Consider the following 113,267-nt stretch of genomic DNA (forward strand, 5'->3'; position numbering starts at 1 on the left):
AGCGGCTTGCGCTTGGCTTTCATGATGTCCGGCAGCTTGGCGTAGCGCGGCTCGTTCAGACGCAGGTCGGTGGTGACGATGGCCGGCAGATCCAGTGACAGGGTGCGCAGACCGCCATCGACTTCACGGGTCACCATAGCCTTATCGCCTTCAACCTTGACGGCGGAAGCGAAGGTACCCTGGGGGCGACCGGTCAGAGCCGCCAGCATCTGGCCTACCTGGTTGTTGTCGGAGTCGATGGACTGCTTGCCGAGGATAACGAGGCCCGGCTGTTCCGCTTCGACCACCTTGGCCAGCAGCTTGGCCACGTTGAGCGGCTCTATATTCAAAGGCTGGGGCATATCATCGGTCTCAACCTGGATAGCGCGGTCGGCGCCCAGTGCCATGGCGGTACGCAGCTGTTCCTGCACCGCTTTCGGGCCGATGGAAACCACCACTACTTCGGAAGCGACACCGGCTTCTTTCAGGCGGATCGCTTCTTCAACCGCGATCTCGCAGAAGGGGTTGAGTGCCATTTTGACGTTGGCCAGATCCACGTCGGAGTTATCGGCCTTTACACGTACCTTGACGTTGTAGTCGATGACGCGTTTTACGCTAACGAGTATTTTCATTGTCTAGATCCCTCCGGAACCCTGAGCTGTTCTTTCATTATTAGCGCTGGTCAGCAGGGCGACCACCTCTGCGGGAATCGCCTTGGGTCTGATCCTGTCGTCGGACTGGGTCACCCAGACCCGTTTCTCGTGGCACAGAATCGCCAGTTGTCCGTCTTCTTTGATCAGCCGGTGCTCGATGTTGAAGCTGGTTTTTCCAACCTCGGCTACCCGGGTTTCTATGCTGACCTTTTCGCCATATCGTGATGGGATTTTGAAATCCGCATCGGTGTTAACCATCGGAAAGCCGAGAATGTCGTACTTTTTGCGCAGTTCGAACTTGTCGATGCCGGCGACCTTGAACAGGTTGGCGGTGGATGCATCGAAAAACTCGAAGTAGCGCGGGTAAAACACAATCCCGGCGGGGTCGCAGTGACCCCATTCGATTGTCAGTTCACGCTTTGCCCTTAACATCAGCGTACCTACTACCTTAGTATCCGCAGGTGTTGCTTTACCTGCTGAGGATCATCACCTCATCGGAAGGCTGTTCGCTGTAGAGGTCTTTCACCAGGGCGTCGCGGTTTTTCAGCACTGCACGCTGGTTGATCGATCCCTTGTCAGTGACCTCGTTCAGGTCGATCGACGGAGCTTCCTCAAGGAAACGAAGACGGCGGATGCAGGTGGAGCTGCCGGTGGCGGTTTCTGCCATCTCGTTCAGCAGACGCTGGAAGGTTTCGCGCACACGGGGTGAGCGCAGCACTTCCAGGTCGGACAGCTGATCGCCATCGTGAATCAGCTTGCGGCAGTGGCCGATATCGGCAAATACCATAGCGGAAACGTAGTCGCGGTCGTGGCCGGCGATCACCACATCCTGAATGTACGGTGCAAAGAAGTGGATAATGTGCGCACGCAGTGTGCCCACGCTGACCCAGGTGCCGGTATCCAGTTTGAAGTCTTCAGAAACGCGGCCATCGAAACGGAAGCCACGGCCGGGTTTTTCCGGATCGATATATTTCACCGCATCGCCGAGGCAGTAGAAGCCTTCTTCGTCGAAAGCCTTGGCGGTCTGCTCTTCGGCACGCCAGTAACCCGGAGTGACCGAGGACCCACGAACCCTGGCTTCCATCTTGTCACCATTGGGGACCAGCTTGAGCTCGATGCCCGGCAGCGGCGTGCCGATAACGCCTGAAGCACACTCTACGATAGAGGCGAAGAGGGCAGCAGGTGCAGTTTCGGTAGCGCCCAGGCCTGTGATCATCGGTACTTTCTTACCGGTGTGTTCGATCGCCAGCTCGTCAATGGCGTCCCAGATATGCTGGGACAGGCCCGCTGCCGCGAAGTGCATCAGCTGAAGACGGGAGAAAAACTTCTTCGCCACCTCAGGATGGGCGCGCAGCTCCTTGACCAGCAGTTCATAGCCTTTGGGCACGTTGAAATAGACGGTGGGCGCCACGTCGGTCAGGTTTTTCAGGGTGACCCCGAACGCCTTGTGAGTGGGTTTGCCGTGGTCGATATAGAGGCTGCCACCGTTGTAGAGTGCGATACCAATGTTGTGGTTGCCGCCGAAGGTGTGGTTCCACGGCAGCCAGTCGACCAGTACCGGTGGCTCTTCCTGCAGGAACTCCATCAGCGAGTTCATCATCACCTGGTTGGCGCAGATCATGCGCTGGGTGTTGATCACCGCTTTGGGCATGCCGGTGGAGCCTGAGGTGAACATGAATTTGGCAATGGTGTCGCCGTTAGTGGCGTCACGGGCTGCGTCGGCAGCGGCGCAGGCCGGCGTATCCAGCAGTTCTGAGAACAGCGTGACCGGGTTTTTCAGGCCATCGTCGCCGTGTTCTTTGGATACGGCAACCAGCGGCAGGTCGGCAGGGATCACCGCGTCGATGGCATCGCGGAACGGGCCCAGGTTATCGACAAATACCAGGCCCGGCGTCAGCAGGTCGAAAACGTGACGCAGCTTGCCATAGTCGGTGGAGATCAGTGAGTAGGCGGTGGAGATCGGCGAGTAGGGGACACCGATGTACTGGGAGCCCAAAGCCAGCAGCAGGTGTTCAATGCTGTTACCGGAAAGACACATCACCGGACGTTCAGCGCTGAGGTTCTTATCCAGCAGCCAGGCAGCGATGGATGTTACGCGCTCAAGCGTTTCACGGTAGGTCAGCTTTTCCCACTCACCCTCTTCGTTGCGCTGGGCGACGAAGATAGCGTCAGGGGTTTTATCGGCCCAGTACTCAAGACGGTCGGTGATACGTACTGCATAGTCGTCCAGCGGGCGAGGGCAGCGGACAACCTGTTCTCCATTGTCGCGATACTCTACTTCTACCCCAAAGTCGTGAACATTCACCGGATGAAAATCGGCTAGCATAGTTGTTTCTCCCTCTCCGGCCGTTTTTTTTAGTTATCACGGCCGGAGGTTTAAGAATTTTTGTTTTTGTAATCTTTGCTGTCGCGTGCCGCTCAGAGATCGAAGCGGTAGCGACCCACACCCTGGTGTGCCTGGTTAAACGTCTTCAGCCCAGCTTCGATGTTGGGGACCGAATAGCTGAAGTAAAACTCCGTCAGGGCAACCAGGTTGGTGTGGTAATCAGAGTCATCGCCCTGGGCGATTTTGGCTTCCGCTGTCAGGGCGATATCGGCCAGCTGCCAGGCGCAGCACAGGGTGCCCAGCGCGTCCATAAAGGGAACTCCGCCCGCATTCAGCTGTAACAAGTCTGCGTTGTCCTTGTCGATGATCTGGCCGATCGCGGCGCGCATCAGAGCGCTTGCACTGCTGAGCTGCTCCGCCAGGGTAGCGAGTGATTCGCTTTCGGCCAGTCGCGCAGCAACCGCATCGATATCCTCCAGCAGGGCAGTGAGGGCAGCTCCCTTATCAAGCTGAACCTTGCGGAATACCAGGTCGCGGGCCTGAATACCGGTGGTGCCTTCATAAATGGTGTTGGCACGGGCATCGCGCATCAACTGGGCAACGCCGGTCTCCTCGACGAACCCCATGCCGCCAAAGATCTGGATGGTGGTGCCCGCCATCAGATTACCGCGTTCGGTCGCACAGCCCTTGAAAACCGGGGTCAGCAGGGCGATACGTGCTTTCAGCGCCTGGCTTTCCTCGGCATCACACTGTTCGGACTTGTCGATCATCGCGGCGATCAGGTAGCCGAGTGAACGCAGCCCCATCACTTCCGAACGGATCGACAGCAGCATGCGTACGACATCCGGATGGTTAGCAATGAGCGTGCGTTCGCCGGTGCGATAGTCGGAGCCCTGGGTGCGTTCCTGGCTGTACTCCAGCGCACGCTGGAAGCCGACTTCACCGAAGCCGACGCCCTGCATGCCGCAGCTCAGACGGGCTTCGTTCATCAGGATGAACATCGCCATCAGACCGCGGTTTTCTTCACCGATCAGCTCGCCGTAGCAGGCATCGTTGTCGCCATAGCTGATAGAGCAGGTGGGACTGCCGTGCAGGCCGGTTTTATGCTCGATACCGGTGCAGGCCACATCGTTGGATTCACCCACGGAACCGTCTGCTTCGATGCGGTACTTGGGTACCGCGAACAGCGAAATACCGCGGCTTCCGGCGGGCGCGTCGGGGGTACGGGCCAGCACGAAATGGATGATGTTTTCGGTAAGATCGTGGTCACCGTAGGTGATGAAGATCTTCTGGCCCTTGATCAGGTAGCGGCCGTCACCCTGGGGGATCGCCTTAGTGGTCAAGGAGCCCAGGTCAGAGCCTGCATTAGGTTCGGTCAGTGCCATGGCCACCGCCCACTGGCCGGAGATCATCGGCTCCAGGTAGCGGGCTTTCTGCTCTTCGCTACCGAAGTGCAGAAGAATCTCGCTGCAACCCTGGGTCAGCGCATGGAACATGATGAAGCCCAGGTTCGCTGACAGCCACATCTCATTTACCGGCTGGGCGATAAACTTCGGCAGGGACTGACCGCCGAACTCTTCCGGCAGTGCCAGCCCGGTCCAGCCAGACTCGGTGAACTGCTGGTAGGCTTCTTTCCAACCGTCCGGCGTGATCACCTTGCCATCTTCAAAACGGCAGCCCTGGGTGTCGCCGATGCTGTTCAAAGGAGCGAGTTCGCCATTGGCAAACTTGCCCGCTTCGTCCAAAACCGCGCCGATCAGTTCGTCATCGAAATCGGCAAATGCAGGAAGATCGCGAACACCGGTGCGTTCCAGCGCGTGCTGGAGCAGCAGCTGCATATCTTTCAGTGGTGCCTGATACAGACTCATGCTGAACTCCTTCGCTGCTTACTTGGCGGCCATGCGGATGGCGCCGTCGAGGCGGATCACCTCGCCGTTAAGCATGCGGTTTTCGATGATGTGCTGTGCCAGTGCGGCAAACTCGTCCGGATTGCCGAGACGCTGAGGGAAGGGCACGGACTGACCGAGAGACTGCTGAACCTCTTCCGGCAGTACGTCCATCATCGGGGTCTTGAAGATACCCGGTGCGATAGTCAGCACACGAATACCGAAGCGGGCCAGTTCGCGGGCGATCGGCAGGGTCATGGCGCAGACGCCGCCTTTGGAAGCGGAGTAGGCAGCCTGACCGATCTGGCCGTCAAAGGCAGCCACAGATGCGGTGTTGATGATAACGCCGCGCTCGTTGTCTTCACCCGGCTCGTTGTTCTGCATCTTGTCCGCGGCCAGGCGGATCATGTTGAAAGTGCCCATCAGGTTGACGCGCAGGGCACGCTCAAAGGTACCCAGACGGTGAGGACCTTCGCGGCCAACAACACGCTCTGCACCCGGGATACCGGCGCAGTTGACCAGGCCGTTAATCGGGCCGAAGGCTTCAACGGCGCTGTCCATGCAGCTCTGTGCGGAGGCTTCGTCGGAGATGTCGGTGCGCTGGAAGCGAGCGCGCTCGCCCATGGAGGCAGCGACTTTCTCGCCGTTCTCTTCGTTGATGTCGGCCAGGCTAACCTTGGCGCCAAGGGAGTGCAGACGACGGGCTACAGCTTCGCCGATACCGGAGCTGGCGCCTGTGACGATAAAGTGGCGATCCTGAAAGTTCATGCTCGGGTCCTCTTGTTATTCTGGCTAGGGGTACGGTTGTGTTGGGGCGTGTTATGACTTTTTGCGGTTAAGGAAGGCGTCGATACGCTCTTTCACTTCGCCGCTGCTCTGGGTGATACCGGTGATCAGGGATTCGGTATACAGACCGTCGTCGGCAGACATGCTGTCGATGCGGGAGAGGCCGGTAGCCATGGCCCAGTTGGAGTAGCTGGAGTTAGTGGCGATGGTGGCGGCCAGCTCTTTGGCTTTTTCCAGTGCCGCGCCTTTCTCGACCACGTAGTGGGCCAGACCGAGACGCTCGCCTTCTTCCGCCTTCACGGTGCGGCCGGTCAGCATCATTTCGGTCATGCGGCTGGCGCCGATAACGCGGGCCACGTTCACGGAAGCACCGCCACCCACGAAGATACCGTGACGGCCTTCCGGCAGACGGTAGAAGGTAGTTTCGTCAGAAACACGTACGTGAGCGCAGATCGCCAGTTCCAGACCGCCACCGATCACGGCGCCGTGCAGGGCGGCAACTACCGGGATACCGGAGTTGCGAATGTAGCTGAACACGCGGTGCCACATGCGCGAGTGCTGAACCACTTCGAACGGTTCGCGGGCGGTGTGCTCGGACAGGTCCAGGCCAGAGCAGAACTCGGGGCCGTTACCGGAGAACAGGATGACCTTCAGGCCCTGGGGCAGGTTACGGAACACATCTTCGATTTCGAGGCAGAGAGCATCGTTGATGGCGTTCTTCTTTTCAGGACGGTTAAGTGTCAGGTGGCCAATGCCGTCCTCGACCAAGAATGTCAGGTGACGATATTCACTCATGTGTTTTGCCTCTTGTTGTTGTTCTGGTAATGGTTCTGGTAGTCGTTCTGGTTGATGCCTGGGGCTGCCGATGGATGGCGCTCCCGCCTGGCTCGAACCAGTCTTGTTTGTATTGATAATAGTTGTAACTCACAACAAATGTTATTTCAAACAGTTTGTGCGGATATTTCGACTAAAGAATAGTTTGCACCGCTTATGTGGCCGTCCCGCCCTAAACGATGAACGCCACAGGCCGGAAACAGGTCCGGGCTGTGGCGCGTGTTCATGCGTTGGATCGGCTATCAGCGGTCGCTGACGTGGATAACCACCGCCATGCCCTGGTCGCCGCCGGCACAGCCGGTGAACAGACCGTAACCGCCGCCGAGGATCACCAGTTCCTCGATCATCTCGATGATCGCGCGCATGCCGGTCGGTCCCTGCGGATGCCCCCAGATCATGGAGCAGCCGTAGTTGTTCATGTTCATGACGTCGACGCCGGTGGCCTTGGCGAAGGCGACGTCGTTCACGGCGAACGGGTTGTGAGTCTTGATCGCCTTGACCTCTTTCACATCGATGCCGGCCATCTTCAGCGCGTTGTTGGCGGCTTCAATGGGAGCTTCCGGCATGTGAGCCAGGTCGGTGCGGGACTGACCGAAGCCGCACACCTTGATGCGAATGCTGGCGTCGGTGGCGTAGGCCTGTGCCTTGTCGGCAGTGGTCAGCACCACAGAGGCGTTACCGTCCGCGGGGTGGGTCATGTTGCCGAAGGTAACGACGCCACCTTCGTTGACCGGACGCAGCTTGGCCAGGCCCTCGGCGGTCATCGGGAAGACACCCTCGTCAGCGGTCAGAACGGCGGCTTCCTTGCGGAAGTTCGGGGTCGGTACGCTGAACGGCAGGGTCATGTAGCGTTTCTGGAACGCCTGATCGTCGGCCAGGGCTGCCTGGTACTGTTCATAGCGACGCAGGGCGACGGCATCCAACTCTTCACGGGTGATGGCGAATTTCTTCGCCACGTTTTCACCGGTCTGGATCATGGAGTGCCCGGCGATGGCGTCGTGCTGCATGTTGTAGGTGACCTGATCTTCCGACTGGCCGTAGCCACCGGGGCCGCCCGGTGCCGGGTAGTAGATGTGGGCACCATTGGAGCAGCGGTCTGCGGTCAGCAACAGGGAGGTTTCAGCCATGCCCAGCGCGATTTCGGAGGCGCTGGCGAACAGGCCACGAACGCCGGTGGCGCAGACCTGGCTCAGCATATGGCCAGGGGTCTTGGTGGCGCCGATCTCATACAGCGGCCAGGGCGCGCCGTAGAACGACTGGTACTGGGCGTTGGTCATGCCCAGTACGCCGGAGTCGAAGCTGGTCGGGTCGATATCGCGCTTGGCCAGTTCGCTTTTGGCGACCCAGGCGGCGAATTTCATGGCATGCAGGTGCTGAAGGGTACCCTGCCACTTGGTGAACGGGGTGGACCAATAGGCGCCGTAGGGGATCTCAACGTTGTTCAGAGACATCTTTTCGCTCCTGTTATTTTTTATGTAGCGATTATTCTGCGTCAGCCATGATCTGCTTCAGGCCACCCCAGGATTCCTGGAACAGCTCGATCGGCATGGTTTTAAGGTCGTCGGCGATCTGCGGACGGAAGTCCATGGCGGCCAAAACGTCCTTCTCCAGGTCCAGGCCCGGTGCGATCTCGGTCAGAGTTATCCCGCCTTCACGCAGTTCGAACACAGCGCGCTCAGTGATGTAGACCACCGGCTGCTTGTTCTGCAGCGCGATATCGCCACTGAAGGTGATTTGATCCACGGCCTCGACAAATTTCTTCGCTTTGCCTTCCTGGGTGATATGGATGCCGTTTTCGCTGAATTCGTACTTGGCGCCGGCAGTCAGGGTGCCGCAGAACACGACTTTTTTTGCACTCTGGGTGATGTTGATAAAGCCACCGGGGCCAACCACTTTAGGGCCGAACTTGCTGACGTTCAGGTTGCCTTTGGTATCTGCCTGGGCAAGGCCGAGGAAGGCGATGTCCAGACCACCACCGTCGTAGAAGTCGAACTGGGCGTGATGTTCGATAATCGCGTCGGCGTTCCAGGCGGCACCGAAGTCGCCGCCGGAAGCGGGGATGCCGCCGTAGGTACCAAGCTCGGTGGTCAGGGTGAACTGCTTGACGACGCCTTCTTCGGCAGCCACGGAAGCGACGCCATCGGGTACACCGATACCGAGGTTAACCAAAGTATTGGGGCGCAGCTCCATGGCGGCGCGGCGGGCGATCAGCTTGCGCTCGCTGAACGGCATCGGCGGGATCGCACCCAGAGGCACGCGGGTGTTGCCTGCCAGGCCCGGGTTGTATTCCGTGGTGATGGTCTGCTTGTGGTTTTCCGGCTTCGCGACGACCACGTAGTCGACCAGCGCGCCGGGGATTTTCACGTCTTTCGGGTGCAGGCTGTGCGCTTCGGCCAGGTGTTTGACCTGGGCGATAACGATACCGCCGGTGTTGTGTGCGGCCTGCGCCATCGGCAGGGCTTCGCTGATCTGCGCTTCCTCTTCTACGGTGAGGTTGCCGTTCTCGTCGGCGGTAGTTGCGCGGATGATCGCCACGTTCACCGGGAAGCTCTTGTAAAGCAGCCACTCTTCACCTTCGATCTCGATCAGCTTGACCATATCTTCAGTGGTCTTGTCGGTAACCTTACCGCCCTGCAGGCGTGGGTCCACGTAGGTGCCCATGCCGACCTTGGTGATAACGCCCGGTTTGTGGCCGGCGATCTGGCGCCAGAGAGTAGCGAGCACGCCCTGGGGCAGCAGGTAGGCTTCGATTTTGTTGTCGGCAACCATCTGCGCCATTTTCGGCGCCTGACCGGTGTGGCCGCTGACCAGACGCTTGGTCAGGCCTTCGTAGGCGAGGTGAGCCATGCCGGCTTCCTGGCCGTTGCCGCAACCGCAGTCATGGACGGGAGTGATGTTCTTCGGTGAGCCGGTTTCGACAAAGCGCTTTTCCAGCGCCTGAGCGATCTCTTCGGCGAAGTAGGACATGCCGATGGTGGTCCAGGCGACGGTGTCACCATCGTTGATCAGGCCAGCGGCCTGGTCGGCGGTAATCAGTTTTTTCATCAACGAAACCTTTTTATTGTCGGGGTCGCCGCAGGGGGCGGGTGCGGGTTGTGATCGTTCGTATGATGTGGTTTATAGCGCTAATTGTTTAAGTGTGCAACTATTGGAAAGTCTAATCTAATCCTGGCCAAGGCTGTGGTAAGAAGATAGCCAAATACACAAATTGATACTAATAATAGTTTATGTATCAAACTAGTGTGTTTGTACCACGACACAGTCGGCGGACCTGTTCCTGGCTTTGAAAAAATAACAAGAGTGACGGATCTCACGTGAAAGCATCTGATAATCAAGCCCTTAAATTGGGCGAGGTCGATTTCGGCATCCTCAACGAGCTAACCGGCTACTGGTTGCGCTGGGCCCAGCTCAACACCTACAAGAACATTCGCTGCTTTTTCTTCGATGAGTTTGATATCACCCCTGGCCTGTTTGGCGTGCTTGAGGTGGTTGGCTGCAATCCGGGTTTGACCCAGACGGCTGTTGCAAAGGCGATAGGCAATGATCGCTCGGCGATGGTGGCGATCGTCGACAAGTTGGAAAAGCGAGGCCTGATAGAGCGCAAGCCCTCTGAAACGGACCGTCGCTCCAATGCACTGTTTCTGACCAGTGCCGGCAGGGTGTTTCGCGACCGGGTGGCGGGGCGCGCCTGGGATCACAACGAAGAGTTCTTCTCGATGCTGACGGCGGAGGAGCATCAGCAGTTTGTCGGGTTGCTCAAACGCGTGGCGCTGGCCGGGTCACCCACCGAGTAAAAGCCCGGAGGCAGACACCACTTCGACTTATTGTTTATGGAAATATATTTATAGTTTTAATATGTTTATCAGCTAAACAATTATGACATGAACGCCAACCCAACCGCTGGCATTCAGAGCCCTGAGTGGCGGATGTCGGACGATAACAATAACAAGTGAGAGAATTGATGCGCATAAAAACAATAACGGCGGCGCTTGCGCTGTCGGTAGCAGGGCTTGCCACCTCTTCACCTAGCTTCGCCGCTGATGCGGAGTACACCTTCAAACTCCACCATATGTTGCCGCCGATGGCGATGCCGCATGCAGAGTTTCTGGCTCCCTGGGCAGAAAAAATCGAGCAGGAGTCCGGCGGGCGAATCGATATCGAGATCTTCCCCGCCATGCAGCTGGGCGGTAAGCCGCCGCAACTGTTCGATCAGGCCCGCAAGGGGATAGTGGATATCAGCTGGACCGTGGGGGGCTACACGCCAGGGCGCTTCCCCAAGGCAACTGCATTCGAGCTACCGTTTATTCCGGCCAGTGCCGAGGCCACCAGTATGGCGCTGCAGGAGTATGCCGAAACCGAGATGGGCGATGAGTTGAGTGATGTTCATCTGCTGGCGATGCATACCCACGCACCAGGTTCGCTGCACTCCCGAGAAAAGCCGATACAGACCGGTGCCGACCTGGATGGCACCAACTTCCGTGCGCCCAACAAGGTGATGGCGGAGGCTTTTTCACCCTACGGCACCAACTCCGTGTTCATGCCGGTCACGCAGATGGCCAGTGCCGTTTCAAAAGGGGTTCTGGATATCGCAGTGTTACCGTTTGAGGTGGTAGCGTCGATGAAGATTCACCAGCTGGTGGATCATCACACCGAGATCCCTGGCGATCGCGGTCTCTACACCCAGTTCTTTATCTTCTCCATGAACAAGGATTCCTACGAGTCGCTGCCGCCCGATCTGCAGAAGGTGATCGACGATAACTCCGGTATCGAACTGGCGGGTCATATTGGCTCTTTGTTCGACAAATATGAGGGCATCGCCCGCGAAGAGGCGGTGAAAGAGGGGAACAGCTTCTACGAGCTGAGCATGGAGGAGCGCAACAGTTGGGAAGAGACGATGCAGCCAGCTATCCAGGAGTGGATGGAGCAGATGTCGGACGACGGCTATGACGCCGAAGGGCTCTATCGTAAGGCGCAGACCCTGATCGAGAAATACACCCAGCAGGTTAATCAGTCCTGACAGGGGATGGGTCGCAGCAGTGGTTCTGCTGCGGTCGAAAAAGAGGTCTCGGCAGCGCCAGGCGGTGCCGAAGCCCATTCAATTTCAGAGTACGTGATCATCAGCTGCTTGGCGTCATGACCCTCTATCCTAGGCCGGAGTACGCTAAAGATTAGTAATTGGTGGAATGTATAAAAATTGAATGGTTAATATGTTGTACAGTTAAACAATTTATGTAATAACTAGTAGGCATGGACATGTGTGTACCTCACACCGTCTGAGTGCAATCGAGAACCGCAAAACAATAACAAGGTGCTGATCATGCGTATCAAAACACTTGCGGCAGCGGTAACGCTGTCAGTCGCAGGACTAACCCTGGCCTCTCCGAGTTTTTCTGCGGAAGCGGAATACACTTTCAAGCTGCACCACTTCCTCCCGCCGATGTCTATGGCTCATTCCAAGTTTCTCCAGCCCTGGGCTGAGAAGATCGAAGCCGAGTCCAACGGTCGTATCGATATCGAACTCTTCCCGGCTATGCAGCTTGGCGGCAAACCGCCTCAGCTGTTCGACCAGGCGCGTAAGGGTATTGCGGATATCACCTGGACTGTAGGCGGTTACACCCCGGGCCGCTTCCCCAGCGCCAGTGTCTTCGAACTGCCGTTTATGCCGGCCAGCGCCGAAGCGACCAGCATGGCGATTCAGGAGTATGCCGAAAAAGAGATGGCGGATGAGCTGAGTGATGTTCACCTGCTGGCGATGCATACCCACGCGCCTGGCGCCCTGCATTCCCGTGAAAAAGAGATCAAAACCGGTGCCGACCTGGATGGCATGAAGCTGCGTGCCCCCAACAAGGTGATGGCTGACGCGTTCTCCAAGCTGGACGCTAGCCCGGTATTCATGCCGGTACCGCAGATGCCGAGCGCACTGTCCAAGGGCGTTCTCGATGTGGCGGTTCTGCCGTTCGAGGTGGTTGCTCCGCTGAAGATTCATGAGTTGGTCAAGCACCACACCGAGATCCAGGGCGATCGCGGTCTGTACGCTCAGTTCTTCCTGTTCACCATGAACAAGGATGCTTACGAGTCGCTGCCGCCGGATCTGCAGAAGGTGATCGACGACAACTCGGGTCTCGAGCTGGCCGGCCATATCGGTAGCCTGTTCGATGAATACGAGGCTGTAGGCCGTGAGGCTGCCGTGAACCAGGGCAATAGCTTCTACACCCTGAGCGAAGAGGAAACCGCCAACTGGAAGCAGGCGATGCAGCCGGTCACCGATGAATGGATCGGGGACACCGAAGACGGCCAGCGTCTGTATGACGAAGCGGTTGAACTGATCAAGAAATATGAAGCGCAGGTTAGCAAAGAGTCATGAGTGCTAATACGCCGAATCAATCTGCCGGCCAGGATAAGGTCGGCAGGGGATTGGCATGGGTATCCCGCCAGTTTGCGCTGGTGGGAGGCCTGATCATGCTGGCGCTGGCAACGATGACCGTTGTCAGCATCGTCGGTCGTGCCACGATAGGAGTTTCTGTCGAGGGCGACTACGAGCTGGTTGAGTTGGGTTTGGCCGCTGCCGTTTTCCTGTTTCTGCCGGAGTGCTACCTCAAGCAGGGTCACGTGGTCGTGGATCTGTTCACGGCTGGCTGCAAGCCGTCAACGCTGAGACTGCTGGATAAGATCTCCGATCTTTTGTTCCTGGTCGTGGCTGTGGTGCTGACCTGGCGCCTCACCGTCAGCGGGCTCGAATCGCGGGACTTTTTTGAGCAGACCATGATCCTTAGCATGCCGATGTGGTGGGTCTATGCGGTCGGTGTTCTCTGCATGGTGCTGATGGGACTTTGCAGTCTGCACAAGTTGTTCTTCTTCCGGGGGCAGTCTTAATGAGTGATATACAGCTTGCCTTCGCGATGATGGCACTGCTTCTGGTGTTGATGGGGTTCCGTATTCCCATCGCACTGTCGATGCTGGGATGCGGCGCGCTGGGGTATACCCTGCTGGCGGGCGCACCGGCACTGCTTGAATATCTGGGGACTGCACCGGTCGCCAAGTTTTCCACCTACGATCTGTCCGTGGTGCCGCTGTTCCTGTTGATGGGGGAGCTGGCTACCCGTGCCGGTATTACCGCGGAGCTGTTCCGCACCTGTAACAAGTGGGTCGGTCATATGAAGGGCGGTCTCGCCATGGCTGCCGTGTCCGGCTGTGCCGCCTTCGGCGCGATCTGCGGATCGTCGCTCGCCACCGCGTCCACCATGGGCAAGGTAGCGCTGCCGGAGATGAAGCGCCTGAACTACTCGGGCGGTCTGGCCGCTGGCTGTCTCGCCGCGGGTGGTACCCTGGGTATTCTGATTCCACCGTCCATGGTGTTGATCATCTTCGCCGTGTTGACCGAGCAGAATATCTCCAAGATGTTTATCGCCGCGTTCGTGCCCGGTTTCCTGGCGGCCTTCGGTTACATGCTGGCGATCGCCATCTATGTGCGCCTGTTCCCGAACACAGGCCCGCGTGGTGAAAAGACCACCTGGGGCGAGAAACTGCGTTCGACCAAGGATGTCTGGCACATCTCGATCATCTTCGTGATCGTGCTTGGCGGTATCTACCTGGGTCTGTTTACGCCTACGGAAGCAGCGGCAGTGGGTGTCGTTCTTACCGCGGTACTGGCGTTTACCCACGGCAAGATGAAGTTCGACGCGTTCAAAGAGAGCCTGATCAAAACGGCGATCTCTACGGCGATGATCTTCTTTATCGTCTTTGGCGCGGATCTGTTCAGCGTCTTTATTGCGCTGTCGCAGCTGCCGCAGGCCGGTGTAGAACTGATCGAGAATTCAGGGCTCTCGCCATACATGATCCTGATCCTGATGCTGCTCACCTACCTGGTGTTGGGCTGCTTCCTCGATAGTCTGGCGATGATTCTGCTAACCATCCCGATCTACTTCCCGATCATCATGTCGATGGACTTCGGTTTTGCTCCTGCGGATGTGGGGATCTGGTTTGGCATCCTGGCGCTGGTGGTGGTTGAGGTCGGCCTGATTACACCGCCGGTGGGAATGAACGTATTCATTATTAAATCGTTCGATCCTTCTCTACCGATGAAAGACTGCTTCAAGGGCGTGGTGCCTTTCCTGATCTCGGACATCGTCCGTGTCGGATTGCTAGTGGCATTTCCGCCGATCACCCTGGCTTTGGTTCACCTGCTCTCGTAGTGGGTGCCCATCCCTAGCGACAATTAAAACCTCGTGTCGCCTTTTTGGGGGGAGCTATCAGCTCCCCCTTTTTTATGGGCGCTGTTCTCCGCAGCAACCTTAGCGGTTCTCCTTCGCTGCTCTCTAACGTTGCTTTTCGTTGCGACCTTTCATCGCAGCTTTTCATTGAGGCCTCACATTGCAGCTTTTTATTGCAGCTTTTCATTGCCGCTTTTCATTGCCGCTTTTCATTGCAGGAAAGTAATAGGCTTGTGCTAAAAATTTATATGTTTAAACTTAAACAGTTGAGAATGAGATATATGGTTTTTCAGCCTATCTAAAGGCGCGGAGGTGGAATGAACGGCTCAAACGGAGCAGCGGACGATATCAATTTTGGCGCACTGGGTGAAATGCTCGGTTACCGGCTGAGACGTGCGCAGCTTACCTTCTTTAGTAACTTCGCTGCAGTTTGTTCCGATCTGGGCGTGAGCCCCGGTCTGTTCGGCGTGCTTTCCATCGCCAAGGAGAATCCTGGCCTGACTCAGACCGCAGTAGCACAGGCGCTGGGCAACGACCGCTCCGCCATGGTGGCGGCAGTCGACAAGCTTGAGCAGCTGAACCTGATCGAGCGGCGTCCCTCCAAGCGTGATCGTCGCTCCTACGCGCTCTACCTGACCGAGCACGGACAGGAGTTCTATACAGAACTTGTCGATCGCGTGATCAAGCATGAAGAGAAGCTCTGCGAGCGACTCAAGCCCGGCGAAAAAGAGTGGCTGGTCGAGGTGCTGGGGCGCTTTTCCAGCTGATCGCTTGTTGCTTAGACAAAAGCCCACCGCGCACCCGGTAGGGTGCTTGCTACAACGGGAGTCTTAGGACTCCCGTTTTTGTTGTCGCTCTTAAACCGTCTCCTATGGAAGTGGTGATCGTTTAGTCGAGGCTCTGCCTTTCTTGTGTGGTATCGATAACGGGGCTCGATGTCTCATGGCTGCCTGAGCGCATAATCGATCCCCTTTGGCGCAGCCGAGCATCGCAGGCTGAAAGAGAAACAAGGGAAAGGTTGTTTGAACCGCGAAGCGGTGAGTTTCCTTTCCCGCTCTTTCAGGCGAGAAGCGCAGGGAAGTCGGCGTAGCCGACCAAGCCTTAGGGGCGGTTTGGGATTGCAAAGGGACTTGTCCGCACAAGTCTCTTTGCTCGGCAGCAGCCGAAACCGGCCTAAAAAAGGATTCGGATTTATGTGATCCCGGCATTTGTCGGTAGGTTTATCCAGGCTCCCTTATAGGGAGCTTGATGCAAAGCCACCTGCTATGCAGGTGGATTTTTACTTCCCCTTCATTTCGACCGTTGATTGCTTCAAACAGGCTCAGGACGTCGAGTGTCCGTGGCACTCTTCCAGCGCTGAGAGGAATTCCTGCACCAGGCGTGTCGGTGCCGGCGATTTGCGATACAGCGCGGCAAATTCGCAGTGATAGTCGAATCCCCCCTGGGAGAGTCTTCGCATCTTGCCAAAGCGCACGAAGCGCTCTGCGTAGTGATCGGGCAAAAAGCCGATATAAGCGCCGGAGCGAATCAGCGTGGCAATACCTTCCTGGTCGTTGGCTACCGCACTTTTTTCCAGCTCATGCTTGCGTGTGGTTTCCATGTTAGGGCTGTGAAAGCTCAGCCCGGCGTAGCGTTGTCTGCGGATCTCATCAGCGCTGGCGCTGTCGGCGCGCTCGAACAGCGGGTGGCCTTCACCGCAGTAAAGGTACATCTGCTCGCCGAACAGTGGGATATATTTCAGGCTGCTGGAGGAGCGGTGGGTAGGGATGACCCCCACGTGATAGCGACCGTCGAGCACCCCTTTCTCGATCAGGTTCACCGGCACCACATGGATATCGATCTGAACCTCTGGCGCCTGGGAGATAAAGCGGTTGATCGCAGCCGGCACCTGACACTCCGGATTGCTTACCGTCTTATCGAACATGGCGATCGACAACTGTCCCTGCAGGGTCCGATGCATATCGTTCACCTGGTGTCGGAACTCCTCGATGGAGGTCACCAGCCGCTGGGCATACTCGTAGATCTGCAGGCCTTCCTGGGTCATCGAAAACCCCCCGCGTCCACGCCGGCATAACGTCATACCCAGGCGTATTTCCAGGTCTTTCAGATGGCGGCTGATGGTCGAGCGGCCGATATTCAGTTCCAGTTCGGCGGCGCTCAAACCGCCGGCTTCCACCACCGCCATGTAGATTCTCAGCAGTCGGATATCGGCGTCGGTCAGGTTACCCAGAAGTGCTCGCATTGGAGACCTTTTAATGTTTCGTACTGATGAAAGTTTATTTCGATAAGTTGTAATTTATCAAACATAAGGCCTTGTCTAAAGTTCACCCATCAAATGCATTGCCCATTAACGATTTCGGGACCAAAAACAATGAACCAGGCAGAACTGGCAGGGGTTACAAAAGCCCAGCTCGACGCATTCTGGATGCCCTACACATCCAACCGTGAATTCAAGGCCGATCCGCGCATTATCACCGCGGCTGATGGTGGCTACCTGATCGACGCGGAAGGTCGCAGGATCCTTGATGGCCTGTCTGGTCTGTGGACCTGTGGCTTGGGTCATAACCGCCCTGAGATCCAGGAAGCGGTTGCCAAGCAGCTGGGTGTGCTCGATTACGCGCCGGCGTTCCAGTATGGCCATCCGCTGGCATTCCAGCTGGCCGAGAAGGTGGCCAACCTGGCGCCGGAAGGTCTGAACAAGGTGTTCTTCACCAACTCAGGTTCCGAATCTGCCGACACTGCCACCAAGATCGCCCGTGCTTACTGGCGTCAGAAAGGTCAGGCCACCAAGACCCGTATTATCGGCCGCGCCAAGGGTTACCACGGTGCCAGCTGGGGTGGCATCAGCTTTGGCGGTATCGGCGGTAACCGCAAACTCTGGGGCCAGGCGATGGAGTCCGATCACCTGAACCACACCTGGCGTCCGGATATGGCGTTCACCAAGGGTATGCCGCAGCACGGCGCCGAGTTCGCTGACGAGCTCGAAGACCTGGTGACCCTGCACGATGCGTCCAATATCGCCGCCGTCATGGTTGAGCCGTTTTCCGGTTCTGCCGGTGTCATCATTCCGCCGGTGGGTTACCTGAAGCGCCTGCGCGAGATCTGTGACAAGCACAACATCCTGCTGATCTTTGACGAGGTGATTACCGGCTTCGGTCGCGCGGGCGCCATGTTCGGTGCCGATGCGTTCGGCGTAATCCCGGACATGATCAACGTGGCCAAGCAGATCACCAACGGTGCGATTCCGATGGGTGCTGTTATCGCCAAAGATGAAATCTATGACGCTTTCATGGAAGCGGGCGGTCCGCACTACAACGTCGAGCTGCCGCACGGCTACACTTACTCTGGCCACCCGGTGGCCTGTGCTGCGGGTCTGGCTGCGCTGGATGTGCTCGAGAAGGATAAACTGATTCCGCGTGTTGCCGAGATGGCGCCGCTGTTTGAAGAGAAGATTCACAGCCTCAAGGGCATCAAGCACGTCACTGACATCCGTAACTACGGTTTTGCGGCGGGCCTGAGCATTGCGCATAAACCGGGCGAACCTGCACGCCGTCCTTGGGAAATCGCCATGGAGTGCTGGAAGAAAGGTCTGTACGTGCGTTACGGTGCGGATACCCTGCAGTTGGGTCTGCCTTTCATCATTGAGGCCGATGAGATCGATCAGATCGTCAACATCCTTGGTGATGCGATCAACAGCGCCGACTAAGTCGGCGCTGCAAAGCGCTTGGAAAAGCTATTTCATATAAGAGTTAACAAAAGCGACAGGAGATACAGGGTGACTAACACAGTTGGACATTTGATCGGTGGCGAACGCGTTCTCACCGGTGGTCGTACACAGCCCGTTTACAACCCCTCAACAGGTGAAGTCTGTGGTGCGGTCGAGCTGGCCAGCGTTGAAACCGTTGAACAGGCAATCGCCAACGCCGCTGCCGCTTATCCCGCCTGGCGCAACACGCCGCCGGCGAAACGCGCTCAGGTGATGTTCCGCTTCAAAATGCTGCTCGAAGAGAACGCAGACGAGATCTGCGAACTGATCAGCACCGAACACGGTAAGGTTCTGCACGATGCCCGTGGCGAACTGCAGCGCGGTATCGAAAACGTTGAGTTTGCCTGCGGTATCCCGCAGCTGCTGAAGGGCGAACACAGCAAGAACGCCGGTCCTGATATCGACAGCTGGAGTGAATTCCAGCCGCTGGGCGTTGTTGCCGGTATTACCCCGTTTAACTTCCCGGCGATGGTTCCGCTGTGGATGTGGCCGGCAGCTGTTGCCTGTGGCAACACCTTTGTCCTGAAACCATCGGAGCGTGATCCCAGCAGCGTGCTGAAGATCGCCGAGCTGGCCCTCGAAGCAGGCCTGCCGAAGGGTGTGCTGAACGTGGTTAACGGTGACAAGGAAGCGGTAGACACTCTGCTGCACTCCAGCACCGTGCAGGCGGTAAGCTTTGTCGGCTCTACCCCGATCGCTGAATACATCTACTCTGAAGCGGCCAAGAACGGTAAGCGTTGCCAGGCACTGGGCGGCGCCAAGAACCACTCCGTGCTGATGCCGGATACCGATCTGGAAAACGCTGTTAACGCCATGATGGGCGCAGCTTACGGCTCCTGCGGCGAGCGCTGCATGGCGCTGTCTGTAGCGGTTACCGTGGGTGATGAAATCGCCGATAAGCTGGTTGCATCGCTGAAGGAACAGATCGCCGGCCTGAAAGTAGGTTCCGGTCTCGATAACAGCAACGAAATGGGCCCGCTGATCACTGCCGATGCGCAGAAGAAGGTCAAAGGCTACATCGATGCGGGTGTCGAGCAGGGTGCCGAGCTGGTGGTTGATGGTCGCGATCTGGTGGTACCGGGTCACGAAAACGGCTACTTCGTGGGCGCGACCCTTTTCGACAAGGTCACTCCTGACATGAGCATCTACACCGACGAGATCTTCGGCCCAGTGCTGGCGGTTGTGCGTGTGGATAGCCTGGAAGAGGCGATCAAGCTGATCAACGATCACGAATACGGTAACGGTACCTGCATCTTTACCCGTGACGGCGAAGCGGCACGCTACTTCACCGACAATATCCTGGTCGGCATGGTTGGCGTTAACGTTCCGCTGCCGGTGCCTGTTTCCTACCACAGCTTCGGTGGCTGGAAGCGTTCCCTGTTTGGCGACTTGAGCGCCTACGGTCCGGACGCGGTGCGTTTCTACACCCGTCGCAAGACCATCACCCAGCGCTGGCCGTCCAGCGGTGTGCGTGAAGGCGTGGTGTATTCGTTTCCTAGCTGAAGGCTCTTTCCCTAGCTGAGGGCTCTTTCCAGGGCTAGGGAATGGAAGGGCTAGGGAATAGAGGGACGATAGCGGCGTAAAGCCCTGGCAGGTATACTGTGAGGGCGGATTTCAACCGTCTCGGTTGTCCTTCGTAACTTCTGGAGAGGGGGCCTTAGGGTCCCCTCTTTCACATCTGCGTGATACTTGCCGCACTGATTATTCCGGCGATTTCAGTCCTCGATAGCCTCAACACCGACACTCATCTTCATGCAGTGGCTTTCTTCCGGGGCCAGGCGGATGATCCTTTCCCGGGCGTTGCCTGCTTCGATACAGATAAACCCGGTCTCTTCACCGCTGCCCACATCGGCCATACCGGCGGCGATCTCTGCCCCCGGATTCCAGACGATGGTAGAGGCGCTGGCTTCCTTGTCGATCCGGATGCGGCGTTTAAGCAGGGGATCGATCAGGGTGACCGGCTCATCAGTATCATAAACCCGGTCCAGCGGGGGCTGGGGCTCAAGCTCCTGCTCCTGGGTTTTCACCGCGAAGTCCTCAAGCTTGTCCTGGTAGCGGTGTGCTTTCAGTCCTTCAATGCGCAGGTTGTCTGCAGCGCCCACCGCGTAATAGCTGTGCAGCGCCTCGGTGATGATGAACGACTGGGCGCCGGTGTTGGTGGTGGTAAGCGACAGCACCAGCTGCTCGCCCAGTTCGATCTCCAGAATCAGTTCGAACTGCCAGGGCCAGAGCTGTTCACTGCTTGGAGAGTCGGTCAGGCCCAGTTGCAGACGGGTGACCTCGTTATCGGCATAGCTGGAACGCACCTCCCAGAGTGTGGTGCGGGCAAAGCCGTGCGCTGGCAGTTCGGGGTTGTCCGGATGATCGCCGAACCAGGGCCAGCAGACCGGGATACCACCACGAATCGCCTTGCCGGGCTGATATCGGCTGGTGGAGCTGAGCCAGAACAGATCCTGCTGACCTTCAGGTTCGTAACTGAGCACCTGGGCGCCCTGCAGGCTGATCCTGGTGCGGCCGCCTGGGCCTGTCAGCTCACACTCCGGCAATTGACCTTCACCGGGGTAAAAACGCACGCGGCCTGGCAGGGTAAAGGGTTCGAACATGGGTAGCTCCCTGGCTGTCTGTGGCCGGCTGGATTCCGGCACTATTGATCCTATCTGCGCGAAGTATAACAAAGCGGCAGCCTGCTGCTGTGCAGGACTTTCTATCTGGTACCGCTGTGATACTGTCTAGGTAACGAAGAGTAGATAGGAGCACTCCCGGTATGATCGATCTGGACAAGTCCTACCCCACCGATTTCGTTCTCTTTGGCGCCCGTGGCGACCTGTCGATGCGCAAATTGTTGCCTTCACTGTTCCAGCTGCACCGTAATGACCTGCTCAATGCCGAAACGCGGATTATCGGCGTCGCCAGGGATTGTAAGAGTGTCGAAGCCTTTCGTGATGAGGTCAGCGCGACGCTGAACCGTTACGTTAAACCGGCGGATCTGAAGGGCAGTGCCTGTGCCGATTTTCTGCAGCGGGTGGAATTTGTCGAGCTCGAGTTTACCGAGGATGCGGGCTACCAGGCCCTGGCGGAACTGATCGATCATGAACAGCGGGTGATGGTGAACTACCTGGCCACGCCGCCGGCGTTTTTCGGCGAGATCTGCCAGCGTCTCGATGCCGCCGGGGCGATCAGTGACACCAGTCGGATCATACTGGAGAAGCCTATCGGTCATGACCTGGAAACCTCCATCGTCATCAACGATACCGTCTGCAAATATTTCGATGAAAGCCGCATCTACCGTATCGATCATTACCTCGGCAAAGAGACCGTGCAGAACCTGATTGCGCTGCGCTTTGCCAACAACCTCTTCGGCTCTCAGTGGAACCAGAACCATATCGATCATGTGCAGATTACCGTGGCGGAAACCGTCGGTATCGAGGGGCGCTGGAGCTACTACGACAAGGTCGGGCAGATGCGCGATATGGTGCAGAACCACCTGCTGCAGCTGCTCTGCATGGTGGCGATGGATCCACCCAGCCAGCTCACCGCCGACGGTATCCGTGACGAGAAACTCAAGGTGCTGAGGGCGCTACGCCCGATCGCAGCCGAGGATGTGTTCAAGCGTGCGGTGCGTGGACAGTACACCGCCGGTGCGATCCAGGGGCAGGGCTGCCCAGGTTATACCGAAGAGGAGGGCAGCAAGGGCAAAAGTAACACCGAGACCTTCGTTGCCCTGCGGCTCAATATCGATAACTGGCGCTGGGCCGGCACACCCTTCTATCTGCGTACCGGTAAACGTATGCCGACCAAGATGTCGGAGATTGTTGTGGTCTACCGCAACCAGCCGCACTACATCTTCGACCCGAAACAGAAGAGCATGGTGACCAACAAACTCATCATCCGCTTGCAGCCGGACGAGGGTATACGTCTGCAGGTGGTCACCAAGGAGCAGAGTCTCGACAAACGGATGGCACTGCAGAGCCGTGGCCTGCATCTCAATTTTTCCGAAGGTGAAGAGGATCGCCGCACGCCCGATGCATACGAACGCCTGATTCTTGAAGCCCTGCGAGGCAACCAGTCACTGTTTGTACGCCGGGACGAGGTGGAAGCCTCCTGGCAGTGGTGCGATGGTCTGATCAAAGCCTGGTACGACAGCGGAGACGAGGTGCGCCCATACTCGGCCGGCAGCTGGGGGCCGATCGGTTCTATCGCCCTGATCGAGAGAGATGGGCGTTCCTGGCATGAGGGGTAGTCAGGTATCTGCTTCCTGCAATGATCAGGGGCGGGTGGCTTCTACGATCTTGTCGTGATCGATTCTGTCGTGCTCTAAAGTATTAAGGCTGAGCTCGTACCGGAAAGGCGAACAGTAAAGCGCTTCGACCTTAAACTTCTGCTGGGCAGCAATAACACCGAAGTGGTTGCTGATTCGGAAAATCTGAAACTGCCAGCCCGAGTCTAGTATTCGGCGCAGCGGGATTGCCGCAGCCGCGGTCTTCTGGTGTTGGGCGCTTGCTTTGTACCAGGCTTCCCGCAGGCACCAGCTGAACACTGGGTGTTCATCCTCTGCGAGTTGGCCAAGCCTTGCGAGTACGGCTCTGTCGTCTGCGGAGTTTAGGTATTCGTTAAGTTCGGGGCGAAATTTCCTGCCGCGCCATTCGCAGTCTATGCCAACAGGACTGCCTCCAATTGCCATACAAAGCAATTGACGACTGTGACTCAGGCTGAACTCTATATCCTTGCGCGCCGATGAAATCTCCGGCCGAGCGCCGGTTTCGTAAAATCTTAAGGTCTCCCAGACCTCCTGATGTTCACTGCCTAGCGCATGGCGCATCAGCGCGCGAGCCATCAGGTACTCTTTGCGTCTGCGGGGCGAAAGGATTTTGCCCAGGCGGGCTCTTTCCGAATCCGAAAGGGTGGGCTCGAGGAGTGCGAGCAGCTCGTTGATTGGTCTCGCGTTGGTGCGGGTCAGCCAGACCCGCACCTCGGCGTTATTTAACCGTGACAACATCACCTTTCAATGCCACACCTGCCATGATTGCACCGGCGTGACACTCATAGTCGGTGTTGCTCTGCATCAGCTCTCTTTTGTAGAAGCTGTTGATATTGATAACCGCATTGCCACCGTCGTTTTTGGCTCTCTCCTGTAGTGCCAGCAGAGCTGAGAGGAATACCCAGCGGCACGCCTCTTCATCGGATTTGGCAAAGGCGTTTGTCTTCTTGTTGGTCACCACGCCCGAAGCAATACGACTGGAGACCTGACTATGACCTTGACTGCCGAAATAGAGCTTGATACTCGGATCCAGCTTGTCCTTGAAATCGGAACTCTGCAGTGCTTCCTGGATAGACAGGTGGTGTTCAGTATCGCGGCTGTAAGCTTGGGTAGATACAAGGGCCAGACTGAGGGCTATAGATGAAACAGCCAACTTAAAAACCTTCATTTGAGTCCTTTCTAATGTGATAGTTCAATTATCGGTTAAGAATGGCATTATATGCCCAGACGGCACATCGCTAACAACCCCGCACTAATTGCTTTAATGGGTGTGGGGAAAAAGCTAACATACATTGTTTAGCTGTAAACAATTGGAGACGTTAGTCAGCAGTTCATTGCTGGCTCTCGTCAAAGAATTAAAGCTTCAAATCCGCGTCGGATGCTAATGCTGTAAAGGGATTTTCTTGTTAAATTTCGGTCTTAAATCCTGGTCGCTTGTCAGCGAAGATACCCTGCATTGGCGCTCACACGACGATACTGGAACGGCCAGTGTTGATTCTGTTTCCTCCCTCCCCGCGATGCTGCGTAGGCGCCTTTCTCCGTTTGGCAGGCATGTCGTTGCTACAGCATTAAAAATTCTCCCTGAGGGGATCAGTGTACCGGTCGTTTATGCCTCCCGGCACGGCGATGCTGAAAAAACGCTCAAACTTCTTCTGAGCCTTTCATCCGAAGAGCCTCTATCGCCCACGAGTTTCAGCCTGTCTGTACACAACGCCATTCCGGGCATTTTTTCCATCGCCAGACGTGATGTAAGCTCTGTGACGGCGCTGGCCTGCTCAGGGAATCTTCTTCAGTCAGTTTTGCTTGAGGCGGGTGCGCAGCTTGCAGATTACCCCAGTGTACTTTGTATGTTTGGGGATGCGCCGGTACCAGAGTTTTATCAATATGCCGACGGGCCTTCTCAGACCTGGGCTGTGGCACTATTGCTCGAACGTTCACAAGATACTCTTGCTTCTCTACAACTTACTCGGACAGCTGCTGATTGCGGATCAGTGCAGAATACTCAGAACATAGTGGGTTCGCTGTTACCGTTCCTGGAAGGCCATGACAAGCAAGTCGTGCTCAGCAATGGTGATTATCCATGGGTTTTGAGAGGGCTTGGTGTCTAGCATGCTCGCGCGGATTGACTGGGGCTGGCGCTGGCTCGGGACTGCGTTCAGCTTTCTGCTGTTTGGTATTGGTGGCGTCTTCTTAAGCCTGGTGGTTTTCCCGTTGCTGCGTTTGATTCCCGGCAGTTCGGAGAAGCGTCAGCGGCGCGCGAAAAAAGTAGTTCACCGCACCTTCCTGTTCTATATCCGGCTGATGCGTTTCCTCGGCGTGCTGAGTTATCGGACGGAAAACCTGGAAGCACTGAAGGGTGCGAGGCTGGTGCTGGCGAATCATCCCTCATTGCTGGATGTGGTTTTTCTTATCGCCTTAATCCCCAATGCCAACTGTGTGGTTAAGGGGCGCCTGTTGCGTCACATCTGGACCCGAGGGCCGATTATGCAGGCGGGATATATCCTTAATCATGATCAGGAGGATGTGATCGAACAGGCCAACCGCGCCATGGCGCGCGGCGACACTCTGATCGTTTTCCCCGAAGGTACAAGAACCCAGCCTGGCGAGCCCCTGGCGCTGCGCCGCGGGGCCTCCCAGGTTGCTGTGCGCTGCAACACCGATATCACCCCGGTTATTATTCACTGCGCGCCAACCACGCTGACCAAGCAGGATCGCTGGTACCAGGTGCCTCGATCCCGGGTTCGTTTTCAGATCAGTGTAAAACCGCTAATCCCTGTTGCGCCGTTTGTAGAAAATACGGTGGCGTCACGCGCGGCGCGCTCACTGACAAGACATTTAACTGAATATTTCAATCAAGAGGTTTCGCTCCATGAGCAGTCTGCACCTGGAACTCAAAAAAATGATTATCGACGTGCTGGATCTGGAGGATATAACGCCTGACGAGATCGTCGATGCAGATCCGCTGTTTGGTGAAGGCTTGGGACTGGATTCCATTGATGCACTGGAGCTTGGCTTAGCAATTCAAAAGCGTTACGGCGTTAAGTTAAATGCCGATTCCGAGGACACTCGAAAGCACTTTGCCAGCGTCAATGCACTGGCTGAACTGGTTGCGGCTGAAGGAACCCTGAGCGGGGAGAAGTAATGAAGAGCACTGAAGAAATCTATGAGCGTATCCGCAATATCCTGGTGGAGCTTTTCGAGGTGGATGCCGCAGAGGTAAAACCCGAAGCCAACCTTTATCAGGATCTGGATATCGACAGTATCGATGCGGTCGATCTGATTGTTGAGTTGAAAAAGATCACCGGCAAACGGATTCAGCCCGAGGACTTCAAGTCCGTGCGCACAGTGCAGGACGTAGTTGTCGAGGTCGATAAGCTGGTTAACGGAGACGCGGTCGCCTAAATGGGCAAAGTGTTGTTGGTACTGCTGTCGGTGCTTTACCCGGCGCTGGTCTATTTCCTTATCGACCGGGTGCAGCCGGGCTGGTTTTTATCGCTGATGTTCGGCCTTCTGCTCTGGCGTGCCATTGCCAGCAGACAGCCGGCTGAGCGTTGGACATTGGTGGCAGCAACCCTGCTGCTGGCGGTGCTCTCGTTGATCCTGCCTGCAGAGCAGAGCATGAAGCTATACCCGGTGCTGATGAGCCTGGCGATGCTGTTGCTGTTTGGGTCGAGCCTTATCAAGGGACCCACATTGGTTGAACGCATCGCTCGCCTGAAAGAGCCGGATCTTCCGCCCGAGGGGGTCAGATATACGCGTCAGGTTACGCGGGTATGGACCGTCTTTTTCGCGGCGAATGCGACCATTGCCATGGCGACGGTGTTATCCAACGACGATCAGCTTTGGGCGTTATACAACGGCCTTATTTCGTATCTATTGGTGGGTATGCTGATGCTGGGCGAATTGTTGGTCCGGCGTTGGGTCAGGGAGAAACAGGGATGAGTAAAGCGGAGCTGGCCAATGACTGGATTGCCGCACTGTTGGATAGGGATAGCGACGACGTTATCGCGGTAGACCGGGGTGTACCGTTTAAACGTGCCCAGTTTAATGACCTGGTCGATACCTGGTGTCGCGTGGTACAGCAGCAACCCTCCGGCAAAACCTGGGTGTTGTACAACCTGGACCCGGTGGAGTTTTCGGCACAGCTGCTCGCGCTCTGGTTCAGCGGGAAAACCGCCTGTATTCCCGGCGACAACCTCGTGGGCACTCAGCAGCGTCTGGCACCGCGAGTCAGCGGCGCGCTGGGGGATTGGGAAGAAGCCCTTTCGTTTGATTCGGCAGCGGCCGAGGCAGCGTGCTCCTATCAGCTCCCGGCCCCGGATGATGTGGTGATCGAGGTCTATACCTCCGGTTCGACCGGGGAGCCCCAGGCGATCACCAAAACGTTGGCGCAACTGACGGCTGAGCTGAAGGCCCATGCCGGTATCTGGCCGTACCGGCCCGACGAAGTGGTTGTGTCCACCGTCAGCCATCAGCATATCTACGGTCTGCTGTTCCGTATTCTGCGGCCACTCTACGATGGCGCCCCCTTTGAGAGGCGGCTGTGCCATTTCATGGAGGATCTGCAGCGCGTTGCAGGGGAGTACCGCGCCCATGTACTGGTGAGCAGTCCCTCCCATCTGCAGCGTCTGCCTGAGTCCGAAGCGTTCAGCCTGCTGGCCGCGAGCTGCCGGCGTATCTTTTCCTCGGCGGCGCCTTTGGCGGCTAAAGCCAGCCTGGCGGTACAGGCCCGATTGAAAACCGACGTTATCGAGATCTACGGCAGCTCCGAAACCGGTGGTATCGCCTGGCGAGTGCAGGACGATTCTGGGGATGCTCCCTGGATACCGTTACCGGGAATACAGGTACGTGCCAGCGAGGAGGGGGTGCTTGAACTCTCATCCGGACATCTGCCCAGTATGGACTGGGATACCCTGGCCGATCGAATCGAGTGCGGGGAAGGCGGCGTTTTCCGCCTGAGAGGCCGTGCCGACCGTATCGTCAAGGTCGAGGGGAAACGGGTGTCGCTCACGGCGATGGAAGCATTCTTGGAAGCTGTCCCAGGGATCGACAAAGTAAGAGCAACGGTACTGCAAAAGGGGCGTGAGGAACTTGGCATTGTGCTGGAGCTGACCGATGCCGGGCAGGATGACTATCAGCGTCAGGGACGGCAGGAATTTATCAACGGGCTTAAACGTCTGTTGAGCGATAACTTTGAAGCGGTTGTGATTCCACGTCGCTGGCGGGTGGTGGATGAGCTGCCCTGGAACCGCCAGGGCAAAGTCACCCAGCAGGCGCTGCAGGAGCTGTTTAATGACAAGCCGGAATGAGCAGGCTTTGGGAAACGAAGCCCAGATTGAAACGGGCACCGTAGAACGCCCGGAACTGCTGGCTATTGAACCGCAGGATCAAGGGGTAAGGCTGCGTATTCGGCTGCCTGAGGAACTGATCTATTTTGACGGTCATTTTGATGCGGTTCCTATCTTGCCGGGTGTGGTCCAGTTGCACTGGGCGCACCAGCTTGCTTGTGAACATCTGGTTCAGCTGGAACAGTTTTCAGGCATGGAGCGGGTCAAGTTTCAGAGCCTTGCCCGCCCTGGCGATGAACTGAATCTGCAGCTTGCCTACGACCCCGAGCGCGCGCGTTTGAGCTTTAGCTACAGCGATGGCGATATCCAGTACTCCTCCGGCAGACTCTGTTATGCAAAAGGGTAAAATGCGTTTCGCGATATTGATTCCCGTCTACGACCATGAGGAGGCGATCGGGCCGACGCTGCGTTCGGTACTCGCATTCGGTTATCCGGTGCTGCTGGTCGATGATGGCTCAGACGCGCCTTGTCGGGACGTGCTGCAGGCGCTGGAGCGGGAGCACCGCGCGCAGGTATCCCTGTTGCGGCTCGAGCAGAACAGTGGCAAGGGCGCTGCGGTTAAAGCGGGTCTGACGGCGCTGGAATCTCAAGGTTTCACCCACGCGGTGCAGGTGGATGCGGATGGCCAGCACGATATCGAGCGACTGCCCAACCTGGTCTCCAGTGCAGAGCAGTCGCCCGAGGCGTTGATTACCGGATACCCGGAATATGATGACAGTGTTCCCCGTAGCCGTTACCTGGCCCGCTACCTGACCCATGTATGGGTCTGGATCAACACACTGTCACTGCAGATCAAGGACTCCATGTGCGGCTTTCGGGTCTATCCAGTCGCTCAGGTGAACCTTGTACTCGACGGGGCGAATACGGGCGATCGGATGGAGTTCGATACTCAGGTACTGGTGCACTGGTGCTGGTCTGCGCGACCTATTATTAATGAACCGGTCAGAGTTCACTATCCGCTCGATGGCGTCTCTCACTTTCGCCTGTTTCGCGACAACGTGCTGATATCGGCCATGCATGCCCGGCTCTTCTTCGGGATGCTGTGGCGCCTGCCGCGTTTGCTGGGCAGGAGACTCGCTGGTGGATAAGCGCTCGCATTGGGCCAGCATCAATGAGTCCGGAACGCTGCTCGGTATGAAAATTCTGCTCGGCATCTATAGGCTGTTCGGGCGAACCGCCTTTCGTGTCGTGCTATGGCCGTTGATGGTTTATTACTACCTCAGCCGCTCTGTTGCGCGCGGAGCGTCCGGGGAATATCTGCAACGGATGCGCGCTCAGGTGCCAGAGCAGCTGCCAGCGAAGCTGGCGGGCCTGAGGCACTTCGTTACTTTTGGCGAGTCGATACTCGACAAGTTCCTCGTCTGGATGGGGCGCATAAGCCGTGAGGATGTGAGCTTCGAAGACGAAGCGGCGATCAGCCAGCTTGATAAAAGCAGACAGGGTGGGCTAATCGTTGTATCCCACCTCGGTAACATCGAAATCTGTCGCGCGTTGGCTTATCACCTGCCCGATATCCGCCTGACAATTCTGGTGCATACGCGTCATGCCGCCAAATTCAACGCATTGCTGGCCAAGATGGCGCCGGAAGCGCCCATCGATTTGATGCAGGTAACCGAAATGACTCCGGCCACGGCGATGCTGCTCTCAGAGCGGGTCGAAGCGGGGGAGTATGTGGTGATTGCCGGAGACCGTACTCCAGTGAACGGAGAGGAGCGGGTATCCCGAGTGAATTTCCTTGGCGCGCAGGCGCCTTTCCCGCAGGGGCCGTTTATTCTGGCCAGCCTGCTGCGTTGCCCCGTGTTTCTGATGTTTTGTTTGAAACAGAAAGAGGGGTATCGAATCTATCTCGAGCCTTTCGCCGACCGGGTTGAGCTGCCGCGTAAAAGCCGTCAGCAGGCGCTGGACACCTGTGTCCAGCAGTTCGCGACCCGGCTTGAGCATTACGCAATGAAAGCCCCTTTGCAGTGGTTTAACTTCTTCCCGTTTTGGGGTGAGCAGCCGGTCAGGTCCGACGCCGGGCCGGAAATGGATGAGAGCAATGGATTCGGCCATAAGTCGTGACCAACTATCTCTGCCGGTTGACCGCCGAGATACTGCAGTACGGAGAACCTCCCCATGATTAGCAAAACGGTCGAGATCGAGATCCCCTTTCATGATGTGGACATGATGGAGGTGGCCTGGCATGGCCACTATGTCCGTTATCTGGAAATCGCCCGCTGTGCGTTGCTCGATAGCATCGATTACAACTATCCGCAGATGAAAGCGTCCGGCTACGCCTGGCCCGTGATCGATCTGCATATCCGCTACGCCAAGCCGCTGAGGTTCCAGCAGGTTATCAAGGTGGAGGCGAAACTGGTTGAGTGGGAAAACCGCCTTAAGGTCGCTTACACCCTTCGTGATAGCGCGACGGGCGAGCGCCTGACTCGGGGGCATACCGTTCAGGTTGCTGTCGAACTTGAGAGCGGGGAGATGCAGTACGTGTCGCCGCCCGTACTGTTTGAACGCCTGGGAGTGACGCCTTGAAACGTTTTCTGCTGATCTGCCTGCTGCTCTGCCTGCCCTCACTCTCCCATGCATTGGATTTTGAAGAGCTGGGGGAGTACGCCGAGTCCCCTGAGACTCTTAAAGGGGAGTTTACCCAGACCCGTTTTCTGAAGTCCCTGGATGCCTCGATCACCTCAACTGGCACTTTCAGCTACGAGAAAGGCGGGGAGATCCGCTGGACCACGCTGGAGCCGTTGGCGTCGGAATTGATTCTGACGCCTGAGGGTATTCACAGCGATGACGGCAGCCTGCCGGAAGATAAAACGCCGGTTATGAAGATGATCAGTGATATCTTCTTTGCGCTGTTAAGTGCGGACTGGGAAGCGCTGGAACAGCATTTTCGCATCGAGGGCGAGCTGGTTGATAACCGCTGGCAGGTGGTGCTGTTTCCGCGGGAAGAAACGTTGGCTTCTGCGATACAGCAAATCGATCTGGCTGGCGGGCGCTACCTGACAGCAATGGACCTGCATGAGGCCGGCGGCGACGTGGTGCATATTGAGCTGAGTGATCTGCAGCCGTGATAAAAGGTTGGACTCGCGCTGCGGCACTTGGCTGGGCACTGGTACTGGTTTCTGTCTGCCTGCTGGCCTGGCAGCAACGCCAGGCGGTCGATACGAGCATTCTCTCACTGCTGCCCCATTTCGATGCCAAGCCCGCGCGCGAAAAAGCGCTGCAGCGCCTTGATGAGGATTACTCCTCACGTCTGCTTCTGCTGGTACAGCATGAGCAGGCGGACCGTGCACGGGATGCAGTGGACCGGATCGTGCGTCGGCTGCAGAACCAGCCGCGTATCGCCTCTGTTGACTGGCAGATCGATGCGCGTCGGCTGGGGCAGGTGAACTCCTTTTACACACCCTGGCGCTACCAGGTCCTGGCGCAGTCAGTTCGCGAAAGGCTGGACCGGGGAGAAGAGGCTGAGCTGGTACAGGCGGGGCTGAGGCGTCTACTCAGTCCGATGGGGGCGGGCGGTATCGATCCGGTCGCCGATCCATTTGCGTTGCTGCCCCAGTACCTGGCCGGGCTAAGTAACGATACCGTGGTGGCTGATCGCGGCTTGATGCGGCTCAGTTCCAAGGAAATACCCACTTACCTGATATCGGCCCGACTGGATGGCGATCCGTTTGAGCTCGGTCTGCAGCAGTCCCTGGTCCCTGAACTGCAGCAGATGCGCAGTGAGTTGTCGGCGCAGGGTGGGCGCTTGCTGATATCCGGTGTTGTTCTGCATGCTGCCGAGGGGGCTAAGCAGGCACGGTCGGAGATTTCGACCATCGGTCTGGTTTCGGTAATCGGTGTGGTTTTGCTGGTGCTGCTGGCGTTTCGCCGGATCAGCGCACCTGTTGTCGTTCTGGTACCGGTGGCGGCGGGCTGCCTGTTCGCCGCCGCCATCACTTCATTGATCTTTGGCCGACTGCATCTTGTGACCCTGGCTTTCGGAGCCGGGCTGGTAGGCGTATCGGTGGATTACGCGCTGCACTACATGGCTGCGCGGGAAGCCGCAGGCAGGGCGTCGGTGCTACCCAGGATAATTGCCGGGCTGGCGCTCGGCGGGGTCTCAAGCCTGCTGGCCTATGGCGCTCAGGCGCTGGCGCCCTTTCCAGGGTTGCGGCAGATGGCCTGTTTCGCGGTGGCGGGTCTTACCGGAGCCTGGCTGGCGGTGGTGCTTTGGTTCCCGGTGCTGTTGAAGCCAGCACAAGGCAGCGATCTTGCGGCTGCCGCGCGGCTGGTTGACCTGGTTAACCGTATCCCTCGTCTGACTGCCGGGTCGGCTGCCTTCTGTACCGCATTTCTGTTGTTGGTTGGTGCTGTGCTGCTGGTTACGGGCACTGCCAGGGATGATCTGCGTCTGCTGCAGACCTCGTCTGAGCAGTTGCTGGACGAGGACCAGGAAGTGCGCGAGATACTCAGTCTTAATAGCAGCTACCGTTTCTTCATCGTGACGGCGGAGAATGCCGAGTCACTGCTGCAGCGGGAAGAGCGAATCAAGGCTTCGCTGAGTCCGCTGGCGGATGCGCAGCCGGGCTTTAAATATTCCGCATTAAGTGACTGGGTGCCCTCGCAACAACGGCAGCAGGCAAACCTTGACCGGGTCAGAGGTCTTTATAGCCATCAGTTGCCATCCTTTTTTGATCGTATCGGGCTGTCACAGCTACAGGCGCCTGCTGAGCAGGCATTGGCATCCGCGGCAGGGGATTACCTCAAGCTTGATGACTGGCTGCAATCACTGCTGGCGGATGCTGCCTCCGGTCTCTGGCTTGGAGGTGTGGACCAGGGTGTGGCCAGCATGATTCGTCTCTCCGGCAGCGACAGACTCGACGGCGAGGCCCTGGCATATATCGCCAACGGCGTTGAGGGTGTGTTCTATGTGGACCGGGTAGCCGACATTTCCGGCTTGCTTGGCAGCTATCGAGAGCAGATCAGTTACTGGGTTGCGGCCGCTTATCTGCTGGTGCTGGGAGCTTTGGCGTTGCGTTATCGCCGGGCAGGCTGGCGTGTAATCGCGCCGCCTCTGCTTGCTGGTCTGCTGGTTGCGGGCATATTGAGCCATCTGGGTGGCGGTTTGAACCTGTTCAACCTGCTGGGCTTGCTTCTGGTGCTCGGGGTCGGTCTGGACATGGGGATTTTTCTCGCCGAAGGGAAAGGCGATTCCCACACCTGGCTTGCCGTCACCCTATCGATGCTGACCTCGCTGTTAGCCTTTGGTTTATTGGCGTTTAGCGCCACACCTTTACTTCATCACTTTGGCCTGACCGTGTTACTGGGCCTTGTTTTTGTCTGGTTCTTGACCGCCATTATGCGACAGGAAAACCCCTTAAAGGAGCTTGGGTAGTGAACAGTTCGAACGGAGTCGTGGATCTGCTTGTCATTGGCGCCGGGCCTTCCGGTGCCGTGGTTTCCGCCATGCTGGTACGCCAGGGGTATCGCGTGGTTGTGCTGGAAAAAGGGCATTTTCCCCGTTTCTCGATCGGTGAAAGTCTGCTGCCGCAGTGCATGGAGTTTCTGGCCGAAGCGGGAATGAAAGAGCGGGTCGAGGCTGAAGGGTTTCAGTTTAAAAACGGGGCTGCCTTCGCGTTCGGTGAGTGTCGCGACGCTTTTGATTTCACCGAGAAGTTCAGTCCGGGTCCGGGGACTACCTTCCAGGTCCCCAGGGCTCGCTTCGATCAGGTGCTGGCCGATGAAGCCCAACAGGTGGGAGCCGATATTCGCTACGGCCATGAGGTCACCGCCATCGAACGCGACGGCGCCGTCTCCAGGCTGAGTGTGGTTACTGATGCGGGTGAGAGTTACCAGATAGAAGCGGGCTTTGTGCTGGATGCCAGTGGTTTTGGTCGGGTAATGCCGAGGCTGTTGGGCCTGGATCGTCCATCCGAGCTGCCGCTGCGCAAATCGATCATGACCCATGTGGAAGATCGTATCGATGATCAGGAGTATGACCGCAATAAAATTCTGATCACGGTCCACCCGCAACATCAGGATGTCTGGTTCTGGCTTATTCCTTTCAGCGACGGTCGTTCTTCCGTCGGCGTGGTGGCGCACAAGGAATTCTACGACCGCTATGGCGAGGATGATGCCAGGACGCTGAAGACACTGATCGGCGAATCGGGCTGGCCTGCCGCGTTGCTGGCGGGAGCGGAGTTTGACACCCAGGTCAGGAGTCAGGTTGGCTATTCGGCCAACGTCAGCCAGCTGCATGGTGATGGCTTCGCGCTGCTGGGCAACGCCGGTGAATTTCTCGATCCGGTATTTTCCTCCGGGGTCACCATTGCCATGAAATCAGCCTCCCTGGCTGCCAAGGCGCTGGATCGCCACCTTCGGGGGGAATCAGTGGATTGGAATACAGACTACGCGGAGCCCTTGATGCAGGGGGTGAATACCTTCCGGGAGTTTGTGCTGGGCTGGTATGACGGTCGGCTCCAGGATGTGATCTTCTCTGCGGAGAAGAACGCTGAGGTTAAGAGGATGATCAGCTCCGTTCTGGCCGGTTATGCCTGGGATACGCAGAATCCCTATGTCAAAGACCCCAAGCGGCTCAGTACCCTGGCCGAGATTTGCAGGGCGCGTGCATGATTCGGGTTTTGCTACTGAGCGCGTTGGTGCTGTTGGCCGGGTGTGGTGTCAAACCGACGCGGCCGGCGGTGCCGGATCTGTTACTGCTGCCGATGGCGGCCTACGATGGACCCCGTCAGCTGCTTAAGCAGCAGGTGACGCTGGAGAAGTCCGGCCGGCAGGTCAGCGCGCTCAGCATATTGAGACTCGACGGGGAGGAACTGCAGGGCACTGTGCTGATGGCATCGGGGCAGCCCGTTGTTGATTACCGCTACTCGGATGAGGGTTCGCTCAGCATCAACTGGCGCGCCGAGGTGCCGCTGCCGGTGGCTGAAATGGTGGCGCTGATGCAGTTTTCGCTCTGGCCGGAGGCTGCGTTGCAGGCCTATCCGCAATCGGCCAGCGGCTGGAGCGTCAACTCGGGGCCGGGATATCGGCAGCTACTCTGGTATGATCGCCCGGTCGTCAGCCTGGAGCAATCACCGGCCGTGACGAGCATAGTGCAGCATGAAAAAGGTTATTCCCTGCAAATCAAGGGGATAGGGCAGGACGGACCATGAACAACTATTGCTATCTGAATGCTGTCGGTACGGTTTCTGCCGCGGGGGCATCGGCCAGCGAGAGTCTGCAAACAATCCTCAGTGGCGAGGATTCCCTGACGCTGTCGGCGCGAACGCCGGAGTCGGAGCCAATCCCGCTCGGGGTTTGCCGGGCCGCATTACCCTCGCTCGACGGGTTCGATAGTCGCTGGCAGTCGCGCAACAACGCCCTGGCGTTGGCGGCACTGGAGCAGATAGCAGCAGAGGCAAACGCTTTGGTTGAGCGTTTCGGCGCTGATCGGGTCGGTGTGATCATCGGGACCAGCACCTCCGGTGTGCTTGAAACCGAGAGGGACATGAAAACAGCGCATGAAACGGGACAGTTGCCCGACTGCTTCGACTATCGCCGTCAGGAGATGGGTCAGGCGGCCGAGTTCATCGCTCACTGTTTGGGCGCAAAGGGGCCTGTTTATGGAGTTTCTACGGCTTGTTCCTCGGGCGCAAAAGCTCTGGCCTCGGCGCGGCGACTATTGAGGGCGGGTGTCTGTGACGCTTTGATTGCCGGTGGCGTCGATGCATTATCGGAGTTGACGGTAGGCGGCTTCAGCGCCCTCGAAGCGGTCAGCCAGCGGCGCTGCAATCCATTCAGTGCCAACCGCGATGGCATCAACGTTGGTGAGGGCAGCGCGCTGTTTCTGTTGACGCGGGAGCCCGGCTCCATTGCGCTTCTCGGCGTAGGGGAGGGTTCGGATGCGCATCATATTTCCGCTCCGGACCCGGAGGGTGCCGGCGCTGCGCGGGTAATGGCGGCGGCTCTCAAAGATGCGGGTCTGCAGCCGGAACAGATCGGTTATATCAACCTTCATGGAACAGCGACGCCGCTGAATGACCAGATGGAGGCGAGAGCGGTGAACGGGTTATTCGGTCCGCAGGCGAGTGTGAGCTCCACGAAACCCTATACCGGGCATGCCCTTGGCGCCGCAGGTGCCATCGAGGCGGCTTTTTGCTGGCAGTTGCTGCGTGAGGCGAGCAAGGCTGAAACTGAGCTGCTTCCGCACTGCTGGGACGGCGAACCGGACGCGGAACTGCCCCAGGTTAATCTGGTTAAACCGGGTAGCCTGGCACGCCCCAAGTATGTGTTGAGTAACTCTTTTGCCTTTGGCGGCAACAATATTGCGTTGGTTTTAGGGCGGATCGATGAAGCAGAAGTTTAGTATTGACGAGATTGTGCCTCAGTCTGGCACGATGAGTCTGTTATCGGATCTGGTTGATCATGGCGATGGCTGGATCGAAACATCGGTAGCCATCGAAAGCTGTTCTCTGTTCTGCACTGAAAAGGGCGTGCCCGCCTGGGTTGGAATTGAGTATATGGCTCAGACCATCGGCGCTCACGCCGGGCTGCAGGAACGCCTTAGCGGCCGGGAGCCTGCCATCGGCTTTCTGGTGGGAACCCGCCGCTATAGTGCCGAAACCTCTTTATTTTCAGTCGGGCAGCAGCTGAGCGTTTATGCTGAGCATTCATTTACCGCCGATAACGGCCTGATGGTGTTCGATTGCAGGATTGCAGAGGCGGGTCGGTTGCTGGCCGAGGCCTCATTGAATGTGTACCAGCCGGATGATGTAACAGCTTATGTGTCCGGTGAGTAGTTTAGGGAAAGGTAAGGGATGAGTAACGCGATTTTGGTCACGGGCGCGAGCCGTGGTATCGGTGCCGCCATAGCGCTCAGGCTGGCGAAAGACGGCTTTGATCTGGTGCTGCATTGCCGCTCAAGTCTGGCTGAGATGGAAGAGGTTGCGGAGCAGGTGCGTGGTCTCGGACGCCAGGTGCGAACGCTGCAGTTCGATATTGCCGACAGGGAGAGCTGTCGCGCCCTGCTGGAAGCCGATATCGAAGCGCATGGCGCTTACTACGGTGTGGTCTGTAACGCCGGGCTTACCCGTGATAATGCGTTTCCGGCGTTAAGCGATGATGACTGGGACAGCGTGCTGCGTACCAATCTCGATGGTTTTTACAATGTGCTGCACCCTGTTGTCATGCCGATGATCCGCCGGCGCAAGCCGGGCCGTATCGTGGCGCTGTCGTCGGTGTCCGGTGTGGCGGGTAACAGGGGGCAGGTGAACTACAGCGCCTCCAAGGCTGGTATCATCGGTGCGGCGAAGGCACTGGCGGTGGAGCTGGCCAAGCGCAAGATCACCGTCAACTGTGTGGCGCCAGGGCTGATCGATACCGGGATGACCGATGACCTGCCAATAGAAGAGATTCTCAAAGGTGTGCCGATGCAGCGCATGGGGCAACCGGAAGAGGTGGCTTCCGCGGTCAGCTTTCTCTGCTCGGAAGATGCCGGCTATGTAACCCGGCAGGTCCTCTCTGTAAACGGGGGGCTGTGCTGATGAAACGTGTGGTCGTCACTGGAATGTCCGGTGTATCCCCAATAGGTAATAACTGGGCAGAGATCCGCCAGCGCCTGGAAAGCGGTAAAACCGGTATTGTCGCTATGGATGAATGGTCTGTCTATGCTGGCCTTAATACGCGACTGGCTGGTCCCGTTCAGAACTTTGAGGTTCCCCCGCATTACAAGCGTAAGACGTTACGGAGCATGGGCCGCATCGCGCAGATGGCGACCGTCGTGAGTGAAGAGGCGCTGGATAAAGCGGGTCTGTTGAACGACCCCGTACTGACCTCCGGCATGACCGGGGTTGCTTATGGCTCATCCGCGGGCTCTTTTCCTGCCATCGCCGATTTCGGCAATATGCTGCTGAACTATTCAACCGATGGTCTGAATGCCAACTCTTATATCAAGATGATGGCGCATACCGCACCGGTGAATATCGGTGTTCACTTTGGTCTTCAGGGCCGAGTGATTACCACTTCCAGCGCCTGTACTTCCGGTAGTCAGGGCATAGGCTACGCCTACGAGGCGATCAAACATGGCCAGCAGCAGGTGATGCTCGCCGGTGGCGCCGAGGAGCTTTCCCCCACCGAGGCCGCGGTCTTCGATACACTCTACGCCACCAGCGTTCGCAACGATGAACCGGGTAAAACGCCGCGCCCCTTTGATGCCGGTCGGGATGGCCTGGTCATCGGTGAAGGCGCCGCGACACTGGTACTCGAAGAGCTGGAACACGCGCTTGAACGAGGCGCACCCATCTTTGCTGAGGTGGTTGGTTTCGGTACCAACTCCGATGGTGCCCACGTCACCCAGCCGTCGCCGGAAACGATGGAAGCCGCCATACGTCTTGCTCTGCGGGATGCACAGCTCGAGCCGGAACAGATCGGCTATATCAGCGCCCATGGTACCGCCACCGATCGCGGAGATGTGGCGGAGAGCAAGGCAACTGCCTCGGCGTTTGGTAACAGCACGCCGATCAGCGCTTTCAAGAGTTATACCGGCCATACCCTGGGTGCCTGCGGCGGGCTCGAGGCCTGGACCTCAATCGAGATGATGAACTGCGGCTGGTTCCACGGCACCGCAAATCTGGAGCAGATCGATCCGGAATGTGCGGATCTGGATTATCTGACCGGTACAGGCCGCAACATCGATACGGAATATGTGATGAGCAACAACTTCGCGTTTGGAGGTATCAACACCTCGCTGATCTTCAAACGCTGGGTGGTCTGAGAAGAGCGGGGCTGGTTACAGGGCTCGCCTTCCAGAGAGCTCGGTGCCTCACAGGAAGAGGGCACCGAGCTCTCTGAAACTTATCCGAAAGCTCTCTGGAAGTAGGCGGACGCCTGAACTTCGATCAGCTCCTCGACCAGCTCCCTGATTTTCTCTTCCGCATCGATGAATTTACCCAGATTGGCACCGCCCCAGGTTGCATCATATTCAGCCTTGCCGACGACGCTATTTCCGTTGTAGATGGTGATTTCAGCCTGGCGCATATAGAGCGCGAGATCCCAGGCCCAGTGTGCGGAGTAGCGAGCAAGCCATTGGCAGCTGTCAGACTCACTTTCCCGAATCACTTTATGTTTAATGCCCTTATCGTTTAGGGCGCCCCTCAAAGCCTTGATGAAACCCTGGCGTACATCCGGGTTCTCGACCACGCACAGTTCTTGTGCTTTGGGTATGTCTGTCTGTTCTACATTCTGTTGGATAGAGCAGCCGGCGAGAGCCAGGGTAAGCGTGAGAGCGGAAAGAGCTTTGTACTGCATAAGGGGCCTTCCTTGCATATAGATAATTTCCGGTCGGCAAGTGTAGCTTTAGTACAACAGTCTCGTGAAGGTTAAAATTAGAGAAATTGCATAATGCCCCCACTGACGTCTTTGGTCAGTGGGGGAGGGGCGATTATTGGTTGCTCAACCAGATGCTCTGATAAGGCGCCAGGCAGATGGTGGCGCAGCGGTCTGTGTAGACCTCACCGCCGATCAGGTCGGTCCAGTGACTGGCGGTGGGCAGGTTCACTGAGGCCAGGGAGACCTGCTGAGGCCGGTTAGTGATGTTGTTGATCGCAAAGATATGCTGGCTGCGATCGATGCTCTGGCGCCAGAGCGCCACGATCTCGTCACCGAGCTGCAGTGAATATTGCGAGGCGTTGGGGTGGAAGGCGCGTTGCTTGCGACGCAGGGCGATCAGCTCCTTCAGACGGTTGAACACCCGGGCGTGGTGGCTCTCCTCATCGGCGAGCTTTTCCTCCAGCTGATCCGCATCCCACTGATGGCGGTTGATAGCGCGGTTGTGCTGGGACAATTCGACGCGGCGGTAGTCGTTTTCGGTGGCCAGGAAGCTGTGGATGTAAAACGCCGGCAGCCCCTCCATCGCCAGCATGATGGTGTGAGCGCAGAGGAAGCGCTCTATCTGGAAGTTGTCTTCGCCGGCCTGGGTGCCGCGCATGGCATCGAACAGCGCCACGTTGATCTCGTAGGGGCGCATCTGCCCGGTGGCCAGGCTGCGCCAGGACACCTTGGCGCCGAAACCTTCCAGCGTGCGCACCAGCTGGTTTACATCGTATTCACTCAGCAGACCTTCCACCGGCCGCAGGCCGATACCGTCATGGGAAGCGATAAAGTTCAGGTAGCAGGTACCTTGCTGGGTGGGCGGCATGGTCATCAGCCAGCTGCGCAGGGCGTAGCTGTTACCGGTGACCAGAGTATTCACCAGCAGCGGTGGCAGCGAGAAGTTATAGATGCTGTGCGCTTCGTTGGCGTTACCGAAGTAGGAGAGGTTCTCCAGGTTCGGAATATTGGTTTCGGTGATGATGATGGCACCAGGCGCGGCGTGCTCAATCAGCAGACGCAGCAGACGGATCATCTCATGGGTCTGCGGCAGGTTGATGCAGGGGGTGCCGAGCTCCTTCCAGAGAAACGCCACCGCATCCAGGCGGAAGATGCGTACGCCATGGTCCAGGTATTTACGCACGATGCCGGCAAACTCCAGCAGCACGTTGGGGTTGGCGAAATCCAGATCCACCTGGTCGTGGCTAAAGGTACACCAGACGTAGCGGGTGCCGTTGATGGTCTCGACCTCTTTTAGCAGCGGCGAGGTGCGCGGGCGTACCACCTGGGAGAGGTCCTGGTCCGGCGATGACAGCCGGAAGTAATCCTGGCCCGGGTCCTTGCCGGCCTTGAAGTTTTCGAACCAGAGACTGCGGCTGGAGCAGTGGTTGATCACCAGGTCCGACATCAGGTCGAACTCACCGGCGATCGCTTCCACGTCACTCCATTCACCCAGTGAATCGTTGACCTCGGCGTAGTTGATAACGGCAAAGCCGTCGTCCGAACTCCAGGGGAAAAACGGCAGAATATGAACCGCCGACACCGATCCGTGCAGGTGCTCGTGGAGGAATCGCTTCAGGGTCTCCAGCGGCTTTTTCCCCTCCCGTACCAGGCTGTCACCGTAGGTGATCAGCAGCACGTCCTTCTCGCTCCACAGGTTTTCATGGGGCGCAGGCGGCTGGCAGCGGCTGGTCAGTTGCATGGCGTTTAGCAGCTGCTCGCCCAGCAGCTCGTTGTTGCTGCCCGGGTAGATGAAATCCAGGTGAGCCAGTACCCGCTGGCGCAGGACGTCGAGGTCGGACTGGCTCATGCAGAAAACTCCTTGGTGTCGGCTTCGACGGCGTCGATAAGCATATCGAAGATATCCGGTATGGCGCTGATGACGCGGTTCCAGGAGGGTATAAACGGCGTTTCCATCGGCTTGCTGAGAAAGTCTTCGCCGGCGCGCATCACGTTGCGGGCGAACATCTCCACGGCCAGCTCTTCATTGTGGATGTCGAAATCCAGGCCGTTGATCAGGGCATCGTTGCGGTAGGTCTCGACAAAATCCAGCGCGATACGGAAGTAGGTTGCCTTCAGCGTGCGGAAGGTCTCGGTGTTGAATACCACGCCCTGGGTGGCGAGCTTGCGGAACATCGACTTGCTGATATCGATCGACATCTTCGACAGCCCCGCCTCAGCGTTTTCCGATGACATCGGCTGGTGTTTGTGGTCGTAGGTGCGGGCGATATCCACCTGACAGATACGGTTGTGGGAGTAGTTGCGGTTCATCTCCGACAGCATGCCCACTTCCAGGCCCCAGTCACTGGGGATGCGGATATCGTTCATTACATCGCGGCGGAAGGAGAACTCGCCCGCCAGCGGATAGCGGAACGAGTCCATGAAATCGAGATATTCCATGGGGCCGACCACCTTTTTCAGCGCGCGGATCAGTGGTGTAACCAGCAGGCGGCTGACGCGGCCGTTGATGCGGCCATCGGCGACGCGTGCGTAGTAGCCCTTGCAGAACTCGTAGTTGAAGTTGGGGTTGGCCACCGGGTAGATCAGTCGGGCCAGCAGGCCGCGGTCGTAGGTAAGAATGTCGCAGTCATGCAGCGCTACGGACTCGCCGCGACCGGTCGCCAGGGCGTAGCCGAGACAGTACCAGACATTACGCCCCTTGCCGGGCTCGCGCGGCGCCAGGTCCAGGTCGTTCAACTGCTGGTCGATGGCGCGCAGGCGCGGGCCGTCGTTCCAGAGTACGCGGTGGTGCTGGGGCAGGCGGTCGAAAAACGCCAATGCCTTGCGGTACTGCTCTTCACTGGCCCGGTCCAGGCCGATAACGATCTCATTCAGGTAGGGGACTTCGCACAAATCGTCCAGTATGCGCGGCAGTGCGGGGCCTTCCAGTTCGGAGTAGAGCGAGGGAAGCACCAGGGACATGGGCCTTCGGCGCCCGTAATGGGTCAACTCTTTTTCCAGCTCCTCGACCGGTCGGTCACAGAGGTTATGCAGGGTGGTGATTACACCATTCTGATAAAAGTCGCCCATACTTTTCTCCTGTACGCGGCTTAACTTATTTGGCAGATGTCCTTATTCGACATCGAATCTGTCCAACAGGGTCTGGATCACTTCGTTCCAGCCGGCCGGTCCCGCGGCTTTGCTGTAGATCACTTCGGGGCCTTCAACCTGGGGTGTTCTGCCTGAGGGGTTCGCTATGATGACGGCGATATCAGCGGCATTGAGCATCGCTTCGTCATTGTGACTGTCGCCCAGGGCGATCACCGTCGGGGTATCGCCGAGCACCGGGCGGTATAGCTGTTTGAGCCGTTCCAGCGCAGCGCCTTTGTCCGCTTCTGCGCCCAGTACGCTGAGAAAGCGCCCACCTTGAAGTGCGTGCAACCCCTGTTGTCTCAGCAGCTCAATGAACTCCCGCTTTTTTTCATCGCTGTCTTTCCACAGCAGCGCTTCGCTGTAACGTCGCTGCGACGCGGCAAGCGCCTCCTCCGCAGTCAGGCCGGTGTTGGCGAGGATCTGTTCGGTGCTCCAGTCGCCAAAGGCTTCGAACTGGAAATCCTTTCGCAGGGGCGCAAGGGTTTTATGCACTTCGTCTATGGGTACGCCCAGAGGCAGTTCCACAAACCCCTCGTCGTAGCTGGCTTGATCGGCGTGCAGATGAATCTGCTGCTCGGGAATACAGATGGCGGAGCCGTTCTCGATGATAAAGGGATCGCTACTGTCGAGTTGGCGGCGCAGAGCAATGAGTTCAGCGCGGGTCTTGCTGGTGTTGGGCACAACGGGAATTGCTGCTGCCCTGCAGCGTTCCAGCGCCGGCCTGGCGGCCTCAAAACTGTAGGTATGGTGATCGAGAAGGGTGCCGTCGAGATCGGTGACGATCAGCAGCGGGGGAGGGGTGGTTATCTGTATAGTTTCGGTCATGGGGTTTTCACCGGCAGCCTTTTACAGGCTGGCAGCTGGTCTCCTGACGGTTTGTTGTTCAGAGAGTTAAGCGATCTTTGTGCCAGATGGCACAAAAATGGCGCTTCCCCCACTGTTTATAACAAGTTCGATGGATAAGTCACACCGGGTACCAAAAACCGCCGGTGCCTCTTTCCGGGGCCGTGAACCTGTCCTGTCATTCTGGTGCACTGGGATGGTGCGTTTTCTGGGGGCTGCATTCCTGGGCGTTTGCGTATTGGCTGAGTAATTACCCCCTGAGTTTGGTATATTCCCGCCCTTGGCCAAAGACTTACACCATCAGGGAGCAACATGTCGCCTTACAATCTTCTTCAGGAAATAGACGCAGCACTGGAAAGCCTTAACCGTTCGGAACGGAAGGTGGCCGACGTCATTCTTGCGGATCCTCAGGCGGCGACGCGTGCATCCATTGCGGTGCTGGCTCGGGCGGCGGATGTCAGCGAGCCCACAGTCAACCGTTTCTGCAAACGCTTCAATACGGCGGGCTTCCCAGATTTTAAGCTGCACCTGGCCCAGTCATTGGCCAGTGGCGTGCCCTATGTCACCCGCAGCGTAGAGCCGAGTGATACCGCGGAACGTTACACGCCGAAAATTTTCGAGGCGACCATGGCCAGCCTGTCGATCGCCAAGGAGCGTATCGATCCCGCCGATGTGAATCTGGCGGTTGATCAGCTGATCCAGGCAAAGCAGATCAATTTCTTCGGCCTCGGTGCCGGTGGCTCCATTGCACTGGATGCTCAGCACAAGTTTTTCCGCTTCAATATTCCGGTCGTTGCATACGATGATGTGCTGATGCAGCGCATGGTTGCTGCAGCGGCGACCACCGGCGATGTGATTGTGATCTTCTCCAACACCGGACGAACCCGCGACCTGGTGGATATCGCCCGCCTGGCGCGAGAGGGCGGCGCTACCGTCATTGGCGTGACGGCGCCAGGATCTCCGCTGGCGGAGCACTGCAGTGTCGTGCTGGGTGTAGAGGAGCCGGAAGACACCGATAACTATATGCCGATGATTTCACGCATCATCCATCTGGTCGTCGTCGATATTCTCGCCACCGGCGTAACGATTCGGCGTGGGCCTGATTTCCAGTCTCACCTCAAGCGGATCAAGGAAAGCCTGAAGGAAACCCGCTACCCGCTGGAGTGATTTCCGCACCGCGACGCCTCCACCTCTGGTATGTTTCAATATCTGCACTGTAAACAGCAGAGCCTTGAATAACTCAAATAACCAGCGGAGGGAGCATGTCATCAGTTATCGTCAACAGCCACACCACGGCCGATGGCCATCGTGTTATGGAAGTTGTGCTTAATGCGGAGCGTTCGCTGAATGCATTGAGTCAACCGATGATCGAGCAGCTCTCACCGCGTCTGGCCGAGTGGGCCGATGATGATAGCGTCCGCGCGGTGATACTACGCGGCGCCGGTGAGAAGGCTTTCTGTGCCGGCGGCGATGTGGTTAGCCTGCATAACCAGATCAAGGATGGCGACCTGGGTGCCCCCAGGCGCTATTTTGAGGCGGAATACCGCCTCGACTACCAGCTGCATATGTTCCCCAAACCGATCATCTGCTGGGCCGACGGCATCGTGATGGGCGGTGGTATGGGGCTGATGAACGGATGTAGCCACCGTGTAGTGACCGAACGTTCTCATCTGGCGATGCCGGAAGTCACCATCGGCCTGTTTCCCGATGTCGGGGCCAGCTGGTTTCTAAACCGCCTGCCGGGAAGGCTGGGGCTGTTTCTGGCGCTCACCGGAAACCCTGTGAATGCGGCCGATGCGCTTTTCCTGGGACTGGCCGACCGTTTTGTCTGTAACGACCGTTACCAGGATCTACTGACACTATTGATAGAGGCCAGCTGGGACAAACTCAGCGCCGATACCGTTGTCTCAACCGTATTGCGGGGGCTGGAAACCGACTCAGAGGTGCAGATGAACCCGCACTCACCGGTGCAGGATCATTTCGACCTGATTCAGGATATTACCGACCAGCCGGATATCCCGGCGCTGGTCGAGGCGCTGTTGGCCGCAGAGACCAATGACAAGTGGATGGAGCGGGCGCAGGCTTCGGTAGGGCACGGCAGTCCGCTGTCGCTGTTTATTATCGAACGGCAATTGCGCAGTTGCCGTTACCTGTCGCTGCGCGAATGTTTCGCGGCGGAGCTGAACCTGGCGGTACAGTGCGGCCTGCACCGGGAGTTTCCGGAAGGTGTCCGCGCGCTGCTGGTAGACAAGGATCGCACCCCGGCCTGGACGTTCACCTCGGTGGGTGAGGTTGATCCCGAGGCGGTGGAGAAGTTCTTTATGCCACTCTGGGACGAAAATCCGCTGCACGACCTGCCGATGCCAGAGCTGGCGCCGCTTTAAAACGCCGAGCTGAAAGAGAATTGAGTGGGTGAGGCGGCACGGTAAGATTTTTGCAGCTAGAGGTAGATAGCGATAGTCTCACTCACTTGATACCCGCGCGGCTTGGCAGGAGGCTGTTCAATGGATAGTCAGATAGATAGTTCAATGAATAGTCAGATAGATAGTTCAATGGACGGTTTGATGGATAGTTTAATGGATCGTCCAATAGACAGTTCAATGGATCTAACCAGACGATGATGCGGCGCGGCTCTCTGTGGGTTTCCCTGCTGTTCACTCTGCTGCTGGCGCTTTCTCCTTGGGAGTCGGCCCTGGCGGTTGAGTCCTGCGCACAGCCTGACGGCATGCAGCCGGTCGCGAGCGGCATTCACTGCAGTGACGCCGGCAGTACCTGTCACGGCGGCCAGTTATCCAGCTGTTGTCAGGTGCTATGTTTGCTCAAGGCGCGTGCGCTGCAAAGCCTGCTAACGCCGGTCATTCCGCTGTCAGGGCACTGGCAGTTGGGTTTTCAGGAATCTCCGCTACCCGGCCATAACCGGCCATTGCTTCACCCTCCTGCTGGTTGAATCTCGTCAGTAACGATGTTCAGCCTTTAAAAGATCAGGAGATTTTATTGTGACCAACCCGACAGAAGCACAGTTAAATACGGAATTTATTCTTAAGCGTCGCCTTAAACTGCAGCAGCCCGCACCGGATCAGCAGGCGCTAAAAGCCGAGCTTGAAGCGTTGACCGGCATGGCGGCGGTTCAGTGGCAAAATGAACGACAGCTGGAGCTTCGCTACGACGCATCCCAGCTGCAGGTTGATCAGGTTATCGAGCTGTTCGGTCAGTCGGGTTTAAGCCTGCAGCAGGGGCGGCTGGCACGGCTGCGTCTTAACTGGTATCGCATGACCGATCGCAACACCTGGGACTCATCGCGGCATGTTCCGCACTGCTGTAATAAATCGCCCAAATAGAAGCCTGAAGTCCGCGGTATTTTAAATCGGATTGCAAAACGCCACATAATTGGATGCTCCGTTTCCAGCGGGAGCATCCGCTTTAAAAGCCGGACTGGATGAAATTACGGCCAGAGTGCACAACCTGTGAGAAGCCGTAATAAAAGGCTTCAGTGTTGGCGCACTAGTCGCTACACTAGGATTTCTCTTATCTCAGGCGACACTCCCGTCGCCGTTAGGATTCAACATCTCTTAACACATGAAAGAAGACGATATTACTGCCTATCTGCAGCAGTTTTCGCTCGATCAGCTGGAAGAAATTCAGCAGCTGGTAGAGAAGAAAGCAGAAGAAAAGAAACGTCGCCAATCGGAACGCGTGCGCTCACACAGCAGTTTCCCGCCCTCGCCACCCAAGGACATAGCTGCACTTGCAGAAGCTGCAGACCTGGACATCAGTGGTTTGATGCGGGATATCGGTCGCCGTAAACGCTGATTCATGCGTCACCATACTGCTACGCCGCAACGGACAGTCTGATCCGTTGCGCAGCCTTGTATCGCTCACCTTTTTTCAGTCTGTGCGTTTTGCGACAAAACGGTTCGTTTTGTCTTGTTGTTGGTTTTTCAACCTTAGTGACAAAACCTTAAGTGGCTGAAATATAAGAAAAAGCTTCGTGGAACGAGGTTTGCACCTGTCTAACTGACAATCCAGTTGGATTACAGGGGTAAACCAGATGAAGCACGCTAAGCGCAAGGTCGTCATTAACGACACCACGCTGCGGGATGGAGAACAGACCGCAGGGGTGGCCTTCAATGCGGAGGAGAAAATCCGCATTGCCGCTGCGCTTGCCCACGCCGGTGTACCCGAACTGGAGATGGGTATTCCCGCCATGGGGGCGGCAGAGCGTGAGGTGATGCGCGCCATCGCAGCGGAAAACCTCGGCGCCCGGCTGATGGCCTGGTGTCGGATGTGTGATAACGACCTCTACTCCGCTCTGGGTACCGGGGTCGACCTGGTTGATCTTTCCGTGGCTGCGTCCGATCAGCAGATTGCGCACAAGTTGCGTCGCGATCGCGCTTGGGTTTTAGAGCAGGTCGACCGCCAGGTGCGTAAGGCGCTGGATCTCGGCTTTGAGGTCTGCCTTGGCTGCGAGGATGCCTCCCGCGCCGATCTCGATTTTCTGCGCCAGATGATCGCCGTGGCCGAAAAGGCCGGCGCCCGGCGTATCCGCTACGCCGATACCCTCGGTATTCTCGAACCTTTCACTGTCCTCTCCCAGATGCAGACCCTCAGGGCGCATACCGATCTTGAGATCGAAATGCACGCTCATGATGACCTGGGTCTCGCGACCGCCAATACCCTGGCCGCCGTCATGGGGGGCGCGACCCACATCAACACCACCGTTAACGGTCTCGGCGAGCGTGCCGGCAATGCTGCGCTTGAAGAGGCTGTGGTGGGGTTGCACCAGCTCTACGGTATCAATACTGGCGTCGATATCGCCCAGCTGTCGAGTCTCTCCAGTCTGGTGGAGCTGGCCTCTGGTCGTGCCGTTCACTGCCAGAAAAGCGTGGTGGGCAGCCATGTTTTCACCCACGAGTCGGGGATTCACACCGACGGTCTACTGAAAGATTTCCGCAATTATCAGGGGCTCGATCCCGTCCTGCTCGGCCGCTCTCATGAGCTGGTGCTGGGCAAGCACTCGGGAACGAGCGCCGTAATCCACGCCTATGCACTGCTCGGCATCAACCTGGCCCGCGAAGACGCCAGTGGAGTGTTGGAGCAGATCCGCGATTTTGTTACCCGTACGAAAAAGGCTCCCACTCCCGCGGAGCTGCAACAGCTGCACTTGAATACTCTTAACGCTGAAGGAGGACTTCACTATGAAGCCGGAAACTGAACGCACCGAAGAGAACAAACGTCATCAGGCTGAAGACCAGCATGCGGCGGCGATGAAACGCCACCTGGTGCTGAGTGGATTTGTCATGGGGCGCTGTGTGCCTGTGGCTCACCCCGTCCATCGCCGTCCCGGCAAGTAAGGGCGCTGCCATGAACGCCGGTCTCAACACAGCTCCGATGGTGAAAAAGAGTCTCTTCGCCACCTGGAAAGAGGATGTCGGGTGCGTCTTTCAGCGCGACCCGGCGGCCCGTAACAGGTTTGAGGTGCTGACCACTTACCCGGGAGTGCATGCCGTGATCATGCACCGGCTGGCGCACCGGCTCTGGTGCGCGAACTGGCGTTACCCGGCGCGGCTGATCGCCTACATGGTGCGGTTGCTGACCAACGTGGATATTCATCCCGGAGCCAAGGTGGGTGACCGGCTGTTTATCGACCATGGCGCCTGCGTGGTGATCGGTGAGACGGCGATTGTCGGCCACGACGTGACGCTTTACCACGGCGTGACACTGGGCGGCACCAGCTGGAACAAGGGGCGGCGTCATCCCACGCTGGGCGACCGGGTGCTGGTGGGCGCCGGGGCCAAGGTACTGGGGCCGATCACTATTGCCAATGACGCCAGGGTCGGAGCCAACTCCGTGGTGGTTCAGGATGTGCCCGAAGGCAGCACCGTGGTGGGGATACCGGGGCGTATCGTCTCGGATCAGCCCGCCAACAGCGGGGAGCACGGCATTAACCTGAATCACCACCTGATTCCCGATCCGGTGGGCCGGGCGATTGCCTGTCTGCTGGAACGGATCGACAACCTTGAGGCGCGGCTGGAAAGCGAAGGGCGTCTTGAGCCGGACTACCAGGCCAGTTTCTACAGCAACTGTTCGCCGGCGAGCGACATCTGTGAGAAAGATTGCGCCGGTGGTCAGAAACACTTTTCCTGAGGAAGACTGAGATGGACCTGCACGATTTCGACGTTAACGATCTCTACTTCGAAACTCCGCCCGACGCGAGCGTGCTGGCCCTGATTGAGCAGGCCTCCGAGGCGTACAGCGAGGGTGGAGCGGAACCCTTTCTTCTCAAGGCCCAGGAGCTGGCGCCGGAAAACCTGATGGTTCAGGTCGCGCTCTATCGCTTCTACTACTACCAGCACCGCTATGCCGACGCGCTGGATACCGCCGAGTGCGCTATCAACCTTTCAGGACGGCTGTTCGGCTACCGCGGTCACTGGCGTCAGATGACGCTGGAGATCCTCGCCCACGGCATGATGCAGTCATTCAGCATGGTGCGCTTTTATCTGCTGGCGCTGAAAGGCTCGGGGTACCTGCAGCTGCGCATGGGAGAGGTGGAGTCGGGTATCGAGCGGCTCGAAAAGGTGCAGGAACTGGACACAGCCGATCGCCTCAACGTAAGGATGCTGCTCGAGGTGGCCTACAACCGCATGGGAATCTACTCACTGTCACAACGCCTGAGCGCGTAAGGGGGAAGGGTTATGAGCGACTTCGAATTTATTGAAGATCTGGAAGAGCTGAGCTCGGCCGAAGAATTTCTCGAATACTTCGAGATTGAGTTCGATCCCAAGGTCGTGATGGTCAACCGCCTGCACATCATGCAGCGCTACCACGACTATCTGCAAAAGATGGAAAAGGCCGGCAACCTGCCCGCAGAAGAAGCAGCGTTGAAGGACGCTTATCAGCAGATGCTTGGCCAGGCATACCAGGATTTTGTCGAGTCTGATGCGATCACTGAAAAGGTGTTCAAGGTATTCCGCATGCATGAGCCACAGACCACCTTTGTTCCGCTTGATCAGCTGTTGGGGTCCTGAGGCCTATGCGTCCGAGATACGAATACGGCGACTCCGTGCGCCTGATCCGTAATGTGCGCAATGATGGCACCTATCCCGGAATGGAAGTGGGCGAGCTGTTGCTGACACGTGGGGCTACCGGGGTCGTCTATGACGTGGGTACTTACCTGCAGGATCAGTTGATCTATCGCGTCCACTTTCTCGACAAGGACAAGACGGTGGGCTGCCGTGAAGAAGAATTGATTCCGGCGGACGCGCCCTGGGTGCAGAACCGTTTTGAATTCCGCGACAAGGTGCGCGTGCGCTGTACCCTGAAAATGGATGGCGAAGTGATCGCCAGTGCCGGCGATGTGGGTGAAGTCGAGAATGTTCTCCGTGACGGCGATGGCGGCAGCGATATTCATTACAACATCTACATCAACGGACAGGCGATCGAAATTCCCGAGGTGGCGTTGCAAGCCGCTGAACCGGAGGAGCAGACAGATGAGCCTCAGCACTGATAACCCTCATGCGGTTTATGCCCTTTTCAAGCTGGCATGGAGCCAATATGAATGCGCCCCCAGCGATCTGACGGGAGAGCAGGCGAGTGAAGCGGCCGCGCGGGTCGCGCATCAATTGAATATCGAAAGCGCCATTCTTTACGCCGACGAGAATCAGGGGATTGTGGTTCCCGAATCCCAGGTTGAATCGGCGGTGAAAGAGATCCAGGCCCGGTTTCAGAACTACGCCTCGTTTATCCAGGCTCTGGAGCAGGCTGATCTCACCCAGGAGCTGTTGCGCCAGGGGCTGCGCCGTGAGTTGCAGGTCGAGGCGGTACTCGACCGCGCCTCCCTGGGCCAGGTTGAAGTCAGTGAAGAGGATGCTGAGCTGTTCTATTACCTCCATCCCGAGCGCTTTGCGGTGAGTGAAAAGCGCCAGGTGCGACATATTCTGATTACCGTCAACGAGGACTACCGGGAAAACGGTGAGGTCGAGGCGCTGAAGCGGATCAACATGATTCGCGAGCGGGTTGTGGCAAAGCCATCCCGGTTCGAGGAGCAGGCGCAAAAGCACTCGGAGTGTCCAACGGCGCTTCATGGTGGCCTGGTCGGCACGGTGGAGCGCGGCAAGCTGTTTCCCGAACTGGATGCGGTGCTGTTCGCAATGAAAGCTGGCGAAATCAGTGAGCCGGTGCGTTCGGAACTCGGTTTTCATCTTCTGCTCTGCGGTGATGTCGAGCCGCCGCGCCAGGTTCCTCTGGCGGAAATCCTACCCAAACTGCGGCAGAGCCTCGAGGAGCGGCAGCGCTCCCAGTTCCAGCGTCAGTGGATCGCTGAACAGGTTCGTCGTCTGAACACACCGGCCAAGGTGGTTAACGCATAACCAGGGGTGAACGCATGACCGAAAAATCCAAGCTTAACTGCTCGTTCTGTGGTGTCGAACAATCCGCCGATACGCCGTTGATCTCCGGCAACGACGGTTACATCTGCTCCGCCTGTGTGGAGCTGGCGCATCAGGTCGTTAACAGCTGGGGCCAGAGTGCCAAGCGGGCCGATCTGGCTGAGTCATTGCTGGCGCCCAAGGAGATCAAGTCGCATCTGGATGACTATGTCATCGGCCAGGATGGAGCCAAGGAGATCCTCGCGGTTGCTGTGTATAACCACTACCAGCGGCTGCTCAATACTGGCAAGAGTGAAAGCCTGCATGATCCGGATCTGGCGGTGGAGTTGGAGAAGTCCAATGTGCTGATGGCCGGACCATCCGGCACCGGTAAAACCCTGCTGGTGAAAAGTCTGGCGCGGGTGATCGGCGTACCTTTCGTCGTGGCCGATGCCACCACGCTGACCCAGGCGGGTTACGTCGGTGATGATGTGGATACCATTTTGCGTCGCTTGGTGGACGCCGCCGATGGCGATTTGCAGCGCGCCCAATGGGGCATCGTTTATATCGATGAAGTAGACAAACTGGCCAACAAGGGTGGTGGCGCCACCGCAACCCGGGATGTGTCCGGGGAGGGTGTACAGCAGGCGCTGCTGAAAATGGTGGAGGGCAATGAGGTCAAGCTGCCCAAGAGCGGACGTCGTCATGAGAACGCAGAAGAGATCATCGATACCACCAATATCCTATTCATCGTCGGTGGCGCCTTCCCGGGGCTGGAGGAGCTGGTGCGCCAGCGTCTGAAACCGAAAAAGGGCGGTATCGGCTTCCAGGCCGCATTTGCCGAAGATCCGGAGCATACCCACGATCAACTGCTGGCTGCACTGCAGCCGGATGACCTCCAGGGGTTTGGCCTTATCCCTGAGTTTATCGGCCGCTTCCCGGTGATCACCTTCCTGCATGAGCTGGATGCAGACGCGTTGGTACGTGTGCTCAAGGAGCCGCGCAACTCGCTGGTCAAGCAGTACACCCAGCTGTTCGCTTACCAGGGCGTGGAGCTGACCTTTACCGAAGAGGCTCTCAGTCGCATCGCTGAACTGGCCTGCACCCGTGGCACCGGAGCCCGTGGGCTGCGCTCGATCATGGAATCGGTACTGCGCCGTACCATGTACGAAATGCCGTCCAATCCTCAGTTGAAGAAAGCGGTGGTTGATCGTGAGCAGGTGGATGATGCCAGTGAACTGATCGTGCGCGAGGTGCTCGGTGAGGACGAGGGTATCGAGGTCTCCATGGACAGCGAAACCTCAGCCAAGGAAAGCGCACGATAGGCGCTCGGCCTTGCTGGTGAACAGCCCGGTATGGAAATACCGGGCTGTTTTCGTTTGATCAATCACGTTTTCAGGTTTTGAATCTGCGTCGAAACTCATCCGGCGTGACGCCTATATGCCGTTTAAACATGGCGATAAAAGCACTGGCGCTGGAGTAGCCAAGTCCCAGAGCGACGCTCTCGACCTTCTCACCCGCCTCGAGCCTGGGCATCGCCTTGACCAGGCGTAACCGCTGTTTCCAATCTGCAATCGACATACCCAGTTCACGTCTGGCCCTGCGCATCAGTGTGCGTTCGGTGGTGTGTGACAGTGCCGCCAGTTGGTCGAGAGGGCGATTATCGCCCGGCTGTCTTTCCAGCAGTGCCAGAACCGGTGCCAGCATAGGGTCCTGGGAGGTTGGTAGATAAGTGTCCAGCGGCGCGGAGCTGGAGAGTTGATCCACCAGGACACGCAGCATTCGCGCCTGTTGATCCGAGTAAGGCGGTGTTATCGGGTGCTCCCTGAGATGGCTCAGCAGCGCGCAGACCAGAGGGCTGACATGGAGCGCGCAGGGCTGGTCGGGGAAACTGTGCATCAGCTCACCTGAGATGTAGAGCGAGCCATGCACAGACCCATAGCGGCTCAGCCCCTGATGCTCCTGGTTGGCTGGCAACCAAAGGCCGTATCGGGGCGGGGCAAGGTAGGTTTTTCCTTCTACGCAAACCTCCATCACTCCGCTGAACGAGTAGACAAATTCGCCCCAGGCATGGGTGTGCGCGGGGTAAGCGGAATTGTCCGGAACGCAGGCGGTACGGAAAAACACTGGCGTGTGTGGGCCGGGTTTAAAGCTCGGTGCAACCAGTTCGGGGCTGGGAAAAGCCATAAAAATACTCTGTCACTTTGTCGGTAGCTTTTGTCAGGATAACGTTATATCCATGATTAATGACAGTGCCAGAATTCAACCCTTTGCTCGCTGGAGATAGGGTCGATGGAAAGGCGCGGGTTGATTGATGGTCAGGCGATGGGGTTGATGCTGCTGTTTTGCCTCTGTCTGGGTATGCAGCATGTGGTGTTGAAACTCGCAGGTCCTGATGTGGCGCCGGTGTTGATGCTGGCGCTGCGCTCGGGGATCGCAGCCGCGTTGGTGATCGGATACATGAAATGGACTCGCGAACCGCTCGATCTTTTCGGGCGCAACTTGCGCCCAGGGCTCGCGGTCGGAGTGCTGTTCACGCTCGAGTATCTCTTTCTTGGTGAGGCCCTGCGATATACAACGGCTTCTCACGCAGTGGTGTTCATGAATGCCTCGCCGGTTTTTTCAGCGTTAATTCTTCATTTCCTGGTCCGGGAGGAGCGAATGGCTGCGCTCCAGTGGTTGGGCATCCTGTTGGCCTTTGGAGGTATAGCGCTTGCGTTTCTCGGCCAGTCGGACGGGCCAATAGCCGTGCCTGATATGCTTTGGGGGGATTTTCTGGCGTTACTGGCCGGGTTCTGCTGGGCATTTACCACGGTGATTATCCGAGCATCCCGTCTGGCACATAGTTCTGCCCGCCAGACTCTGCTTTATCAATTGCTGGTGGCATTCCTGCTGCTGACAGCTGCAGCAGGGCTAAGTGGCCAGTGGGGTTTTAATCCGACCCTGCGCGCTTTTGTCAGCCTGGGCTTTCAGGCGGTTATCGTATCTTTTGGCGCGTTCATGATCTGGTTCTGGCTGATTCGGCATTACCATGCATCTCGCATCGGTGTGCTGGGCTTTATGACGCCGCTTTTCGGTGTCGTGCTGGGCCGCCTTATTCTTGATGAGCCCATTGCCCTCAGCTTTCTGTTCGGCGCCTTGCTGGTGGTACTTGGAATCCTGTTGGTGAACGGTCACTGCTGGTTAAAGCGGTTGCTTGTTCGGCATCGCCCGGTGGCCTGATTATCCCGCTTTGGTCATGGTAAGCGGCGAGGAAATCACAGAAGATAAGAAGCACCTTATATGTAATAGAGTGATCGGTTGAATGGATCTTCATGACCTGAAGCTCAAGCTTAAAGACCCTTTCCCCATCGTTGTGATTGAAACCCATGATGAGCGCCGCGTGGTCGAGTTGTTGCGCAGGGCAACCTTTGAAGACCGCTCTTTGGGAACCCTTAGAATCTGGAGTGTCGCCGAGGGGCTTGATCTGGGATTGGGTGATTCCTCCAGTTGGCAGCTGGAAGGGATCGAAACCCGAAGTGCGGAAGCTGATCTGACCGATCCGCTGGAGATGCTGAAAAAGGTTAAGGAACAGCTGAAAAACGCTGTGCTGTTGCTGCCTGATTTTCATCATTACCTAACTAATCCGGCCGTACTCAGGCTGGTGAAAGAGATCGCCCAGCAATATTTCGTCAATCACACCGTGCTGGTGTTTGTCAGTCACGCCTTCGAGGTGCCCGCCGAGATCGAGCGGATGTGCACTCACTTCGAGCTTTCCATGCCTTCGGTCGAAGAGATTACCGCTCTGGTGAGGAAAGAGGCGCGAGCCTGGTCAGAGGCGTCCAAGGAGAAACTCAAGGGTGATACCCAGGCGGTGGACCTGTTGATCCGTAACCTGGTAGGGCTGACCGAAGCGGACGCGCGCCGCTTCATCCGCAGTGCTATCCATGATGATGGTGCGATCACCCATAGCGATATCAAGGCGGTGATGGATGCCAAGTACCGTATGCTTTCCAGCGGCGGTGCGATCAGCTACAGCTTTGATCTGGCTGATTTCGCCCAGGTGGGCGGCTTTGCCAAGCTGAAAGCCTGGCTGGAGCTGCGCAAACCCTTTTTCCTCGACGCCGGCAAAAGCAATGGCTTTGATCTGCCCAAGGGGGTGATGCTGATCGGTGTGCAGGGCTGTGGCAAGAGTCTGGCCGCCAAGGCGGTTGCCGGTGTTTGGGGCGTGCCACTGTTGAAGCTGGACTTTGGCGCCCTGTTTAACAAATACATCGGTGAGACCGAGAAGAATCTGCGCGAAGCGCTGAAGTCGGCAGAGATGCTGGAACCCTGCGTGCTCTGGATGGATGAGATCGAAAAAGGGATCAACTCCGGACAGGATGAATCCGGCACCTCAAGCCGGGTGTTAGGCGCACTGCTGACCTGGATGGCAGAAAACCGGCGTCGTGTTTTTGTGGTCGCCACGGCCAACGATATCGAAAAACTGCCGCCGGAGCTGCTGCGCAAAGGACGCCTGGATGAGATCTACTATGTTGACCTGCCGGATCGCAACGCCCGACAGCAGATCTTTGCTGTGCATCTGGAAAAGCGTGGGCAACCCGTCGCGGAATTTGCGCTTGAAAAGCTGGCCGAGCGGGCGGTGGATTTTTCCGGGGCTGAGATCGAGCAGGCGATTGTTTCCGCCGGGTATTGGGCCCATGCGCAGGGTGAGCCTCTTAATACAGAGCACATTCTGCGTGAAATAGATAATACCCAGCCTTTGGCGGTCGTTCGTGCCGAGTCGGTCGCAAGCCTGCGTCACTGGGCTAAAGGGCGAACTGTCTCTGTCGACTGACAGAATCAATGAAAAGGTTGGTGGCATTTCGGCCGCTAATATATCCGGGTTGGACAGGTGTTTGTATATTAACCAGTGGTTGCTGTGCTTGGCTGAAAACTCTTGATAATTAGTCGCTTAAGCCTGGAAATTCTTTGACATAAAAACTGGGCACGGTTATATATTTCAGAGAGTCCTTACATAAAGCAGGACTAACACCGCCGCTCACTGACCGTTATGCAGGTTTGTTAAAAAACGTTTTCGGGTCGGTGAAGTTTAGATGAATGGAGTCATCCATGGCTGTACGCGAGGCCGCTTACAAAAAGCGAATTCAGGATGAGCTAAGTGTGCGCCAGTCCTCTCATTTTTTATTTCTCGGTCGAGCCGTGAGACGGCTTCTTCCTCCTGTTTGTAGCTACCCAATCAGTTCTCCAGTTGGAATGGCTGCTTTGCGGTTTGTTATCTATGCTGTTTCCTATGTCGGGCCGGGCGCTCGGGAAAACCAGGGAACTCAGTGATCATGCAATAATTTGTGCTAACAAGGTTTTCTATCGACGTTAAATACTGACTGCCTTCCAACGTTGACGTATTCAAAATATCGCATGGAACGGTGAACGGGCTGAAAATACAAAGGGTGATGGAATAGATGAATAGGCTAAAAAGGATAAAAAGGCTGGACGTCTGGGCGGTCAATGGATCTGCAAAAGTGCTGACTCTCTTGTCTCTCGCGCTCGCGTCACCCAGTGTATTTGCTCAAAGTGCGGATGAGCTGGCTAAAAAGCTGGCGAACCCCGTCTCCAACCTGGTCAGTGTTCCCTTTCAGTTCAATTTCGATTTTGGCGGCGGCATCGACGATGACGGTTTTCGTTCCACGCTGAATATCCAGCCGGTTATCCCTTTCAGCCTCAACGATGACTGGAACCTGATCTCCCGCAGCATCATGCCCTTGGTTTACCAGGAAGACTTCGTTGACGATGACGGTCTGAGCCAGTACGGCACTGGCGATCTGGTACAGAGCTTCTTCTTTTCTCCCAAAGAACCAACCTCGAACGGACTGATCTGGGGTGTCGGCCCCGTCATCATGGCGCCGACCGCCAGCAACGACAGCCTGGGTTCGGAAAAGTGGGCGGCGGGCCCCACCGGCGTAGTGCTCTATCAGCATGGCCCCTGGACTTACGGCACCCTGGCTAACCACTTGGAGAGCTTCGCCGGTGAAGATAACCGCGCCGATGTCAGTGCGACCTTCGTGCAGCCGTTTATTAACTACGGGGCCGGCGGTGGTCTGACCTACGCATTGAACCTGGAAGCAACTTATAACTGGGAGACGGAACAGGAATCGGTACCGATGAACATGATGGTCACCAAAGTGATGCAGCTGGGCAACCAGACGGTCAGCATCGGCGGCGGTGCCAAGGCTTACCTGGCGGGTCCGGATAATGGCCCGGACTGGGGGCTGAGATTCGTCTTTACGATGTTGTTCCCCAAATAAAGGGTTCTAAAAGCAAGTTGCTCTAGAAACATGTTGTTCCTGAAGCAAGTTGTTCCTGAAGGTAAGTTGTTCCTGAAATAAGTTGTATCTAACGCAAGGTTTACACGCTGCGAAGAGAGCAGTCTCGTAGCTCAATAGCGAGTGAGTGAGATATTCACGGAGGATTCATGAAAACCATAACGAACCTGAAACGGCTCTGTGGGGTAGCGCTGGTCGCAACCGGTCTAACGGTAACGCCCCTGGTGCAGGCGGCCGAAGAGAGTGAAAAGCCCAATATCCTTGTGATCTGGGGTGATGATGTCGGCATGTGGAATATCAGCGCCTATCACCGCGGCATGATGGGGGGCTCCACGCCGAACATCGACAGCATCGCCGATGATGGCATGATCTTTATGGATCATTATGCTCAGGCATCCTGCACAGCTGGCCGCGCGGCTTTCCTACTGGGGCAGTATCCGATGCGAACCGGCCTTAGCACCGTGGGCCTGCCGGGTGCAAAAGAGGGAATTCAGGATTCCGATCCTACCTTGGCGCAGATGCTCAAGGCTCAGGGTTACACCACCGGCCAGTTTGGCAAAAACCACCTGGGTGACCGGGATGAGCACCTGCCAACCAACCACGGCTTCGATGAGTTTTACGGCATCCTCTATCACCTTAATGCCGGCGAATATGAAGAGCAGTACGACTATCCCAAGGATAAGGAGACCCAGGAAAAGTTCGGCCTGACCCTGCGCGGTATCACCCACTCCAAGGCGCTGCCTGACGGTGGCCAGGAGATCGAAGATCTGGGGCCGTTCGGCAAAGAGGTTCAGCGCACTATGGACCAGGATGTACTGGAACAGTCCAAGCGCTTTATCACCGATGCTGTAAAAGCGGGCACTCCGTTTTTCGTCTGGCACAACACCACCCGCATGCACTACCAGACCAACCTGAGCCCCGAGTATGACGGCGTTACCGGTTACGGGATCTATGCCGATGGCATGAAAGAGATGGACGACGATGTCGGCGAGCTGCTGGGGCTGCTGGATGAGCTGGGCGTAGCTGATAACACCATCGTCATGTTCTCTACCGATAACGGTGCCGCCTCCAACTCCTGGCCGGATGGCGGTAACCAGCCGTTCCATGGCGAGAAAGGCGTTGGTGGCTGGGAAGGTGGCTTCCGCGTGCCGATGGTCGTTAAGTGGGATGGACATATTCCGGCAGGCGTAGCCACCGGTGAATTCATGACCATGGAAGACTGGATGCCGACACTGATGTCCTGGTTGGGCGAGAAAGATCTCAAGGAAGATCTGCTCGACGGCAAGAAGATCGGCGGTAAGAGTTTCAAGGTTCATCTGGATGGTTATGACCAGAGCGACCTGCTGCTGAACAACGGCAAAACCAAACGCAAGGACTTCTACTACTTCACCGAAACCACCTTCCACGGTATGCGCTGGGGAGACTGGAAACTGATCTTCACCGATCAGGAAGAGTGGTTCCGTGCAACTCAGGAAGGGATGACAAGCCCCTACATCATCAACCTGAAGCTGGATCCTTTCGAGCGCTTCGTTGAAGCACGTGGTTACGACGAGTGGGCGGAAAACCGCAGCTGGATCCTTGGCCCGGCCGGTAAGCAGATTGCCGAGTTCGTGCAGACCTTCAAGGATTTCCCGCCGAGCCAGACAAGCATGTCCACTTCGGTGGACGCTGTAAGCACGATGATCAATCAGCAGGCGATGAGCCGGTGATCGATCGCAGCCATTAAACTGGCTAAAGAACAGACCCGAGCCGGGAGCGGCCGGGTCTGTTCCTCTTTATTTCGCCGCAAGCAGTAGATTGAGTAGTTAATGAAAAGAAAAGACTGGTTAAATGGACTTATTCTCTCCCTGCTGCTGTCTGCAGGTTTTATTCAGACAGGGATAGGCAATGCAGTAGCCAGTGAACAAACTGCTGACAGCGAAACTGCCGCGGCCGATTCTGGATCAAGTTCGGCGGCGACCGACGCGATCAAAAATGCCACCTACGTCGGTGGCGAAACCTGCGCCCAGTGCCATGAGCAGGAGCACAAGGACTGGAGCGGTTCCTACCACGATCTGGCGATGCAGCCTGCCAACGATGAAACCGTGTTGGCCGATTTCAACGATACCCGTTTCGATTATTTTGGTATCACCTCTGAATTCTATAAGCGCGACGATACCTTTTACGTCAAGACCGACGGCCCCGATGGCCGGCTGACCGAGTATCCGATTGCTTACACCTTTGGCGTCTACCCCCTGCAGCAGTATCTGATTGAGTTCGCCGGTGGACGCCTGCAGGCGCTCAATATTGTCTGGGATACCCGCACAGCAGAAGAGGGTGGTCAAAAGTGGTTCCACCTCTACCCCGATGAAAAGATCACCGCTGACGATGAGCTGCACTGGACAGGTCTGTACCAGAACTGGAACTACATGTGCGCCGATTGCCACTCCACCGACCTGCAGAAAAACTACCGGCTGAGCAGTGATACCTTCGATACCACCTGGAGCGACATCGATGTCAGTTGCGAAGCCTGTCACGGTCCGGGCTCGGAACACCTGCGCTGGGCGCAAAATGCAGACCTGAAAGATTCGACCCCCAACCAGGGGTTCCCGGTCAGCTTCGATGAACGCGAAGAGGTCGCCTGGACGATTAATCCGGAAACCGGCATCGCCGAGCGTAATAAACCGAGAACCACGCAGAAAGAGATCGAGACCTGCGCCACCTGCCATTCGCGCCGTTCAACAGCGCACCCCGGCGCCCGCCCCGGCGATCCGTTGCTGGATCACTTCCAGGTGAGTCTGCTGGATGATCCGCAGCTTTATCATGCGGACGGTCAGGTCAACGGTGAGGTCTATGTCTACGGCTCATTCGTTCAGAGCAAGATGTACCAGGCGGGAGTGACCTGCACCGACTGCCACCAGCCGCATAGCCTTAAGCTGCGCGCCGACGGTGATCAGGTCTGTGCTCAGTGTCATCTGCCAAGCAAGTTCGATACCGAGTCCCATCATATGCACGAGCCGGGCTCAGAGGGCGCCAGCTGCCGGAACTGCCATATGCCGGCGAAAAACTTCATGGTGAATGACTCCCGCCGTGATCACAGCTTCCGTATTCCGCGCCCGGACCTTTCGGAAACCCTGGGTGTACCCAATGTCTGTACCGCCTGCCATGACGACAAGTCCAATGAGTGGGCGGCCAAAATCCTGAGTGAAAAGTTCGGCGAGCCTGATCAGAACCACTATGCCCATGCGTTGGCAGCGGGGCGGATGGGCAGCCCTCATGCAGAAGCACTGCTGTCGAAACTGATACTTGATAAGACCCAGCCGGAAATCGCTCGTGCCACGGCGGCAACGATGCTGCCGGACTACCTGTCGCAGCAGTCTGCGCAGGTGCTGCAGATGGTGGCGCAGAGCGATGAGCCGCTGCTTGGGCTGGGGCTGTCGTCAGCCGCTGAAAGGATCCCCGCGCAGTACCGGCCGATCTTTACCGTGCCTCTTCTTTACGATGATAGTCGTATAACCCGTGGTCTTGCGGCGCAGTCCATGGTCGGGTTGCCGCTGAACCAGTATCCGGATGAGGTGAAAACGCGTTATGAGGAAGGCCTTGATGATTTTGTTCATGCCAACCAGTTCAACGCCGACCGGCCCGAAGCGCTGACTAACCTGGCGAATTTCTACGCGCGCCAGGGACTGACGACCGGTGCGGAGGAGTATTACCAAAAGGCGATCGTCAAGGCGCCGCATTACCTGCCGGCGCAGGTGAATCTCGCCGAGCTCTATCGTAACCAGGGCAATGAAGCCCGAGCTCGTGAGGTGCTTTTTGCGGCGCTGGAGCAGGTGCGCGAAACAGCGGTAGTGCAGCATGCATTGGGGCTCTCTTACGTACGTGAAAAGCAGATGGACAAGGCGCTCGAGCATCTAGGGCTGGCGGCGCAGTCACCAGGTTCACCGGCGCGCTATATTTATGTCTACGGCGTCGCGCTGGACTCCGTCGGCCAGGGCGAACAGGCGGAGAGTGTTCTGGAGCAGGGGCTTAAGTCCTACCCCGGAAATGTCGAGATTCTCTCCGCTCTGGTTTCGATCAACACAAAACTGGGCAATACGGAAAAAGCACGCAGATATCAGCAGCAACTGGGGCGCTGATGGGGCGGGATCGATCCGTTCCTTACTACCCGAGACTGCCCTGATGAAACGGGATGGCTCAAATTCAAAGGTACTTGATATGAATGGACGCAATACTCTGGCTGCATTAACCCGCAAACTCCCGGCTGTTGAATCTACGGCCTTCAAAGCTGCGCTGCTGGCCAGTACCATCGGTGTCGCCGCACCGGCCTGGGCGGCATCTGCCGACCCGCTGCCGTCCTGGAACAGCGGCGCGGCGAAAGACTCGATCATCGAGTTTGTCGATAACGTGACCGATCCTGAGTCGGGGCAGTATCTGCCGCCGGCTAAACGTATCGCTACTTTTGATAATGACGGCACGCTCTGGTCGGAAAAGCCGCTCTATTTTCAATTCTATTTCGCACTCGATCGTCTCAAAGCTATGGCGCCGGAACATCCTGAGTGGCAAACCACCGAGCCCTTTGCCTCCTATCTTGCCGGTGATGTCGACAAGATGGTGGCCCATGGCGAAGAGGGTGTACTCAAGGTGGTTGCCGCAACCCATGCCGGCCAGACCACCGAAGAGTTCAGGCAGGCTGCCGAGCAGTGGCTGAAAACAGCCCGTCATGGCAGTACCGGGAAGCTGTTCACCGAGATGGCGTTCCAGCCGATGCTGGAGCTGCTGGATTATCTGCGTGAGAGCGATTTTAAAACCTTTATCGTCTCCGGCGGTGGCGTCGATTTTATCCGCTCCTTTGCTGAAGAGGTTTACGGTATCCCGCCCTATCAGGTGGTTGGTTCCAGTATTAAAGCCACCTACGAAGTACGAGACGGCAAGCCGGTTATGGTGAAACAGCCGGAAATCGCCTTTGTCGATGATAAAGAGGGTAAGCCGGTAGGGATCCATCAATATATCGGTGCCCGCCCGGTGCTCGCGTTCGGTAATTCGGATGGCGATTACCAGATGCTGGACTGGGTGACCTCCGGCGAAGGGCCGAGCCTTGGTCTGCTGCTGCATCATACCGACCCTCTGCGCGAGTGGTCCTATGACCGCAAATCTCTGGTAGGGACCCTGGACCGCGGGCTGGATGATGCGGGCGAGAAAGGTTGGGTGCTGGTTGATATGAAACAGGACTGGAACAGTGTCTATCCCGTAAAACCGGCAGATCCGGCCCAGGCCCAATTGTTCGATCACAGCTGGCAGATCGAATATATCGAGGGGCGCGGAGTTGTCGATAACAGCCCGGCTGCTATCGATTTTGCGCTGGATGCCAGGGTTGCCGGTAATTCCAGCTGCAACAGTTTTAGCGGCCAGTACAGCATAGAGGGGGGCGATCTCTCCTTCGGGCAGCTGGTTTCAACTCGCCGCGCCTGTATCGACTCACTGATGGACCAGGAAAATCGTTTTCTCGATGCCCTGGGCCGGGTGCAGCAATGGCATATCAGTCCCGAAGGCTGGCTCTTCCTCATGGATGAGACCGGTTACGTAATCATGAGAGCTTCGGCCCTCTCGAAAGAGGCGAGTGAATGATGAATAGGATAGCGCTGAAAAGAAGAGTTCTGACGACTGCTGTTGCTGCCGGTTTAATCGTCGTGCAGGGCGCTTCGAGCGTCTATGCCGAAGAGGGCGGCGCGGGCCACTACGTACCGGGGGCTTTGGCGACGATCATCGATCTTCCGCCCAACAAGCCCGGTATGGTGTTCGAGACCGCCTACCTGAACTACGAAGGTGACGTGGGCACCACCCTGGCGGGCGGTCTGCTCAGTACCGATCTTGAAGCGGAGAGCGACGCGCTGCTGCTGGGCGGCTTCTATACCTTTGAGCAAAAGGTGCTGGGGGCCTGGTACAGCGTTGGCGCCATCGTGCCTTACGTGGATATGGAGGTGACAGCTACCGTCAGTGCCGGTGGTCGCAGTGTGCGTCGCACCGACCAGGCCGATGGTCTTGGGGATATCACCTTTATGCCGCTGATGATGGCCTGGCAGAAGGATGCCTACCAATTCAACGCCGTGCTGCCGATCTATGCGCCAACCGGCGACTACGAGCAGGGTCGCCTGGCCAACCCGGGTAAGAACTACTGGACTTTCGACCCAACGGTTGGCGTCTCCTATTCAGGACCAAGCCTGCTCAACTGGGCCGTGCATACCGGCTTTGCCATCAATACCGAGAATGACGATACCGATTACAAAAGTGGCACCGTCTGGCATGTGGAGGGCAGCGTACAGAAGCTGTTCCCGGCCGGTTCCGGCCTGATCGGTGTCGGCGCCAACGCCTTCTATTATGACCAGATCACGGGCGACAGCGGCAAAGGTGCCAACCTGGGTGACTTCGAGGGCAAAACCCTGGGTGTTGGCCCAGTGCTGACCTACCTGAGGCCCACTGCCACCGACTCGTTGGTGTTCGAGCTGCGCTGGTTGCCAGAAATCGATGTAGAACGCCGTCTTGAGGGCGACTATATCTGGGCGAAACTCGTTTATCAGTTCTGATCTGACAGGATAAGCCAGGCATCCCCACGGGCTCGGGAGCCTGGCTTATTAGTCTCTAAAGTCCGTACCAGAGTACCTCGATTGCTGGCAAACTAGGGGTAAGGTGAGTACTAATTAACCTGTTTGGTGTTTCTTTCGGGCAGTATTTTGTCCGGGTACCTGTTCAGGGCTTTAGGCTCATCGATGTAGTTTTAGATATAAAATTTTAGGTATAAAAGTTCAGGTATATAGATTCAGGGCTATCTATCCAGAGTTATCTGTTCAGAGCGATAGCGTCAGGGTTGCACTCGGGTTCGAGCTTGGTTGTATGGAAAACATGAAAAAAACCAGGGCCAGAAGGCCATCTCCGGTTGCGTCCCGCGGGACCTTTAGAACCGGGTCTGATTTCGACAATTTGTCAGGGGCCGGTGCAGCGCCCAGCAGAATGATGAGTCGTGCCCGGCAACTGGGGCTGTTGATCGCTGCTTGCGGACTCTCATCCGCACTCTCATCCACAGTCTGGGCTGCATCTCAGACGGTTGGAGATTTCACCGAAAATAACGCCGCCAGTAAGGATAGTGTGAACCTGGCAAGTGGCGGCAGCTGGGTGGTCGCGCCTATTCCCAAATCCAGCCCCACCCTGGGTGCCGGCCTGCAACCGGTGGTGCTCTATATGCATCCGCCGAAACAGGATAACCCGAACAGGGAGTCTGCGATTACCGGTGTCGGTGGCTTGTATACCGACAACAACAGTTATGTGGTCGGGGCTTTCCATAAGGACTACCTGTTCCAGGGACGGCTCAGAACCATGATGGCGCTGGGTAAGGGCAAACTTAACCTCAACTACTTTGGGGTCGGTGACAGCGGCTTTCTGACCGATCATCCGCTGGGCTACAGCATTGAAATGGATGTGCTGTACCTTGGCGTGCAGGCTCGCATTCCGCATACCGAACACTGGTATTTCGGGCCCAACTTTCTCTACACCCAGGGGACGGTTTCCTTCCGTCTCAGCGAACTCGCGCCGATCTTTCCCGACGTGGGACGCAGCGTAAATATTGCGGCGCTGGGGCTGGATCTCTCCTACGACACCCGTGACGACAGCCTTTACCCCAAGGACGGAACCTACTTTACCGCTTCGGTTTCCGATTACGGCGAAACCTGGGGCGGTGATTACGACTATCGCAAATACGGTCTGTCGCTCAGCCATTACTTCAGTCTTGGACCGAAACTGGTGCTGGCTGCCAATGGTGAGATGAAGGGCAGCAGCGGTGATGTCCCGTTTTTTGATATGCCAAACCTGGGCATCCGCGGTTATGAAAGTGGCCGCTTTATCGATGACTTCACCTTTATGACCCGGGCAGAGCTGCGCTACCAATTCCGGCCTCGTTGGGGCTTTGTCACCTTTGCCGATGGCGGCATGGTGAATGACTCCATATCCGGACTGCTCAGCGGCGAAGCTGGCCTGGGTTATGGTGTAGGGGTCAGGTATCGGGCGTCGGAAGGATCTACCCTTAATCTGAGTCTGGATGTGGCGAGGACCTCGGAAGACACGGGTATCTATATCCGCGTTGGCGAAATGTTTTAGATGTCGTGGAGGCCTGCTATCGGGCAGGCTCAGGGCCGCGATCGGCAGGAAAACCTGTTAAGGAATGAACGATGAGAATAAAGCAGCAGTTCACCGGGGTCTGGTTATCGTCCGGCAAAAGCTGGCGCGCGCTGGTTGGTAGCGTTTTTTTTCTTTTTCTACTGACGGGGTGTGCAAGCAGTGCAACCAGCGTTCCGGTGCAGCGCGCCGAGAGCCAGGCACTGCCGGATTATCGCTCCACGGAAGCGTTCCACTTCATCGAAGAGACAGCCAACCAGCACCCCGGGAAGTCGGGCTTTACGCTGGTCAGGGAGGGGCAGACCGCCTTTACGGCGAGGCTGGCGCTGGTGGATCTGGCCAAGCACACGCTGGATCTGCAGTATTACATCTGGTCTTCTGATGCGACCGGTAAAATTCTCGCGGAACGTCTGGTCCGTGCCGCAGATCGCGGCGTCCGGGTGCGGGTGCTGATCGACGATAACAACGACGCCGGTCGTGATTCCATTCTCGCGGCGCTGGACGCGCATCCAAACATCGAGATCCGTCTCTTCAATCCGTTTAAAAACCGGGGCTTTCATCTCTGGGACTTCGCCACCGACTTTAAGCGCGCCAACCATCGCATGCACAACAAGATCCTGGTGATGGACAACACCCTGGGGATTGTTGGTGGCCGTAATGTGGGCGATCACTATTTCAACGTGGATGAGGAGTCCAACTTCCGGGATCTGGACGTGTTTGCCGCCGGGCCGATCGTGCCCGAGGTTTCCAGCACCTTTGATGATTTCTGGAACGGCGGCTGGGCAGTGCCGATTACCGAACTGATTGAGGGCTCCTTTGGGCCAGAGGATCTGGAAAAGCAGGTGATCACGCTGCGCAGCAATATCGCACAGATCGATTACCCCTATCCGCTGGAATCGAATATCGATGCGCTGAAGTCCCAGCTGAACGCGATTTTGGACAGTCTTTCCTGGGCGGATGGCCTGGTGGTTCATGATAATCCCGGGCGCCTGCTCGAAGCTCCCGATGAGAGCAATATCATCTCCCGGCTTAACACCAAGCTCTCAAACCTGGACTCTTCGCTGTATATCGAATCGGCCTACTTTGTGCCGACCAAGGTGGGCGTAGCGCGCCTTAAGGAGCTTGAGGAGCGAGGCGTGGAAGTACGGGTGCTGACCAACTCTCTGTCCACCAACGATGTGCTGGCGGCCCATGCCGGCTACGCCAAGTATCGCGAAGACCTGCTGGAAGCCGGTGTGGAGCTGCATGAGCTAAAAACCGAATCAGATGAAAGCATGAGTGATCCGGCGCTGTTCACCCTGGGTGAGTCCAAGGCGGCTCTGCACACCAAGGCGTTCGCGTTCGATTCCGGTTCCGTCTTTATCGGCAGCTTCAACCTGGACCCGCGTTCGGCGCTGATCAATACGGAGCTGGGGCTGTATATCGAGAGTGAAGAAGTGAATCGCCAGCTCAAGGAGTTTATGGGGCTGGGGCTGTCGCCGGGCAGCAGTTATCTGCTGGCGCTGGATGATGACGATGACCTGATCTGGTTGACCTATGAAGACGGTGAGCCGCACTCGTTTGACCGCGACCCTAATACCAGTTTCTGGGAGCGTTTCCTGTCCGGCTTTATTGGGCTATTCCCGGTGGAATCGCAGCTTTGATGCCGTAGCGCGGGATCAGCCAATCGGCACGGAGGCATCGCAGTGCTTTGCTTAGGAGGCACGATCTCGTGCCGATTGAAGTCAGCGTCGTGGTCGTTTTTTGACCAGCGCGGAATGATCGCGACGGGGGCGTCGCTCCTACTGGAAGCCATACCCCATTGCAGCAAGCGCACTCGCGCGCGATCAGAAACCCGGGTAAAAAAAAGGCGCACCGGAGTGCGCCTGACAACAGGGAATGTGATGATGAATCAGGGAAGCCGCAGAGACTACCGGCTTTCCTTTGTTGCTCTGTGATCGAGGCTCGCTCAGAGGTTGAGGTCGAACGGCGAGGCGATCTGTGAAAGCCACAGGTTCAGGCGCTCTTCGGTCAGATTGGACTGGTTATCCAGGTCCAGCGCCAGGCCGACAAAGTTGCCATCTTCGCCCACCGCTTCTGAGTGGTTGAACTCGTAGCCGTCGGTGGGCCAGCTGCCGACCAGGTTGGCGCCGCGCTCGGCGAAGAAGCTGTGCAGCTCTCCAAGGGCATCGACAAACTCGTCCGGGTAGCCTTCCTGGTCGCCGAGGCCGATCAGCGCAATGGTCTTGCCGCTGAAATCCTTATCGTCGATTTTCGGCAGGAACTCTTCCCAGCTCTCCTCTTCCATGTCGGCGGAAACACCGGGCAGAAGGCCTTCGCCCAGGGTCGGGGTTGCCAGGATGAGGAATTCGTAACTGGCGAATTCGTCGGGATCAGCGCGGTTGACGTTGAGCGGCTTTTCCATCGTCTCATCGTCAAACTTCTTCTTGATCATTTTGGCAACCTTGCGGGTTTTACCGGTGTCAGTACCAAAGAACAGACCGATACGTGCCATGATGTTCTCCTTCAGGTCATCAGCTTCAACAATTCAGCGATCCCGGCGGGGCGGGGTTTTTAACAGGTGTTGTTACAGGTTGATTGCGAATTCCATACCAGCGGGTGCTCAAGCCGTTAAAGGTATGAATATCGGGGCGTCTGGCAGAGGAAGGTCAGGCTGGGTAGGGTGGCTTGTCGTAAAGCGGACAGCTCCTTGCGGGTGGCTTCTGTCCGCTTTGCTACATCTGTTGAGGTCGGGGAGGCGGTTATTGTCGCGTTACTCGCAGGCGATCAGCGGTGTCATCTGGTGCTTGCGCGGTTTGTTTGTGGTGCTGGAGCCGAGCAGCGAGGCGCCCTTGATCTGTGCGAAGACGCTTTGCCCGGGTTTGAGCTCCATACTTTCCACCGATTTGCGGGTGACGCTGGCCAGCAACGCGCTGCCTTCGCCCATATTGCCGATACGCAGCAGCACGTTCAGGCTCGGGCCATCCGTCGGCAGGATTTTCCAGATCACGGCGGGGAGCCGATTAAGGATGGTGCTGGGCTGGTCGGTATTCAGCGCCAGGCTGACATCGGTGGAAGCGATGCGCAGACGCTTGTAGACGCCGGTAGGGCCCAGAGTATCGGGTACTTCCAGGGTGCCACCGTCGATCTGCAGCGTACTTAGCCCGTAGCGGGCGTCGTAGTGGCGTACCCGGCCATCGAGCACCGTTACCGCGTCCTGGGAGCGGCCGAACGGCAGATCCGGGTTGGTGAGGATTTCGCCGATCTCGCCCTGGGCAATCAACTCACCCTTGCGCAGCAGCAACAGCTGGTCCGCCAGCCGTTCCACCTCACGCCGGTCATGTGTCACGTAGATAACAGGGATCTCCAGCTGCGAGTGCAGCTGTTCGAGATAGGGCATGATTTCGTTCTTGTTGTCCTGGTCCAGCGCTGACAGCGGCTCATCCATCAGCAGCAGGCGCGGGCGCATCAGCAATGCACGTGCGATAGCGACACGCTGTTTTTCGCCGCCGGAGAGTGCGGTGACACCGCGTTCGAGCAGATGTTCTATGCCCATCAGGGCGGTCAGCTCGTTCAGGTGTTCGGAGTCACGGCTATCGATGCCGGCGCGTTTCATACCGTAGGTCAGGTTCTTGCGCACGCTCAGGTGGGGGAAAAGTCCCGGTTCCTGAAACACATAGCCGATGGGGCGCTTGTGAGTTGGGACGAAGGTGCGTCCCTTCTGCCAGACTTCCCCGTCCAGCGTCAGTTCTGCGCCGGGCATATGGTTAAGGCCGGCGATACAGCGTAGCAGGGTGGTCTTGCCGCAGCCGGACGGGCCGAACAGGGCTGTGACGCCGCGGGAGGGGATGGTGAACTCCATATTCAGCCGGAAGCTGCCGACTTTGCCGTCAAAACGGGCGCTCAGTGTAGACATCAGTTCAGCCTCCCCCAGCGTTTCTCAATCAGGATCATCAGGAATATCAGTGCAAATGAGCTCACCAGCATGCCGCCGGAGAGGATGTGTGCCTCGGTCCATTCAAGCGACTCGACATGATCGTAAATGGCGATGGAGAGCACCTTGGTTTCGCCCGGCAGGTTGCCGCCGATCATCAGCACAACGCCAAATTCGCCTACCGTATGGGCAAAGCCGAGCACGGCGCCGCTGAGAAAGCCGGGCCTCGCCAGCGGCAGGGCCACAGTGAGAAAGCGATCCAGCGGTGAAGCGCGAAGGGTGGCGGCCACCTCCATCGGCGCCCGACCTATCGCTTCGAAGGCGTTGCGAATCGGTTGCACCACGAACGGCAGTGAGTAGATCACCGAGCCGATCACCAGCCCCTCGAAGGTGAAGGGCAGGGTGACGTCGAAGTTCTCCTTGAGAAAGGCACCGAAAGCGTTCTGCGGAGACATGGCCAGCAGCAGGTAAAAGCCCAGCACCGTGGGCGGCAATACCAGCGGCAGTGCCACCATGGCGTTGACGATCTCCTTGTACCAGGTGCGGTTGTGGGCCAGCCACCAGGCCAGTGGGCTTCCTATCAAAAGCAGGATGAGTGTCGTCAATCCGGCCAGTTTAATCGTCAGCAGAATCGCTTCGGTCATACTCAGTACTCCATTGCCGTCGCGGTTTGTGGGTTACTGCTCCAGGCCGTAGCCGTAGCGCTCGATGATGGCGTGCGCCTTGTCGCCCTGCAGGTAATCCATCCAGGCGACGGCTGCCTCGTTATCGGCGCTCTTGGTCAGTAGAACGGCCTGCTGGCGGATCGGGTTGTACAGATCCTGCGGGATCATCCAGTAGGAGCCGCTATCATCGAGGGCGATCTGGGCGTGGGCGACCATGGCAGCAGGAACGGCTCCGGAATAGGCCATCTGGTAGGTCTGCGCGATGCTGTCGCCGCGGGCGGTGGTCGCTTGCATGTCTTCCCAGAGACCCAGGGAGGTCAGGGTTTCAACTGCTGCCAGTCCGTAGGGTGCGGTTTTCGGGTTGGCGATCGCGATACGCTCCAGTTTGCCTTCTTTCAGTACCGCGCCATCGGCATCGACCCGATTTTCATCGGCACTCCACAGCACCAGCTGGCCCACGGCGTAAGTGAATAAGCTGTCGGCCACCGCATCGCCTGAATCTACCAGCAGCTGAGGGCGTGCGGCATCGGCAGCGAAAAACACATCGAACGGCGCACCGTTGGTGATCTGGGCATAGATTTTTCCGGTGGAGGCAAAGCTCAGCTCAACCTCGTGACCGGTGTCTTTTTCAAACTCAACGGCGATCTCTTTGGCGGCGGCAGTGAAGTTGGCAGCAACAGCGGCCTGAACTTCACCGGCCTCGGCCTGCAGGCTCAGCATGGAAAGCAGGCCCAGTGAACTTGCGGCCAGAGTGTGCTTGATCGATTTCATTTCTCGCATCCTTTCTTTGTTTCAAGTGACTAGGGTTTCAGTGGTACAGGTATCTGTGGCAAAGGTTTAAACGGCTGGCGAGGGCGCTCAGGCACTGGTCGCCAGCATGATCTCTTCGGGTTCAATCAGGGCGTAGACCGGAGCTCCCTGGTAGATCCACTCGTCTTCGTGGATATCGAAGGGGCGGGCCAGGGCCAGGCTCAATCCGTCCCCGAGCGTCAGCTCCAGTTCGCGGCCGTGACTGCTGCTGGTGCAACGGCTGACGCGCGCCGGCATGCAGTTGCTGTTGCTGCCGGTTAAAGCCTTGTTGTCGGCGCTCAGTTCGATGGTGCTTGCCTTGATGATGGCGTAGACGCCGGCCCCCACAGTCAGCTGCAGGCGTTCGATGCTGCTGCTGGTGATATGGCACTGCATCTGCAGCTGGCCGATGGCGAGGCCCACCTTGGCGATAACACCGCTGGTATCGATGCTGGTGATACGCGCCGGTAACTGGTTGCGAGCGCTGAAGCGTAGTGCGGGCACCTTGTCCGCCAGGCGCTGTTGGCTGCCGTTGCGCTGAATACGTAACAGGCTGAACAACGCCTTGCCGGTTGCGGTGAGTTGGCTGCCACCGCCCTGGGTGCCGCCTGCCTGGGTGTCGAGTACCGCCGATCCGCAGCGCTGATTCATTTCGCGAATATGGTTCCAGGCAGTTTTGTAGCTGACACCCAGCAGTTTGGCGGCGGCGGTGAGAGAGCCGGTGTTATGAATGGCATCCAGCAGCCGCAGGCGTTTTTCCAGTCTCCGGCGGCGGTCCAGCTCGGCTGCAAACTGTTCAAGTAGCTGTTGTTGGTGTGTCATAGCGAACTACCGTTATGTAAAAAATGACTGCTACTAAGTTATAGCGTTTTTTATGCCACGCACTTAAAGATATGAAATGCAAAACGAAAATATCAAAGCGTTTGGTAAATGTCGTTATGTAAAAAATGTAGGTATCGATACAATGTCGTTTCTGTGACAGGCATGAGGAGCGTGTCGGGCAATACCGATCCAATCGCTTCTCGCCCTTATCCCGCGACAGCTTTTCCGTTAGAATCGGCCTCTTATCGTTAAAGCGAATGGACCCGAATTCAGTGCTGTTCAACAAGCTACCGGATGACATCTTTCTGCCGCTCTCGGGTCAGAACCGCCAAATTTATGAAGTGGTACTGCTGGAGCTGGCGGATCTGTTTTTCGATGAGGATCTGATAGATCCGTTTATTCCCAAGGACCTGGTGCGTTCCACCATAGAAACCGCGGTGGTGCGCTACGGCATTCGTCGCTGGTCAGCGGAAGGGGACGACGAGGGTGAGAGCGATATTCCGCTCTCAAGCGCCGAGTACACCAACCGTATCTACCGTCGACTGGTGCAGACCGGCTGGCTCGAAGAGGAGCAGCGGATCTACCGCACCTATGTGCTACTGTCGCCGGCCAACAGTTACCTGCTGCGCTCGCTGACCGCTATCGCGCGCCTCGAGAAGCGCAGCTACGGTGGTGCCGTGCTTAACGTGCTCAGCTCGCTGGAATCGGCCATAGCGGATCCTGAAGGACGAGGTATCACGCTGGCGGAAGCCGCCGAGACCGCTACCGACTTCAGCGCCCACCTTACCGATATGCTGCTGGGCCTGAGGGAGCTGAAGATCAACCTGTCGGGCAGTTCTACGCCGCAGGAGATCGTGCGCGGCTTCTTTGACCGCTTTGTCGAACATATCCTGGTATCCGACTACAAAACGCTGAAGACCAAGAACAACCCGTTCCGCTTCCGGCGCAAGATTCTGTCGATGATGCGCGATCTGCAGTTCGATCCGCTGAAGGTGGATCAGCTCAGCAAGCATTATCAGATGCAGTACGAGTTGGGTATCGACGAGGCGGAAGCGCTGGTGCAGCAGCATATTAACCGCATCATCCGTATTTTTGAGTCGGTGGATCAGCGCCTGGCCGCGATTGACGATTTCCGCTATCAGCTGGAAAAACGGGTGGCGGATACCGTGCGTTACATGGACAAGACCACGCCGGGTATGGCGGCGCGTCTGTCACGCCTGATTGCCGAGGTCGCCAAGAAAGGCGATAACGAGCTGCCGCGGGTTTCCACGCTGGACGAAGCGGCGTTTATTTCGCCCTCCAGTGTGCGTTCGCCGATCCGCCGTCGTATCGAGACCAAGCCGCGTATCATCAAGCAGGCAGAGATCGATCCCAAGGTGCTCGAGCTGCGTCAGCTGTTCAAGGAGTGGAAGGAGCGTCGTGAGGTCAAGGTCGACCGGATTGAGGCTTACCTCGACGAGCAGTTTGCCGGTCGCAGCGAGCTCAACGCTACTGAGTTCCGCATCGACAGCATCGAGGATTACATCTGCTTCAGCTACGTTCGCCACCTGAACTCGCTGGGCAAAAAGGCGCGCAAAACTACCGAGCGCTACCAGATCAAATTTGAGGACCGCTACGTCAACGTCGCCGATATGGTGGAGTGTCGTGGCTTCGTGATTCACAGGAATACCGGAACCCATAATGCTAGGTGATCTGCAAAAAGTCGTTTCCCGCAACGATCAGCACCAGGCGGACGCGTTTATCCGTGCCGCCAACCTGCTGCTGACCAGTCAGTTTCTGTACGCGGACCGCCCGTCCCACCGGGATCACTACTTCCTGGTGGCCAGCAACGTGGAGTACTTCCGCAACCTGTTTGCCGCCATCGGCTGGAGCCTGATCTACCAGCCCGATGAGGCGTTCCTTGGCGTGCTGCCGCAGGGCGAGGAGCGCGTTATGCGTCTGCGCCTGGATGAGTCGCTGCTGCTGCTCTGCCTGCGTCAGCAGTACGAAACGAAGCTGGAAGCCTTCGAGGTTGAAGACGGCAAGGCGTTCAGCTCCTCCGATGAGCTGCTGCGGCTTTACGACAACCTCACCGGTAAGGAGATCCCCAACGAGACCCGTCTCAAGGAGATCCTGTCGCTGTTCACCCGCCATGGTGTGATCGAGCGCGGCAAGCCGGAAGAGACCGATCCGAAGAACGTACCGATCCGCATCAACCCGGCGATCCGCCAGGTGGTGATCGAGGATTACATCGGCCAGCTTGAAGCGCTCTGCGATATCGACAACCGCGACGAGACCGACGCCCTGATCGAAGAGGAAGCGGAAGAGCAGAACCGTCGCGCCGAAGATCAGCTGCCGGCTGCAGAGGCTGAAGCAGGCGCAGAGCCGGAAGTGGCTGAAGTGTCTGAAGCGGCTGTTGAACAGGCAGAAACAGAACCGCAGGAAGACAGCGCGAGCCTTGCGATCGACGAATCCGGCGACGAAATCAACCAGGGAGAGCAGCGATGAAACAGCTTAACCGCATGGTGCTGGTCAACTGGTATGTACTGGGCGCCATGGAAATTCCGATCAAGGGCAACGTGGCCATCGTGGGCCCTAACGGTTCCGGTAAGTCCTCGCTGCTTGATGCGATGCAGACGGTGCTGATGGGCGGCCACAAGCGCCACCTCAGCTTTAACGCCTCGGCCGGTGAAAAGAGTGAGCGTTCGCTGCGTACCTACTGCCTCGGCTTCCTCGATGATCAGGGCAAGAAAAACAGCGCACGTGAAGACTCCATCACCTATCTCGCGATGAGCTTCTTTGATACCGAAACCGCGCAGGAAACCTGCGTTGGCGTCGCGATCAGCGCCTCCACCGCGAGCCCCGATGAAGAGATTCTTGGCCGCTTTATCCTGCCGAACTTCTCCGTGACCCTGGATGACTTTACCGTCAAGCAGGATGGCGGTCGCATGCCGCGCCCCTGGGCGGAAGTGCGTGACAGCCTGCTCAAACAGTGTCCGGACATGGTGCTGGAGAAGCGTGCCGCACGCTTCGTGAAAGAGATGGTGGCTCACCTCAGCCACGACTCGCAGATGCCAAATGATGACGACAAGTTCGTCAAAAACTTCAAGAACGCGCTCAAGTTCGTGCCGATCGACAGCCCAACCCGCTTCGTGCGTGAGTTCGTGCTGGACGAGAACATCGTCCATGTGGGCGCTTTCCGCAAGTCGCTGGACGAATACCGGGTCATGGAGCAGAAGACCCAGGAAGTGGCCAACCGTATCAACGAGCTCGAAAAGGTTCAGGAGATGTGCCGCGGAATCTCCCGCAACCTGCGCAATTCCGTCGAGTACGAATGGGTGGTGCACGAGTCCCGCTTTGAGCAGGCCGACCTGAAGAAGGAAGCGGCCGCCGAGCGCCTCGAAGAGTCCCAGGAAAAAGAGGAAAAGCTGCAGGTCGAGCTGGCCGAAACCAGCGAAGCGCTGAACAAGGCGATCCAGGATCTGGCCAACGCCCGTGCCGAGCTGAATACCTCAGATTCTGCGCACCAGGTTAATGCTCTGGAATCCTCCATTCGTGCCCATCAACATGAGCTGAACGTGGTCAACGAACGGATTCAGAACGTTTACAGCCTGCTGCGCACCACCGTAGGTTTCCAGGATCACCTGGATATGCTGCCGGAGGATTTCCGTCCTGTAGTGGCCCAGTCCGTGGAGCTCTGGCGCTCCGGCGAAGATGTGCTGGCCGATGCATGGCCGCAAGCGCCGGTGGAGGTAGATACCACTGTTGAGCAGCTCAAGGGCAACATCGATTCGGTACGCAAGGCGGTTTCGCGCCGCTATGAAGAGTCGGTCATCCGCATCAACGAGCTGCGCTCGACGATCCAGAATCAGAAGAGCGCCGTTGAACAGCTGCAACAGGGCCGTGCGCCGATCCGCCACAACACCCGTGAGCTGATGGAGCTGCTGGAAAGCTACGGCATCAAGTCCACGCCGATCTGTGAACTGGTCGACATCAATGATGACAAGTGGCGTATTGCCATTGAATCCTTCCTCGGCGCCCGTCGTGAAGCGCTGATCGTGGCGCCGGATCGCGTCAAGGAAGCGATCACCCTGTACCGTCGCAAGGGTCGACACCTCAAGGGCTGCCGTGTCATCAACACCACCAAGAGTGATGAGTGGCTGGATCGCAGTAAGCGTGGTTCCCTGGCCGAGTTTATCGATACCGATGACGACCATGCCCGCGCCTACATGAACCGTGCGCTGGGCGGCGTGATCGCGGTGGAAACCGAACAGGAACTGCTCAAGCAGGAGCGCGCGCTGACCTATGACTGCATGCTGCAGTCCGAGGGCTCAACGACCGCTATCAATGAGCTGAGCCCGATCATGGGTATCCGCCGTCGTGGTGATCAGCTGGCGTTGCAGGGCAAACAGGTCGATGAACTGGTGGCCGAATTTGCCTCACTGGGCAAAAAACATGAATCGCTGGAAAAGCTGCGTGACTCCCTGATCAGCCTGGCTAATGGTCTGGTCGGCTCGACCGAGCGTGTCTACGATCTCTGCAACCAGCGCGAACAGCTGGGTGGTGAGATCCGCGGCTTTGAGCAGGCGATTCATGATCTGCGTAACCACGACGATTCCGGTATACAGGCGCGTATCGTCGAGCTGGCCGAGCATCACAAGTCGATGGAAGGCAAGCAGAAGAACCTGATGGACAAGCTGCAGAAGGTTCGCACCAACATCATCAAGGACAACGCCTCCCTCGAGGTGCTGGACCGGGATCTGGTGGAGCACGCCCAGGCGCGTACACGTTGCGAGGAAAACCGTCATTTCGATGCTCAGCAGGCGCAGGAAAAACGCGACTACCTGGATGAGACCTGCAGTGGCGAGCTTGACCGCATCATCTTCGAGGCAGCGAAAAAGGCCCAGGCCGAGCTGCAGTTGCATGAGCGCAAGAAAAACGGCGTGCGTGATGCAGTCGCCCAGTATAAGGCGACCTATCACGGCGGTGGCATGAGTCACCAGGAGCTGGATAAGATCGGCCCCAACTCCACCCACGAAGATCTGGAAAAATTCGTCGACAGCACCGTCGAGTCACTGCGTGAGTCGGAGCTGGCCGAGTACGCCAAGAAGGCCGAGCGTGCCCGTCTGGAGGCGGAGACTGCGTTCCGTTCCGACTTTGTTGCGCACCTGAACGACCAGATCAACAAGATCCGCGATCTGATCCGCGAGCTTAACAGCCACCTGAAGAACCGTCCTTTCCATAAGGAGATGTACAGCTTCGAGATGAGCCCCAACCCGGAGCTCAAGGATATCCTCGAACTGGTCGAGGCCTACACCCGTATGGATCAGGCCAATGTGGGCTCGCTGTTCGATCTCAAGCATGGCAACGACAGCGGTCACCGCGATGCGCTGGCGAAGATCCACGACGTACTCAAGGATGAGGGCGAAAGTAGCCTGTTGCAGGATTACCGCAACTTCTACAATTTCGAGCTGGTGGTGAAAGACCTGCAGGGTAACCGCAAGACCACGCTGACCCAGCGTATCAAGACCGGTTCAGGTGGTGAGCACCAGGTGCCGTTCTACGTGGCGATGGCAGCGGCGCTTGGCGCCACCTATCGCCTGAAAGAGGGCAGCGACGGCCGGCCGGTGGGCGGCTTCAGCCTGTCGGTCTTCGACGAGGCGTTCAACAAGCTCGACTCCGAGAACACCGTTACATCGCTGGGCTTTATGTCGGATCTGGGTCTGCAGACCATTATCGCCGCACCGGATGAGAAGTACTCACTGCTGTCATCCTGCATGGATACCATCGTTAACGTCTGTCGTGATGGTCGTGTTGTCGATGTGGATGTGGAGTTCCCTACCGAGAAGGGTAAGGAGCTGCTGGCGTCGGATCATCCGTACAAGCTGATGCCGCGGGAAGAGCTTGAAGGCTCGCTGGAAGACTCTTCTGTAGAGGACACTGACGCCGAGCTGGTCTGATCAGGCCTTACTGTAGTCTGTAGTCTGTAGTTAGAGCTCGGCTTCGGCCAGGCGAGGGGAGGGTTGTACCGGGTCGGGAATAAAACTGACCACGGGCAGCCCTTCCTTGCGCAGGTAGAGGCGTTCGTTGCGGCGGGCTACCTGCCAAAGCGGCAGGTTTTGCTGCAGCTCCAGCAGCAGTGCTCTTGGGCTGACGGGCTCTGCGCCTTCGTTACGCCAATCGCGCCACTGCTCGTTGGCGAGTAGCTGGCACAGGGTTTCGCAGGACCACTGCTGTGGCAGCTGCTTTAGCGGCTGCAGCAGCCCGGTGGAAGAGGGTGGCAGCAGACGTGGCTCGTTAACGAAGCGCTTGCGCACGCTGAGATCGGTATGGCCGCGCAGCAGTTCGTTATCACGGACGTTGCTGCTGAAGTCCAGCTGGCCGAGGCCCTCTGCCAGGCGTCGCAGTGACCAGCCGCAGCCCTTGATCAGCTCCCAGGCCGGTTGCATGGCGCTGCGGGAGCCGAGCGTGTAACGTTCCGCATCGCGATGATCGCTGTTGAACAGGGTCAGCTGCAGGAAAGAGGTCTGGAAATCGACCAGGCAGGGCGGGTCCTCAACCAGGCAGTAGGGTTGCTCCCGGCGGATAAAGGCAAGCCACGCTTCGCGGCTTTCAAGTTCTGGTAGGACCCTGATATTCATGACAACACACCTGAATTCATCCCCTTATTCTATATAACGAGTGCTCCCATGACGATCAAGTTACTGAACCGCTCCGCTTTGGTAGTACGCCCCAGGCAGCCGCTGGCCGACTGGGCCGCGGAACAGGCGCCGGAAGAGAATCTCGACCTTGAGTCCCTGCGCCAGGAGGGCACTGTCTATCTGATCGATGAGGCGGAGCAGGAGAGTAGTTTCGCCGACGCGCTGGATGAAGGCTGGCGGGCGATTTTCGAAAACGAACTGGCCGCCTGGGATGAGTTTGGCGATCACTGGCCGGTTCTCGAACGCAGCCTGTTCGATCAGTGGTTCGAGGTGGAGCCGCAGATCCTGGCGTTCGACCTGTCGGAACAAGCTTTGCTCAGGGCAAACCTGGAATAAATCGCTAACCGGCTGCGAGGACCCGGCCGGCTGACGGAGAAGTAGATCTATGAAGGATGTGATCCAGCATCTCGAGACCCATCCGCTGCGCGATATGCTCTACGGTGAGCTGCATTCGCGTCCCTTTCAGGTTATTCCGAGCCCGGCGCGGGTGACTCACCTGGCGTTGCAGGTCGACGAGGCCCAGCGCGCAGAGCAGTTCCGTCACCTGCAGAAACTGCATGAGATCCTCGGATACGAGGTGCCTCAGGTGGAAACCCAGTGTTACGAGCAGACCTTCGGTAATCTGCGTATCCGCTGGGAAAAGCACCTGGAGTTCACCAGCTATACCTTTATCAATCTCGCGCCCCTGTCGCACCCGGATCCGTTTACCGAGCAGGGGATCAGCGAACTACCGTTCGGCTGGCTAGAGGGCTTGCCGGGCACCGTAGTGGCGGCCTTTCATGTGGCCATTGAAGACGCGCGTGAAAACCCTGAGCCGGAACCGAACGAGGTAAAGCCCTGGTTTGAGCAGATGCGTCTGGTTGGCTCGAGCCCGCAAAGCGGCGATGCGCGGGTCTGGACCGCCTTTCAGCTCCATTCAGACGGCTTCGGGCGACTGCTGGTTTACAACAAGCGGATGAGTGACTCCCAGCTTGGTCGTCTGGTGCAGCGCCTGGTGGAGATCGAAACCTACCGTCTGATGACCCTGCTGGCGCTGCCGGAGGCGCGCAGAACCTCGCCCGCACTGGGTGATATGGATGCCAAGCTGGCAAACCTGACCGGTGTGCTGGCGGATAACCATCAGGTGGATGACAGTGCGGTGCTCTCTGAGCTCACGCAGATGGCAGCGCAGATCGAGGCGTTCCGGGCGCAGACCACCTTCCGCTTTACGGCGACCCGCGCCTATGCCGACCTGATCATCAGCCGTCTGGCCGAGCTGCGCGAGGATGAGGTATCCGGGCACCTGACGATCAACGAATTCCTCAGCCGTCGTCTGCTGCCTGCGGTGCGCACCTGTAACGCGGTCAGTGAGCGGCTGGATGATCTGTCGCGTCGTGTCGACCGGGTGTCCGACATGATGCGAACCCGTGTCGAGATGGCGATACAGCAGCAGAACAGGGAGCTGCTCAGCTCCATGGATCGTCGCTCCCGTATTCAGCTGATGATGCAGCATACGGTAGAGGGGCTGTCGGTGGCCGCGATCAGCTACTACCTGGTCGGGTTGGTAAAGTATTTGCTAGAAGCTATTTACGGCGCAGGCGTACCGTTCGATAAAACCATCGCAACCGGTATGATGGTGCCCATAGTGCTGCTCGCCGTTTGGCTGGCGACGCGTCGCATTCATCACCACTTCCATGCGCTGGCCGAAGATGAGCTGGCGGAAGGCAATACAGGAAAGAAGCGCAATGAGCGTCGAAAACGAAATTGAAAAACGCCTGACTGACGGGCTGGAGCTGGTCGAGTACCGCCTGGAAAACGAGAGCCACATGCACTCGGGCGATCGCACCGACACCCATTTCAAACTGGTGGCGGTGAGCTCTGCGTTTGAGGGCAAGCGCCTCGTACAGCGGCACCAGCTGATTTACGGCCTGCTGTCGGACCTGATGCAGAACCCTATCCATGCCCTGGCCATGCATCTGCATACGCCGGCGGAGTGGGAGGCGCAGCAGGGTTTCGTACCGGCATCGCCGAACTGCATGGGCGGCTCCAAGGCTGACAAGTAAACATTTTTATAAAAGTACCCGTTCCAAGGCAGTAACAGGAGAGTACTCATGGCTGAACATGAATTTCGCCGCGTAAAGGAGTCCCAGACCACGCTCAAGGAGCTGATGGTGCCTCATTACGCCAACTTCGGTGGCAAGGTGCATGGCGGCGTTATTCTTTCGCTGATGGACAAGATCGCCTACACCTGCGCGGCTTCCCATGCGCGCGGCTACTGCGTCACCGCGTCTATCGACTCAGTGGATTTTCTTAACTCGGTGGAGGTTGGCGAGCTGCTGACGCTGCACGCCTCGGTGAACTACGTGGGGCGCTCCTCCATGGAGGTGGGCATCAAGGTGGTGTCTGAAGATTTCCATAACGGCATCGTCAAACCCACCAACACCTCCTACTTCACCATGGTGGCGGTGGACGAAGAGACCCGTAAGCCCACATCGGTGCCGGGTTTGGTGCTGGAGGATGATGTGGAGATCAAACGCTTTCTTGAGGGAATGATGCGACGCAAGTTCAAGCAGCATCACCGCGAGGAGATGCGACAGGCTCGCGCCGAACTGGATATCGAGCGGGAGCTGCCCAAGCTGGATGGCCAGAACTGCAAACTGTCCCGTTCCTGATTTAATCGGCTCTTCAGACGGCTGACCCGATCAGTCTCTCCTCAAGCGGCGCTACCGAACCCCGGTAGCGCCGCTTTTCGTTAAGGGTTCGGTGTTCATCAGGCGCGCCGCCCCCGTCGCAATCAGGCGCCGTGGTATCGAATCACCCGGCTTACCGGTCTCAATCGTCGCGAGATTTAGCTTTGTTGAATCATTTTCAACAATCGGTTGTTAAATTTTATAATGCAAATAAGATTAGTTATCATTAGTATTAGTGTAATGAGTTTCTGCCGATTAGTGTAAAGGGGGTTTAACATGAGTACGGAAGCTGCAGCAGTGGCTGAAACTGAAGAGATGTCGGCAACGGCAGGTCAGGCGCCGGTCAATGAGTCCGTTGAAGCAACGGGCGGTGCTGAAAATACGGCAGCCGAAAACGCAGGCACCGGGAATGTAGCCGCTGCAGATGGCGCGACTACCGATGCCTCTGCTGGTGGAGAGGGAGTTGGAGCCGTTGACGCTTCCACGCTTCCTGTCGATGCGGCAGGCGCGCTGCCGGTGGATCCCTCTGCGGACCTGACTGCCGGGATGCCGGCTGAGCCGATGAGCCTGGCTGACCAGGCGGTGGATTTCCTGGTGGTGGGTGGTCCTGTTGTCTGGATTCTCTGTGCTTTTTCCGTTGTTGCTCTGACCATTGTGCTGCTCAAGCTCTGGCAGTTCGCTGCCATGCGACCGGAAAGCACCAAAGATATCGATCAGTCTCTCGAGCTCTGGGCAGTGGGTGATCGCAAGGGGGCTCTGGTGGCTCTGAAACAGCAGCGCCCCGTAGCTGGCCTGGTTGGCCTGGCGATGAAGGGTGTTGAGGCCAAGCAGGAGCTGAGCCTGCTGCGTGAAGAACTGAGCCGTGTCGCAACCCAGCGTCTCGGTCAGATGCGCTCCTTCCTGCGCCCGCTGGAAGTGATCGCCACGCTAAGCCCGCTGCTGGGTCTGCTGGGTACGGTGCTGGGTATGATCGTTGCGTTTAAACAGATGGAAGCGGCCGGCAGTCAGGTTGATCCGTCCGTACTGTCTGGTGGTATCTGGCAAGCACTGCTGACCACGGCAGTGGGTCTGGCGGTGGCTATTCCGGTCATGACCATCCACAACTGGCTGGATCGCAAGGTCGAGCGTGTTGCCGTGCTGATGAACGACTCGGTCACCCGCGTCTTTACCAGCGGTATCTCTAAAGAACAGGAAGCGGTGGAGCGTGAGGTTTTCCGCAATGCTGCTTGATGTAGGCACCACACGAAAACCAGCAAAGATCAGCCTGACCCCGCTGATCGACGTGGTCTTTATACTGCTGCTGTTCTTTATGCTGACCTCCAGCTTTATGCAGTGGCGGCAGATGGATCTGCCGATCCCTACCGCCAGTGAAACACCGGCGCAGGAGTCAGAGGTCGTGACGCTGCGTCTTCTTAATAATGGCGGCGATGTCAGTATTGATGACAATCGCTTCAACATTCTTGCGGCGGGCGTGCCTGCCGATCTGCTGGGTGATAACGGCTCTCTGATCGCTATCGAAGCGGAAGAGGGTGTGTCGACCCAGGCTCTGGTTAAGCTGGTGGATCAGCTGCGTCTGGCCGGCGCGGAAAAGGTTTCCCTGGCGGGAGTGCTGCAATGATCACAGATCACGGCGCGAGTAAGCGCTCCAGCGGTGATGACGACAACATGATTCCGTTGATCAATGTCGTTTTCCTGATGTTGATCTTCTTTATGATCGCCGGGCAGATCTCCAAGTCCGACCCGCTTGAGACCACGCCCCCTGAGTCTGTTAATGATCAGCGGCTGACCGACAACGAGTCGATCGATCTGCTGGTTTCTACCGATGGTCAGATCTATGTCGGCGACAAACTGGTCACCGAAGATCAGTTGACCGAGCAGTTGAGCCTACTTGTTGATGCGGCTGAGGATGTCAATTCGCTCAGCGTGAGAATCAAGGTCGATGCGGACCTGCCGGTGTCTGAGCTCAAGCCCCTGCTGTCGAAGGTGCGTGAAGCTGGCTTGGTGAAGGCATCGCTGATTACCCGTCTGCGTTCAGAGGAGGCATCATGACACTGGGGGGAAGACATTGGATTGTCGCGCTCGCCATTGCTGTCTTTGTTCACGCGGGTGTATTCGCCGTGGTGATGGCGCGGGAAACGGAGGCTGAAGGCGCCCAGGATCTGGGTGAGAGCGGTATCGAGATAGACCTGGGCATGATGGGCGATGTCGGCGAAGCCGCTGAGGCCAAGGAAGAGGCGGCGCCTGAGCCAGCCGAAGAGGTTGTAGAACCTGAGCCTGAGCCGGTTGAACCACTGCCCGAACCGGAACCTGAGCCAGACCCGGAACCTGTCGTGGAGGAGGCGCCTCCGCCACCACCGCCCAAGCAGGAAGCGGTAGTAGAGGTGAAGAAGGAACCGAAACCGGAGCCGCCTAAACCCAAGCCAGAACCTAAGCCCGAGCCGGAACCGGTAGAGCCGCCGAAAGAGCCGGTGGAAAAACGGGCCGAGGTCAGCAGTACCGCCGCGAAGGTAGCGGATGAGAAGAGCGAAGCGCAGAGCAAGCAAAGCACCGGTAGCGCCAATGCCCAGACCCAGGGTGGTTCGCCGGCGGCCAGGCAGACCTGGTTCTCTCAGGTGGCGGCGCATCTGGCGCGACACAAGCGTTACCCGAGCTCTGCCCGTCGTCGCGGCCAGGAAGGTGTTGCCAAGCTCTCGTTCGTGGTTGATCGCAATGGGCAGGTACTGGAGTTCAAGCTGGTAGGCAGTTCAGGATTCCGTTCTCTTGATGAGGCGGTGATCCGAATGCTTAAACAGGCCGAGCCGCTGCCGAAGTTCCCCGCGGAAATGACGCAGGACTCGTTGAGTATCACTGTACCTGTGCAGTTCGCAATTCAGTCCTGAACCGGCCTGACGCTACCGAGAGCGTCACTGCTGTCTGTATAGATAGAAAACACCCTCTGAGTTGTTACGACTCAGGGGGTGTTTCGTTTATGGAGGAAAGGTAGAAGCTGCGTTCGGTGCAGCGCTCGATATGCTGGATATCGCGCTGCAGGGCCTGCTTGGCTGCGTCAGGGATTTCGGTTTGCCGGTTGGCTGTAACGGCCTGCAGCGGGCCCTGCACCAGATAGGTGTCGCTGGGCTCAAGGGTCTGGATATAGGTGATATCGCTGGAGCGGTGCGCCACGTACAAGCGTCCGTTCAACGCTGAGTGGTTACCATCGGACATCTGGATTCTGCCGTGCAGGCAGTCCCTGGCACCACCTGCTGCCGTGGCTTCGAACAGGTCGCTGGGGTCCGCACCGGCCATCAACTGGTTGAATTGATGCTCAAATTCGCTTTCCGGCTTTGGGTGTTCGTGGCTGGCCTGCACAGATTTTTTGTCAGCGGGAGGGGAAAGACCATCGATCAATGTCCCCAGGGTATAAACCCCGCCCGCGCTGACTCCCACCATGATCAGCAGGTTCTTGACCAAACTCATGTGCTTGTCATCCTTGACTTAGCTGTTAGGTATAGGCGACAGATTAATAGCTCCCGTCGCCAGGGTCAAAGCACCGCATCCATGCGATTCTTTGATCCTCTTTACACCATTAAAGCCTTAACTCCAGAGATCGGCAACCGGCGAATTTTTTGAAAAACGGGTCGCCACCTGTGCCTGCAAGAGTTCAGCGCTGGCCAGCGCATCGGTCAACGCATCGTGTGGGCGATAGTGTGGCAGATGGTAACGGGCACGGCTGTCCGCCAACCGTATCGAAACCTTCTCGCGGCCGAACAGCTTGTCGATAAAGCCGGGCTTTTTGCGGCGGTGCAAGCGCGCTTCCAGCTCCAGTGTATCGATCACCGGAAACTCTATGCCTTCACCTATACGTCGTTTCAGCGCGGCGTTCAGGAAGTTACGCTCGATCCCCTTGTGGTGCACCACCATGACCTGGCCGGCCATGACCTCAAGCAGCTCCTCCAGGATGCGCTTTAGATCCGGCGCGGCCTCAACCTCAGAGTGGGTGATGCCGTGAATAACCACTGATTCTTCGCGCAGGTCGGTACGCGGCTTTAGAATCCAGTGGCGGGCGTCCCGCAGGCGGATTCGCTCCAGTGTCATGGCGACCAGGCCGATGCTGACGATATCGTCGCGGCTGGCATCGATACCGGTGGTCTCGAAGTCCATGGCGATCATCGGCACCTGGTGAATCGGGGTGTTCGCCGCCACGGCACCGGCCTCGTAGTAGGCTTTCAGCTGAGGGTGGCGGGTCTGGCTGGCCAGCTCCTCGAAGCGTCGCGCCCAGTCCAGTTGCCCGGCGTTAATCTCGCTGCCACTTTCTTCGGTTTTTACGTCCTCTTTGCCGATGTAGAACATGGCAGATCCTCAGTTGACTCGTCCCGGTTGATAACGGTATTTCAGGAATTTTTGCGCGTTGCTCAGGATCTGGAAAGCATCCTTGAGGTTTTTGCGTTCGAAATCGGAGAGGTTTTCCGGCTCTATCCGGTTATCCGGATCGTTGCCGGCTTCGAGATCCAGCGCCTGGTGGCGGATGCGAACGGTGGAGATGAACTCAAGCGCATCGCGAAGGTCCTGACCGCGGCCATGAGGCAGTATATCGGCGTTGATAATGTCCTTGAGGCGCTCAAAAGAGTTTCGCGATTTTGAGCCCACAGCCAGGGCGTGCACACGGATCAGATCCGCCAGAGGCGCCGTGCCGCGGCGCTTCATATCGATCGACTGGGTGTGCTGGCCTGAGGGTTCCATAACGAAATCCTTGAAGAAGCCCAGCGGCGGAGTCCGTAGCAGGGCGTTACGAGCCATACAGGCAAGGAACACCGAGTTGTGGCGGGTCTTGCGGGTGATCAGCCGGTTCAGGCGGTCTGCCCACTCGGTTTTCCCCCAGACCCCATCCAGGTCGAAGAAGATCGAGCTGTTGAGCAGGCTTTTCGGCGTCGGTTTATCGATCCAGTCGGTGAAGTACTGCTCCCACACCTTCAGCGGTTTACGCCAGGTGCGGTTGGTGGCCATGATATCGCCCTTGCAGTAGGTGTAGCCGCAGGCGGCAAGACCGTCGGATACAAACTCCGCCAGCTTGAGGAAATAGGCGTCGTGTTTGTCCGGGTCGAAGCTGTTATCCAGGATCATGGCGTTATCCTGGTCGGAGACGATCAGCTGTTCCTGGCGCGCCATGGAGCCCAGCGCCAGGAAGCAGTAGGGTACCGGCGGCGGTCCCAGTTTCTCTTCGCCGAGCTCGAGCAGGCGCTGCTTGAAGCTGCGGCCGATCACGGCCATGGCGCTGCCGATCATCCGCGAGTTCGCGTCTTCGCGCACCATACGGGTGAAGCAGGCGCGCACTTCACTGACCAGTCCTTTCAGCTCGTCGAGAGTCTGGGCACGGAAGATGCTGCTGACCACAAACAGGCTGTTCTGAGACTCGTAACGGATGATGTCGGAGAGGGCGATAACGCCGATCGGCTGCTGGTGTTTGAGTACTGGCAGGTGGTGCACGTTGTATCTGAGCATCGCCAGCATCGCTTCGAACACCAGCTGGCTGTGCTCAACATGAATCAGGTCGGTGGTCATGATATCGGTGACCGGGGTATCGTAGCTCAGCCCCTTTGCGAGCAGGCGGTTGCGCAGATCGCGGTCGGTGATCAGCCCGGCCATCACCGGATGCGAGGGTGAGTCGGCATCGTCCGGATGTCCTGGCGCATCGGTATGATGCAGGATCAGCAGCGAGGAGACACCCTCTTCGCTCATTCGCTTCGCTGCTTCGTGGGCGGTCGCTCGCGTATCCAGCATGATCGCCTCGCGGGTGACCAGTACATTGATCTCGGAGGTCATCAGCTCATTGGCGTCCTCCTTGCGGGCAACGGTCTGGCGCAGGCGGGTGCGGTCCTCCACCTCGACGAAGTCGGCGAACAGCTCGTTCTCTTCAAACAGCTGGTTGAATACCGCCTCGGGGATCAGGTAAATCAGGCAGTCTTCGAGGGCGACGGCAGGAAAGCGGGTGCGCTTATGGCGCAGCAGGGCGAACTCGCCGAAGAAACCCCCTTCGCTGAGCCGGTTGTACAGATCGCCATTGCGTCGGTAGATCTCCACCGCGCCGCTGCGGATGACATAAAGCGAGTCGGTGAGTTGTCCAAACTCCAGGATCTGTGTGCCAGCCTTGAAATAACTGACCTCAACCTCGGTGGCGATACGCCCGAGAGTCTCTTCCGAGAGTGTAGCGAAGGGCTGGTGGCGACGCAGAAAATCGATAATTTCCAGATGTTCAGCCTGCATATTCTTACCTGATAAGCGGCGGTGGCATTAAAAAAGGCGGATAGTCGTCACTATCCGCCCCTTTACACTGAGGTGTATCTCTCCGTTAAGAGCGCGGCTCGGAAGCCAGGCCCTTGATCACCGAAACGGTTGCTACCAGCAACACGATGGTGAACGGGAAACCGGTGGATACGGCCATGGCCTGCAAGGCGACCAGTCCACCACCGAGAATCAGGGCGATAGCGACCAGACCCTCAAAGGTACACCAGAATACGCGCTGCGGAGTCGGTGAATCCACCTTACCACCGGCGGAGATCACGTCGATCACCAGTGAGCCGGAGTCAGAGGAGGTCACGAAGAACACCACAACCAGCACGATGGCGATGAATGAGGTGATCTGCGACATCGGCAGAGCGTCCAGCATGGTGAACAGCTGCAGCGACAGTTCAGCATCGGCAACGGCGGTGTAGCCGTCGTTGACGTACTGGCTGATGGCGGTGCCACCGAATACAGTCATCCAGAGTACGCAGGCGACAGACGGGATGATCAGTACACAGACGATGAACTCACGCACGCTACGACCACGGGAAACGCGGGCGATGAACATGCCGACGAACGGTGACCAGGAGATCCACCATGCCCAGTAGAAGGCGGTCCAGCCGGAGGCGAAGTTGGCGTCTTCGCGGCCAAACGGATTCGCCAGCGCAGGCAGGTACTCGATGTAGGCAGCCAGGTTATGGAAGAAACCGGTGGCGATAGCCAGCGTCGGTCCGACAACAATAACGAAGACCAGCAGGATTACCGCCAGAATCATATTGATCTCGGACAGACGCTTCACACCCGCTTCCAGACCTGCCAGCACCGATGTCATCGCGATGCAGGTGATACCGATTACCAGAATGATCTGGGTGGTATCGCCCATCGGGATTCCGAACAGGTAGTTCAGACCGGACGCCGCCTGAGATGCGCCCAGACCCAGCGAAGTCGCCAGACCGAACAGGGTCGCCAGCACCGCAAGAATATCGATGATATGACCCGGCCAGCCCCAAACGGACTCACCCAGCAGCGGGTAGAATACCGAACGCATGGTCAGCGGCAGGCCCTTGTTGAAGGAGAACAGCGCCAGGCCAAGAGCCAGGATCGCGTAGATCGCCCAAGGGTGCAGTGCCCAGTGGTAGATAGTGGCGGCCATACCCAGGTCAGCGGCCAGGGCGGCATTGCCCTCCGCTTCACCTACAGCGCCACCCAGAGGGGCCCAGTCGCTGCCGCTGAAGGAGGTGGAGAAGTGGGTCAGCGGCTCGGAAACGCCGTAGAACATGAGGCCGATACCCATACCCGCCGCGAACAGCATGGAGAACCAGCCGCCGTAGGAGTAATCCGGGATAGCCTCAGTACCGCCCAGGCGTACCTTGCCCAGGGGAGAGAATGCGATAATCAGACAGGCAATAACGAAAATATTACCGGAAATGATAAAGAACCAGTCCAGGTTGGTGGTGAGCCAGCCGCGAATGCCGCTGAACATCGGTTCCACCTGATTCTGGAATGCAAGGGTAAGAAATACGAAAGCAACGATGGCCAATCCTGAAATCGCGAATACCCGGTTATGGATATCCAGACCAAAAGGGCCTACATTGACGACGATATTGTCCTGTCCGACCTGGTAGTCGGTATCGTAAGGATTGACCTCCCCGTCGGGAATCATCGGATCTTTCGAATCCGTCATAGCGACTCTCTCCTTAAGATTGTTTCTGGCTGTTTTTTATGTCCAAGTTCTGAACAGTCGGCCGATGCCCAATTTGGGAACTATTCGACACTGGATTGTGCAGATTACGGTCGGTAGTATCCCGGTCGAGCGCTGATGACGCAACCCGTACCCAAAAGGGAACGCTGGGTTTAAGTCTGTGAAGTTGTGGGGTTTTTCTTTCCATGATGGTCATCGGCGGGTCGTGATCCTGGCAAGTGAACACAACTCAAGCATAGACGAGAGTTGGCTTTTGTCGCATCTTTCTGCGACAGATACTGTCCGCCGAGCGCCACATAATTAAAACGTAGAAGGTGTAACCATGAGTTTGGCCAGCGCCCTGAGTTTTCTCTTGGCTATTTTTATCTTCGGCATCACGCCGGGGCCGGGTGTATTTGCGCTTATCGCACGGGCGTTGCAGCGCGGTTCCTGGAGCTGCCTGCCATTGGCGCTGGGCATGATTTTGAGTGATGTGGTCTATCTTGTGCTGGCGTGCCTGGGGCTTGCAGCCCTGGCCAGCCACTGGAGTGAGGTGTTTACGGTGATCCGCTTCGCGGGTGCCGCCTATCTTTGCTACCTGGGCTGGAAGATGTGGACTGCGCCGGTGGCGCCGCTATCTGACGAAAAGCCGGATCGTCGTGATTCGCTGCACGCCTTTACCCAGGGTTTCCTGATATCCGCCTCCAACCCGAAGGTGATTCTGTTCTATATCGCCTTTCTGCCTACCTTTATGGATGTCACCGCGCTCTCGGGTGAAGGCATAGTGCTCGCAGCGGTGTTGACGCTGGTGGGTCTGCTGGCTGGTCTGATGCTGATAGCGGCTACGGCTGCCCAGGCGCGACGTTACCTGCGCTCGCCCAAGGCGGCGCGAGGGCTCAACCGGGTGTCAGGTTCCGTCATGGCCCTGGCCGGTGTCTATCTCGCCGGCCGTCATTGATTCACCTCGAACCAGTAATCAGAGCGCTTAACAACCGGCGTTGTTGAGCGCTCATTCGGCGTCGTTTCCCGCTCTGCTGGCGGTTCTGCTCGACGGCTTTGGATCTGATTCAGGGGTAGCGGATCCACTCCTGATCGTCACCAGGGATTAGCGGGAAACGTCGAGCGCTCCAGTCAGCCTTTGCCTGTTCGATACGCTCTTTTTGGCTTGATACGAAATTCCATTCGATAAAGCGTTTGCCCAGCGGCTCTCCTCCGATCAGGGCGATGCGGCTGTCTTTTTTTGCCTCGATAGTGATGTTGGCGCCGGGTTTGAGAATCGCCAGGCTATGTTCAGCGAGTGTTTCACCGGCTGCGCAGGCTTCGCCCTCGGCCAGGTAGACCGCTCGCTCCTGTGAATCTGGCAGCGTCAGGCTCTGACCAGGCTGCAGATGGGCCTCGACATAAAGGGTGTCGGCATAGGTCTCTACCGGTGATGTCAGGCCATAAGCGCTGCCCATGATGACCCGCACAGGCACGCCCTCAACGTCGACTTTCGGAATCTGCTCGCTGGCATAGTGATAGAAGGCGGGCTCCCTCTCCTCGTCGTCCTCAGGCAGGGCCAGCCAGAGTTGCAGACCATGTAGTTCATGTTCGCTGGCGGTAACTTCCGGGCGTTCGCGCTCTGAGTGCACGATGCCGCGGCCCGCCACCATCAGGTTGATATCACCGGGGCGAATCGGTTGCAGGCTGCCGAGTGAGTCACGATGCAGAATTTCTCCCGAAAACAGGTAAGTCACCGTTGCCAGGTTGATGTGCGGGTGGGGGCGGACGTTGATACCCTCGCCAGGCGCGAAGCGGGCGGGTCCCATGTGATCGAAAAAGATCCAGGGGCCAACCATTTTCCGTTTCGCGGTAGGTAGCAGGCGGCGCACGCTGAATCCCCCGAGGTCCCTGTCGCGAGGTTCGATGACCATCTCGATGCCTGAATCGCATTCCCTGGTGTTGCAGCTCGCAGAGATTTCCTTGAATGAGTTACTCACGATACGCCTCAGATAACTGGATAAGGCCTTCAAGTATAGAAGAGCGGGGCAGGACGGTCAGCGGGCCTCAATGGTCTGGGGTTCTGGCTGGGAATTCTATGGCAGGGATCGCGTGGTTTGAGGCTATAACGTTGCTTGGATGCCCGGCCAGGGTGCGCAGGTTGCTAGTTAGTGGCGCGTAATTGGGAAAAGGATGTTTGTTGAGCCTTCATCGCACGCCGACGGCGACAGTACTGACGCCGGGCATGGTTTGTGGTCGATTTTTTGCTTAGTAAAACCTGTCCGCTTGGACAGACCCTTTTTCAACTGGCAATCTTAAGCGCTTTTACTGCCCTTATTCTCTGAGGTTTTGCACGTATGAACAGGTTTGCGATCACCAATGTGGCGATCTTTACCGTGAACCCGGACGACCGGGTGATCGCTAATGGCACGGTGATCGTGGAGGAAGGGCGCATCGCCGCAGTGGGTCATCGGTCAGAGTTGGAGCTGCCTGCGGATCTGCCTCGTGTTGACTGCAACGGTCGCCGCGCTCTGTTGCCCGGTCTGGTCGACAGCCACAGCCATTCCAGCCTGATGCGTGGCGTTTCGGAGAATATGCAGTTGATGGAGTGGCTGCCCTATTACCAGCGCGAATTCCGGGCGATGACCCCGGATGACGCCTACCACGCGGCGCGGCTTTCCTACCTGGAAGCGCTGAAGAACGGCACCACCTGTGTCATGGATATGTACCGTTTTATGGATCGCTGCGCTGAGGCTGGCCGCGAGATCGGGCTCAGGGTGAATCTGGCGCCCTATGTAGCGGATATGCCAGGGCTCGATTTTTTCGCCACGCTGGAGGAAAACCGCCGCCTTATCGATAGCCATCATGGCGCGAACAGCGGCCGTATCCAGGTCTGGATGGGGCTGGAACATCTGTTTTACTGCTCGCCGGACGCCTACGCCCACGCACTTGGCTGCGCCCGGGAGTTCGGTCTGAAAATCCATACCCACGCCTGCGAGCAGAAAGAGGAGGAGGCCGCCGTTACCCGCCACTTTGGCAAACGCTCCATCGCGATGCTCGATCAGTACGGCGTTCTCGGCGAGAACACCCTGCTGGCGCACTGCGTCTGGTTGAACGATGACGAGATCAAGCTGCTGGCCGACAGGGGCACCCGGGTGGCGCACTGCCCGGTCAGTAACGCCAAGCTCGCCAGTGGCGTGGCGCGGGTGCCTGAGATGCTTGAGGCGGGAATACGTGTGGGGTTGGGCACCGATGGCAATGTCTGCAACAACAGCCTGGATCTGTTTGAGGAGATGAAGTTCGCCTCGTTGATCCAGAAGGCCACCCGGCTTGATCCGGTCGCCATGCCGGCGGCGCAGATGTTGCGGATGGCCACCCTGGGCAGCGCCGAGGTGCTGGGCTTGGACGATCAAATCGGCTCCATCGAGGTGGGCAAACGTGCCGATATGATCCTGCTTGATATAGGTCAGCCCAATTTGACGCCCTACTGCCTGGATGAGCAGGGCGGTAATCTGCTCTGGAACCTGGTGTTCTCTGCCCGTGGCAGCAACGTCACCGATGTCTGGGTGGATGGCGAGTGCCTGATCAGTGAGGGTGAGCCGACCCGTGTTAGCCAGAGTCTGATTGTCAGCCAGGCCCAGATTATCGCGCATTCGCTGATTGCCCGTTGCGATGCACTGCCCACCCAGCCCTCTGTTATCAATTGAATCTAACGAACACTGATTAAAGGTATTGTTGTGGACTCACTGCCGATTATTTCGCTGGCCAAACTGAACAGCCAGGATCCTGCTGAGCGTCAGGCCGTTGCCGATGAACTGGGCCGTGCCTGCCGTGAAGTGGGCTTTTTCTACGTTATAGATCACGGTATTCCGCAGCCGGTGATCGACCGGGTGTTCAGCGATGCCCGCCGTTTCTTCGATCTGCCGCTGGCGCAGAAAGAAGCGCTGTCGATCAAACGCTCGGCCCATAACCGCGGCTACGTGGCGATGGCGGATGAGCAGCTGAATCCCGCAGCGGGTGCCGATATGAAGGAGGCGTTCAATATCGGTGTGGAGCTGGCGCCGGATCATCCCGATCTGCTGGCAGACAAACCTTTCCGTGGCCCCAACTTCTGGCCGGAAATGCCGGACTGGCGCGAGCAGATGCTGGAATACTTCGATGCCTGTGTCGAACTGGGGCGGTTGATCCATCGCGGCCTGAGCCTGGATCTGGGCGTTGATGAGCAGTTCTTCGCCAGGCATCTGGCCAATCCTCTGGCGACGCTGAGAATGCTGCGTTACCCGGCCAGTGCCGATGCGGTCAAACGTGATGATGGCGGTGCTGGCGCGCATACTGATTACGGCAATATCACCATTCTTGCCACCGACGGCGTGGCCGGGCTCGAGGTGTCTACCCGCGATGGCGACTGGATCCAGGCGCCGAGTGTTCCCGGTGCCTTCGTCTGCAATATCGGTGACTGCCTAATGCGCTGGAGTAATGACACCTACGTCTCCACGCCGCACCGGGTGCGACCACCCGAGAGCGAGCGCTACTCCGTGGCCTTCTTCATGGAAGCGGATCCCGACTCTATCGTTGATCCTCGGGAGCTGCGCCCGGATGAAGAACCCAAGTATGAACCGGTGCGCTTTGTCGATTACCTGACCGGGCGCCTGAACGCGACCTACGGTTTCCGCGCCGAGAAGGAGTGAGCCTGGCGCTCTTTTTGCTTAGTGAGTCTTCTAAAAAGATTTACGAGCAAGGAGTGGCTTGATGGCGATCTCATCAGTTCAAGGCTATGCCGCGGTGTCCGGGGCTTATCGCTCAATGCAGGGTATCTCGGCAGGTGCGATGGAAGGAGAACGGGCGGCAATGGCTGGCCGTGCGGCGGCATCTGCCGACCGGGTGCAGCTGTCAGCCGAAGCGCAGCAGCTATCGCGCTCCGCGTCGGTATATAGCATGGAGACTGCTGCCGGCAGGCGTGAAGTCGACCTCGACAGTTACTTTGCTCCTGTCACGGAAGTGACCGATCTGGATAGCCAGTTGGGCAGCCTGTTAATGCCTAACCCGGCTAACCTGAGTGCGCTGCAGGATCATATCTCCAAGGTCTTCCCCGATTTCCTGAGCGCCAACGGCATTCCCGAAGCGCCGCAGTCGATTCGTTACGATAACGCCGGGCAGCTTCTGCTTCCCGACGATTACCCCTATGCCGATCAATTAACGGCGGCGCTGGAAGATAACCCTGCCATGGCGAGGGAGTTGCATACCGCAGCGGGCCTCGCCTCTCATGTCGCAGCGCTGCAATCCCTGGAGCCTTTCCACCAGGAAGCTGCTCGGGCACAATCCCAGGCCGAAATAGACGCACTGGTCGATAAATACAGCTATCTCTTCGGCGCCGATCGCAGCTATCCGTCGATTGCGCTGCACTTTAGCGGGGAGGGAGTGCTGAGTATCAAGGCTGATGGAGAGTCGATGCTGGCCTGAGGTCGCAATGAGCTCTTTTAAAACCTGGGCCTGGCGTTTTCTTTAGTTCGCTGATCTGGAAAATCCGATGCAGTTCAACCCACCCCTGGAGCGCGTGACCCTGTTGCGCCGTTATAAACGTTTTATGGCCGATGTGCGCCGCCAGGACGGCAGCGAAATCACTGTTCACTGTCCCAACACCGGTTCCATGAAAAACTGCGTCCTGCCCGGTGTGGAGCAAGCGGCGCTGATCTCCGATAGCGGCAATCCCAAGCGTAAATACCGGCATACGCTGGAAGCGGTGCAGGTGGCGCATGGCCACTGGGCGGGCGTGAATACCGCGCGCACCAATGCGCTGGTGGAAGAGGCGGTGCGCGCAGCACTTATACCTGAGCTTGACCCCGCCACGGGGGTGGAGCGCGAGGTGAAGTGTGGCGACAGCCGCTTTGACCTGGCGCTGGGCAAGCGCAGCGACCCGCATACCTTTATTGAGGTGAAAAACGTCACCCTGGGCCCAGGTCCTGACGATGAGGACGACGGCGTTATCGCCTTTCCCGACTCGGTGACCGAGCGTGGCCAGAAACATCTGCAGACGCTGATGCAGGTGGTGGCCTCGGGTAACAGGGCGGTGCTGTTCTTCTGTGTGCAGCACTCAGGCGCCACTGCGGCACGTCCGGCTGATGAGATCGACCGCCGTTATGGAGAACTGCTGCGTGAAGCGAAACAGCGTGGCGTTGAGATCCTTGCCTGGCAGGTGAGTCTTAAGCCCGACGAGTTTGTGCTGGCGCGCAATCTTCCGATATTACTTTGACAGGGTTGCAGATTTGTTTCTGCGCCCTTTCTTGTCGCATACAAACATACGCCCCGATTCTCTCTAACTCCCGCGATTCTTGAGCTGCAGCGAATTTGCCAAGATTCATCCTTTTTGTCGCAAATCGACATTGCCGGGACGTTGATAAACATCAGACTCCAATAAGCCGCCTATAACATCGCCTTTAAGTTGCACATTCCCTTTTCGGCATTGCTGGCCATAGGTTGCAGGAGAATAAAAGATGTTTTCAAAGAGTGATGAAATTCAGGGTTTCGATGATGCCCTTTGGGCGTCCATCCAGCGTGAAGCTGTGCGCCAGGAAGAGCATATCGAACTGATTGCCTCCGAAAACTACACCAGCCCGCGTGTTATGCAGGCCCAGGGCAGCGTGCTGACCAACAAATACGCCGAAGGCTACCCGGCCAAGCGTTACTACGGCGGCTGCGAATACGTCGATGAAGTTGAGCAGATGGCGATCGATCGTGCCTGCGAACTGTTCGGCGCTGATTACGCTAACGTTCAGCCGCACTCCGGCTCCCAGGCTAACGCCGCTGTTTACATGGCTCTGTGCGAGCCGGGCGACACCGTTCTGGGCATGAGCCTGGCGCACGGCGGTCACCTGACTCACGGTGCCCACGTTAACTTCTCCGGCAAAATCTACAACGCCGTTCAGTACGGTCTGAACGAAGAAACCGGCGAAATCGATTACGCTCAGGTTGAAGCCCTGGCGGTCGAGCACAAGCCGAAGATGATCGTTGCTGGCTTCTCCGCATACTCCCGTATCGTGGATTGGGCCAAGTTCCGTGAGATCGCTGACAAGGTCGGCGCTTACCTGTTCGTCGACATGGCCCACGTTGCTGGCCTGGTCGCTGCAGGCCTGTACCCGAACCCGCTGCCGTTCGCAGACGTGGTGACCACCACTACTCACAAAACCCTGCGCGGTCCGCGCGGTGGTCTGATTCTGTGCAAATCCAACCCAGACCTCGAGAAGAAGCTAAACTCAGCTGTGTTCCCGGGTGGCCAGGGTGGCCCGCTGATGCACGTAATCGCCGCCAAGGCCGTTGCGTTCAAGGAAGCGCTGGATCCGGCTTTCACCGAATACCAGACTCAGGTTGTTAAAAACGCCCAGACCATGGCTGACGTGTTCATCGAGCGCGGCTTTGACGTGGTATCCGGCGGCACCGACAACCACCTGTTCCTGCTGAGCCTGATCAAACAGGGTCTGACCGGCAAGGCTGCTGATGCTGCCCTGGGTCGTGCGAACATCACCGTGAACAAGAATGCGGTACCGAATGACCCGCAGTCACCGTTCGTGACTTCCGGTCTGCGTATCGGTTCTCCGGTTATCACTACCCGTGGTTTCAAGGAAACCCACTGCCGTAGTCTGGCTGGTTGGATCGCTGACATCCTCGACGTGCTGAACGACGAAGAGAAGCTGGAAGCGAAGATCACCGAGGTTAAAGCGCAGGTCCTGGACCTCTGTGCAGATTACCCCGTCTACCGCTGATCACTTTGAGGGCTGAGCGGGCCCGACCGGGTCCGCCCAGCGCTCGAAGCGCTCTGAAAGTTAGTTAAATGCCGCAAATGCGGCGCAGGTGTGGAGCTGACGTTATGCAGCGTTATTCTGGATTTGGACTGCTAAAGCACAGTCTGAGCTATCACGAAAACTGGCAGCGGGTATGGCGCAACCCGACGCCGAAGAAAAAGTATGACGTCATCATCATTGGTGCGGGTGGTCACGGCCTCGCGACCGCTTACTACCTGGCTAAAGAGCACGGTATTACCAATGTCGCAGTGTTGGAAAAAGGTCACCTGGGTGGCGGTAACATCTGCCGTAACACCACCATCGTGCGTTCCAACTACCTGTGGGATGAGTCCGCTGCCCTGTACGAACACTCCATGAAGTTGTGGGAAGGCCTGTCTCAGGACCTGAACTACAACCAGATGTTCTCTCAGCGCGGTGTTTACCACACCTGCCACACCCTCGGCGATCTGCGTACCAACGAACGTCTGGTCTACGCCAACCGCCTTCAGGGCGTTGACAACGAAATGGTTTATGCCGATCAGCTGCAGAAAGAGATTCCTGCGCTGGATTGCTCCAAAGATGCGCGCTACCCGATTCTCGGTGCTTCCGTACAGCGTCGCGGCGGTAACGCCCGTCACGATGCGGTAGCCTGGGGCTACGCCCGTGCCGCTGACGCCCTCGGTGTTGATCTGATCCAGAACTGCGAAGTTGTGGACATGGAAATCAACGACGGCAAGATCACCGGTGTTAAGACCAAACAGTACGGCGTGATCAAGGCTGACCGCGTGGGCTGTGTCACCGCTGGTAACTCCGGTGTGATGGCGAAGATGGCTGGCTTCAAACTGCCGGTGGAATCTCACCCGCTGCAGGCGCTGGTTTCCGAGCCGATCAAGCCGTTCCTGGACACCGTTGTGATGTCTAACCACGTACACGGTTATATGAGCCAGTCCGACAAGGGTGACCTGGTCATTGGTGCCGGTATCGATGGCTGGGTTGGTTACGGCCAGCGCGGTTCCTACGGCATCATCGAACACACTATCCAGGCGATCGTCGAGCTGTTCCCGCTGACCAGCCGCGTACGTATGAACCGCCAGTGGGGCGGTATCGTTGACGCGTGCCCGGATGCGAGCCCGATCCTGTCCGAGACTCCTGTCAAAAACCTGTTCTTCAACTGCGGTTGGGGTACCGGTGGCTTCAAGGGTACTCCGGGTTCCGGCAACGTGTTCGCGCACACTCTGGCACACGGCAAGGCGCATCCGCTGGCGGAGCCGTTCTCCCTTAACCGATTCAACACCGGCGCACTGATCGATGAACATGGCGCCGCTGGCGTTGCTCACTGAGGACTGACAAATGTTGCATATCTATTGTCCGCACTGCGAAGAGCTGCGCGAAGAGGAAGAGTTTCACTGCTCCGGTGAGGCGCACATCGCGCGTCCCCTGGACCCGGATAACTGCACCGATGCGGAGTGGGGTGAATACATCTTCTTCCGTAAGAACCCGCGCGGTATCCAGCACGAGATGTGGTACCACACCACCGGTTGCCGCAAGTTCTTCAATGTGACCCGTGATACTCAGACCTATGAGATCAAAGAGGTCTACAAGATTGGTGAGCAGCCCAAAGTGGTTGCTGAAGGTTAAGGAGCGGAGAAAATGAGCCAGAAAAATCGCCTCCAGTCAGGAGGCCGCGTCGACCGTTCCAAGGCGTTGACCTTTACCTACAACGGTCGTCAGTACAAGGGTTACCAGGGTGACAGCGTTGCATCTGCGCTGCTGGCCAACGGTGTCGATATCGTTGCGCGCAGCTTCAAGTACAGCCGTCCCCGCGGTATCGTCGCTGCCGGTGCTGAAGAGCCCAACGCAGTACTGCAGCTGGGCGCTACCGAAGCGACTCAGGTGCCTAACGTTCGTGCTACCCAGCAGGAGCTTTACAACGGTCTGGTGTGCAGCGCTACCAACGGCTGGCCGAGCGTTGAATCCGACTGGATGGGCATGATGGGTAAACTCGGCGGCAAGATGATGCCTCCCGGGTTCTACTACAAAACCTTCATGTTCCCGCAGTCCATGTGGCCGACTTACGAGAAGTTCATCCGTAAGGCTGCTGGCCTGGGTCGTGCGCCGACCGAACGTGACGAGGACGAATACGACATCGTAAACCAGCACTGCGACCTGATGGTTGTAGGTGCAGGTCCTGCCGGCCTGATGGCGGCCCTGACTGCTGCGCGCAGCGGTGCCCGTGTCATCATCGCCGACGAGCAGAGCGAGTTCGGTGGCCACCTGCTGTCCAGCCGTGAGCGCATCGAAGGCAAGCCGGCTGCTGAATGGGTTGCGGGTATCGTTGCCGAGCTGGCCAAGCTGCCGGAAGTGACCATGCTGCCGCGTTCCGTAGTGAACGGCTACCATGACCACAACTTCCTGACTATCAACGAGAACCGCACCGACTATATGGCCGACAAGGCTCCGGAAGGTCAGGTTCGTCAGCGTATGCACCGCGTTCGCGCGCACTGGGTTGTGCTGGCTACCGGCGCCCACGAGCGTCCGCTGGTATTCGGTAATAACGACGTGCCGGGCTGCATGGTTGCGTCTGCTGTATCGACTTACATCAACCGTTACGGCGTAGTACCGGGCAACAAGCTGGTGCTGATGACGACTAACGATGGCGCTTACCAGACCGCACTGGACTGGGCTGACGCAGGTCGTGAAGTCGTGGCCGTGGTTGATACCCGTTCCAACCCGCAGGGTGAGCGCATCGAAGCGGTACGCAAGCGCGGCATCAAGGTCATTACCGGTAGCGGTGTGATTGATGTGCAGGGCAAGAAGCGTGTCAGCGGCGTTAGCGTTGCAGGCCTCGACGCCAAGGGCGAGAAGGTCACCGGTAATGTACAGCAGCTGAGCTGCGACACCGTGGCAAGTTCTGGCGGCTGGAGCCCGGTTGTGCACCTGTCCTGCCATGCCGGCGTGCGTCCGGTCTGGAGCGACGAAGCGATCGGTTTCGTACCGGGTCCGAGCGTGCAGAACCAGCTGATCGCCGGTGGCATCAGCGGTACCTACGCGCTGGACAAGGTCCTGGCTGAAGGCGCCAAAGCCGGTCAGGAAGCAGTGGCCAAGCTGGGTCTTGCGGCCTCTGAAGTCGCTCTGCCGAACGTTCGCAAGGTTAGCGAAGGTACGCCGATGGCGCTGTACCACATTCCGCACACCAAGCCGACTTCGCGTGCGCCGAAGCAGTTCGTCGACTACCAGAACGACGTAACCGCTGCCGGTATCGAGCTGGCGACCCGTGAAGGCTTTGAGTCTATCGAGCACGTCAAGCGTTACACCGCGATGGGCTTCGGTACCGACCAGGGCAAGCTGGGTAACATCAACGGTATGGCTATCACCGCTGCGGTGCTGGGCAAGTCGATTCCGGAAACCGGTACCACCGTGTTCCGTCCGAACTACACCCCGATCGCCTTTGGTGCCATTGCTGGCCGTAACTGCGGCCCGCTGTTTGAGCCGAAACGTTTCACCGCGATGCACAAGTGGCACGTGGAAAACGGCGCCGAGTTCGAGGACGTAGGCCAGTGGAAGCGTCCCTGGTACTACCCGAAAAACGGCGAAACCATGCAGCAGGCGCTGGATCGTGAATGTGTGGCTACCCGTGAAAGCGTGGGTATCCTCGACGCGTCTACCCTCGGCAAGATCGATATCCAGGGTAAGGATGCGCGCGAATTCCTCGGCCGCGTCTACACTAACGCTTGGGCCAAGCTGGCTGTCGGCAAATGCCGTTACGGTCTGATGTGTGGCGAAGATGGCATGGTATTCGACGACGGTGTGACTTCATGTCTGGGTGAAAACCACTTTGTCATGACCACCACTACCGGTGGTGCAGCACACGTCATGGAATGGCTGGAACTTTACCACCAGACCGAATGGCCGGAGCTGGAAGTGTACTTCACCAGCGTCACCGACCACTGGTCGACCATGACCATCTCCGGTCCGAACAGCCGCAAACTGCTGTCCGAACTGTGCGATGACATCGATCTGGACAAGGACAGCTTCAAGTTCATGGATTGGCGTGAAGGCACCGTGGCTGGCGTTCCGGCCCGTGTGTTCCGAATCTCCTTTACCGGTGAGCTCTCCTTCGAGATCAACGTTCAGGCTAACTACGGTCTGCACGTCTGGGAGAAACTGTTCGAGCACGGCGCCAAGTACAACCTGACGCCGTACGGTACTGAAACCATGCACATCCTGCGTGCCGAGAAGGGCTTCATCATCGCCGGTCAGGACACCGACGGTTCCATGACCCCGATCGACCTGGGTATGAGCTGGTGTGTATCCAACAACAAGCCGTTCAGCTACATCGGTAAGCGCGGTATGGCACGTGAAGACTGCGTCCGCGAAAACCGTAAGCAGATGGTTGGTCTCAAGACCAAGGATCCGAAGGTTGTGCTGCCGGAAGGTGCACAGGCGGTTGCCGATACCAAGCAGCCGATTCCGATGGATCTGCTCGGTCATGTCAGCTCCAGCTACTGGAGTGCCAACCTGAACCGTAGTGTTGCGCTGGGCTTCATCAAAGGCGGTCTCGACCGCATGGGTGAAACCGTTTACTACCCGCTGGCCGATGGCCGCGTGATCGAAGCTGAAATTTGCAGCCCGATCTTCCTCGATCCGAAAGGGGAGCGTCAGAATGTCTGAAGCAATTGCACCTGAAAAAGAAGTCACCAACGTGGCTGTAATGAACCAGCTGCCGAGCGGCGCCATCCGCGCTGAGTCTCCGCTGCATCACGCTGAACTGGACAAGCTGGCCGCGCGCAACCCGCGCGGCGGCGGTGTCATTCTGCGCGAACTCAAGCTGCTGGGTCACCTGACCCTGCGCGGTTCCCAGGACAACGCGAGCTTCATGGCCGGCTGCGCCGAGGTACTCGGTGTCGCACTGCCGACCAAGCCGCTGACCTCCGTCGACAACGGCAGCGTCTCCGTTCGCTGGCTGAGCCCGGATGAGTGGCTGGCTGTTGTGCCGATGGACCAGGCGTTTGAGATCGAGCGCAGCCTGCGTGCAGCGATCGAAGGTCACTTCCAGGTCGTTAACGGCAGTGGCGGTCAGACCATCATCGAACTGTCCGGCCCGAACGCCGTGGATGTGCTGAAAAAGAGCACCATCCTGGATCTGCACCCGAGCCAGTTCCCGGTGGGCAAGGTTGCCGGTTCCGTTTTCGCCAAGGCCTCCGCACTGGTGCGTCGCAGCGGCGAAGACACCTGGGAGCTGGTAGTACGTCGCAGCTTTGCCGACTACATCTGGCTCTGGCTGCAGGATGCCAGCCGTGAATACGGTCTGGTCGTTAAAGCCTGATCGGTTTTTTGGGAGTGCCGCGCTGATTCCGCCAGACCAGCCGGCACCCTTTTTTCTGTTGTGTAAGGAGTAGGCCATGAGCTCTCTGCCCGATTCCTGGATCTTTACCGCCCAGTGCCCGAGCAAACTGGGTACCGTTGATGTGGTGACCCGCTTTATGGCGGAGTCCCAGCATTACGTGAACGAGATCCACTCATTCGACGATCGTGTCAGCGAACGTTTCTTCATCCGTATCGAGTTTCAGCCCGGAAGCGAAGGGTTTACCCAGGAAGCTTTCGATGAACAGTTCGCGGCCCGCGCTGCGGAGTTTGATATGGAGTGGAGCCTGACCGCGCCCGGTCACCGAGAGCGGGTGGCGATTCTGGTGTCCAAGTACGATCACTGCCTCAACGATCTGCTGTTCCGCTACCGTACCGGACAGCTGAACATCGAGGTGCCGGTGATCATCTCCAACCACCCGGATCTCCAGCACCTGGCGGATTGGCACGGTATTCCGTACTACCATCTGCCGATCACTGCGGACACCAAGCCGCAGCAGGAAGCACAGATCCTCGAACTGCTTGATAAGTACGAGATCGATCTGGTGGTGCTGGCGCGCTACATGCAGGTGCTGTCACCAGATATGTGTGAAACCCTGGATGGCTGGGCGATCAACATTCACCACTCTCTGCTGCCGGGCTTCAAGGGCGCACGTCCTTACCACCAGGCCTGGGAGAAGGGCGTGAAAATGGTTGGCGCCACCGCCCACTACGTGAATAACGACCTGGACGAAGGCCCGATCATCACCCAGGGCATCCAGAGCGTGGATCACGCTCACTATCCTGAAGACCTGGTTTCCAAGGGGCAGGACGTCGAGCGAATCACCCTGTTCAATGCTGTACGTTACCACTGTGACAAGCGCGTGTTCCTCAGCGGACGCCGCACCGTGGTGTTCAGCAACTGATCTGACTGAATACATCCGTTTCGTTGTTGTTTTTGACCGGGCCTCAGTGCCCGGTTTTTTATTGCCTATCGTCAGCGCGTTAGACGAGGAGGTGGAGAAGGCCCTAGCTGTCCAGGGTCGGTTGTGCCGTTTACCGGTTCACTGCACTGTCAGAAGTTGCCGATAGAATGTGGTTGTAGCATTGTGGTAACAAGCTTCTCCATAACGACTCAGCAGTAGGCTCTCCATGACAGCATTCTATAACTCCATCGAAGAGACAGAAGGGCACGAAGTACTCGCGTCCGTACATTGCCCAATCGCCGCCCGCATGGCAGTGGATCTGGGTTTCAACTACGGCATGGTAGGGGGCTCGGTAGCATCCCTGAGCATGTTGGGCACGCCAGACCTGATGCTGCTCACCTCCACCGAACTCTGTGATCTGGTAAAACGCACCAGCCAGTCATCCACCCTGAAAATCATCGTCGATGGCGATGCGGGCTACGGTAACGCGCTCAACACCATGCGAACCGTGGTAGAGCTGGAGATGGCCGGGGCCACCGCCGTTACCCTTGAGGACACCAAACTGCCGATCTCCTACGGGCAGACGAAAACCAAGCTGATCTCACCCCTGGAGCAGCTCGATAAACTGGCAGCCGCGCTGGATGCCCGTAGCTCAGACCGCTTTGGCATTATCGCGCGTACCCAGGTGGTGGCCGGAGAAGAGATTGAAGCCGTTGCCGACCGCGTGTTCCAGTATTCCGAAGCCGGTGTCGACGGTATCTGCCTGGCGGGCGTTACCGACCCCGAACAGCTGGAGGCGATCTCCAAGGCAAGTGCCAAGCCGAAGATGCTGATCACCTACGGCAAGGCCAATACCCTCACCGAAGAGAACTTCAAAAGCTGTAATGTGAAACTGCTGCTGAGCGGGCACTCACCGTTCGAGGCGTCCATCGTTGCGGCATACAAGGCGCTCTCAGCCCTGGCCGGCAAGGATATCCCTGGTGATGAGCTCAAGTACGGCGAGATAATCGGCAAGTACACCGAGAAGGAAAGGTTCGATCGTTCCATCAAGCGCTACCTGAAAATCTCTGAATAAGCCGGCCATATCCGCTTAATGCCAGCAGGCGTATCCCTACCCCTTAAATAAGAGGGGAGGGGCCGGCTGGTGACGATCTAAAGCTTGTCAGATCTCATGTCCGGTGGAATGACTCGGCCCATCATCAGGGGCGTTGGACATTGAATGAGACTAGGCCGGCCAAGCAAAATCTCACCTTCAGTGAAATGATTCGTACGGTTTCTCGCTTAGCCTGAAACCGATAGCGGGAGTGCTCTATTAGACACGAAGAGTCATGAAGCACAGCGACAACTGTGAACGGACGGGGAATCCATTTCATGCGTTAGGTTGAATCAGCCAAGGTTCACTTTGCTGTAGGCATCAATGATATGTTGGACATCATTTTTCTGTCCTTGCTGTATTCTTTGATAGTGATTTAGCGTTTGATTTAAGTACTCTTGAGCCGATTCATAATGCCAAATTTGGTCTCCGACTCTGGTAATGCTTTTATTATTTATGTTATCGGATGAAACTAAAATAACCTCATAGAAACGCTTGTTTTCTTTTATTAATGCTTCATCTTTTAAGCCAAAATTAAGCTCTATTAGTTTTTGTCGCAAAGAGAAGTGGTGATGAACCGGACATAGTAAAAAATCGATGTTTAATTTTGGGTTTCTTGTGCAAATTGACTCAACAAATTTAGCGGTTAAATCGCCACCAACTCCTGCAATTATAACTAAATGATTGTCATCATAACGTTGCAGCGGGAGTAGGGATGCATCTAAGCAGTGAGTTTCCCATACTGAACCAGAAAAGAATCGTTTCAATTTGGTTTCTAGTTCATCGATTAAATCCGGCACAATATCAACAAAATGAACAGTAGCTTTTGTTTGTTTGGATAATAAGGAAGCCCCTAGAAAACCATGATCGCAGCAACAGTCCCAAATGTGTGTATAGTGGGCGCCGACCATTTTCTCGACTAGTTTTAAACGGTTGCTAAGTTTCAAGCCTTACCTGCTTTGTGTTTTTAAAAACGTATTGTAAGTGTTTTTTCGTTTATCCAGGTAGGTAGGGCTCCCCTCAGGGAAGCCCTACCTGCTGTTTCAGGTAACGCTGTGACGCGTCACCCTATTTCCAACACGTCGTTGACCCAGCTGAGGGCGGCCATCACGGCAGGGAAGCCGATGGTGCTGACGAGTAGCAGCACGGCGTGGCGAATCTCGTCGGAGCTGGCACCGGCATCGCGGGCGCGGCGGGCATGGCTATGCACAGCACCCTCGGATCGGATGCTGACGGCGGCGGCGAGCTGGATAAGCTGGGCGCTTTTCTCGTCCAGCGGGCCTTCGTCCCGCGCCGCCTTGCCGAGTGCGTCGACGGCACCGGCGAGGCGCTTGTAGCGGTTGCGAAACTGCACGTAGTTCTGCGGAAGCTGTTTGTCTGCCATGGCGGCACCTCCTGGGCTGATGCCCGTGAAAAAATGGGGATGAAAAATTGGCACTGACCCCCTTTTCCTCTGGTTGTACACCCTGTTCGTTAAAAGGCGCAAATTATGCCTGGCCTGATATGACGAACCGCCGCTGACCAAAAGGTTTCTTCGTGGGGGTTGTTTCCTGACTGTAAAGGAAGCAGGCCTGTACTGTAGGCGTCGCGAACCGGCACAAAGTAGTCACGAAACAACCTATCAGAAGGGGACTGCTCAGTGCACAGAGCAGACGTTCTGGGGATCGGGCACCGGTGGTCACTTTCGACCCAAAGCCGCCGCTCACGAAATGAGTGTTCATAACTGATTCTATCCGAAATGGACGTTTTGAACCCTTGTATTTATATGCATGCCGGGGAGTTAAAAAATTAACTCTCATTCGATTGCGGCAGGGGTGGATGTTTGATGAGTGCGCTTGGTTGATCGATTGGAAACAAGTATCCAACAACCAAGGGTTAGCGGAGCGCAGCCTACCCATTGATACCAGGCGGCTGGCTCTCCAAGTAGCCAATAGGCGACCGCCAGCGTCACCAAGGGTGCCAGGGAGTTCATGGCGACTGCCTTAGAGATTGGAATGCGACGTATAGCTTCGACCCAAAAAATCTTCGAGACACCAAATATCAAAATACCGTTGATCAGTATCCAGGGTGCGGCAGCCAGCAGATCGGACGTTGAAGGTAGGGGCTCTAGCCAGAGTGCGAGTAAACAAATTACGGTCAGGCTTATACAGCTGCGCAAAAACAGAATGCTGGAGGCGCCAACGTATTTGCGAGCGCGTTGCATATGGTAATTGGCGATGGGGGGAATGATAGCGGCGAATAACAATATCAGCTCCCCGAGACCCAGAAAGCTGGCGGAATTCGGAGCCAATACGATGATGGCACCGGCGACCATGACGCCAGCACCGACGACTTGCCGGCGGGTCAGGCGCTCATGCCCAAGAACTCTTAAAAGCAGCATGGAGTAGAACACTTCCATCAGCAGTAAAACGCTGGTTGTACTGGCGGGCACCATCGACTGGCCCCAAAACACCAGCCCGTAGAACAGCACTCCGATACCCACACCTGATATCAGTGAACTGGCCAGGGCTGTTTTGCACAACAGGTCGCGCCATTCACCCCTGAGAGTTAGTAGGACTGCGAAAAATATCGCCGTTACGAAGGCACTCAGGGCTGCACACATCAGTATCGGGATATGCTGATAGGCCTGTTTGGAAATAACGGGTAGCAGTCCCCAGAGTGCTGCAGCCGCCATCATGTAGAGTTCGCCGACCCGTGCCTGATGCATCATAGTTTTTCGTTACTTTTCTGAAGGGTTAGTAAGGTAGATGTTGAGAATCAGACGCCGAACATTCTGAATAGGAAATAGTATATATAGTGATGCTATTTAGGCCATATAGAGCATGGCCGAGCCATCACAAAAAAAGGGCTGTGTAATACAGCCCATAAACCCAACAACTAAGCCAACAACTTAACTAATAACCAAGCGTTGGGGTTACAGACCGAGAGCCGACACGAAAATCTCAGCCTGAGGCAAATCAATACTTGATCTTTTAACGCAATAGTTCACTCTGCAAACCATATTTTTTCTGAAAACTTGCCAGCGCCTTCCCAGCATCGACCTGAGCGCCCACAAAGATCTCGAAGGCATCTATTCCTTGATAGATGAACAGGTCGAACCCAGACATCAACCTTAAACCATGGCGATTGGCTTCGATCAGGAACTCGGTATCCAAAGGAGTGTAAACGGCGTCAAATGCCCACTGTTGGCCGCCGAACAGTTCTTTGTCCAAGGGAATCCCAGGGCTTTTGTAATGGCCTACTGGAGTGCAATTGACGAGTCCATCAACGTCACGGGCTATATCCGCTATTTTTTCCTTGTCGGCGACACTGGCTTTAAAACCTTTGGCATTTATCGCCTCCGCGAGCGAGTGTGCACTGTTTACATCCAGGTCAGAAATAAACACCTCAGTGGCACCTACTTCAAATAGACCAAATGCGATTGCACGACCAACGCCACCTGCACCAATCAATAGCACTTTACCCGCGGGCTCTTCTGCGAAGCGGGCGCGATAGCCGCGTATAAAACCTGAATAATCGGTGTTTGCCGCAATGATGGATTCGCCAAATAATAATGTATTGGTCGATCCCACGAGTGCTGCCGAGGGTTTAATTTTATCCGCAAGTTTTAATGCGGCCTGCTTGTATGGATAGGTCACATTACAGCCGCGATAACCGCTTCTCACCAACTCGGCCAAGGTTGCTTGCAAGGCGGCTGGCGACTCGTTGTCTGGCTCATGGAGTTGGTAGTCGAGCTCATATCCGTAAAGGTCTCCCAGTAGCTTGTGCAGGTCTGGTGAGCTCGATTGGGATATAGCACGACCTACGAGGCCCAATTTGATCATAAAAGGTACCTTTATGAGCTCTTTCAGGCCAGCGGCCTAAAAGAGCTTCAGAATAAACGCGGATATTTCGGTCTATTTCGTCGATTAGACGTTATTCGTTATGCATCGCGGGATGCATCTGAACGACGTTTTTTGAGCATCACTTTCCAGATTGGGAACTGCGAAATAAGAATCAAAATAACCACCGAAAAAAGCACCACGGATAGAGGGCTGGAGAATAGGTTTACGAAAAACTCGCCGATATCGCCACGCTCGGAGATGATCGCACGACGCCAGTTATCATCCACCAAGCGGCTCAGTATGACGCCGAGGATTACCGGGCCAACCTGGTAGCCGTACAGCTTCATGAAATAGCCCAGCACACCAAAGCCCAGCATCCACCAGATATCGGCCACAGAGTTGTTGATAGCATAGGCGCCGACAATCGATAGCACGAAGATCAGGGGAATCAGGATCCCTTTCGGGCATTCGACGATGCGCGAAAACAGCTTGATGCCGGTGAGACCAAAGATCAGCACGAAGATATTAGCCAGGGTCAAATTGCCAACAGTGAACCAGAACATCTCCGGGCGCTCGGTCAGCAGCATGGGACCAGGGTTAAGACCATGGATGAACAGTGCACCGATAAACACCGCAGTAACCGCATCCCCCGGAATACCCAGGGTCAGCATCGGAATGTAGGCACCACCAACAGCTGCGTTGTTAGCAGACTCTGGCGCAATCAGTCCCTCTTTTGCACCTTCTCCAAACGGTACTTTCGGATTTTTCGTAGTCCTTCTGGCGTAATCGTAGGCCATCAAAGCGGCGATATCGCCACCCGTGCCGGGCAGGGCACCGATGATGGTGCCCAGAATCGAGGACTGGGTGCCCAACGGCAGGTATTTACGTACGTCCGCCCAGGCTGGAATGATGCGATCGAGCTTCTGTTTCAGTGCCACCTTGTCGAGGTGATGCAGTTGCATCAGCGCTTCCGAGAGGCCAAACATGCCGATCATCACCGCCACAGGGTTGATACCGTTCCACAGCTCTACAGCACCGAAAGTGAAGCGCTCTTCAGCGGTAAGCGGGTCCAGTCCAACGGTGCCGATCAGTATGCCCAAGGCACCGGCGAAAATCCCCTTGGTCAGACTTTCACCGGAAAGTGAGCCTACCAGCATGATCCCCATAACGCCCAGCATCATGTAGTCGCGAGGCTGGAACGTCAGAGCAAACTCACTGATAGACGGAGCGGCTACGGCCAAAATGAAAATGCCGATAAAGCCGCCGACCACCGACATTACGGTGGAGAGACCGATAGCCCGTCCGGCCTCACCCTTTTGCGCCATGGGGAAACCGTCCAGTGCGGTGGCAATGGCCGAGGGCGCACCGGGAATGTTGAGCAGGATGGCAGTTCGGGAGCCACCATATACGCCCCCCATGTACACGCCTACCATTAGACAGAGGGCGTTGTTGATATCCCATGAGAAGGTGAATGAGATCAGGATCGACACCGCCATAGTGACGGAGAGTCCCGGGATTGCACCTACGTAAATACCCAGGAAGGTGCCCAGCGCGACTAGAGCAAGCAGCTGTGGCGATACCCAGGCCATTGAAAAGTATTGCAGTGCCTCAAGCATCGTTAGTTCGCTCCACTGTTAAAGAGATCGACGATGACCGCCATGATTTCACGCTCCGGGATGATTCCCTCGGGCAGGACCACCTTGAACACCAGTCGGAAAACAACGTAAACCAAGACCAAGATCATGGCCGAGAGCAGCAGTGTGCGAATGGTGCCACTGCGGTGGAGAAACTTAATCGTCAGAAACAGGAAGGCCAGTGCGGTCAGAATGAAACCCAGGGTGTTGAGTACGACTGCGAACAGGAAAATGACCGCGATCATCACTGCGACAACTGGCGGCAATATTTCCTTGAAGAAATGGCCCTGAACCTCAGTCGGTAAGCGCAGGTTCTGAATACAGGATACACATGAAGTGATTACCATCAGCGCGGTTGCCGCTAGCGGTAAAGCGCCGGGTGAACTGAGAGATTCGAATCCTGAGATGCTATAGGCCTTCCAAAAGAGGAAGCCACTCAGAATTACCATCAGGAATCCGAACAGTGTTTCGCCGGGCTTCGTGTAGATATGCTGGGTATGTGCCATGGTGATAGATTCACTCTAGTTATAGTCGGTTGGGGTGTGCAGCCAACCAGCGGAGCCGGACGCAAGGCCCGGCTCTCGGTTGTATTACTCGGGGCGTTTGATGCCAAACTCTTCGGGGGAGTGCTTGGCGAAACCAGCGTCATATACGATCCATGAAGAGACGGAGCGGTAGTTTTCTAGGAACTGCTTCGCTTCGTCACCGGAGACGTTCATGATGCTGAAACCTCGCTTGTCCATCAGGGCTTTGAAGTCCGGTTGCTCAGCTGCCTTGGTGTAAGCGTCGACCAGTTTTTCAACCGCCTCATCGGGTGTGCCCTGCTTGATGAAGACACCGAAGAACGGTCCCCAAGGAAGGTACTTATTGAAGCTAGGGAACTCCTCAGTAATTGGTGCTACTTCAGGCAATAGATCGTTCGCTTGGGTGTCGACTAGGCCAATGACCTTCATACGACCCGCTTTGATATGTTCAATTGCCGCGCCAAGTACAGCGGGCATGATGTCAATAGCACCACCCTGAAGTGCAGTCAGCGCAGGGCCATCGCCGTCATAAGGAACACCGGTGAATTCTACGTTGGTTTCTGCCTTAAGCATGGCTAGCATGATGGAGGTCAGACCGCCGGGACCGGTGGAGCCGGTTTTGATTTCGTCAGGGTGATTTTTGGTGTACTCGACGAGCTCTTTCATTGTGTTGAAAGGTGCGTCGTTGCGAGCCACGAAGATTGGCGTACCGCGTGCGAGTATGTTGATAGGAATCATGTCGCTGTAATCGATATCGGCCAAGCCCAGTACTTTGTACATCTGGGGATTCTCGGCACCCATTAGCAGGGTATAGCCGTCGGCCTTCATCGCGTTGACATACTTGGTAGCTATCGCTCCGACACCGCCAGTTTTATTGGTCATGATAATGTCACGACCCAATACGTCTTCGGCATGAGGGGTTACCGAGCGCATAACTGTGTCTGTAGAGCCACCTGGGCCCCACTGAATGATGCCTTGCAGGTCTTTCTCTGGATATTCTGCCATGGCGTTGCCAACAACCAATCCAGCGAATGTGATACCCGCGAGTGTCTTGATCAGCGTCTTTTTCATACCGTTTATCCTTCTTCTTATTGGACGAAAGCCGTTTAGGCCTGTTGTTTCGCGGGGCGCGTAGCCTAGTTGTCATGGCTTGCGGACCATTCGGGTCTTGCAGTCTCCCCGTTAGCTATGAATTGTGCCTCGATATAAAATTACGTCAAATACCTATAATTGCCAGTTCTATAACATGATGTTAATTTTTGACATCAACGCTTTAACGTTTGCTTTGTCAAAAGATAGTGGATTTAGAGAGGCTGGCTATGTCGAAACGTCAACTGACGCTGCGTCAGATCGAGATTATTCGTGCGATAAAAGTAGCGGGTTCGATTATAGGAGCTGCGCGGCTATTGAATGTTTCTCAGCCGGGTCTCAGCCGAACCATGAAACATGTTGAATCGAGTCTCGGGATCAAGCTGTTCACCAGAAGCGGAGGGAAATATACGCCGAGTGCAGAGGCCAGCACTATCTTTGCCCAACTGAATGACCTCTATAAAAAACTCAATGATTTGAATACGTCGCTTAACCAGCTTGAAGATGGGCGCGGCTTCGAACTGACATTTGGTTCCGTACCAAGTATTGCAATGTCCATGGTCCCTAGAAGCCTTCGCCGAATTAGCGAGCGACATCCTGACCTCCATATCAATGCCGAGACACTGAAACTCGAGGAAGCGATCGATTATCTATTGTTGGGGCGTGGGGAGTTTGTTTGTATGAGTTATCGGTTAAACCACCCTGCCATCGACTTTCAGCCTCTAGAAGAGGGGAAACTGTGCTGTGTTGTCCACCGTGACCATGAGCTGGCCAAGCTGGATAAAGTGTCGGCCGAACAGATCGCGCGATTTCCATTGATTGGTATTGATCCAGCCGACCCATACGGACAGATTTTGGATAGCGTATTCGCGCAGGATGATGTCCAGTACGACCTGAGATTTCGAGTACGGTTTGGCTTTATGGTGTTGGGGTTAGTCAAACAGGGGCTGGGAGTGGCAATCCTTGATAGTTTTTCATTAGCTGATGTTGGAGATGAATCCAGTGAACTGAGAGTGATTCCTCTTGAAAAACCAGTAAGGTTCAAAACCTATGTGGCGATGCGGAATGATGGTGAGCTCTCAAGTTTCGCAGAGTCGTTTATTGATGCGATGAAAACGGAAATGGGTCAGAAAAGCTTTACTTGAAAACCTATTGATCTGCTCGTGTTTTCCCAAAACTCATGTTTGGCTTCAGGCCTAAGTCTTTCATTTAAATCCAGCGATTCTTCAGAGTGTCATCTGGATTTTTGCCTGGATTGGTTAGTTGTCGGTGCACTTTAGCCTGGAGGGTGAGGTTATCCGCAGATCAACGTGGCCAAATCCCATTTTCCCCCCTCACACACCCGATCGATCGTCGCTGCTGGCGCTGACGTTCGGGTGTGGGGGCGTCTGCAACAGAACTCCCAGGTGGTGTGCTGTTGTCTTCTATGAAGAAAGCGTTAACGACGACTGGAACGACCGGTAGGGTGCTG

At 57.2% G+C, this 113,267-nt stretch carries 109 protein-coding genes; 74 read left to right on the top strand and 35 right to left on the bottom strand.

The annotated features are described in order from the left end of the window. From C4S72_RS00005 to C4S72_RS00040, 8 genes are all read right to left on the bottom strand, one after another. The coding region (locus C4S72_RS00005) for an electron transfer flavoprotein subunit beta/FixA family protein (protein WP_104001042.1) at window positions 1-611 on the bottom strand (611 nt) is incomplete at its 3' end. A 3-nt stretch (window positions 612-614) separates the two neighbouring features. Further along, complete coding sequence (locus tag C4S72_RS00010; protein WP_104001043.1) at window positions 615-1,064, bottom strand: acyl-CoA thioesterase; 450 nt, start codon at window positions 1,062-1,064, stop codon at window positions 615-617. A gap of 37 nt (window positions 1,065-1,101) precedes the next feature. After that, window positions 1,102-2,958 (bottom strand): feruloyl-CoA synthase, encoded by a 1,857-nt coding sequence (locus C4S72_RS00015; RefSeq protein ID WP_104001044.1) that lies wholly within the window; start codon window positions 2,956-2,958, stop codon window positions 1,102-1,104. A 92-nt stretch (window positions 2,959-3,050) separates the two neighbouring features. After that, entirely contained in the window at window positions 3,051-4,826 is a 1,776-nt protein-coding gene (locus tag C4S72_RS00020) for an acyl-CoA dehydrogenase (RefSeq protein WP_104001045.1), read from the bottom strand. 18 nt (window positions 4,827-4,844) lie between these two features. Further along, window positions 4,845-5,612 carry a 3-hydroxyacyl-CoA dehydrogenase gene (locus C4S72_RS00025; protein WP_104001046.1) on the bottom strand — a complete coding sequence of 256 codons (768 nt, stop codon included), beginning with the start codon at window positions 5,610-5,612 and terminating at the stop codon, window positions 4,845-4,847. Between the two features lie 51 nt (window positions 5,613-5,663). Then, window positions 5,664-6,425, bottom strand: a complete 762-nt coding sequence (locus C4S72_RS00030; RefSeq protein ID WP_104001047.1) for a crotonase/enoyl-CoA hydratase family protein — start codon at window positions 6,423-6,425, stop codon at window positions 5,664-5,666. 281 nt (window positions 6,426-6,706) lie between these two features. After that, the gene (locus C4S72_RS00035) at window positions 6,707-7,915 is read right to left on the bottom strand and encodes a thiolase family protein (RefSeq protein WP_104001048.1); all 1,209 of its coding nucleotides are present in this window, start codon (window positions 7,913-7,915) and stop codon (window positions 6,707-6,709) included. 31 nt (window positions 7,916-7,946) lie between these two features. Beyond that, window positions 7,947-9,509 (bottom strand): acyl CoA:acetate/3-ketoacid CoA transferase, encoded by a 1,563-nt coding sequence (locus C4S72_RS00040; protein ID WP_104001049.1) that lies wholly within the window; start codon window positions 9,507-9,509, stop codon window positions 7,947-7,949. Between the two features lie 269 nt (window positions 9,510-9,778). Between C4S72_RS00040 and C4S72_RS00045 the strand changes: the two genes are divergently transcribed. From C4S72_RS00045 to C4S72_RS00070, 6 genes are all read left to right on the top strand, one after another. Further along, window positions 9,779-10,258: a MarR family winged helix-turn-helix transcriptional regulator gene (locus tag C4S72_RS00045; protein WP_104001050.1), complete on the top strand. Its 480-nt coding sequence runs from the start codon at window positions 9,779-9,781 to the stop codon at window positions 10,256-10,258. A gap of 167 nt (window positions 10,259-10,425) precedes the next feature. Next, window positions 10,426-11,481 (top strand): TRAP transporter substrate-binding protein, encoded by a 1,056-nt coding sequence (locus C4S72_RS00050; protein ID WP_104001051.1) that lies wholly within the window; start codon window positions 10,426-10,428, stop codon window positions 11,479-11,481. 300 nt (window positions 11,482-11,781) lie between these two features. Further along, window positions 11,782-12,828 (top strand): TRAP transporter substrate-binding protein, encoded by a 1,047-nt coding sequence (locus tag C4S72_RS00055; RefSeq protein ID WP_104001052.1) that lies wholly within the window; start codon window positions 11,782-11,784, stop codon window positions 12,826-12,828. Further along, window positions 12,825-13,337 carry a TRAP transporter small permease gene (locus C4S72_RS00060; RefSeq protein WP_104001053.1) on the top strand — a complete coding sequence of 171 codons (513 nt, stop codon included), beginning with the start codon at window positions 12,825-12,827 and terminating at the stop codon, window positions 13,335-13,337. Before C4S72_RS00055 ends, C4S72_RS00060 begins: the two co-directional genes overlap by 4 nt. Next, window positions 13,337-14,656 carry a TRAP transporter large permease gene (locus tag C4S72_RS00065; RefSeq protein WP_104001054.1) on the top strand — a complete coding sequence of 440 codons (1,320 nt, stop codon included), beginning with the start codon at window positions 13,337-13,339 and terminating at the stop codon, window positions 14,654-14,656. The genes C4S72_RS00060 and C4S72_RS00065 overlap by 1 nt, the downstream gene beginning before the upstream one ends. Before the next feature lie 335 nt (window positions 14,657-14,991). Continuing rightward, the gene (locus tag C4S72_RS00070) at window positions 14,992-15,441 is read left to right on the top strand and encodes a MarR family winged helix-turn-helix transcriptional regulator (protein ID WP_104001055.1); all 450 of its coding nucleotides are present in this window, start codon (window positions 14,992-14,994) and stop codon (window positions 15,439-15,441) included. A gap of 554 nt (window positions 15,442-15,995) precedes the next feature. Here the strand turns inward: C4S72_RS00070 and C4S72_RS00075 are convergent. Next, window positions 15,996-16,916: a LysR family transcriptional regulator gene (locus C4S72_RS00075; RefSeq protein WP_104001056.1), complete on the bottom strand. Its 921-nt coding sequence runs from the start codon at window positions 16,914-16,916 to the stop codon at window positions 15,996-15,998. 129 nt (window positions 16,917-17,045) lie between these two features. Here C4S72_RS00075 and C4S72_RS00080 point away from each other — a divergent pair, with 129 nt between their 5' ends. Beyond that, window positions 17,046-18,380, top strand: a complete 1,335-nt coding sequence (locus C4S72_RS00080; RefSeq protein ID WP_104001057.1) for an aspartate aminotransferase family protein — start codon at window positions 17,046-17,048, stop codon at window positions 18,378-18,380. Window positions 18,381-18,449: 69 nt separating this feature from the next. Beyond that, window positions 18,450-19,943 (top strand): CoA-acylating methylmalonate-semialdehyde dehydrogenase, encoded by a 1,494-nt coding sequence (locus tag C4S72_RS00085; protein ID WP_104001058.1) that lies wholly within the window; start codon window positions 18,450-18,452, stop codon window positions 19,941-19,943. A 212-nt stretch (window positions 19,944-20,155) separates the two neighbouring features. On the opposite strand, the gene C4S72_RS00090 is transcribed toward C4S72_RS00085, so the two are convergent. Continuing rightward, on the bottom strand, window positions 20,156-21,043 hold the full coding sequence (locus tag C4S72_RS00090) for a D-hexose-6-phosphate mutarotase (protein WP_104001059.1): 888 nt from the start codon (window positions 21,041-21,043) through the stop codon (window positions 20,156-20,158). Window positions 21,044-21,204: 161 nt separating this feature from the next. Between C4S72_RS00090 and zwf the strand changes: the two genes are divergently transcribed. Continuing rightward, window positions 21,205-22,680: a glucose-6-phosphate dehydrogenase gene (zwf, locus tag C4S72_RS00095; protein ID WP_104001060.1), complete on the top strand. Its 1,476-nt coding sequence runs from the start codon at window positions 21,205-21,207 to the stop codon at window positions 22,678-22,680. Between the two features lie 24 nt (window positions 22,681-22,704). On the opposite strand, the gene C4S72_RS00100 is transcribed toward zwf, so the two are convergent. Together C4S72_RS00100 and C4S72_RS00105 are read right to left on the bottom strand one after the other, a co-directional pair. Then, complete coding sequence (locus C4S72_RS00100) at window positions 22,705-23,274, bottom strand: 4'-phosphopantetheinyl transferase family protein (protein WP_146071840.1); 570 nt, start codon at window positions 23,272-23,274, stop codon at window positions 22,705-22,707. A gap of 142 nt (window positions 23,275-23,416) precedes the next feature. Then, window positions 23,417-23,866, bottom strand: coding sequence for an excinuclease ATPase subunit (locus C4S72_RS00105; protein ID WP_104001062.1), 450 nt, complete (start codon window positions 23,864-23,866; stop codon window positions 23,417-23,419). 235 nt (window positions 23,867-24,101) lie between these two features. On the opposite strand from C4S72_RS00105, the gene C4S72_RS00110 reads away from it, so the two are divergent. Genes C4S72_RS00110 through C4S72_RS00190 form a run of 18 tightly spaced genes read left to right on the top strand, consistent with a single transcriptional unit; the run spans window position 24,102 to window position 38,793 of the window. Next, window positions 24,102-24,806, top strand: coding sequence for a beta-ketoacyl synthase chain length factor (locus tag C4S72_RS00110; RefSeq protein WP_160115417.1), 705 nt, complete (start codon window positions 24,102-24,104; stop codon window positions 24,804-24,806). A gap of 1 nt (window position 24,807) precedes the next feature. Beyond that, window positions 24,808-25,638, top strand: coding sequence for a lysophospholipid acyltransferase family protein (locus C4S72_RS00115; protein ID WP_104001064.1), 831 nt, complete (start codon window positions 24,808-24,810; stop codon window positions 25,636-25,638). Beyond that, the gene (locus tag C4S72_RS00120) at window positions 25,598-25,840 is read left to right on the top strand and encodes an acyl carrier protein (RefSeq protein ID WP_456085535.1); all 243 of its coding nucleotides are present in this window, start codon (window positions 25,598-25,600) and stop codon (window positions 25,838-25,840) included. The genes C4S72_RS00115 and C4S72_RS00120 overlap by 41 nt, the downstream gene beginning before the upstream one ends. After that, complete coding sequence (locus C4S72_RS00125) at window positions 25,840-26,100, top strand: acyl carrier protein (protein ID WP_104001066.1); 261 nt, start codon at window positions 25,840-25,842, stop codon at window positions 26,098-26,100. Before C4S72_RS00120 ends, C4S72_RS00125 begins: the two co-directional genes overlap by 1 nt. After that, window positions 26,101-26,640 carry a COG4648 family protein gene (locus C4S72_RS25700; protein ID WP_160115418.1) on the top strand — a complete coding sequence of 180 codons (540 nt, stop codon included), beginning with the start codon at window positions 26,101-26,103 and terminating at the stop codon, window positions 26,638-26,640. Beyond that, on the top strand, window positions 26,637-28,007 hold the full coding sequence (locus tag C4S72_RS00130) for an AMP-binding protein (RefSeq protein ID WP_160115419.1): 1,371 nt from the start codon (window positions 26,637-26,639) through the stop codon (window positions 28,005-28,007). The genes C4S72_RS25700 and C4S72_RS00130 overlap by 4 nt, the downstream gene beginning before the upstream one ends. Continuing rightward, window positions 27,991-28,392 (top strand): ApeI family dehydratase, encoded by a 402-nt coding sequence (locus C4S72_RS00135; protein WP_104001068.1) that lies wholly within the window; start codon window positions 27,991-27,993, stop codon window positions 28,390-28,392. Before C4S72_RS00130 ends, C4S72_RS00135 begins: the two co-directional genes overlap by 17 nt. Next, window positions 28,379-29,134 carry a glycosyltransferase family 2 protein gene (locus C4S72_RS00140; RefSeq protein ID WP_104001069.1) on the top strand — a complete coding sequence of 252 codons (756 nt, stop codon included), beginning with the start codon at window positions 28,379-28,381 and terminating at the stop codon, window positions 29,132-29,134. The genes C4S72_RS00135 and C4S72_RS00140 overlap by 14 nt, the downstream gene beginning before the upstream one ends. Next, on the top strand, window positions 29,127-30,107 hold the full coding sequence (locus C4S72_RS00145) for an LpxL/LpxP family acyltransferase (RefSeq protein ID WP_235008997.1): 981 nt from the start codon (window positions 29,127-29,129) through the stop codon (window positions 30,105-30,107). Before C4S72_RS00140 ends, C4S72_RS00145 begins: the two co-directional genes overlap by 8 nt. A 54-nt stretch (window positions 30,108-30,161) precedes the next feature. Next, entirely contained in the window at window positions 30,162-30,569 is a 408-nt protein-coding gene (locus C4S72_RS00150) for an acyl-CoA thioesterase (protein ID WP_104001070.1), read from the top strand. Further along, window positions 30,566-31,111 carry a LolA family protein gene (locus C4S72_RS00155; protein ID WP_104001071.1) on the top strand — a complete coding sequence of 182 codons (546 nt, stop codon included), beginning with the start codon at window positions 30,566-30,568 and terminating at the stop codon, window positions 31,109-31,111. The genes C4S72_RS00150 and C4S72_RS00155 overlap by 4 nt, the downstream gene beginning before the upstream one ends. Beyond that, window positions 31,108-33,417, top strand: coding sequence for an MMPL family transporter (locus tag C4S72_RS00160; RefSeq protein ID WP_104001072.1), 2,310 nt, complete (start codon window positions 31,108-31,110; stop codon window positions 33,415-33,417). Before C4S72_RS00155 ends, C4S72_RS00160 begins: the two co-directional genes overlap by 4 nt. Next, window positions 33,417-34,655 (top strand): NAD(P)/FAD-dependent oxidoreductase, encoded by a 1,239-nt coding sequence (locus C4S72_RS00165; protein WP_104001073.1) that lies wholly within the window; start codon window positions 33,417-33,419, stop codon window positions 34,653-34,655. The genes C4S72_RS00160 and C4S72_RS00165 overlap by 1 nt, the downstream gene beginning before the upstream one ends. Next, window positions 34,652-35,194 carry a DUF3261 domain-containing protein gene (locus tag C4S72_RS00170; RefSeq protein WP_104001074.1) on the top strand — a complete coding sequence of 181 codons (543 nt, stop codon included), beginning with the start codon at window positions 34,652-34,654 and terminating at the stop codon, window positions 35,192-35,194. The genes C4S72_RS00165 and C4S72_RS00170 overlap by 4 nt, the downstream gene beginning before the upstream one ends. Further along, window positions 35,191-36,387, top strand: coding sequence for a beta-ketoacyl-ACP synthase (locus tag C4S72_RS00175; RefSeq protein ID WP_104001075.1), 1,197 nt, complete (start codon window positions 35,191-35,193; stop codon window positions 36,385-36,387). The genes C4S72_RS00170 and C4S72_RS00175 overlap by 4 nt, the downstream gene beginning before the upstream one ends. Next, window positions 36,371-36,820, top strand: coding sequence for an ApeP family dehydratase (locus C4S72_RS00180; RefSeq protein WP_104001076.1), 450 nt, complete (start codon window positions 36,371-36,373; stop codon window positions 36,818-36,820). Before C4S72_RS00175 ends, C4S72_RS00180 begins: the two co-directional genes overlap by 17 nt. A gap of 18 nt (window positions 36,821-36,838) precedes the next feature. Then, on the top strand, window positions 36,839-37,564 hold the full coding sequence (gene fabG, locus C4S72_RS00185; protein ID WP_104001077.1) for a 3-oxoacyl-ACP reductase FabG: 726 nt from the start codon (window positions 36,839-36,841) through the stop codon (window positions 37,562-37,564). Then, window positions 37,564-38,793: a beta-ketoacyl-ACP synthase gene (locus C4S72_RS00190; protein WP_104001078.1), complete on the top strand. Its 1,230-nt coding sequence runs from the start codon at window positions 37,564-37,566 to the stop codon at window positions 38,791-38,793. Before fabG ends, C4S72_RS00190 begins: the two co-directional genes overlap by 1 nt. Before the next feature lie 80 nt (window positions 38,794-38,873). Here the strand turns inward: C4S72_RS00190 and C4S72_RS00195 are convergent, their stop codons facing one another. The 4 genes from C4S72_RS00195 to C4S72_RS00210 form a co-directional block, all read right to left on the bottom strand. After that, window positions 38,874-39,326, bottom strand: a complete 453-nt coding sequence (locus tag C4S72_RS00195; RefSeq protein ID WP_104001079.1) for an Sbal_3080 family lipoprotein — start codon at window positions 39,324-39,326, stop codon at window positions 38,874-38,876. Between the two features lie 133 nt (window positions 39,327-39,459). Continuing rightward, window positions 39,460-41,196: a sugar phosphorylase gene (locus C4S72_RS00200; protein WP_104001080.1), complete on the bottom strand. Its 1,737-nt coding sequence runs from the start codon at window positions 41,194-41,196 to the stop codon at window positions 39,460-39,462. Further along, window positions 41,193-42,416 carry a glycosyltransferase family protein gene (locus C4S72_RS00205; RefSeq protein WP_104001081.1) on the bottom strand — a complete coding sequence of 408 codons (1,224 nt, stop codon included), beginning with the start codon at window positions 42,414-42,416 and terminating at the stop codon, window positions 41,193-41,195. The genes C4S72_RS00200 and C4S72_RS00205 overlap by 4 nt, the downstream gene beginning before the upstream one ends. A 42-nt stretch (window positions 42,417-42,458) precedes the next feature. Further along, window positions 42,459-43,304: an HAD-IIB family hydrolase gene (locus C4S72_RS00210; RefSeq protein WP_104001082.1), complete on the bottom strand. Its 846-nt coding sequence runs from the start codon at window positions 43,302-43,304 to the stop codon at window positions 42,459-42,461. Window positions 43,305-43,634: 330 nt separating this feature from the next. Between C4S72_RS00210 and C4S72_RS00215 the strand changes: the two genes are divergently transcribed. From C4S72_RS00215 to clpX, 13 genes are all read left to right on the top strand, one after another. Beyond that, the gene (locus C4S72_RS00215) at window positions 43,635-44,489 is read left to right on the top strand and encodes a MurR/RpiR family transcriptional regulator (protein WP_104001083.1); all 855 of its coding nucleotides are present in this window, start codon (window positions 43,635-43,637) and stop codon (window positions 44,487-44,489) included. Window positions 44,490-44,584: 95 nt separating this feature from the next. Then, window positions 44,585-45,706, top strand: coding sequence for an enoyl-CoA hydratase/isomerase family protein (locus C4S72_RS00220; RefSeq protein WP_104001084.1), 1,122 nt, complete (start codon window positions 44,585-44,587; stop codon window positions 45,704-45,706). 233 nt (window positions 45,707-45,939) lie between these two features. After that, window positions 45,940-46,269 (top strand): hypothetical protein, encoded by a 330-nt coding sequence (locus C4S72_RS00225; RefSeq protein ID WP_104001085.1) that lies wholly within the window; start codon window positions 45,940-45,942, stop codon window positions 46,267-46,269. Window positions 46,270-46,318: 49 nt separating this feature from the next. Continuing rightward, on the top strand, window positions 46,319-46,660 hold the full coding sequence (locus tag C4S72_RS00230; protein WP_104001086.1) for a hypothetical protein: 342 nt from the start codon (window positions 46,319-46,321) through the stop codon (window positions 46,658-46,660). A 238-nt stretch (window positions 46,661-46,898) separates the two neighbouring features. Next, complete coding sequence (locus C4S72_RS00235) at window positions 46,899-47,132, top strand: hypothetical protein (RefSeq protein ID WP_104001087.1); 234 nt, start codon at window positions 46,899-46,901, stop codon at window positions 47,130-47,132. 238 nt (window positions 47,133-47,370) lie between these two features. Further along, a complete protein-coding gene (gene nifV, locus C4S72_RS00240) occupies window positions 47,371-48,534 on the top strand; it encodes a homocitrate synthase (RefSeq protein ID WP_104001088.1) in 1,164 nt (387 codons plus the stop codon). Beyond that, window positions 48,518-48,673: a hypothetical protein gene (locus tag C4S72_RS25705; protein ID WP_160115420.1), complete on the top strand. Its 156-nt coding sequence runs from the start codon at window positions 48,518-48,520 to the stop codon at window positions 48,671-48,673. The genes nifV and C4S72_RS25705 overlap by 17 nt, the downstream gene beginning before the upstream one ends. Before the next feature lie 10 nt (window positions 48,674-48,683). After that, window positions 48,684-49,466 carry a serine O-acetyltransferase gene (cysE, locus tag C4S72_RS00245; protein ID WP_104001089.1) on the top strand — a complete coding sequence of 261 codons (783 nt, stop codon included), beginning with the start codon at window positions 48,684-48,686 and terminating at the stop codon, window positions 49,464-49,466. A gap of 11 nt (window positions 49,467-49,477) precedes the next feature. Further along, window positions 49,478-50,002, top strand: coding sequence for a hypothetical protein (locus C4S72_RS00250; RefSeq protein ID WP_104001090.1), 525 nt, complete (start codon window positions 49,478-49,480; stop codon window positions 50,000-50,002). A 12-nt stretch (window positions 50,003-50,014) separates the two neighbouring features. Beyond that, on the top strand, window positions 50,015-50,347 hold the full coding sequence (gene nifW, locus C4S72_RS00255; protein ID WP_104001091.1) for a nitrogenase-stabilizing/protective protein NifW: 333 nt from the start codon (window positions 50,015-50,017) through the stop codon (window positions 50,345-50,347). A gap of 5 nt (window positions 50,348-50,352) precedes the next feature. Beyond that, window positions 50,353-50,826, top strand: coding sequence for a nitrogen fixation protein NifZ (locus tag C4S72_RS00260; protein ID WP_104001092.1), 474 nt, complete (start codon window positions 50,353-50,355; stop codon window positions 50,824-50,826). Further along, window positions 50,810-51,688 (top strand): nitrogen fixation protein NifM, encoded by an 879-nt coding sequence (gene nifM, locus C4S72_RS00265; protein ID WP_160115421.1) that lies wholly within the window; start codon window positions 50,810-50,812, stop codon window positions 51,686-51,688. Before C4S72_RS00260 ends, nifM begins: the two co-directional genes overlap by 17 nt. 14 nt (window positions 51,689-51,702) lie before the next feature. After that, window positions 51,703-53,010 (top strand): ATP-dependent Clp protease ATP-binding subunit ClpX, encoded by a 1,308-nt coding sequence (gene clpX / locus C4S72_RS00270; RefSeq protein WP_104001094.1) that lies wholly within the window; start codon window positions 51,703-51,705, stop codon window positions 53,008-53,010. Window positions 53,011-53,080: 70 nt separating this feature from the next. On the opposite strand, the gene C4S72_RS00275 is transcribed toward clpX, so the two are convergent. Further along, window positions 53,081-53,872, bottom strand: coding sequence for an AraC family transcriptional regulator (locus C4S72_RS00275; RefSeq protein WP_104001095.1), 792 nt, complete (start codon window positions 53,870-53,872; stop codon window positions 53,081-53,083). 105 nt (window positions 53,873-53,977) lie between these two features. Between C4S72_RS00275 and C4S72_RS00280 the strand changes: the two genes are divergently transcribed. The 10 genes from C4S72_RS00280 (at window position 53,978) to C4S72_RS00320 (ending at window position 67,775) form a co-directional block, all read left to right on the top strand. Beyond that, window positions 53,978-54,907, top strand: a complete 930-nt coding sequence (locus C4S72_RS00280) for a DMT family transporter (protein ID WP_104001096.1) — start codon at window positions 53,978-53,980, stop codon at window positions 54,905-54,907. 82 nt (window positions 54,908-54,989) lie between these two features. After that, entirely contained in the window at window positions 54,990-56,501 is a 1,512-nt protein-coding gene (locus tag C4S72_RS00285) for an AAA family ATPase (RefSeq protein WP_104001097.1), read from the top strand. Window positions 56,502-56,776: 275 nt separating this feature from the next. After that, window positions 56,777-56,998, top strand: coding sequence for a hypothetical protein (locus C4S72_RS25570; protein ID WP_146071844.1), 222 nt, complete (start codon window positions 56,777-56,779; stop codon window positions 56,996-56,998). A gap of 188 nt (window positions 56,999-57,186) precedes the next feature. Next, window positions 57,187-57,969: a hypothetical protein gene (locus C4S72_RS00290; protein ID WP_200826631.1), complete on the top strand. Its 783-nt coding sequence runs from the start codon at window positions 57,187-57,189 to the stop codon at window positions 57,967-57,969. 167 nt (window positions 57,970-58,136) lie between these two features. After that, on the top strand, window positions 58,137-59,696 hold the full coding sequence (locus C4S72_RS00295) for an arylsulfatase (protein ID WP_104001099.1): 1,560 nt from the start codon (window positions 58,137-58,139) through the stop codon (window positions 59,694-59,696). A 99-nt stretch (window positions 59,697-59,795) separates the two neighbouring features. Next, entirely contained in the window at window positions 59,796-62,105 is a 2,310-nt protein-coding gene (locus C4S72_RS00300; protein ID WP_235008998.1) for a tetratricopeptide repeat protein, read from the top strand. A 79-nt stretch (window positions 62,106-62,184) separates the two neighbouring features. Further along, window positions 62,185-63,594, top strand: coding sequence for an META domain-containing protein (locus C4S72_RS00305; protein WP_160115422.1), 1,410 nt, complete (start codon window positions 62,185-62,187; stop codon window positions 63,592-63,594). Further along, window positions 63,591-64,550 carry a SphA family protein gene (locus tag C4S72_RS00310; RefSeq protein ID WP_235008999.1) on the top strand — a complete coding sequence of 320 codons (960 nt, stop codon included), beginning with the start codon at window positions 63,591-63,593 and terminating at the stop codon, window positions 64,548-64,550. The genes C4S72_RS00305 and C4S72_RS00310 overlap by 4 nt, the downstream gene beginning before the upstream one ends. Window positions 64,551-64,977: 427 nt before the next feature. Continuing rightward, window positions 64,978-66,114: a BamA/TamA family outer membrane protein gene (locus tag C4S72_RS00315; RefSeq protein ID WP_160115423.1), complete on the top strand. Its 1,137-nt coding sequence runs from the start codon at window positions 64,978-64,980 to the stop codon at window positions 66,112-66,114. 71 nt (window positions 66,115-66,185) lie between these two features. Continuing rightward, on the top strand, window positions 66,186-67,775 hold the full coding sequence (locus C4S72_RS00320) for a phospholipase D family protein (protein ID WP_104001101.1): 1,590 nt from the start codon (window positions 66,186-66,188) through the stop codon (window positions 67,773-67,775). A 305-nt stretch (window positions 67,776-68,080) separates the two neighbouring features. Here C4S72_RS00320 and C4S72_RS00325 read toward each other — a convergent pair whose 3' ends face one another. The 5 genes from C4S72_RS00325 to C4S72_RS00345 form a co-directional block, all read right to left on the bottom strand. Continuing rightward, on the bottom strand, window positions 68,081-68,626 hold the full coding sequence (locus tag C4S72_RS00325) for a flavodoxin (RefSeq protein WP_104001102.1): 546 nt from the start codon (window positions 68,624-68,626) through the stop codon (window positions 68,081-68,083). Between the two features lie 258 nt (window positions 68,627-68,884). After that, window positions 68,885-70,027, bottom strand: coding sequence for a molybdenum ABC transporter ATP-binding protein (modC, locus tag C4S72_RS00330; RefSeq protein ID WP_104001103.1), 1,143 nt, complete (start codon window positions 70,025-70,027; stop codon window positions 68,885-68,887). Beyond that, window positions 70,027-70,689: a molybdate ABC transporter permease subunit gene (gene modB / locus C4S72_RS00335; protein WP_104001104.1), complete on the bottom strand. Its 663-nt coding sequence runs from the start codon at window positions 70,687-70,689 to the stop codon at window positions 70,027-70,029. The genes modC and modB overlap by 1 nt, the downstream gene beginning before the upstream one ends. A 33-nt stretch (window positions 70,690-70,722) precedes the next feature. Further along, window positions 70,723-71,481 (bottom strand): molybdate ABC transporter substrate-binding protein, encoded by a 759-nt coding sequence (gene modA, locus C4S72_RS00340; protein ID WP_104001105.1) that lies wholly within the window; start codon window positions 71,479-71,481, stop codon window positions 70,723-70,725. 87 nt (window positions 71,482-71,568) lie between these two features. Further along, window positions 71,569-72,321, bottom strand: coding sequence for a TOBE domain-containing protein (locus C4S72_RS00345; protein ID WP_104001106.1), 753 nt, complete (start codon window positions 72,319-72,321; stop codon window positions 71,569-71,571). Between the two features lie 257 nt (window positions 72,322-72,578). On the opposite strand from C4S72_RS00345, the gene C4S72_RS00350 reads away from it, so the two are divergent. Genes C4S72_RS00350 through C4S72_RS00360 form a run of 3 tightly spaced genes read left to right on the top strand, consistent with a single transcriptional unit; the run spans window position 72,579 to window position 78,260 of the window. Next, window positions 72,579-74,012, top strand: a complete 1,434-nt coding sequence (locus C4S72_RS00350; protein WP_235009000.1) for a Wadjet anti-phage system protein JetA family protein — start codon at window positions 72,579-72,581, stop codon at window positions 74,010-74,012. Beyond that, window positions 74,002-74,808, top strand: a complete 807-nt coding sequence (locus tag C4S72_RS00355) for a DUF4194 domain-containing protein (RefSeq protein WP_104001107.1) — start codon at window positions 74,002-74,004, stop codon at window positions 74,806-74,808. The genes C4S72_RS00350 and C4S72_RS00355 overlap by 11 nt, the downstream gene beginning before the upstream one ends. Next, a complete protein-coding gene (locus C4S72_RS00360; RefSeq protein ID WP_104001108.1) occupies window positions 74,805-78,260 on the top strand; it encodes an SbcC/MukB-like Walker B domain-containing protein in 3,456 nt (1,151 codons plus the stop codon). The genes C4S72_RS00355 and C4S72_RS00360 overlap by 4 nt, the downstream gene beginning before the upstream one ends. 30 nt (window positions 78,261-78,290) lie before the next feature. On the opposite strand, the gene C4S72_RS00365 is transcribed toward C4S72_RS00360, so the two are convergent. Continuing rightward, complete coding sequence (locus tag C4S72_RS00365; RefSeq protein WP_104001109.1) at window positions 78,291-78,941, bottom strand: hypothetical protein; 651 nt, start codon at window positions 78,939-78,941, stop codon at window positions 78,291-78,293. Between the two features lie 48 nt (window positions 78,942-78,989). Between C4S72_RS00365 and C4S72_RS00370 the strand changes: the two genes are divergently transcribed. The 8 genes from C4S72_RS00370 to C4S72_RS00405 all read left to right on the top strand — a co-directional run bounded on the left by C4S72_RS00370 (window position 78,990) and on the right by C4S72_RS00405 (window position 84,549). Continuing rightward, complete coding sequence (locus C4S72_RS00370) at window positions 78,990-79,337, top strand: hypothetical protein (protein WP_235009001.1); 348 nt, start codon at window positions 78,990-78,992, stop codon at window positions 79,335-79,337. Window positions 79,338-79,386: 49 nt separating this feature from the next. Continuing rightward, window positions 79,387-80,748, top strand: a complete 1,362-nt coding sequence (locus C4S72_RS00375) for a DUF3422 family protein (protein WP_104001110.1) — start codon at window positions 79,387-79,389, stop codon at window positions 80,746-80,748. Next, window positions 80,726-81,043, top strand: coding sequence for a BolA family protein (locus tag C4S72_RS00380; RefSeq protein WP_104001111.1), 318 nt, complete (start codon window positions 80,726-80,728; stop codon window positions 81,041-81,043). The genes C4S72_RS00375 and C4S72_RS00380 overlap by 23 nt, the downstream gene beginning before the upstream one ends. Window positions 81,044-81,091: 48 nt before the next feature. Beyond that, window positions 81,092-81,652, top strand: coding sequence for an acyl-CoA thioesterase (locus C4S72_RS00385; RefSeq protein ID WP_104001112.1), 561 nt, complete (start codon window positions 81,092-81,094; stop codon window positions 81,650-81,652). A gap of 294 nt (window positions 81,653-81,946) precedes the next feature. Next, on the top strand, window positions 81,947-82,900 hold the full coding sequence (locus C4S72_RS00390) for a MotA/TolQ/ExbB proton channel family protein (RefSeq protein WP_235009002.1): 954 nt from the start codon (window positions 81,947-81,949) through the stop codon (window positions 82,898-82,900). After that, window positions 82,890-83,288 (top strand): ExbD/TolR family protein, encoded by a 399-nt coding sequence (locus C4S72_RS00395; protein WP_104001113.1) that lies wholly within the window; start codon window positions 82,890-82,892, stop codon window positions 83,286-83,288. Before C4S72_RS00390 ends, C4S72_RS00395 begins: the two co-directional genes overlap by 11 nt. Further along, entirely contained in the window at window positions 83,285-83,719 is a 435-nt protein-coding gene (locus C4S72_RS00400) for an ExbD/TolR family protein (protein ID WP_104001114.1), read from the top strand. The genes C4S72_RS00395 and C4S72_RS00400 overlap by 4 nt, the downstream gene beginning before the upstream one ends. Then, complete coding sequence (locus C4S72_RS00405; RefSeq protein WP_104001115.1) at window positions 83,716-84,549, top strand: energy transducer TonB; 834 nt, start codon at window positions 83,716-83,718, stop codon at window positions 84,547-84,549. Before C4S72_RS00400 ends, C4S72_RS00405 begins: the two co-directional genes overlap by 4 nt. Window positions 84,550-84,613: 64 nt before the next feature. Here C4S72_RS00405 and C4S72_RS00410 read toward each other — a convergent pair whose 3' ends face one another. The 4 genes from C4S72_RS00410 to C4S72_RS00425 all read right to left on the bottom strand — a co-directional run bounded on the left by C4S72_RS00410 (window position 84,614) and on the right by C4S72_RS00425 (window position 89,612). Further along, complete coding sequence (locus tag C4S72_RS00410) at window positions 84,614-85,126, bottom strand: hypothetical protein (protein WP_104001116.1); 513 nt, start codon at window positions 85,124-85,126, stop codon at window positions 84,614-84,616. A gap of 117 nt (window positions 85,127-85,243) precedes the next feature. Then, window positions 85,244-85,999 carry a 3'-5' exonuclease gene (locus C4S72_RS00415; protein ID WP_104001117.1) on the bottom strand — a complete coding sequence of 252 codons (756 nt, stop codon included), beginning with the start codon at window positions 85,997-85,999 and terminating at the stop codon, window positions 85,244-85,246. 9 nt (window positions 86,000-86,008) lie between these two features. Next, window positions 86,009-87,910 carry a DUF294 nucleotidyltransferase-like domain-containing protein gene (locus tag C4S72_RS00420; protein WP_104001118.1) on the bottom strand — a complete coding sequence of 634 codons (1,902 nt, stop codon included), beginning with the start codon at window positions 87,908-87,910 and terminating at the stop codon, window positions 86,009-86,011. Between the two features lie 85 nt (window positions 87,911-87,995). Beyond that, window positions 87,996-89,612, bottom strand: coding sequence for a BCCT family transporter (locus C4S72_RS00425; RefSeq protein WP_104001119.1), 1,617 nt, complete (start codon window positions 89,610-89,612; stop codon window positions 87,996-87,998). Window positions 89,613-89,952: 340 nt separating this feature from the next. On the opposite strand from C4S72_RS00425, the gene C4S72_RS00430 reads away from it, so the two are divergent. Further along, on the top strand, window positions 89,953-90,567 hold the full coding sequence (locus C4S72_RS00430) for a LysE family translocator (protein WP_104001120.1): 615 nt from the start codon (window positions 89,953-89,955) through the stop codon (window positions 90,565-90,567). Window positions 90,568-90,676: 109 nt separating this feature from the next. Here C4S72_RS00430 and C4S72_RS00435 read toward each other — a convergent pair whose 3' ends face one another. Continuing rightward, the gene (locus C4S72_RS00435) at window positions 90,677-91,588 is read right to left on the bottom strand and encodes a pirin family protein (protein WP_235009003.1); all 912 of its coding nucleotides are present in this window, start codon (window positions 91,586-91,588) and stop codon (window positions 90,677-90,679) included. Between the two features lie 357 nt (window positions 91,589-91,945). On the opposite strand from C4S72_RS00435, the gene C4S72_RS00440 reads away from it, so the two are divergent. The 11 genes from C4S72_RS00440 to C4S72_RS00490 all read left to right on the top strand — a co-directional run bounded on the left by C4S72_RS00440 (window position 91,946) and on the right by C4S72_RS00490 (window position 104,707). Continuing rightward, on the top strand, window positions 91,946-93,295 hold the full coding sequence (locus C4S72_RS00440) for an amidohydrolase family protein (protein ID WP_104001122.1): 1,350 nt from the start codon (window positions 91,946-91,948) through the stop codon (window positions 93,293-93,295). A gap of 30 nt (window positions 93,296-93,325) precedes the next feature. Continuing rightward, the gene (locus C4S72_RS00445; protein ID WP_104001123.1) at window positions 93,326-94,276 is read left to right on the top strand and encodes an isopenicillin N synthase family dioxygenase; all 951 of its coding nucleotides are present in this window, start codon (window positions 93,326-93,328) and stop codon (window positions 94,274-94,276) included. Window positions 94,277-94,337: 61 nt separating this feature from the next. Further along, window positions 94,338-95,048 carry a hypothetical protein gene (locus tag C4S72_RS00450; protein ID WP_104001124.1) on the top strand — a complete coding sequence of 237 codons (711 nt, stop codon included), beginning with the start codon at window positions 94,338-94,340 and terminating at the stop codon, window positions 95,046-95,048. Window positions 95,049-95,115: 67 nt separating this feature from the next. Continuing rightward, the gene (gene sfsA / locus C4S72_RS00455; protein WP_104001125.1) at window positions 95,116-95,838 is read left to right on the top strand and encodes a DNA/RNA nuclease SfsA; all 723 of its coding nucleotides are present in this window, start codon (window positions 95,116-95,118) and stop codon (window positions 95,836-95,838) included. A 241-nt stretch (window positions 95,839-96,079) separates the two neighbouring features. Next, window positions 96,080-97,345, top strand: a complete 1,266-nt coding sequence (gene glyA / locus C4S72_RS00460; RefSeq protein WP_104001126.1) for a serine hydroxymethyltransferase — start codon at window positions 96,080-96,082, stop codon at window positions 97,343-97,345. Window positions 97,346-97,449: 104 nt separating this feature from the next. Then, window positions 97,450-98,703, top strand: coding sequence for a sarcosine oxidase subunit beta family protein (locus C4S72_RS00465; protein ID WP_104001127.1), 1,254 nt, complete (start codon window positions 97,450-97,452; stop codon window positions 98,701-98,703). 10 nt (window positions 98,704-98,713) lie between these two features. Beyond that, window positions 98,714-99,001, top strand: coding sequence for a sarcosine oxidase subunit delta (locus tag C4S72_RS00470; RefSeq protein WP_104001128.1), 288 nt, complete (start codon window positions 98,714-98,716; stop codon window positions 98,999-99,001). Window positions 99,002-99,013: 12 nt separating this feature from the next. Then, a complete protein-coding gene (locus tag C4S72_RS00475; protein WP_104001129.1) occupies window positions 99,014-102,034 on the top strand; it encodes a sarcosine oxidase subunit alpha in 3,021 nt (1,006 codons plus the stop codon). Continuing rightward, the gene (locus C4S72_RS00480; RefSeq protein WP_104001130.1) at window positions 102,027-102,689 is read left to right on the top strand and encodes a sarcosine oxidase subunit gamma; all 663 of its coding nucleotides are present in this window, start codon (window positions 102,027-102,029) and stop codon (window positions 102,687-102,689) included. Before C4S72_RS00475 ends, C4S72_RS00480 begins: the two co-directional genes overlap by 8 nt. A 76-nt stretch (window positions 102,690-102,765) precedes the next feature. Next, window positions 102,766-103,632, top strand: a complete 867-nt coding sequence (purU, locus tag C4S72_RS00485; RefSeq protein ID WP_104001131.1) for a formyltetrahydrofolate deformylase — start codon at window positions 102,766-102,768, stop codon at window positions 103,630-103,632. Between the two features lie 226 nt (window positions 103,633-103,858). Further along, window positions 103,859-104,707: an isocitrate lyase/PEP mutase family protein gene (locus tag C4S72_RS00490; RefSeq protein ID WP_104001132.1), complete on the top strand. Its 849-nt coding sequence runs from the start codon at window positions 103,859-103,861 to the stop codon at window positions 104,705-104,707. A 311-nt stretch (window positions 104,708-105,018) separates the two neighbouring features. Here C4S72_RS00490 and C4S72_RS00495 read toward each other — a convergent pair whose 3' ends face one another. From C4S72_RS00495 to C4S72_RS00525, 7 genes are all read right to left on the bottom strand, one after another. Further along, window positions 105,019-105,672: a tRNA (adenine(22)-N(1))-methyltransferase gene (locus tag C4S72_RS00495; protein WP_104001133.1), complete on the bottom strand. Its 654-nt coding sequence runs from the start codon at window positions 105,670-105,672 to the stop codon at window positions 105,019-105,021. Between the two features lie 116 nt (window positions 105,673-105,788). After that, window positions 105,789-106,163, bottom strand: coding sequence for a carboxymuconolactone decarboxylase family protein (locus C4S72_RS00500; protein ID WP_235009004.1), 375 nt, complete (start codon window positions 106,161-106,163; stop codon window positions 105,789-105,791). A 357-nt stretch (window positions 106,164-106,520) separates the two neighbouring features. Beyond that, window positions 106,521-107,435, bottom strand: coding sequence for a DMT family transporter (locus tag C4S72_RS00505; RefSeq protein ID WP_104001135.1), 915 nt, complete (start codon window positions 107,433-107,435; stop codon window positions 106,521-106,523). A gap of 262 nt (window positions 107,436-107,697) precedes the next feature. After that, the gene (locus C4S72_RS00510) at window positions 107,698-108,549 is read right to left on the bottom strand and encodes a shikimate dehydrogenase family protein (RefSeq protein ID WP_104001136.1); all 852 of its coding nucleotides are present in this window, start codon (window positions 108,547-108,549) and stop codon (window positions 107,698-107,700) included. 98 nt (window positions 108,550-108,647) lie between these two features. Next, entirely contained in the window at window positions 108,648-110,165 is a 1,518-nt protein-coding gene (locus C4S72_RS00515) for a tripartite tricarboxylate transporter permease (RefSeq protein ID WP_104001137.1), read from the bottom strand. Window positions 110,166-110,167: 2 nt separating this feature from the next. Continuing rightward, on the bottom strand, window positions 110,168-110,689 hold the full coding sequence (locus C4S72_RS00520; RefSeq protein WP_104001138.1) for a tripartite tricarboxylate transporter TctB family protein: 522 nt from the start codon (window positions 110,687-110,689) through the stop codon (window positions 110,168-110,170). 84 nt (window positions 110,690-110,773) lie between these two features. Then, on the bottom strand, window positions 110,774-111,778 hold the full coding sequence (locus C4S72_RS00525; protein WP_104001139.1) for a tripartite tricarboxylate transporter substrate binding protein: 1,005 nt from the start codon (window positions 111,776-111,778) through the stop codon (window positions 110,774-110,776). A gap of 248 nt (window positions 111,779-112,026) precedes the next feature. On the opposite strand from C4S72_RS00525, the gene C4S72_RS00530 reads away from it, so the two are divergent. Then, window positions 112,027-112,941, top strand: a complete 915-nt coding sequence (locus C4S72_RS00530) for a LysR family transcriptional regulator (protein WP_104001140.1) — start codon at window positions 112,027-112,029, stop codon at window positions 112,939-112,941. Window positions 112,942-113,267: the final 326 nt, after the last annotated feature.

The organism is Marinobacterium lutimaris (assembly GCF_900108065.1).
Lineage (GTDB): Bacteria > Pseudomonadota > Gammaproteobacteria > Pseudomonadales > Balneatricaceae > Marinobacterium_D > Marinobacterium_D lutimaris.

Excerpts from the sequence above, each read along its gene's own strand:
- C4S72_RS00010 (WP_104001043.1), bottom strand. The coding sequence starts at position 1,064 with ATGTTAAGGGCAAAGCGTGAACTGACAATCGAATGGGGTCACTGCGAC.
- C4S72_RS00015 (WP_104001044.1), bottom strand. The coding sequence starts at position 2,958 with ATGCTAGCCGATTTTCATCCGGTGAATGTTCACGACTTTGGGGTAGAA.
- C4S72_RS00020 (WP_104001045.1), bottom strand. The coding sequence starts at position 4,826 with ATGAGTCTGTATCAGGCACCACTGAAAGATATGCAGCTGCTGCTCCAG.
- C4S72_RS00025 (WP_104001046.1), bottom strand. The coding sequence starts at position 5,612 with ATGAACTTTCAGGATCGCCACTTTATCGTCACAGGCGCCAGCTCCGGT.
- C4S72_RS00030 (WP_104001047.1), bottom strand. The coding sequence starts at position 6,425 with ATGAGTGAATATCGTCACCTGACATTCTTGGTCGAGGACGGCATTGGC.
- C4S72_RS00035 (WP_104001048.1), bottom strand. The coding sequence starts at position 7,915 with ATGTCTCTGAACAACGTTGAGATCCCCTACGGCGCCTATTGGTCCACC.
- C4S72_RS00040 (WP_104001049.1), bottom strand. The coding sequence starts at position 9,509 with ATGAAAAAACTGATTACCGCCGACCAGGCCGCTGGCCTGATCAACGAT.
- C4S72_RS00050 (WP_104001051.1), top strand. The coding sequence starts at position 10,426 with ATGCGCATAAAAACAATAACGGCGGCGCTTGCGCTGTCGGTAGCAGGG.
- C4S72_RS00055 (WP_104001052.1), top strand. The coding sequence starts at position 11,782 with ATGCGTATCAAAACACTTGCGGCAGCGGTAACGCTGTCAGTCGCAGGA.
- C4S72_RS00060 (WP_104001053.1), top strand. The coding sequence starts at position 12,825 with ATGAGTGCTAATACGCCGAATCAATCTGCCGGCCAGGATAAGGTCGGC.
- C4S72_RS00065 (WP_104001054.1), top strand. The coding sequence starts at position 13,337 with ATGAGTGATATACAGCTTGCCTTCGCGATGATGGCACTGCTTCTGGTG.
- C4S72_RS00070 (WP_104001055.1), top strand. The coding sequence starts at position 14,992 with ATGAACGGCTCAAACGGAGCAGCGGACGATATCAATTTTGGCGCACTG.
- C4S72_RS00075 (WP_104001056.1), bottom strand. The coding sequence starts at position 16,916 with ATGCGAGCACTTCTGGGTAACCTGACCGACGCCGATATCCGACTGCTG.
- C4S72_RS00080 (WP_104001057.1), top strand. The coding sequence starts at position 17,046 with ATGAACCAGGCAGAACTGGCAGGGGTTACAAAAGCCCAGCTCGACGCA.
- C4S72_RS00090 (WP_104001059.1), bottom strand. The coding sequence starts at position 21,043 with ATGTTCGAACCCTTTACCCTGCCAGGCCGCGTGCGTTTTTACCCCGGT.
- zwf (WP_104001060.1), top strand. The coding sequence starts at position 21,205 with ATGATCGATCTGGACAAGTCCTACCCCACCGATTTCGTTCTCTTTGGC.
- C4S72_RS00100 (WP_146071840.1), bottom strand. The coding sequence starts at position 23,274 with ATGGCTCGCGCGCTGATGCGCCATGCGCTAGGCAGTGAACATCAGGAG.
- C4S72_RS00105 (WP_104001062.1), bottom strand. The coding sequence starts at position 23,866 with ATGAAGGTTTTTAAGTTGGCTGTTTCATCTATAGCCCTCAGTCTGGCC.
- C4S72_RS00115 (WP_104001064.1), top strand. The coding sequence starts at position 24,808 with ATGCTCGCGCGGATTGACTGGGGCTGGCGCTGGCTCGGGACTGCGTTC.
- C4S72_RS00120 (WP_456085535.1), top strand. The coding sequence starts at position 25,598 with ATGATTATCGACGTGCTGGATCTGGAGGATATAACGCCTGACGAGATC.
- C4S72_RS00125 (WP_104001066.1), top strand. The coding sequence starts at position 25,840 with ATGAAGAGCACTGAAGAAATCTATGAGCGTATCCGCAATATCCTGGTG.
- C4S72_RS25700 (WP_160115418.1), top strand. The coding sequence starts at position 26,101 with ATGGGCAAAGTGTTGTTGGTACTGCTGTCGGTGCTTTACCCGGCGCTG.
- C4S72_RS00130 (WP_160115419.1), top strand. The coding sequence starts at position 26,637 with ATGAGTAAAGCGGAGCTGGCCAATGACTGGATTGCCGCACTGTTGGAT.
- C4S72_RS00135 (WP_104001068.1), top strand. The coding sequence starts at position 27,991 with ATGACAAGCCGGAATGAGCAGGCTTTGGGAAACGAAGCCCAGATTGAA.
- C4S72_RS00140 (WP_104001069.1), top strand. The coding sequence starts at position 28,379 with ATGCAAAAGGGTAAAATGCGTTTCGCGATATTGATTCCCGTCTACGAC.
- C4S72_RS00150 (WP_104001070.1), top strand. The coding sequence starts at position 30,162 with ATGATTAGCAAAACGGTCGAGATCGAGATCCCCTTTCATGATGTGGAC.
- C4S72_RS00170 (WP_104001074.1), top strand. The coding sequence starts at position 34,652 with ATGATTCGGGTTTTGCTACTGAGCGCGTTGGTGCTGTTGGCCGGGTGT.
- C4S72_RS00175 (WP_104001075.1), top strand. The coding sequence starts at position 35,191 with ATGAACAACTATTGCTATCTGAATGCTGTCGGTACGGTTTCTGCCGCG.
- C4S72_RS00180 (WP_104001076.1), top strand. The coding sequence starts at position 36,371 with ATGAAGCAGAAGTTTAGTATTGACGAGATTGTGCCTCAGTCTGGCACG.
- fabG (WP_104001077.1), top strand. The coding sequence starts at position 36,839 with ATGAGTAACGCGATTTTGGTCACGGGCGCGAGCCGTGGTATCGGTGCC.
- C4S72_RS00190 (WP_104001078.1), top strand. The coding sequence starts at position 37,564 with ATGAAACGTGTGGTCGTCACTGGAATGTCCGGTGTATCCCCAATAGGT.
- C4S72_RS00195 (WP_104001079.1), bottom strand. The coding sequence starts at position 39,326 with ATGCAGTACAAAGCTCTTTCCGCTCTCACGCTTACCCTGGCTCTCGCC.
- C4S72_RS00200 (WP_104001080.1), bottom strand. The coding sequence starts at position 41,196 with ATGAGCCAGTCCGACCTCGACGTCCTGCGCCAGCGGGTACTGGCTCAC.
- C4S72_RS00205 (WP_104001081.1), bottom strand. The coding sequence starts at position 42,416 with ATGGGCGACTTTTATCAGAATGGTGTAATCACCACCCTGCATAACCTC.
- C4S72_RS00210 (WP_104001082.1), bottom strand. The coding sequence starts at position 43,304 with ATGACCGAAACTATACAGATAACCACCCCTCCCCCGCTGCTGATCGTC.
- C4S72_RS00215 (WP_104001083.1), top strand. The coding sequence starts at position 43,635 with ATGTCGCCTTACAATCTTCTTCAGGAAATAGACGCAGCACTGGAAAGC.
- C4S72_RS00220 (WP_104001084.1), top strand. The coding sequence starts at position 44,585 with ATGTCATCAGTTATCGTCAACAGCCACACCACGGCCGATGGCCATCGT.
- C4S72_RS00225 (WP_104001085.1), top strand. The coding sequence starts at position 45,940 with ATGATGCGGCGCGGCTCTCTGTGGGTTTCCCTGCTGTTCACTCTGCTG.
- C4S72_RS00235 (WP_104001087.1), top strand. The coding sequence starts at position 46,899 with ATGAAAGAAGACGATATTACTGCCTATCTGCAGCAGTTTTCGCTCGAT.
- nifV (WP_104001088.1), top strand. The coding sequence starts at position 47,371 with ATGAAGCACGCTAAGCGCAAGGTCGTCATTAACGACACCACGCTGCGG.
- C4S72_RS25705 (WP_160115420.1), top strand. The coding sequence starts at position 48,518 with ATGAAGCCGGAAACTGAACGCACCGAAGAGAACAAACGTCATCAGGCT.
- cysE (WP_104001089.1), top strand. The coding sequence starts at position 48,684 with ATGAACGCCGGTCTCAACACAGCTCCGATGGTGAAAAAGAGTCTCTTC.
- C4S72_RS00250 (WP_104001090.1), top strand. The coding sequence starts at position 49,478 with ATGGACCTGCACGATTTCGACGTTAACGATCTCTACTTCGAAACTCCG.
- nifW (WP_104001091.1), top strand. The coding sequence starts at position 50,015 with ATGAGCGACTTCGAATTTATTGAAGATCTGGAAGAGCTGAGCTCGGCC.
- C4S72_RS00260 (WP_104001092.1), top strand. The coding sequence starts at position 50,353 with ATGCGTCCGAGATACGAATACGGCGACTCCGTGCGCCTGATCCGTAAT.
- nifM (WP_160115421.1), top strand. The coding sequence starts at position 50,810 with ATGAGCCTCAGCACTGATAACCCTCATGCGGTTTATGCCCTTTTCAAG.
- clpX (WP_104001094.1), top strand. The coding sequence starts at position 51,703 with ATGACCGAAAAATCCAAGCTTAACTGCTCGTTCTGTGGTGTCGAACAA.
- C4S72_RS00275 (WP_104001095.1), bottom strand. The coding sequence starts at position 53,872 with ATGGCTTTTCCCAGCCCCGAACTGGTTGCACCGAGCTTTAAACCCGGC.
- C4S72_RS00280 (WP_104001096.1), top strand. The coding sequence starts at position 53,978 with ATGGAAAGGCGCGGGTTGATTGATGGTCAGGCGATGGGGTTGATGCTG.
- C4S72_RS00285 (WP_104001097.1), top strand. The coding sequence starts at position 54,990 with ATGGATCTTCATGACCTGAAGCTCAAGCTTAAAGACCCTTTCCCCATC.
- C4S72_RS25570 (WP_146071844.1), top strand. The coding sequence starts at position 56,777 with ATGGCTGTACGCGAGGCCGCTTACAAAAAGCGAATTCAGGATGAGCTA.
- C4S72_RS00295 (WP_104001099.1), top strand. The coding sequence starts at position 58,137 with ATGAAAACCATAACGAACCTGAAACGGCTCTGTGGGGTAGCGCTGGTC.
- C4S72_RS00300 (WP_235008998.1), top strand. The coding sequence starts at position 59,796 with ATGAAAAGAAAAGACTGGTTAAATGGACTTATTCTCTCCCTGCTGCTG.
- C4S72_RS00305 (WP_160115422.1), top strand. The coding sequence starts at position 62,185 with ATGAATGGACGCAATACTCTGGCTGCATTAACCCGCAAACTCCCGGCT.
- C4S72_RS00310 (WP_235008999.1), top strand. The coding sequence starts at position 63,591 with ATGATGAATAGGATAGCGCTGAAAAGAAGAGTTCTGACGACTGCTGTT.
- C4S72_RS00315 (WP_160115423.1), top strand. The coding sequence starts at position 64,978 with ATGAGTCGTGCCCGGCAACTGGGGCTGTTGATCGCTGCTTGCGGACTC.
- C4S72_RS00320 (WP_104001101.1), top strand. The coding sequence starts at position 66,186 with ATGAGAATAAAGCAGCAGTTCACCGGGGTCTGGTTATCGTCCGGCAAA.
- C4S72_RS00325 (WP_104001102.1), bottom strand. The coding sequence starts at position 68,626 with ATGGCACGTATCGGTCTGTTCTTTGGTACTGACACCGGTAAAACCCGC.
- modC (WP_104001103.1), bottom strand. The coding sequence starts at position 70,027 with ATGTCTACACTGAGCGCCCGTTTTGACGGCAAAGTCGGCAGCTTCCGG.
- modB (WP_104001104.1), bottom strand. The coding sequence starts at position 70,689 with ATGACCGAAGCGATTCTGCTGACGATTAAACTGGCCGGATTGACGACA.
- modA (WP_104001105.1), bottom strand. The coding sequence starts at position 71,481 with ATGAAATCGATCAAGCACACTCTGGCCGCAAGTTCACTGGGCCTGCTT.
- C4S72_RS00345 (WP_104001106.1), bottom strand. The coding sequence starts at position 72,321 with ATGACACACCAACAACAGCTACTTGAACAGTTTGCAGCCGAGCTGGAC.
- C4S72_RS00350 (WP_235009000.1), top strand. The coding sequence starts at position 72,579 with ATGGACCCGAATTCAGTGCTGTTCAACAAGCTACCGGATGACATCTTT.
- C4S72_RS00355 (WP_104001107.1), top strand. The coding sequence starts at position 74,002 with ATGCTAGGTGATCTGCAAAAAGTCGTTTCCCGCAACGATCAGCACCAG.
- C4S72_RS00360 (WP_104001108.1), top strand. The coding sequence starts at position 74,805 with ATGAAACAGCTTAACCGCATGGTGCTGGTCAACTGGTATGTACTGGGC.
- C4S72_RS00365 (WP_104001109.1), bottom strand. The coding sequence starts at position 78,941 with ATGAATATCAGGGTCCTACCAGAACTTGAAAGCCGCGAAGCGTGGCTT.
- C4S72_RS00370 (WP_235009001.1), top strand. The coding sequence starts at position 78,990 with ATGACGATCAAGTTACTGAACCGCTCCGCTTTGGTAGTACGCCCCAGG.
- C4S72_RS00375 (WP_104001110.1), top strand. The coding sequence starts at position 79,387 with ATGAAGGATGTGATCCAGCATCTCGAGACCCATCCGCTGCGCGATATG.
- C4S72_RS00380 (WP_104001111.1), top strand. The coding sequence starts at position 80,726 with ATGAGCGTCGAAAACGAAATTGAAAAACGCCTGACTGACGGGCTGGAG.
- C4S72_RS00385 (WP_104001112.1), top strand. The coding sequence starts at position 81,092 with ATGGCTGAACATGAATTTCGCCGCGTAAAGGAGTCCCAGACCACGCTC.
- C4S72_RS00390 (WP_235009002.1), top strand. The coding sequence starts at position 81,947 with ATGAGTACGGAAGCTGCAGCAGTGGCTGAAACTGAAGAGATGTCGGCA.
- C4S72_RS00395 (WP_104001113.1), top strand. The coding sequence starts at position 82,890 with ATGCTGCTTGATGTAGGCACCACACGAAAACCAGCAAAGATCAGCCTG.
- C4S72_RS00400 (WP_104001114.1), top strand. The coding sequence starts at position 83,285 with ATGATCACAGATCACGGCGCGAGTAAGCGCTCCAGCGGTGATGACGAC.
- C4S72_RS00405 (WP_104001115.1), top strand. The coding sequence starts at position 83,716 with ATGACACTGGGGGGAAGACATTGGATTGTCGCGCTCGCCATTGCTGTC.
- C4S72_RS00410 (WP_104001116.1), bottom strand. The coding sequence starts at position 85,126 with ATGAGTTTGGTCAAGAACCTGCTGATCATGGTGGGAGTCAGCGCGGGC.
- C4S72_RS00415 (WP_104001117.1), bottom strand. The coding sequence starts at position 85,999 with ATGTTCTACATCGGCAAAGAGGACGTAAAAACCGAAGAAAGTGGCAGC.
- C4S72_RS00420 (WP_104001118.1), bottom strand. The coding sequence starts at position 87,910 with ATGCAGGCTGAACATCTGGAAATTATCGATTTTCTGCGTCGCCACCAG.
- C4S72_RS00425 (WP_104001119.1), bottom strand. The coding sequence starts at position 89,612 with ATGACGGATTCGAAAGATCCGATGATTCCCGACGGGGAGGTCAATCCT.
- C4S72_RS00430 (WP_104001120.1), top strand. The coding sequence starts at position 89,953 with ATGAGTTTGGCCAGCGCCCTGAGTTTTCTCTTGGCTATTTTTATCTTC.
- C4S72_RS00440 (WP_104001122.1), top strand. The coding sequence starts at position 91,946 with ATGAACAGGTTTGCGATCACCAATGTGGCGATCTTTACCGTGAACCCG.
- C4S72_RS00450 (WP_104001124.1), top strand. The coding sequence starts at position 94,338 with ATGGCGATCTCATCAGTTCAAGGCTATGCCGCGGTGTCCGGGGCTTAT.
- sfsA (WP_104001125.1), top strand. The coding sequence starts at position 95,116 with ATGCAGTTCAACCCACCCCTGGAGCGCGTGACCCTGTTGCGCCGTTAT.
- glyA (WP_104001126.1), top strand. The coding sequence starts at position 96,080 with ATGTTTTCAAAGAGTGATGAAATTCAGGGTTTCGATGATGCCCTTTGG.
- C4S72_RS00465 (WP_104001127.1), top strand. The coding sequence starts at position 97,450 with ATGCAGCGTTATTCTGGATTTGGACTGCTAAAGCACAGTCTGAGCTAT.
- C4S72_RS00470 (WP_104001128.1), top strand. The coding sequence starts at position 98,714 with ATGTTGCATATCTATTGTCCGCACTGCGAAGAGCTGCGCGAAGAGGAA.
- C4S72_RS00475 (WP_104001129.1), top strand. The coding sequence starts at position 99,014 with ATGAGCCAGAAAAATCGCCTCCAGTCAGGAGGCCGCGTCGACCGTTCC.
- C4S72_RS00480 (WP_104001130.1), top strand. The coding sequence starts at position 102,027 with ATGTCTGAAGCAATTGCACCTGAAAAAGAAGTCACCAACGTGGCTGTA.
- purU (WP_104001131.1), top strand. The coding sequence starts at position 102,766 with ATGAGCTCTCTGCCCGATTCCTGGATCTTTACCGCCCAGTGCCCGAGC.
- C4S72_RS00490 (WP_104001132.1), top strand. The coding sequence starts at position 103,859 with ATGACAGCATTCTATAACTCCATCGAAGAGACAGAAGGGCACGAAGTA.
- C4S72_RS00505 (WP_104001135.1), bottom strand. The coding sequence starts at position 107,435 with ATGATGCATCAGGCACGGGTCGGCGAACTCTACATGATGGCGGCTGCA.
- C4S72_RS00510 (WP_104001136.1), bottom strand. The coding sequence starts at position 108,549 with ATGATCAAATTGGGCCTCGTAGGTCGTGCTATATCCCAATCGAGCTCA.
- C4S72_RS00515 (WP_104001137.1), bottom strand. The coding sequence starts at position 110,165 with ATGCTTGAGGCACTGCAATACTTTTCAATGGCCTGGGTATCGCCACAG.
- C4S72_RS00520 (WP_104001138.1), bottom strand. The coding sequence starts at position 110,689 with ATGGCACATACCCAGCATATCTACACGAAGCCCGGCGAAACACTGTTC.
- C4S72_RS00525 (WP_104001139.1), bottom strand. The coding sequence starts at position 111,778 with ATGAAAAAGACGCTGATCAAGACACTCGCGGGTATCACATTCGCTGGA.
- C4S72_RS00530 (WP_104001140.1), top strand. The coding sequence starts at position 112,027 with ATGTCGAAACGTCAACTGACGCTGCGTCAGATCGAGATTATTCGTGCG.